We start from the raw sequence: 112,775 nt of genomic DNA on the forward strand, positions 1-112,775 counted from the left end.
CAGGCTCATTCGGGCCCACGGAGGCCGGGAGCCCGATCCGCTCGGGACGGCAGGCTCATTCGGGCCCACGGAGGCCGGGAGCCCGATCCGCTCGGGACGGCAGGCTCATTCGGGCCCACGGAGGCCGGGAGCCCGATCCGCTCGGGGCGGCAGGCTCATTCGGGCCCACGGAGGCCGGGAGCCCGATCCGTTCGGGGCGGCAGGCTGATTCGTTCGGCGCGGGGGCCGGCGGCCCGATTCGGTCGGCGGGGGCCGGTTCGGGTCCTCCAGCGCCGTCGGACGGGTGCCCACCGGGCCGCCGCGTCCCTACCATCGGGCGACGACCGATCGGCACGACTCGTGACGGGACCCTCGGGAGCAGGGGGCAGCGATGCCGGCGACGGACGACGACACCAGGGGGGACGGCCGTGACGGGCCCTCCTCCGAACCGCTCGCCCGCTCCCCGTGGGCGGAGGCGGGCGAGCGGCTGCGGTACCACCGCCTGCGCAGCGGCCTGACCCAGCGGCAGTTGGGCGTGCGCGTCGGCTACCACCCCAGTGTGATCAGCAAGTGGGAGTCCGGGGTGCGGAGGATCCCCACCGCGGTGATGGCGTCGCTGGAGCGGGCCCTGGGCGCGGGCGGTGGGCTGGCCTACGCCGCGGTCCGCGTCGACGTGCCCGGAGACGGCGGCGACGGCCGCGGCGACGGCCTCTGGGGCGCCGTCGTCGCCGCCCCGCATCCCCACGGCCCGGACGCCTCCGGCCGCCCGGCCCACTCCCGCGGGCCCGGCCAGAGCGGCCAGAGCGGCTGGAACGGCCAGAGCGGCTGGAACGGCCAGAGCGGCCAGGGCGGCCAGGGCGGCCAGGGCGGCCAGGGCGGCCAGGGGAGTCTTCCGGAGTCGGGGGCGCCGGGAAGGCCGCGGGCATCCGGACGGGCAGTGGCCCCCGGACGGTCGGAGATCGTCGGACGGGCAACGGCCTCCCCGCGGCAGGGGGGCTCCGCAGCGCCTGTGGGACCTGCTGGGCACGTGGGACCCGCTGGGACCGGAGAGCGGGTGGCCCGCCCGGCCCCGGTGGGAGTGCCGGAGCCGGGCAGACCCCAGGGCTCGGGCACACACCAGGGCGCGGGCAGACCTCAGGGTGCGGGCGCCCGTCCTGGTGGGGACGGGCCAAAGGCTCCCGACCGGCTCGAGGGTTCGAACCGACCGAAAGGTCCCAGCCGAATTCAAACTCCGGACGGACCCGGGGCCCTCCGGCCGGACGGCCGGGGCGTGCCGGGCGGGACGGCCGCTCCCGGCGGGTCCACCGGCCCTGGAGAGCCCGCCGGCCCGCGCGGGTGGCGCCGGTCAGGTGGCTGGGGTACGCCGGGCCGGCCGGAAGTGCGGGGGCCGGCCGGGGAGTCGGCCCCGCCGACCGGAGAGCCGGGCTCACCGACCCCGCCGTACGCACCGGCCCCGCCGACCGGAGAGCCGGGCCCACCGACCCCGCCGTACGCACCGACCCCGCCGACCGGAGAGCCGGGCCCACCGACCCCGCCGTACGCACCGACCCCGCCGACCGGAGAGCCGGGCCCACCGACCCCGCCGTTCGCTCCGGGCCCACCGACCCCGCCATACGCGCCGGGCGCAGACGGCCGACCGCACGCACACGGCCGGCGGGGCACCGCGCCCCCCGCCCTCGGCGACGCCCCTTTCCGCGCCACCCCTGGTGGCGGCCCCACCCTCACCACCCCCGACGACGGCCCCACCCTCACCACCCAAGACAACGCCCCCCTCCTCGCCACCCCCGACCACGGCCCCACCCTCGGCGGCGGGCCCCTCTTCGTCACCGTCACCCCCGGTGGCGCCCCCACCCACGTCTCCCTGGGCGAACCGTTCCCTCCCCTGCCCGTCAGCCCGCCGCCGCCCGTCGTGGCCTCTTCCCCGGCCGACCCGGCGGAGTGGCCCCGGCGGCTGGTGCCCGGTCGTACGCCCTGCCCGGTGCACGGGCCCGCCGACTGCCCCGTGCCGGACCTCGTCGACGTACCGCCGCTGCTGGCCCTGGTGCGCCACGCGGGCGGCGGGCCCGGCGGCGCACCAGGGCCGGCGGCGCCCCTCGGGGGCGCCGAGGCGCTGGACGCGCTGCACGCCCTGGCCGCGCTGTGCGACCGCTGTGCGCAGATCACGCTGCACAGCGTCTCCACCGCCGTTCTCGGCACCGTCGAGCACCTGCTGCACTCGCTGCTCGGCTGGGCGCGCGGCGTCGCCGCCGCGGCCCGCTCGCCGCACGGCCAGCTGCGCCTGGCCGCGCACTACGCGCAGCTCGCGGCCCGGCTGCGGATGCAGCGCGGCCAGGCGGCGCTGGCGATGGCCTGGGCCGGGCACGGACTGCGCTGGGCGGAGGCGACCGGTGACCTGGTGGTGCGCGCGACGCTGATGACCGACCTGTGCACGCTGGCGCGGCTCGACGGCGACCCGGTCTCGTCCCTCGCCTACGCGGAGGCGCTCGGCGGGCTGGGCGGCCGGCGGCCCTGGATCGCCGCGCTCGCGCACTCCTACCGGGCGCGGGCCTGCGCGGCGCTCGGCGACGGCGCGCGCACCCGTCACCACGCCGAGCGCAGCCGCTGGTGGCTGGACCGGCTGGGCGCCCGGGACCTGGCGGAGGCCCCGTGGCTGGCCGCCGAGCAGGGGCAGGTGCGGATCGAGTCGGCGATCGGGGGCGCGCTGCGCGACCTGGCCGCGGTCACCGGCGTGTGGGCCACGGGACGGCGCGCGGCGCGGTCGGCCGGGCGGGCGCTCCGGGCGGCGGCGCCGGCGATGGTGCCGGCCCGGCTGCTGCTGACCGTACGGCTCGCCGACTGCCACGCCTGTTCGGGCGATCTGGAGGCGGCGCTGGCCTGGGCGGTTCCGGTCGCCGAGGAGGCGGCGCGCACGGGCCGGCTGACCATCGTGCGGGAACTGCGCGCGCTGGACGCGCGGTTGACGGGCGCCTGGGGCGGTGTCCGGGAGGTGCGCGACTTCCACGAGCGTGTCCGCTGCCTGGCGCCCGCTTGACGGACGGACACCGGTCCCGCCACCCGTCGCCCGCGTGACGCACACCGGTCCCGCCACCCGTCGCCCGCGTGACGCACACCGGTCCCGCCACCCGTCGCCCGCGTGACGCACACCGGTCCCGCCGCCTGGCGTCCGGTTGACGGACACCGGTTGCCGTTGTGTGCCGGCCGGCCCGGACGGGCGGTCCGTGCGTTGACCCGTCCGCCGGCCCGCTGTGACCGTTTTGCCACTCCCGTCATGGACATGTCCAAAGACTCCCTCAGGTCCATGACGTGGCGCACCCCACCGCCACCTTCCGAGGAGACCTGGTGAAACGAAGAGTCACAGGGGCGCCCCGCGCCCTGCGCCGCGCCCTGCCCCTCACCCTGCCCTTCGCCCTGGCCGTCGCCCTCGGGCCGGCCGCCCTCCCCGCGACCGCGACCGCGGCCGCCGCGGGGCCACCCGCCGCCCGCACCGCGCCGCCCGCCGCTGCCGCCGCCCCCGACATCGACGTGTCGAAGGTGCGGGCGCACCTGAGCGAGCTCAACGCCGTCGCCGGCCGCAACGGCAACACCCGCCGCTCCACCACCCGCGGTTACACCGACTCCGTGGCCTATGTGAAGGGCAGGCTGCAGGCGGCCGGCTACACGGTCACCGAGCAGCCGTGCACCTCCGGCTGCAGCAGCGGGGCGGGACCCAACCTCATCGCGGAGTGGCCGTACGGCGACGCGAACAAGGTCTACATGTTCGGCTCGCACCTGGACAGCGTCTCGGCGGGTCCCGGCATCAACGACAACGGCTCCGGCTCGGCCGCCCTGCTGGAGAACGCCCTGGTGCTGGCGCAGCGGAGTCCCGCCATGCTCAACCGGGTCCGCTTCGCCTGGTGGACGGACGAGGAGCAGGGCCTGAACGGCTCCGAGTCCTACGTCCGCTCGCTGTCCTCGGCCGAGCGCGCCAGGATCAAGGCGTACTACAACTTCGACATGGTCGCCTCTCCCAACGGCGGCTACTTCATCAACCACATCACCTCGGCCGCGGCGGCGCCGCTCAAGGCGTACTGGGACGCGCTGAACCTCCGGCCGGAGGAGAACACCGAGGGCGCCGGGCGCAGCGACGACTACTCCTTCGAGCAGGCGGGCGTGCCGACGTCCGGCTACGCGATGGGGGCGAGTGCCCGCAAGACCTCCGCCCAGGCCGCCAAGTGGGGCGGTACGTCCGGTGCCGCCTACGACTCCTGCTACCACTCGGCGTGCGACACCACCGCCAACATCAACGCCACCGGCCTGGACCGCTCGGCCGACGGCATCGCCCGTGCCCTGTGGCAGACCGCCGTCGCCGAGGGCGCGCCGGGCGACGACTTCTCCCTCTCGGCGGCCCCGGCCGCGGGCGGCGTGCGTCCGGGCGGCTCGGTCACCTCGACCGTGTCCACCGCGACGACCGGCGGCTCCGCGCAGCCGGTGGCCCTGTCGGCGGCCGGCGCCCCGGCCGGGGTGACGGTGTCCTTCGCGCCGTCCACGGTGACCTCCGGCGGCAGCTCCACGATGACGGTGTCCGCCGCTGCCCCGGCCGCCCCCGGCACGTATCCGCTGACCGTCACCGGCACCGGGTCGGTCACCCGGACCACGGTCTACACCCTGACGGTCGACGGCCCCGGCGGGTGCGCCGGCACCGAGGCGGCCGTCAACGGCGGCTTCGAGAGCGGCATCCCGCCCTGGACCGGGAACACCGGCGTCATCGGCGCGTTCAGCGGGCGCAGCGCGCACGGCGGCAGCCGCTACGCGTGGCTGGCCGGCTACGGCTCCACCCGCACCGAGACGGTCGCCCAGACGGTCACCGTCCCCTCCGGGTGCGCCCGGGTGACACTGTCGTACTGGCTGCACATCGACACCGCCGAGTCCGGTCCGACGCCGTACGACACCTTCCGGGTCACGGCGGACGGCACCACGCTCGCCACCCTGTCCAACGCCGACGCCCGCAGCGGCTATGTGCGGCGCACGGCCGATCTGACCCCGTACGCGGGCCGGCAGGTGACCCTCGCCTTCACCGGCAGTGAGGACTCCTCCGTGCAGACCAGCTTCGTCCTCGACGACGTGAGCGTGCGGGGCGGCTGACCCGCCGGCCGGCCGCCCCCGGTCCGGGCGGAACCCGGCTGCCCCTTGCGCGACACCGCACCACCGCACCACCACACCGCCCCGCCGCGTCGCACCGCCCCGCCGCGTCTCCCGCGCGGCGGGGCGGGAACACGTGCGGGGGCCGCGCCGGGACCGCGAAGGGGGGAAGACGGGGAATACGCCCTTCCCGGGCCGGTGCTTGGATCTCTCGGAGGTACGACGATGACGACGACTGACGACGACGGCCGGCGCTACCGCGTCGAGCACGATTCGATGGGCGAGGTGCGGGTCCCCGCCGACGCCAAGTGGCGGGCGCAGACGCAGCGTGCCGTGGAGAACTTCCCCGTGTCCGGGCAGCGGATCGAGCGCGCCCACATCGAGGCCCTGGCCCGGATCAAGGGCGCCGCCGCCAAGGTGAACGCGCGGCTCGGAGTGCTGGACAAGGACGTCGCCGAGGCCATCCAGGAGGCGGCCGGCGAGGTCGCCGAGGGCCGCTGGGACGAGCACTTCCCGGTCGACGTGTTCCAGACCGGCTCCGGGACCTCGTCCAACATGAACGCCAACGAGGTCATCGCCACCCTCGCCGGCGAGCGGCTGGGGCGGGACGTGCACCCCAACGACCACGTCAACGCCTCCCAGTCCTCCAACGACGTCTTCCCCTCCTCGATCCACATCGCGGCCACCGCCGCCGTCACCCGGGACCTGATCCCCGCGCTGGAGCACCTGGCGGGCGCCCTGTCCCGCAAGGCCGAGGAGTTCGCGGACGTGGTGAAGGCCGGGCGGACGCACCTGATGGACGCCACACCCGTCACCCTCGGCCAGGAGTTCGGCGGCTATGCGGCCCAGGTGCGGTACGGCGTGGAGCGGCTGCGCGCCGCCCTGCCCCGGCTGGCCGAACTGCCGCTGGGCGGCACGGCGGTCGGCACCGGCATCAACACCCCGCCCGGCTTCTCCGCCGCCGTCATCGAGGAGGTCGCCCGGGTCACCGGGCTGCCGCTGACCGAGGCCCGCGACCACTTCGAGGCGCAGGGCGCGCGGGACGGGATCGTGGAGACCAGCGGACAGCTGCGCACCATCGCCGTGGGGCTGACGAAGATCGCCAACGATCTGCGCTGGATGGCCTCCGGGCCCCGGACCGGGCTCGCCGAGATCTCCCTGCCCGACCTCCAGCCCGGCTCGTCGATCATGCCGGGCAAGGTCAACCCGGTCATCCCCGAGGCCGTGCTCATGGTCGCCGCCCAGGTGATCGGCAACGACGCCACGGTCGCCACCGCCGGGGCCTCCGGCAACTTCGAGCTCAACGTCATGCTCCCGGTGATCGCCAAGAACATCCTGGAGTCCGTACGGCTGCTCGCGAACGTCTCCCGGCTGCTGGCCGACCGCACCGTCGAGGGCGTCGTCGCCCACCGGGAGCGGGCCCGCGCGTACGCCGAGTCCTCGCCGTCCGTGGTCACCCCGCTGAACAAGTACATCGGCTACGAGGAGGCGGCCAAGGTCGCCAAGAAAGCGCTCGCCGAGCAGAAGACGATCCGTCAGGTCGTCGAGGAGGGCGGGTACGTGGAGCGCGGCGACCTGACCGCCCAGCAACTCGACGAGGCGCTGGACGTGCTGCGGATGACCCACCCGTGACGCCCGCGGTCCCGGCGTGAACCGTGACGCCCCCTGCGGCGTCGTACGGCCGTGACACCTAAAATCCGCCCATGGCGGACGACGGAACGGTGACGAACGTGACGACGGACGGCGCGGGGTCGCGCTGGACTCCCGGCAGCCACATCCTGTGGCGCTACCGGGAGAACGGCGGCACGCGCTTCCACATCGCGCGGCCGGTGACCGTCGTACGGGACGATCCCGGGCTGCTCGCCGTGTGGATGGCGCCCGGCACGGAGTGCGTGAAGCCGGTGCTCGCCGACGGCACGCCGGTGCATCTGGAGCCGCTCGCCTCCCGGTACACCAAGCCGCGGACCGTGCGGCGCGACCGCTGGTCCGGCACGGGCGTGCTCAAGCTGGCCCGCCCGGGCGAGCCGTGGTCGGTGTGGCTGTTCTGGGAGCCGGGCTGGCGGTTCAAGAACTGGTACGTGAACCTGGAGGAGCCGCTGACCCGTTGGGCGGGCGGCGTGGACTCCCAGGATCACTTTCTGGACATCTCCGTGCACCCGGACCGCAGTTGGCGCTGGCACGACGAGGACGAGTTCGCGCAGGCCCGGGCGGACGGACTGGTGGACGACGAGCTGGCCGCACGGGTGCGGGAGGCGGGCCGGAACGCGGTGGCGGCCATCCACGCCTGGGGGCCGCCGTTCTCCGACGGCTGGCAGGACTGGCGCCCGGACCCCTCCTGGGCGGTACCGTCACTGCCGGAGGACTGGGACCGTACGCCCGCGCACGTGTCCTCATGAGACCCTTGATGCGCCCCCGGGCAAGAAACGTAGGATCGTCCTCCGCAAGGGCGCGCGGCGGCAGGTCCCAGGAGCAACTCCAGGAGCGGGCGCCGAGTCTGACCGAACGTCATTGAGGGGCGGCAGGACGTGAGCGAGGGGTACCAGGGCAATACCCGTGCGGGCCGCAGACGGTCCGCCGGTGGCACAGGAACAGCCTCTGACCACGCCGTAAATCCGTTCCTGGGGCACGTATTCCGGGTATCGGGTCTTCGGCGGGACCAACTGCGCGCCAGGCGCGCAGCCCCGGACGGATGGATTCGACACGCGTGACGGAGCAGCCGACCTCCTTCGAACGCCCCCAGACGGGCTCCGACCCCGCGGACGCCCGTGGGGCGCTCCTGCGTACCCCGGAACCCGCGCACGTCCCGGGGGCCCCGGCCTTACCCGCCCAGTCACGGCCCGGCGAGCCCCCGGCGCGCCCGGCGGCGCCCCGGCCCGCCGCGGACACCGCCCAGGACGTCGCGGCCCCGGCAGGCTCCCGCGGCGAGGGCGGCGGCCGGGTCTCCGGCGGGCGCGGAGCCGGGACACGGGCGACGCGCGCGGCCGGCGCCGCGGACGGCGCCGGGTCCGAGCACTCCCAGCCCGCCTCCGCCGAGCCCGGCGCGCACCGTCCGCGCCCCGCGCCGGAGTGCATCCCGGCCCAGCCCGACGCGGCGGACCGGGCCACGGGCACGCGACCGCCCGGCCCCGCGGTCGCCGGAGCGGAAGGGACGGAAGGGGCGGACACGGGCGGCGCCCCGGCCGCCGGGGCACGCGCCGACGGCACCGCGGCCGCGCAGGCACGCGTCACGGGCACCACGGCCACAGGCGGGCCGGCCGCCGCCGGACTGCCGGCCGCGGAGGCCCGGAGCGCCGCCGACGCCGCCAGGGCCGAGGCGCGGCCCGCCGCCGGCCGCAACGGCGGCGGCCGGCCCGCCGCGAAACGCGTCGCCGGCGACCCGGTGCCCGACGGCGGGACGGCCGGGACGGCGACGGGCGGCAGGACCGCGGGCGGCGCGGGCCGCTCCGCGGGCGCGCCCGGCGGCCAGGAGCGGCGCACCGGGCAGGGGCTGCCGCCCGGGCGGCCGCTGCCGATGCGGCGCGACGGGGACCGGCTGCGGTTCGTGGGAGCCGCCACCCGGCGGATCGCCCGCGGCATGGACCTCGACGAGATCGTCATGGGCCTGTGCCGGGCCACCGTGCCCACCTTCTCCGACGCCATCCTGGTCTATCTGCGCGAGCCGCTCCCGGTGGGCGACGAGCGGCCCGTGGGCCCGCTCGTGCTGCGGCTGCGCCGCACCGACCGGATACCCACCGAGCGGGACACGGAGGGCGTGTACGTGCCCCCGCCGGTCCCGGAGCAGCCGGCCGAACTGTCCGTGGTCACCAACGAACTGTGCCAGGTGCGGCCCGGCAGCGCGCTCGGCGAGGTGCTGCGGGGCGTCCGTCCGGTGTTCACGGACACCCCGGCCGCCCGCGACGCGCTGGACGAACTGCTCGGCGACGACTCCGAACTGACGGTGCCGGCCGGTCAGCGCACCATCCTCGCCCCGCTGCGCGGCCGGCGCCGGGTCATCGGCGCCGCGCTGTTCCTGCGGCTGCCGGAGCGCCTGGCGTTCGAGCCGGACGACCTGCTCGTCGCCGCGCAGCTGGCCACGCACAGCGCGCTCGGCATCGACAAGGCGGTGCTCTACGGCCGCGAGGCGTACATCGCCGACGAACTCCAGCGCACCATGCTGCCGGAGACCCTGCCGCGCCCCACCGGCGTCCGGCTGGCCTCCCGCTACCTGCCCGCGGCGGAGACCGCCCGGGTGGGCGGCGACTGGTACGACGCGATCCCGCTGCCCGGCAGCCGGGTCGCCCTCGTCGTCGGCGACGTCATGGGCCACTCCATGACCTCCGCGGCGATCATGGGCCAGCTGCGCACCACGGCGCAGACCCTGGCGGGGCTCGACCTGCCGCCGCAGGAGGTGCTGCACCACCTCGACGAGCAGGCGCAGCGGCTCGGCACCGACCGCATGGCGACCTGCCTGTACGCCGTCTACGACCCCGTCTCGCACCGCATCACCATCGCCAACGCCGGCCATCCGCCGCCCGTCCTGCTGCACCTGGGCGGCGAGGCCGAGGTGCTGCGGGTGCCGGCCGGCGCGCCGATCGGCGTGGGCGGCGTGGACTTCGAGGCGGTGGAGCTGGAGGCCCCGGCCGGGGCGACCCTGCTGCTGTACACCGACGGCCTGGTGGAGTCGCGGCTGCGGGACGTGTGGACCGGCATAGAGCAGCTGCGCGAGAAGCTGATGGCGACCGCGCGGCTCACCGGGCCCGACCACGCCCCGCCGCTGGAGGCCCTGTGCGACGAGGTGCTCGACATGCTCGGCCCGGGAGACCGGGACGACGACATCGCGCTGCTCGCCGCCCGCTTCGACGGGATCGCGCCGAGCGACGTGGCGTACTGGTTCCTGGAGCCGGAGGACGCCGCCCCCGGCAAGGCCCGCCGGCTGGCCCGCCGGGCGCTGGCCCGCTGGGGTCTGGAGGAGCTCACCGACTCGGTGGAGCTGCTGGTGAGCGAGGTCGTCACCAACGCCGTGCGCTACACCAGCCGCCCGGTGACGCTGCGGCTGCTGCGCACCGACGTGCTGCGCTGCGAGGTCGGCGACGACGCGCCGCAGCTGCCGCGTCTGCGCCAGGCCCGCGCCACGGACGAGGACGGACGTGGCCTGTACCTGGTGAACCGGCTGGCCCGGCGGTGGGGCGCGACCCGGCTGAGCACGGGCAAGGTGGTCTGGTTCGAGCTGAACCGGGGCTGAGGCGGACTCCGTACGCCTTCATACGCCTTCGTACGCCGCGTACGCCCCGTACGCGTGAGGGGGCGCCCGACGGTCCGGGCGCCCCTCACGCGTGTGCGGTCACTGGGCCGGCGGTCCGCCGTCCAGCCGCTGCCGGCCGCTCGGGTCCAGCGGGTTGCCGCTGACCGGGCCGCCCGACGGAGTCCTGCTCGGCGACTGCGAGGGCGACTGGCTGGGCGACTTGGACGGGGACTGGCTGGGCGACTGGGACGGCGACTGCGACGGCGACCGGGAGGGCGACTGCGAGCTGGACGGCGACTGCGAGGGTGACTGGGACGGCGACTGCGACACCGAGGGCGACCGCGACGGCCGGACCGCCGCGCCCTGGGTGGTGTCCAGGTCGAACCTGCTGTTCCCGTCCGTCACGCCGAAGGTGTACGCCGCCCAGATCTTCGCCGGGTAGCCGCCGCCGTTGACCCGGCCGGAGCCGGGCAGGAGACCCGTGGCGCCGGTCAGGCTGACGTGCCGGTACGGCGGCTTGGGCTGCTCGCCGAAGAGGCCGACCGAGGTGACCAGGTCGGGGGTGTAGCCGGTGAACCAGGCGGACCTGTTCTCGTCGGAGGTGCCCGTCTTGCCCGCGACCGCCTGCCCGTCGCGGGCCGGGTTGCGGGCGACCGAGTCCCTCGCCGTGCCGTCGTCGACCACACCGGTCAGCACCGAGGTGACCGTGTCGGCGGCCTCACGGTCGATGACCTCGTCGCCGACGGCGTCCGGCATGGTGACCGTGCGGCCGCGCTGCTCGGCCTTGGCGACGATGGTCGGGGTGACCTTCCTGCCGTGGTTGTCGAAGGTGGCGTAGATCCCGGCCATCTCCAGCGGGCTGGCGCCCATGGAGCCCAGGGTCTGGGCGGGCACGGCCTGCATGCCCTCGGTGTCCATGCCGAGCTTGCCGGCGGTGCTCATCACCTTCTCCATGCCGACGTCGACGCCCATCTGCGCGAAGACGGAGTTCACGGACTGGTTCATCGCCGTCTGCACGGTGATGGGTCCATAGTCGTGGCCGTCCTCGTTGGGCGGGCCGAAGCCGACCTTGGTGCCGTGGTCCACGACCTGGCGGCCGCTGGTGCCGTCGTAGACGGTGTTGGCGTCGATCGGCAGGCCGTCCTGCGTCCTGGCCCCCTCCTCCAGCGCGGCGGCGAGGATCACCGGCTTGAAGGTGGAGGCGGGCTGGAAGTCCCGCCGGGTGGCGTTGCTGGTGTAGTGCTTGAAGTAGTCCTGGCCGCCGTAGAGGGCGACGATCTTCCCGGTCTTCGGGTCGACGGACACCGCGCCGGCCTGGACGTCGCCGTCCACCTTGCGCTTCTTCGGGTCCAGCTTGCTGGTCAGCTCGGCCTTGACCGCCTTCTCCAGCGCGGCCTGCTTCTTCTTGTCGATGTTGAGCGTGATGGTCCAGCCGCGGCCCACGACCTCGGCCTCCGCCTGGGACTGCGGGATCCCCTCGTCCTTCATCAGCTTCTGCTCGAGCTGCTTGTTGGCGAGTTCGATCAGATAGCCCTTCTGGCCCTCCAGGCCGGGCGTGCCCCTGGGGTCCTTGGGCACGGGGAACTTCATGTCCCGGCGGGCGCCGGCGTCGAGCCAGTGCTGCTCGACCATGTTGTCCAGGACGTAGTTCCAGCGGGCCTGGACCAGCTTCCTGCCGGTGGGGGACGCCACCGCCCAGTCGTACTGGCTGGGCGCCTGGAGCAGCGCGGCCAGGTACGCGCCCTGCGCGACCGTGAGTTTCTGGGCGTCGACGCGGTAGTAGGCCTGCGCGGCGGCCTGGATGCCGTAGGCGCCGCGGCCGTAGTAGCTGGTGTTGATGTAGCCGGCCAGGATCTGGTCCTTGGTCAGCTTCTGGTCCACCTTCAACGAGATGACCAGTTCCTTCAGCTTGCGTGTGACGGTCTGGTCCTGCGTGAGGTAGTAGTTCTTGACGTACTGCTGGGTGATCGTCGAACCGCCCTGGGTGCCCTTGCCGGTCAGCGTGTTGAGCACACCGCGCGCGGTGCCCTTCAGGTCGACGCCGGAGTCGTGGTAGAAGCTCTTGTTCTCCGCGGCGACGAAGGTGTGCTGGACGTCCTTGGGCACCCGGTCCAGGGACACGCTCTCGCGGTTGACGTCGCCCTTGCGGGCCAGGACCGTGCCGTCGCTGAACTCGTAGACGTTGCTCTCGCGCTGCGCGGCCTCGTTGCCGCCCTTGGGTATGGGCACGACCAGGTACAGCACGATGAAGGCGCCGATGCCGAGCAGGCACACGCCGAGGAACGTGCCGAGGATCTTCTTCCAGGTGAACAGCCGTCGTATGCCGCCGCGGCGGGCCGTGGCCGGCCGGGCCGCCCGCCGGGCCGCGGCCCTGCCGCCGCCCGCGGCGCCGCCCGCGTCCCCGACGCCGGCCGCCGGCATCCCGGACGAGCGCCTGGGCGCGGCGCGGCGGCCGCCGCGCTGTCGCGCTCGTCTCTCTTCCGCTCGTCCCATGCGTCCGTTCGCTCCGCTTCCGTCTCGACAGTCACTCGTGTGGGTGGCTCAGGTCAGCTCAGAAAGCTAACACCACCCTCTGTGACAAAGAGCCCCTCATCCGCCCTTTTGCGGACGTGACAATCAGCACCCGCCCCAACGGAACCGACGTCCCAAGGGGTTCGAAGGTTGCCGCGAAATGCTAAAGTGATATCACTTAGCTAGGCCGACGACATCGCTCGGCCGCACTTCGCAGAGAACGGGGGACCGTCATGTCCGCACGAGACACCCAGGACACCGCACCCGCCGCCGGCCAGGACGCCGGCCCCGGCGCCGCGTCCGCCGCCGCGCCCGCCGCCGACGTGCCCGAGATGCCCGCGCCACGCGTGCGGGAGTTCCCGGCGCGCAGCATCGGGGGCGGACTCGCGCTGCTCCTCGGTCTGCTCGGGCTGGTCCTCGCGGTCGCCCTGGTGGCGGGCGGGGCGACCGTCACCGCGACCGGCGTGAAGGCCGCGTTGATCGTCGTCGGCGTGCTGACCGGCATCGGCGCCCTGTTCGCCATGGGCGGGCTGAACATGGTGGCGCCGGGCGAGGCCCGGGTCGTGCAGCTCTTCGGGCGCTACCGGGGCACGATCCGCGAGGACGGGCTGCGCTGGGTGAACCCGTTCACCTCGCGGACGAAGATCTCCACCCGCGTACGCAACCACGAGACCGCGGTCCTGAAGGTCAACGACGCCTACGGCAACCCGATCGAACTGGCCGCGGTCGTGGTGTGGAAGGTGCAGGACACCGCGCAGGCCACCTTCGAGGTGGACAACTACCTGGAGTTCGTCGCCACCCAGACCGAGGCGGCCGTCCGGCACATCGCCATCGAGTACCCCTACGACGCGCACGACGAGAGCGGACTGTCGCTGCGGGGCAACGCCGAGGAGATCACCGAGAAGCTCGCCGTGGAGCTGCACGCCCGGGTGGACGCGGCCGGAGTGCGGATCATCGAGTCGCGGTTCACCCATCTGGCGTACGCTCCCGAGATCGCCTCCGCGATGCTCCAGCGGCAGCAGGCCGGCGCGGTCGTCGCGGCCCGGCGGCAGATCGTGGACGGCGCGGTCGGCATGGTCGAGGCGGCGCTCGCCCGGATCGCCGAGCGGGACATCGTGGAGCTGGACGAGGAGCGCAAGGCGGCGATGGTGTCGAACCTGATGGTGGTGCTGTGCGGGGACCGGGCCCCGCAGCCCGTCCTCAACACCGGGACGCTCTACCAGTGACGGCCTCGCCCGAGGACTCCGAGGAGGCGGCTCCCCGCCGCCGGCCGCAGCAGCGCAAGCAGGTGCTGCTGCGGCTGGACCCGTCGGTGTACGACGCGCTGGCGCGCTGGGCGTCCGACGAACTGCGCTCGGCCAACGCCCAGATCGAGTTCCTGCTGCGCCGCGCCCTCGCGGAGGCGGGCCGCCTGCCCCGCGAGACGGGCCCCCTCCCCCGCCGCGGCCGGCCCCCGCGGAGCCCGCGGGACCCCCGGGACCAGCAGGGCACCTAGGCCGGCGGAGGGCCGGCAGGACAGGCGGAGGGCCCGCAGGACAGGCGGAGGGCCCAGGACAGGCGGAGGGCCCGCAGGACAGGCGGAGGGCCCGCAGGACAGGCCAGGACAGGCAGTGCGCGGCCGCCCCCTGCGCAGGGTCCCGCCCAGGGCCCGCCAGTCCTTGCGCAGAGTCCCGCTCAGGGCCCGCACAGGCCCTGAGCAGGGCGGGACCCCCGGACCGGCCCCGGCCGCCCACCCCCTGCCGACGCACACCCCGGCCCCGTAGCAGAACCGTGACAATCGACGGCGACCTGCACGGCCGTACCCCCCGCCATGATCTCGGCACTCGGCGTATACATGGCGCGTATACACGGTGTGTAGAGTGCTGTCATGTCCATCGGTCACACACTCCTGGGGCTCCTGGAGTCCGGGCCGCGCCACGGTTACGACCTGAAGCGCGCCTTTGACGAGAAGTTCGGTCACGACCGGCCGCTGCACTACGGCCAGGTCTACTCGACGATGTCCCGGCTGCTGAAGAACGGCCTGGTCGAAGTCGACGGCATCGAGGCGGGCGGCGGTCCCGAGCGCAAGCGGTACGCCATCACCGACGCCGGCATCACCGACGTGGAGCGGTGGCTGGCCACACCGGAGAAGCCCGAGCCGTATCTGCAGTCGACCCTCTACACGAAGGTCGTCCTCGCGCTGCTGACCCACCGGAACGCGGCCGACGTCCTCGACGCCCAGCGCTCCGAGCACCTGCGCAGCATGCGGATCCTGACCGACCGCAAGCGCCGCGGCGACCTGGCGGACCAGCTGATCTGCGACCACGCCCTGTTCCACCTGGAGGCCGACCTGCGGTGGCTCGAGCTGACCGCCGCCCGCCTCGACAAGCTCCGCGAGGCGGTGACCCGGTGACTCCTCCCCCAGGCTCCCTGCTGGCCGCCGAGAACCTGCGCAAGGCCTACGGCCCCACCACCGCGCTGGACGGCGCCGAGTTCTCCATCCACCCCGGTGAGATCGTCGCCGTGATGGGCCCGTCCGGGTCGGGCAAGTCCACCCTGCTGCACTGCCTGGCCGGCATCGTCCCCCCGGACTCCGGGACGATCACCTACGACGGGCGCGAGCTGTCCGCCATGAACGACGCCCAGCGCAGCGCGCTCCGGCGCTCGGAGTTCGGCTTCGTCTTCCAGTTCGGCCAGCTCGTGCCCGAGCTCACCTGCGTGGAGAACGTGGCCCTGCCGCTGCGCCTGAACGGCACGCCCCGCAAGGAGGCCGAGCGGGCCGCGCTCGGCTGGATGGAGCGGCTGGAGGTCGACGACCTGAGCCGCAAGCGGCCCGGCGAAGTCTCCGGCGGCCAGGGGCAGCGCGTCGCGGTGGCGCGGGCGCTGGTCACCGGACCGCGGGTGCTGTTCGCCGACGAGCCGACCGGCGCGCTGGACTCCCTCAACGGCGAGCGCGTGATGGAACTGCTCACCGAGGCCGCCCGCTCCGCCAATGCCGCCGTGGTGCTGGTCACGCACGAGGCCCGGGTGGCCGCCTACTCCGACCGCGAGATCGTCGTACGGGACGGCAGGTCCCGGGACATGGAGCGGCTCGTATGAACACGCCACGGGGGAACCCTGCCGCCCGGACGGAGCCCAGGGTCCGGGTGTGGGCCAGGGACCTGGCCATGGGGGCCAGGTTCGCGGTCACCGGCGGACGCGAGGGCTGGATCCGGGTGCTGCTTACGGCGGTGGGCGTCGGGCTGGGCGTCGCCCTGCTGCTGCTGACCACCGCCGTGCCCAACGCGCTCGCCGTGCGCCACGACCGGGAGGCGGCGCGCCTGGACTACACCTACGACCAGCACATCCGGCCGAAGGCCGACAACACGCTGCTGATAGCGGACGTCGACACCAGCTTCCACGACAGCGACATCCGCGGGCGCCTGGTGGAGCCCGAGGGGCCGCGCGCCCCGATCGCCCCCGGCCTGTCCGCGTACCCGGCGCCCGGCGAGATGGTCGTCTCCCCCGCGCTGAAGCGGCTGCTCGACTCCGACGAGGGCGGGCCGCTGCGCGAGCGGCTGCCCTACCGGGTGACCGGCACCATCGGCGAGCCCGGGCTCATCGGCTCCCAGGAACTCGCCTACTACGCGGGCGCACGCCACCTCGCCGAGCACATCAACGGCTGGCAGGTCGGGCGGATCGCCGCGTTCGGACACCCGGAGCCCTCCGGCTCCGACAGCAGCGACCCGGTGCTGATCCTGCTGGTGCTGGTCGTCTTCGTGGTGCTGCTGATGCCGGTGGCCGTGTTCATCGCCGCGGCCGTGCGGTTCGGCGGCGAGCGGCGCGACCGCAGGCTGGCCGCCCTGCGGCTGGTCGGTTCCGACAGCCGGATGACCCGCCGGATCGCGGCCGGCGAGGCCCTCGCCGGATCGCTGCTCGGCCTGGTGTTCGGCACCCTCTTCTTCCTCGCCGGCCGGCAGGTGGCGGGCTCCGTCGAGCTCCTCGGCATCAGCGTCTTCCCCAGCTACCTGGACCCCTCGCCCACGCTCGCCGCGCTGGTCGCCCTCGCGGTCCCGGCGGCCGCGGTGCTGGTCACGCTGCTGGCGCTGCGCGGGGTGGTCATCGAGCCGCTCGGCGTGGTGCGGACGGCCAAGCCCACGCGCCGCCGGCTGTGGTGGCGGCTGCTGCTGCCGCTGGCCGGCCTGGCGATGCTCTACCCGATGCTGGGCCAGGGCCGCGCCAACGGCGACTTCAACCAGTACCTGGTCGTCGGCGGTGTGATGCTGCTGCTCATCGGCGTCACCGCGCTGCTGCCGTGGATCGTGGAGACGGTCGTCGCCCGGCTCGGCTCCGGCTCGGTCGCCTGGCAACTGGCCGTACGACGGCTGCAGTTGAGCAGCGGCACGGCGGCCCGCATGGTGAACGGCATCGCGGTGGCGGTGGCCGGGGCGATCGCCCTGCAGATGGTTTTCGCGGGGGTGCAGAGCGAGTACACCAAGCAGACCGGCAACGACGTGTCCCGCGTCCAGATGGACGTCTCGGTGCCGCGCGGGGTGCCGGTCGCCGCGGCCCGGCAGAAGCTGGCCGCCACCAAGGGCGTGCGGAAGGTCTTCGCGCTGTCGTCCACGGAGGCCGGCAACGGGAGCTGGCGCACCGAGGAAGGGCCCGCCCTCTCCACCCAGGTGACCATCGGCGACTGCGCGACCCTGCGTCAGATGGCCGACCTGCCCTCCTGCCGGAACGGGGACGTCTTCGCGCTCAGCGGCGCCGAGGACGACGGCGACACCGCGAAACTGGCCAGGCCCGGCAGCAGGCTGTACCTCGACACCAGCTACCGGATGCAGCGGGGCCCGGAGATCCTGTGGACGGTCCCGCGCGCCCTCAAGCACGCCCGCTCGGTGCAGGACCCCACCGGGGACACGCGCATCGGCTTCCTGATGACGCCGGCCGCGGTGCCCGCCAAGGCGGCGGCGACGCTGACCGGTTCGGTCTATCTGTCCCTGGACGAGTCGGTGCCGGACGTGCACGAGTACGTGCGCAACACGGCCGCGGCCATCGACCCCATGGCGACCGCGGCGGTGTGGTCGGCCGAGCGGGAGTCGAGGAAGTTCGTCTCCATCCGCACCGGCCTGTACGTGGGCGCGGCCTGTGTGCTGGTCCTCATCGGCGCGAGTCTGCTGGTGTCGCAGCTGGAGCAGCTGCGCGAGCGCAGGAAGCTGCTGTCGGCACTGGTCGCCTTCGGCACCCGGCGGCGGACGCTGAGCATGTCCGTGCTGTGGCAGACGGCGATACCGATCGCGCTGGGGCTGCTGCTGGCCTCGGTGGTGGGCCTCACGCTCGGCGCGGTGCTGCTGAGGATGACCGGCACCACGGTCGGCGTCGACTGGGCGAGCGTGGTGACCATGGCCGGCATCGGAGCGGCCGTCGTACTGGCGGTGACGCTGCTCAGCCTGCCGCCGCTGCTGCGGCTGATGCGCCCGGACGGCCTGCGCACCGAGTAGCGCCCCCGGCCGGACGGCCCCTTCCCCGGCGGGGAAGGGGCCGTCCGCGTGCGCGGACCCCGGTCACGGGGGCCGTGCCGTGCGGGTCCCGTATCAGAGGCCGTACTCCTTCACGACGCGGCGGGCCTGGGCGAAGAGCATGCCGACGTTGACGGACTTGCGGCACACGACCACCGCCACCACGTCCTGCTGCTCGGTCATCCGCAGGAACAGGTGGGTCAGGTTGTCGCTGTTGACCAGGATCTCCTGGAAGAAGTGGTTCTCACTGGCGATGCCCCGGCGCTCCTTGAAGACGTCCTCGATCATCACCACCGTGCGCCCCTGGAACAGGTCGAGGGTCGCCCCGGCCAGCAGGTCCAGGACCTCGGGCGGGTGGTTGTCGACGGTCTCGTACGACAGCAGCATGCCGGTGGACATGTCGACCACGCCGGCGGCGAGGCAGTCCGGTGCGTCGTTGCGCAGCGCCTTGACCAGGCCCATCACCTGATCGGAGAAACCGGGAGTCATTCGCTTCGTCGCCATCCCTTCACACTCCCTCGGGGGTCTTCGCGGTCAGGATCGAGTCGATCCGCCGCAGGGCGGGCGCGGTCGCCCGGTGCAGCCGGTCCACGTCCATCCCCTCGTCGCCCAGCACGACCATCAGGGCGTTGTCGCCGACGGCGTAGAAGGCGGCGCAGCCGTGGCTGCCGTACGTCACCGTCTGCCGCAGCGCGCCGCGCGCGGTGGCCTGCGCGGTGCGCCGGGCCAGGCCCAGGCCGGCCGCCGCGAGGGCGGCGAGCGACTCGGGGTCGATCGAGTCGGCGGTGTCGGCTGCGATGAGCAGTCCGTCCGCGGCGGCGAGGGCCGTGTCGGTGATGCCGGTCACCTGCTGGCGCAGGCCGCGCATTTCGAGTGCCAGGGCTTCCTGGTCCATGTACTCAACTCCATTTCGCGGTTCCGTTCCGCAGCCGGAAGAAACCTCTCCAACTCGCCCCGTTCTTCTGCGGGGTGAGCGCTTCGGTGATGCCGCTGGCGCCGGGTGTACGGCGGGGCAGCGAGGCCGGTACGGGGACCGGCTCGGGCGGCGGTGGCGGGGGCGTCGGCTCCCGCCGGGCGAGGGCGCCGGTCCGGGGCGGGACACGGACCGGTATGGGCGCGGGCGCGGCGGGGCACTCCATGAACCCTTCGGCGAGCATCCGAGCCACCTCCACGGTGACCGTGTAGACCCCGCGTCCGGTGCGGAAGGCCAGGTCGCGGATGGTGCGGCGGCCGTCGGCGTGGGCGAGCAGCTCCTGCCGGAGCACGGAGAGCGGGACGTCGGCAGCGGCGGCGGGCCGGGGGCGCTCGCGGTCCGGGCGCACCGGGTACGGCAGTGCGGCCACGGCGGCCAGCTTGCGGGCCGCGTCCTGGAGCATCCGGGTGGGTCCCTCGCCGACGGGGACCGGGGCCGAGGGCTCGCCGCCCGGCTCGCGTTCGCAGGCGTCGACCCGGCCGGCGGCGATGGCGAAGGCCGCGTCGTGCAGCGCCATCGCGCAGACGACCCGGAGCTGGGCGGGGCCCGCGTAGCCGTGGGCGATGAGCGCGGCGGCCGGCCAGCGGGCTCCGCCCGACTCGCGTACGAGTTCGGTCCACCGCTCGCCGTCGATCCGGCCCGAGCGCAGCAGGAGAGCCATGGCTCCGGGCGCGCCGGGGGTCTCGGCCGCGACGACGAGCCCGTCGCGCAGGTGGAAGGTGCCACCGGGGCTGCCGGACACCCGCAGTTGCCCGGTGAACCCCTCGCGTCCGCAGGCGCCGAGCGCCTTGGTCAGCTCGGTGTGGCCGATGCGGCCGAGGGAGTCCCCGAGGTCCGCGCTCTTCGCCATCACTCCCCTTGACTCGTCGCACACACGCCTGACACGTCGCACTGAGGGGGTATGTGTATCAGTCGGGGGGTATGCGCCGGCCCGGCTCTTCCGAGCTGCCTCCAGCTGACGGAATTTGCGCCGCCGGCTGCACCAAATAGCTTTGTTCGGCGCTCATTTGACCGAATACGGGACCGGACACGCGCACGAACGACACCCGTTCGCAGGGACGCCCCCCGTCGCGGGGGCCCCCGTCGCGGGGGCGCGCCGCCCCGCTCACGGGGTCCCCCTGGTAGTGGGGTGCGCCGCTCCATGTGGGGGGCGCCCCCCGGCCACAGGGAGGAGCGCCCGGTCACGGGCGGGGCGGGCGGACAGGTCGGGGGTCCCCCGGTCGCAGGGTGCGCCGCTCCCTTCGCGAGGCGCGCCGCCCGTTCACGGGGCCCGCGGTAGTGGGGGTCCCCCGTAGTGGGGTGTGCCCATACGCGGGGCCCCGGCCGCAGGGAGCGGCCCGTTCGCGCGGCCCCCCAGCACAGGGCATGCCGCCCCTTCGCAGGGGCGTCCCCGGCCGCAGGGAGGGACGCCCGGTGGCGGGAGCGCCCCCGGTCACGGGGCGCGCCGCCCCGTTCGCGAGGCGCGCCACCCCGTTCACGGGGGCCTCCCCGTCGCGGGGGGCGCGCCGCTCCATTCGCTGGGCCCCGGCAGCGAGGAGGGGCGCACCGTCACGGCGGCACCCCGGTCCCGGAGCGCGCCGCCCCGTTCACGGGCACGCCACCCATCGCAGGGCCGCGCCGCTCCATTCGCGGGGGCTCCGGCGGCGAGGAGGGGCGCCCGGTCGCGGCGGCACCCCCGGTCACGGGGCGCGCCGCCCCAGTCGCGGGGCGGGGCGAGCGAACCGGTCGGGGCCCTCGGTCTCAGGCGCGCCACCCGGCCGCAGGGAGGGACGCACCGTCACGGCGGCACCCCCCGTCACGCGGCAGACCGCCCCGTTTGCGAGGGGGCACCCATCGCGGGGCGCGCCGCCCCGTTCGGGGTGCTCCCCCGGTCGGCGGGACGCCCCGGTCGCCGGGCGGGCGGGCGGACCGGGTGCCCCGGGCCGTAGTGGGCCGGGCGCGTCGCCCCGTCATGGCAGGGCGCGTCGCCCGGTCACGGGTCGGGCAGACCGGGCTCGGCACCCGTCATGGGCCGGGTGCGTCGCCCCGTCAGGCGTCGCCGTCGAGGACCCGGACGGGTAGGGGGCGCAGGTCTGTGCGGAGGGCTGTGGCCAGTTCGTGGTACTCGGCGGCGCGGGCGGCGCCGGCGCGCATGGCGAGGGCGATGCGGCGGGAGGGGGCGGGGGCGGTGAAGTAGCCGGTGCTCAGCTCGCTGCTGCGGGAGGTCTCGACCTTCAGCGCGGTGCGCGGCAGCAGCGTGCAGCCGAGCCCGCCGGCGACGAGCTGGACGAGGGTGGACAGCCCCGCGGCGGTGGTGGTGACCGGCACGTCCTCGCGGCCGGCCTCGCGGCAGATGTCCAGGGCCTGGTCGCGCAGGCAGTGGCCCTCGTCCAGGAGCAGCAGGTTGAGCTCCCTGAGCGCCTCGCGCGGGATGTCCGTCCGGCCGCCGAGCCGGTGGCCGGGCGGGGTGACCAGGACGAAGTCCTCGTCGAACAGGGGCAGTTCGACGACTCCGGGGACGCCGAGCGGCACCGCGAGGAGCAGCAGGTCCAGCCGTCCGCCGGCCAGCCCGTCCAGCAGGTTCGCGGTCTGCTCCTCGTGGACCTGGAGGTCGAGGTCGGGATGGCGGCCGTGGACCAGCCGCAGCACGGTGGGCAGCAGGTAGGGCGCGACGGTGGGGATGACCCCGAGGCGCAGCAGTCCGGTGAAGGGCGCGCGGACGGCGTCGGCCTCCTCCATCAGCGCCCCGACCTCCCCGAGCACCGCCTTGGCCCGTACGGCCAGGCGCTCACCGGCGGACGAGAGCAGCACCCTGCGCGTCGTACGCTCCAGCAGGGTGACACCGAGTGTCTCCTCCAGCGCGGAGACGGCGCCCGACAGGGCCGGCTGGCTCATGCCGATCGCGGCGGCGGCGTCGCGGAAGTGCAAGTGCTCGGCGACGGCGGCGAAGGCGCGCAACTGCGAGAGGGTGGGCTGCTGCCGCCTTCGACCGACCTGCCCCGTATGCACCGCACCGCTCATGCTCACTCACCGTCACTGATAGCCGACTCCGATCAACACGACCGAGTGTAGCTATTTCCGCAATCAATGCACTCTGTGCCAACATCAACAACGTCCAACCCATGGGAAACACGGCAAAACCGGTGTTTCCTCGCTGCAAGGAGAGCGTGTGCTCACTGTCGGTGACAGGTTCCCCGAGTTCGAACTGACCGCCTGCGTCTCGCTGGAGAAGGGCAAGGAGTTCGAGAAGATCAACCACAAGACCTACGAGGGCAAGTGGAAGGTGATCTTCGCCTGGCCCAAGGACTTCACCTTCGTGTGCCCGACCGAGATCGCCGCCTTCGGCAAGCTGAACGACGAGTTCGCCGACCGCGACGCCCAGGTCCTCGGCTTCTCCGGTGACTCCGAGTTCGTGCACCACGCCTGGCGCAAGGACCACGAGGACCTGCGCGAGCTGCCCTTCCCGATGATGGCCGACTCCAAGCACGAGCTGATGCGCGAGCTGGGCATCGAGGACGAGGAGGGCTTCGCCAAGCGCGCCGTCTTCATCGTGGACCAGAACAACGAGATCCAGTTCTCCATGGTCACGGCGGGCTCGGTCGGCCGTAACCCCAAGGAGGTCCTGCGGGTCCTGGACGCCCTGCAGACGGACGAGCTGTGCCCGTGCAACTGGAGCAAGGGCGACGAGACCCTGGACCCGGTCAAGCTGCTGGCCGGTGAGTGAGCGATGTCCCTCGACTCACTGAAGGCCGCCCTCCCGGACTACGCCAAGGACCTGAAGCTCAACCTGGGCTCGGTCATCGGCAACAGCGACCTGCCCGCGCAGCAGCTGTGGGGCACGGTGCTGGCCACGGCGATCGCCGCCCGCTCGCCGATCGTCCTGCGTGAGCTGGAGCCCGAGGCGAAGGCGAACCTCTCGCCCGAGGCGTACACGGCGGCCAAGGCGGCCGCCGCGGTGATGGCGATGAACAACGTCTTCTACCGCACCCGCCACCTGCTGTCCGACCCCGAGTACGGCACCCTGCGCGCCGGTCTGCGGATGAACGTCATCGGCAACCCCGGTGTCGACAAGGTGGACTTCGAGCTGTGGTCCTTCGCGGTCTCCGCGGTCAACGGCTGCGGGATGTGCCTCGACTCGCACGAGCAGGTGCTGCGCAAGGCCGGTGTCGACCGCGAGGTCGTCCAGGAGGCCTTCAAGATCGCCGCGGTGGTCCAGGCCGTCGCGACGACGCTGGACGCGGAGGCGGCGCTGGCCGGCTAGTCCGGCCGCACCCGCCCCCGGGCCCCGCTCACCCCTGTGGTGGGCGGGGCTCCGTGCGTTCGCCGGGTCCCGCGTCCCGGGGGCCGCTGCCCGGCTCCGGCGGCCGTGGCCGCCCCGGCTCCCGCGCCCCGGCCTGCCCGCCCTGCCCGGCCTCCTGCGTCCGGCCGGCCTCCGGCGTCCGCCCCGCGTCCCGTGCCCGCTCCCGCGCGCTCTGCTCGGACAGCGCGGTGGCACCCGCCGCCGGCGGCCCGCCCGCGGCCTTCCCCTGGGCGTACTGCAGGGTCTGCTCCTGGGAGTACTTGCGCAGATAGCCGACCACGGTGTTGCTCACCGCCACCAGCGGGACGGCGACGACGGCGCCGCCGATACCGGCGATCATGCCGCCGGCGGCGACCGAGAGCACCACCGCCAGCGGGTGCACGCGCACCGCGCGGCCCAGGATGAACGGCTGCAGCACATGACCCTCGATCTGCTGCACCGCCAGGACCACCACCAGCACCATCACCGCGGCGAACACGCCCTGGGTGACGAGGGCGACCACCACCGCGAGGGCGCCCGAGACCACCGCGCCCACCAGCGGGATGAAGGCGAACAGGAAGATGAAGACGGCCAGCGGCACCGCCATCGGCACGTTCAGGAAGTAGATGCCGAGGCCGATGAAGATGGCGTCGATCAGCGCCACGATCACCGTGCCCCGCACATACGCCGTCAGGGTGCGCCAGGCGCGCGGGCCGGCTCCGGCCACACCCGGGCGGGCCGCCGCCGGGACCAGCTTCAGGGTCCACTCCCAGATGCGGCGGCCGTCGTAGAGCAGGAACAGGGTGGAGAAGATGGTCAGCAGGATCCCGGTCAGCGCCTCGACCACGACCGTCACGCCCTCCAGGCCCGCGGACGTGATCTGGTCGGTGTTGGCGCCGATGGCGTCCCTGAGGTTCTTGGCGATCTGGTTGATCTGCTTGTCGGTGACGTGGAAGGGGCTGTTGAGCAGCCACTTGCGCAGTTCGTCGATGCCGTCCTGGATCTGGCTGGAGAGGGTGTCGATGTTCTCCATGACCTGCCAGGTCACGAACCAGCCCATCAGGCCCATGATGACGAAGCCGAGGATCGCGGTGAGCGCGGTCGCCGGACCGCGCGGCAGGCCGTAGCGCCTCAGACGGGCCACCGTCGGCTGCATCAGCGCGGTGATGAGCAGCGCGGCGACGAACGCCAGCACCACCAGCTGCACGGCGCTGATCACCCGCATCAGCACCCAGACCGTGCCCGCGAGCACCAGCACCCGCCAGCCGGCCTCCGCCGCGACCCGTACGCCCCAGGGCACGGCCTGGGCCGGGTCGGGGCGGGCGGGGACCACGGTCACATGGTCGGGGAGCGGCACGTCCGGGCCGGCCGGCTCCGGTTCCGGCTCGGACTGCTCCTTCTCCACCTCGGCGCGGCGCTCGTCCAACCGCTCACCCATCTCGGTGAGTCCGGCGCCGAGCCGGCCGAGCCACCCAGGCACTCGCGACATGATCCGTCCTCTTCCCCCGTCTTTCCCCACCACTCCTCCCTGGAGTCGTTCGTCAGACGCTACATGGCGACAGCCCCTCTCCCTAAGGACGGGGAGGGGCTGTGCGGGGTTGAGAGCCGCGGCCGGGGACCTCAGTAGCTGCCGTTGGCCTGCCAGTACGACCAGGCGTCGCACGGGCTGCCGTAGCGCACGTTCATGTAGTTGAGGCCCCACTTGATCTGGGTGGCCGGGTTGGTGCGCCAGTCGGCGCCCGCGGAGGCCATCTTCGAGCCGGGCAGCGCCTGGACGAGGCCGTAGGCGCCGGAGGAGGGGTTGACCGCCTGGTAGTTCCAGGTGGACTCGTGCATCACGATGTTGCTGAAGCACTGGTACTGGCCGGCGGGCACGATCTGCCGTGCGATCGCCTGCACCTGCGCCACCGTGTACGAGCTCTGGACGGGGAAGCTGGAGGCGTCCCGGGTCGCGCTGCGGCTGGCCGCCTTCTTGGCCTCCGCGCGCTCCTTGGCCTCCTTGGCGGCCTTCTCCGCGGCCTCCTTCTTGGCGATCGCGCTCTCGGCGGCCGCCTTGCGGGCCGCCGCCTCGGCGTCCTTCTTGGCGGTCGTGTCGGCGGCGATGGCCTGGGCGTCGGCCTGCTGCGCGAGGGACGCGATCTGCACCTGCGCCTGCTGGCCCGCGGGTATGTCCGCGAGAAGCGTCGCGTCGGCTGCCGTCGCTTCGGCGTCGTTGTTCTGCGCGGTGCTGCCCGAGGCAACGCCGACGACGCTTCCGACAGCGGTGACCGCGGTGGCGGAGGCCACTGCGAATCCCCGGACCGAGATCCGGCTCACACGGTTTCCTTCCAGCATCGCCCGCTTCGGTGACCCTGGCGGACGCGATCGTGCCCCTGACACTGGCCTCCCAACTGCGGGGTCACGGGAGGCACGGGCCCGGTGGGCAACTCCCCGAGGGGGAGCGCCGCGTGGTGCTCGGGCGGCATACGGCGACGCTATGGAGTTGGCGTGGTGCTCGTGTGGTGCTGTACCGCTGGCGGTACAGCTGTGCCGTATGCGGGGCCTGACAGGAACGAGACTCTGCCGTAACCGAACACCGCAAGGCAATTCCGGGTTGCGTGTGAAAGCTCACACCCACATGGGTCCAGGGGATTCCCGGAAACCCCCGCGCGCGAAGGCGCCGCCCGGCTAGGCTCTCGACCTTTGCCGGACGGCGCCAACTGCCCCGCCGCGCCACCCGGATGGGCGGTAACGGGCGGGATCCGGTCAGATGTGCCCCTCCTCCAGCATTTCGGTCACAAGGGCCGCGATCTGGGACCTCTCGGACCGGGTCAGGGTCACGTGCGCGAAGAGCGGATGCCCCTTCAGCTTCTCCACCACGGCGACCACACCGTCGTACCGTCCGACCCGCAGGTTGTCCCGCTGCGCCACGTCATGGGTCAGCACCACCCGCGAATTGGCGCCGATCCGGGACAGAACGGTCAGCAGGACGTTCCGCTCCAGCGACTGCGCCTCGTCCACGATGACGAACGCGTCGTGCAGCGAACGGCCGCGGATGTGGGTGAGCGGCAGCACCTCCAGCATCCCGCGCGCGGTGACCTCCTCGATGACCTCCCGGGAGGTGACCGCCGAGAGCGTGTCGAAGACGGCCTGCGCCCAGGGGCTCATCTTCTCCGCCTCGCTGCCGGGCAGATAGCCGAGCTCCTGCCCGCCGACCGCGTACAGCGGGCGGAAGACCATCACCTTCTGGTGCTGACGGCGCTCCAGCACCGCCTCCAGGCCCGCGCACAGCGCCAGCGCCGACTTGCCGGTGCCGGCCCGGCCGCCCATCGACACGATCCCGACGTCCGGGTCGAGCAGCAGGTCCAGCGCGATGCGCTGCTCGGCGCTGCGCCCCTTGATGCCGAACGCCTCCCGGTCGCCGCGCACCAGACGCACGTCGCCCTGCGCGGTGACCCGGCCGAGCGCCCTGCCGCGCTCGGACTGGATGGTCAGACCGGTGTGCACGGGCAGTGCGGCGGCCTCCGGGACGTGTACGCGCCCCGCCTCGAAGAGGATGTCGACCTGCTCGCCGGGCAGGGTCAGTTCGGACATCCCGGTCCAGCCGGAGGCGTCCGTGATGGCGAGTTCCGCGCGGTACTCCTCGGCCAGCAGACCGACGGAGGACGCCTTGATCCTGAGCGGCAGGTCCTTCGAGACGACGGTGACGTCGTAGCCCTCGGCCTGCAGGTTGCGGGCGACGGCGAGGATGCGGGAGTCGTTGTCCCCCAGGCGGTAGCCGGTGGGCAGCACGCTGGGGTCCGAGTGGTTGAGCTCGACGCGGACCGTTCCGCCGAGGTCCCCGATCGGGATGGGGGCGTCGAGGCGGCCGTGCCGCACCCGGTAGTCGTCCAGCAGGCGCAGCGCCTGCCGGGCGAAGTAGCCGAGTTCGGGATGGTGCCGCTTGGCCTCCAGTTCCGTGACCACGACGACGGGGAGCACGACCTCGTGCTCGTCGAACCGGGTCAGGGCGTTCGGGTCCGCCAGCAGGACGCTGGTGTCGAGAACATAGGTGCGCCGGTCTGGCTTGTGGCGCTTTGTGCTGGTCACCACGGAAGGACGTACCCCCTCGGATGAGGTCGGGGAGCGACGGGACGGAGACTGGGCCGGGCGGGCGGGAACCAGTGGGGCCGGTCCACGGCCCCGCGCGCGGCGGGGCGGAAACCGGCCCTCCGCGTCTTCGTCCGTGCTGGGACCGCACGGTCGGGCTGGTGCAAAGGGCCTCCCGGGCGGACGGCCCCGAGCCGTCCGCTGAGATCCGACACCCGTGGTTCGGGTGTCGACCTGTCTGGCTTATGCCCTCGAACATGCACCGCCATGCAAGTGCATGGAAGGGCACACGGATGAACTCCGGATGAGGAAAGGTACGCCGCCGGTGCCCGGACCGGCTACGTCAGCCGCCGTAGCGGCGGTGGCGGGCCGCGTAGTCGCGCAGCGCCCGCAGGAAGTCGACCTTGCGGAAGGCCGGCCAGAAGACCTCGCAGAAGTAGTACTCGGAGTGCGCCGTCTGCCAGAGCATGAATCCGGACAGCCGCTGCTCGCCGCTGGTGCGGATCACCAGGTCGGGGTCGGGCTGCGCCTTGGTGTAGAGGTGCCGGCCGATCATGTCGACGTCGACGGCCTCGGCGAGGTCCTGCAGGGAGGTGCCCTTCTCCTGGGCGTCCTGCAGCATCGAGCGCACCGCGTCGGCGATCTCCTGGCGGCCGCCGTACCCGATGGCCACGTTGACCAGTATTCCCTCGACGTGGGCGGTGGCCTCCTCGGCCTCCTTGAGGGTGGCCTGCATGCCCGGCGGCAGCAGGTCCATGGTGCCGACGTGGTGCACCCGCCAGCGGCCGTCGGCGGCCAGGGAGCGCACGACGTCCTCGATGATGCCGAGGAGGGGGACGAGCTCCTCCTGGGGGCGGTCGAAGTTGTCGGTCGACAGCAGCCAGAGGGTGACGACCTCGACGTCCGTCTCGCTGCACCAGCCGAGGAATTCCTCGATCTTGTCCGCCCCGGCCCGGTGTCCCTGGGCGGTGGTGGAACCCGCGGCCTTCGCCCAGCGCCGGTTGCCGTCCATGATGACGCCGATGTGCTTGGGCACCTGAGCGTGGTCCAGGTGGCCTTCCACCCGGCGTGCGTACAGCCCGACCAGCAGGCCACGCAGCTTGTCGCGCAGGTTCACGTGTTCGTCAGCCCCTCCGTATGGATCGGACCCGCGTGGCCGGGGGACGTACGGGGTGGTGTTTCCCTGTCCGGGCGGCGGCCTGGTCCGTGTGGCGGTCCCCGGGGGCGAAGCCTACCCCCGCGGCCCGGGCACCCCCCAACGGGTCGTCGCGCGTACCCGGTCGCGACCGGACACGCCCCCTGCCGCCCCCCAAAGAAAACGGGCCGGTCCGTGGGGGGGAGACGGACCGGCCCGAGGGGGGGTTTCCACCATAACCCTTCGTGAGGAAAGACGCGCGCATTGCCGCACGACAACTACTCTCCGGAACCGGCCGGCGACGCGGCGACAGCGAAGGAAGCCACCATTCCAGGGCTCGCGATGGCCGATTCGCATCGCAATCCCAGGGAAAACAGGGGAGATGGCGTCAGATATCCAGGGTTTGAGCCATCTGGGGCGGGCTCGGCGAGTTGTCCCGGGCGTCCCTCCCCCGGGCGACCCGGCGGCGAACGTCCGCTTGACGCTGCCCCTCACGCGGTCACACCCCTGCGACCTGGGGGTCCACACGGCGGACGAGGTGTACGGCGCCGCGCAGCCCCCTCCCGCTGCGCGGTGCCGCCCGCGCAGCTTTGCTCACGCGAATTACCTTGGTCTGAACTTACGTGAGGCGAACGGGTGACGGCAGGGGGCCGCCGATAACGATGTGGAAACCGCGGAAACGGTGGAAACCGCGGGCCGCCGGCCTCGTACCGGCCCCCACCCCCGGACCGGCGCTCACGCGGGTCTGCGGGCCGCCACGAGGTGCCGGGTGCCGTGGGCCACGAACGGCCCGTCGGTCCGGATCCGCTCGTGGAGCGCGCGCAGGGCCGGCTCGTACGCCTCGGCCGTGAAGCCGGGCACCATCCAGATCACCTTGCGCAGGAAGTGGACGACGGCGGCGACGTCGTGGAACTCCATGCGCAGGCGCTCGGCCCGCAGGCAGCTCACCTCCAGCCCGGCCGCCTCGGCGGCGGCACGCTCACGGTCCGGGTGCCGCGCGCTGTGCGCGTCCTCGGGCTGCGGTCCGAGGAAGTGCTCGACGAGTTCCCGGGCGCTGCCGGGGCCCACGTGCTGCGCGAAGTACGTACCGCCGGGCTCGAGCACCCGTGCGATCTCGGTCCAGTGCGGGCGTACGGGGTGCCGGCTGGAGACGAGGTCGAAGGTGCCGTCGGCGAACGGCAGCGGCGCGTCCTCCGGGGCGGCGACGACCACGACCCCGCGGGGCCGCAGCCGCTCGGTGGCCCCGGCCACGTTCGGCGGCCAGCCCTCGGTGGCGGCCAGGAGCGCGGGGACGCGCGCGGCCCGGCCGAGCGCGAAGTCCAGGACCTCGCCGCCCCCGGTCTGCACGTCCAGCGCGGCCCGCGCGTGCGCCAGCCGCCCGGCCAGCGACACGGCGTACCCCCAGGAGGGCCGCGCCTCACTGGCCCGCCCCTCGAACCAGGAGAAGTCCCATCCCTCGGTGGGCACGGCGGCGCCTTCGGCGCAGAGTTCTTCGAAGGAGGCGCACGCGGGGGCGGAGCGCGCGGGGGCGGAGGGCGCGGGGACGGGCCCGGAGGACGCGGAGGACTCGGAGGGTGACGCGGTGTCCTGACGGTGTGCCATGGGGAGATCGTGACAGGGGATCGGGCGCGCGGGCTCCTCGTTTTCCCGTGCGCGGGGTGCAGGAGGCGGCGTACGCGGCGGCGTACAGAGGGGCGTACGGGCTCAGGGCACCAGGGGCCGTACCTCCCGGGCCGTGAAGCGGATGAAGCCCTCGGGGTCGGGTTCGTCGGCCGTCGGCTGGAGGACCACCGTGTCCGCGCCGGCGTCGGCGAGGGACTGGACGGCCTTGGCGACGGCGGGGGCGTCGCCGGCCACGCCCAGGTCGGGTACGCCGGACAGGCCCTCGGCGGCCAGCTCGGCCCGCAGCCGCGACTCGGCGTCGGGGCCGGTGGCGGCGAGGAGGTTGACGACGATCCGGTGCCCGCCGGTACGGCCCGCCGCCCGGCGTCCCTCCTCGACGAGCCCACGGGCCCGGCGGACGCCCGCCGGCGGGGTGGACGCGGTGAGGATCGTGCCGTCCGCCGCCTCACCGGACAGCCGCAGGGTGCGCGGCCCGGTGGCGCCGGCCAGCACGGGCACGGCGGCGGGCGGGGGCCAGTCGAGGGCCACGCCGTCCAGGTGGACGTACCGGCCGTCCGTGCTGACCCGCTCGCCCCGCAACAGGGCGCGCAGCGCGGTGAGATGCTCGCGCAGCAGGGTCAGCGGGGACTCGGCCCGCGCCCCGACCTGGCCCATCCAGTCCTGCACGCCGTGGCCGACGGCGAGCTGGGCGCGGCCGGGGAAGAGCCGGTGGAGGGTGGCGGCCTCCATGGCGGTGAGGGCGACGTTGCGCAGGGGTACGGGCAGCAGGCCGACGCCCACGCGCACCCGTTCGGTCCAGGCGAGGGCGGCGGCGGCCGCGGAGATCCCGCCCTCCAGGAAGCAGTCCTCCCACAGCCACAGTTCCTCGAGCCCGGCCTCGTCGGCGAGGCGGGCGACCGACCGCAGCCGCTCGGGGGGCAGTTGGGGACGGAAGACAGCGCCGAGTCCGGTCATGGCGGAGTCCTCCCCAGGCGAACGCGGCTCCACTCCAGGGGGCCGGGTTTCGGACGATACGCGTACTCGGGCGTCCCGCCCCGACGGCTCTGAGGGCCGCTCACGCCGCGGCCGCGGCGCCCAGCAGCAGCCCGGTGAACGCCCCGCCGAGCATGAACGGCCCCAGCGGAATGGCCGACTTGCGGCCCGCCCGGCGCAGGAGGACCAGTCCCGTCCCGTACACGGCGCCGTAGAGCAGTCCGGCGAAGCCGCCCGCGACGAGGACCGGCCACCCGTACCAGCCGAGGGCCGCACCGAGGCCGAGCGCGAGCTTGACGTCGCCGAAGCCCATGCCGGACGGGTTGACCAGGAAGAGCACGAAGTAGGTGGCGCCCAGGGCGAGTCCGCCGAGCAGGGCGGTGGGCCAGGAGCCCGCGGCGGCGGGCAGCGGGCCGGCGAGCCCGAGCAGTACGGCGGTGCCGGCGGCCAGCGGCAGCGTCAGCACGTCGGGCAGCCGGTGCACACGGTGGTCGACGAGCGCGAGCAGCACACCGACGGGCGCGGCCAGCAGCCAGACCACGGCTTCGGGGCGGGGCCCGGTGGCGGCGGCGAGCGCGGCGCAGACGAGGGCGGTCACCGTGGCGACGACGGGGACGCTCGGGCCGTACGATCCGCAGCCGCTCCCGCTCCCGGTCCCGTTTCCGGTCCCGTTTCCGGTCCCGGTCCCGTTTCCGATCCCGCTTCCGTTTCCGGTCCCGGTCCCGTTTCCGGTCCCGCTCCCGTTTCCGGTCCCGGCGGCGCAGCGGGCCGTACCGACCCAGCCCCCGAACGCCCCGGAGATCGGATGCCCGCCGGGGCACTCGGCACGCCAGGGCTCCCCCGGTTCCACCGAGAACCGGTGCGCGGCGCGGGGCAGCAGCAGCCCGGCGCCCGCGCCCCACAGGGCGGCGACGACGACGATGAGTACGCGCACGCCGGGACCCTAATCCCGGTGCACCGGCCGGTGCATGGGCCCGTGGGCCCATGCGGGGCCCACCGTGGCCGGGCTACGGTCGCCTGGCAGCGGACCGCGGGCGGACGCGGCCGGGGAAGGGGCGCGGTGATGGGACGGCGTTGGCGGGACGGGCGGGGGACGCTCACGGTGCTCGGCGAGGCACCGGTGAAGGTCGCACTGGAGCTGGCGACCTCCTACCGCGCCCGCACCAGGGGCCTGCTGGGGCGGGACGCGGTCGACGGGGCGCTCCTGCTGTCCCCCGCGAACAGCGTGCACACCTTCCGTATGCGCATCCCCATCGACGTCGCCTACCTGGACCGCGACCTGCGCGTCCTCAAGGTCGTCACCATGAAACCGGGCCGCCTGGGCCTCCCCCGCCTCCGCTCCCGCCACGTCCTGGAATCCGAGGCGGGCGCGATGGCGGGGTGGGGGGTGCGGGCGGGGGTGCGGGTGGAGGTGGAGGTGCGGCCGGTGGAGTAGCGGGGCGGCGGGGCCCTCTTCGCCACCGTACTGCCGCTGTCCGGTCAGCGGTTCAGATCCATGACGCCTACTCCGAGGCCGTCATAGGCCTCCGGCCGGACCGTGGCCACCAGCGCCCCGTCGGGGATCACCGGATTCGGCCGCGCCACGTGCACGGCCGCGGCCACACCGAAGGCGACCCCGTCGTGGAGCAACCCGGCGATGCTGACGGCCATCGCGTAGTCGTCATCGACGACGCGGAGCACATCCAGGAGCAGGCCGACATGGGTGACGACCCCCGTACGCTCGCGCTCCGCCTCGAGCAGGCACAGCACGGGTGCCCACAGCCGTACGTCGTCGCTGGACGCCGCCGCGTGGATGAGACCCGAAACCTGCTTGTTGCCGCCCAACGCCAGCAGTGTGGGGGTGTCCAGAACGTAGTGTTCGAACATCTGGCTCAACCGGACGACTCCGTCCCGGCGAGAGCGGCCCGGTGTGCGGCGGTGGCTTCCCGCATCTTGCGCCGCATCTCGGCGGACTCCTCATCCGTCACGTAGTGCCCGAAGCGCTCGGCGAGGAGAGCGCGGGTGCGTTCGGCCCGCTCCCCGACCTGATCCGGAGTGAGCGTCTGAGCGGCTATCTCCTGCATGAGCGCCCGCAGACTCGTCCCTCGCGCCTCGGCCACGGCGGCGAGCTGGTCACGCACTTCGGCGGGCACACGGATCATGACGTCGGACATGGCGCAAGTATACGGGACGTATACACCGGTACGGCCACAGCACCCGGCGCTGTGGCCCTCGGTCGCCGCGCTGTGTTTCGCGGCCGTCACCACGGGATGCTCCTGGGACGGCGATGCCACCACCAGCCGTCCGCCCCGTCGCCGACGTCGCTGTCGGCCTCTGCCTCGGTGTGCTCGGAGAAGACCGCGTCCAGCCGCGCGACGGCGGCCCGCAGCCCCTCGGCATACGGCTCGTTCATACCGGCGACGGCGTTCGCGAGGTCGTCCCGGGCCTCGAGATCGCGCCGGAACAGGTCGTCCCGGTAGCGGCCCGACGGAAGCCAGTCCGACTCGAGCCGCCTGGCCAGTCGCTCCCATACGCGCAGGGCATAGTGCACATGGCCCTCGACCGTCGCGGTCGTACCCGTCGGATATCCGCTGAGGAAGGCGTCCGCCACCGGCGTGTCGATGTGCTGCCTGTCCATGACCTCCGGCAGGATCTCGACCTTCGCGCCGGGAAGGTCCTCCACCGGCTCCTCCACGGCCTCGACGCGATATCCCGTGTCCTCGCCATGGTCCACCGGCTCCAGACGGCACCTGACGGAACCGCCGTCCGGAACCGCCACCCAGTACGCACTCGGCAGTTCGATCTCCGACGGATACAGCACGGAGCCACCCGTGCTCACCGCCAGCCGCTGCGCCAGAGCCCCTTCCGTGAGCTGTCCGGCGATCCGGTCCTCCACCGTGACGTCCAGTTCCAGCGAGAGATCACCCGGCGGCAGCCGGCGGCAGGTGCACAGCACGGGAGCTTCCCAGTCACGCCCCTCCTGATCCCCGTCGGCGTCCGCCACGTCCACCGCTCCCTCGGGCACCGCCAGCAGGCCGGCCAGCGCAGCACGGAGAACGGCCGGCTCCGGATCCGCGACCGTGAAGAGGTTGCCGATCACTTCTCCGTCCCCCGCACACGGATCACCACGTCGGTGACTTCGGCGGTGGGCGGCGTGAGGCGGATCAATCTTCCTCTAGTTCGGCGATCGGGTGGTCGGTCATGGCCGCCACCAGGATGAAGGGGGCGTCGCCGTCGCTCTGGTTGAGGGAAACGGCGAGCCAGTTGGCGGAGCGGCCGGGACCGGCCGGCAGCGGGCCCCAGACCGCGAGGTCGCCCAGGAGGTCCTGGGCGCACAGCGCCTCGTAGAAGGGGGGCATCGGCTCACCGGCGATCCGGCGGAACAGCGGCACGCGCATGCCCACCGGCCGGTGAGCGCCCCAGCGCCGGTCCAGCGCCTCCGTCAGCGCGGCCAGATGACCCTGTGCCGTCTCCTCCGCCCTGTTCCACTCGGGCGCGTACACCCCGGCGAGCGGGGCGCTCTCCCACAGCGGTACGAGCACGAAACCCTCACCCCGGGTGACGGACCACTCGCCCCGGACCGGATCACCCTCGCTCGTCGTCGGCCCGCTCGCGGGGACGTCCCCGGCGAGCAGGCCGTCGATATCGCGAAGGGCCCGGTCCAGAGCGAACGGCTCACCGGCGCGGGCGGTCATGACGTGGCTTCTTCCCGTACGTCGGGCGGCAGTTCCTCGTCGGCCGCGATGCGGGCGAGGGCTTCCCGGGCCGCCGGCACGCTCTCGTGCCGGCGGAGCATGCCGACGGCCTGGTGCGACGCCACCCCGCACCGTGCGTACCGCTCGGCGAGCTCCATCGCCCACGGGGTGACGAGGGTGTCGTCGTCGACGTACATCCCGAGCCAGATGAACACCTCGCCCGCGATCCAGCCGCCGATCCAGGTCACCCACTGCCGGACGAACCGTTCCCCCTCCTCACTGTCCGGATCGCGCGGCACGCCGGGGATGCCGAGCAACGCGCACTCGCGCACCGCCTCCCTCATCCGCTCCCGCGTGACGCGGGAGGCGTAGGGCATCAACTCCCACATGACCTGCCGCACTTCGAGCCAGGCGGGTGGCTCCTCCTCGCCCCGTCCGCTCCAGGAGGGCGAGGGGACCGGCTCGGGCACGGGTCCGGACGGTTCGCAGGCCAGGAGGACGGCGCGCGCACGGGCCACGTTCCCGTCGGTCCCGGGGAGGTCGGTGGGCCACTGGAAGCCGCCGCCCCAGCTGTAGGGGACCTCCCGTACGGCCGCGGGCAGCAGGGGTTCCTCTCCCCGCACCGGGAGCCTGCCACGGGCCTCGTGGCAGGGGCGGCGCAGTGCGAGCAGGACCGACCGGACGTAGGGACGGAAGTCACGGACCTCGTGGTCCGTCACGAGGTCCAGCAGCGCCTTCTCCCCGTGGGGGCGGCCCATGGTCCGCAGCAGCCCCACGGCGGGCTCCACCGCCAGGCCGACGCGGACGTACGCCCTGGCCAGGTCTGCCGCCTCGGCCTCATGCCCGGTGAACGCTCCGCGTGCGAGGTGGGCGAAGGCGTCCCAGGCCAGGGCATGCCGTACCGAGGTCGCCCACTCCGCGGCGACGGTGTCGATCTCCTCCCGTGTCGGCGGCGCGGACACGGTGGGGATCCCCAACTCGGACCACTTCGTCACCACCTCCGCCACCCGGGTCCGGGTGACCTCCGCGGTGGTCGGCATCAGGCGGGTCAGCCAGGCGTCCGCCTCCTCCAGCGTGTGGTCGTCGCGGTCGTCGTAGGCGTCGCGCAGTTCCTCGTCCCACCCGTGCATGCTCTGCCGGTGGCGGGGCAGGCACGCCCGCAGCACCTCGAACGCCTGCTCCGCGTCCATGGGCGGGAGTTCCGCCAGGGCCAGGCGCCTGCGGTGGGTCAGGTCGTTCCACGGCGGCGGCAGCTCGCGCATCGCGGCGGGCAGCAAGTGATCGTCACGAGACACCCAGGTACTCCATCGCTTCTTTCGGGGTCTTCATCCTCGACCAGTCCATCGTCCCAGCAGCCCTGCGGGCGTCGATCTCCGTCTGCATCTTCGCCAGCTGACTCGGAGAGATGTCCTGTCCCGCAATCCGGACCGGCACGTTGTTCTTGGCCAGTGTGGTCGCCGGCGTGCCCTCCGGCTTGTATTTCACCCCGTCCCGCTTGCCGCTCTTGTAACCACTGAAAATGTTGCTCCACTTGTCGTTGGTCGCGATGTCGACCCTGGTGGCACGGCCGGCACCGTCCTTGGCCTGCCAGCGGGCCATGTCCTCCACCTGGCGCTCGAAGTCGGCCTTGATGGTGGCATTGCCGGTGTTCTTCACCTCGACGACGTGAACCTTGCCGTCCTGGCCTTTGTAGAGGACGTCGGCGTCGTTGATATCCGAGATGTCGACGCTCTCCCCGTTGCCGAGATCGACCTTCGTCTTGCCGAAATCCTTGCCGACGGCGGTGTGGACAGTGCTGCCGGCCGCCGCTTCGGCGGACGCCGCGTGCTGGACGGCGTTGAGTTCTGCTTGGGCCTGCGCGAGCTCGTCCGAGTTCTTCGCGTTGAGGATCTTGCTGGTCAGGGTCGACCTCGCGTCCTTGGAGACATTCGGTGTCTTCGCCAGTTGCTTCACCTGGTCCAGGGCTTGGGCCGCCTGCTCGGTGCCGATCTCCTTCTTCGAGGGATCGGGGTTGTCCTTCGCCCGGCCGACGAAGTCGTCGATGTTCTTGGAGGAGTGCGGGATGCCCTCGTCCTCCAGAGCCTTCCTGGCGGCATCCTTGCTGCGCGCCAGGTCCGCTCCGTGCGCCGCCCGCTCCGCCTCGTCCGCCTGCTTGCGGGCCTCCTGGGCCGCCTTCTTGGCCTCCTCGTCGCAGCCGTCCTCGGCCAGGAAGACGTACGGGGCGGAGGCGCCGGCGGCCAGGACGGTGGTGCCGGTACCGGCGGAGCCGGTGAGCGGGCCGGCGGGATCGTGGCGCGGGCCGTCGCCGTACGGGACCCTGCGCAGCGGGGCGGAGAGCGTGCAACCGGACTCCCGGGCCTTCTTCTCGGCCTCGTCCGCCGCCTCGTCGGCCTGCTTCGCCGCCTTCTCGGCGCCCTCGACGTCCCCGGCCTTGGCCGCCTTCTTGGCGTCCTCCGCCGCCTTGCCCGCCTTCTCGGCGAGCTTCCCCAGCTTCCCGAGCTTGCCGAGTTTGCCCAGCTCGCCGACCTTCTCCACGACCTTGGCGGCGTCGTAACCCGGGATGAAGAGGGAGCCGACGTTCCAGATGACGTGGGTGACGGCGCGGGTCTTGTCGCCCTTGTTCCAGTCGTCGGCCACGTCGTCGCCGATGAACAGGTCGTACAGCACCGTCCCGCCGGTCTTCAGCGAGGCGCCGCCCCAGTCCCAGACGGCTCCGAAGTAGTCGCCCCTGGACCACTTGTCGCGGGCGCCGGCCGAGTTGTCCCACCAGTCCTCGCCGAGCTGCTTGCCGTAGTCGCCGATGCCCTTGAGGGTGTCGAGCGGGTGACGGACCATGCCCCAGATGCCGGTGAGGTCGCCCCAGACGCCGTCGACGAACAGACCCTCGCCGACCTGCTTGATCTGGTTCCCGGCGCATCCGAAGAAGGCTCCTACGCCGGAGAAGCAGCCGTCGTCCTTCTTCTCGCCGTCGTCGCCGCCGTCTTCGTCCTTCTTTTCCTCGCCCTTGTCGCCGGGTTTGTCGTCCGGCTTGTCGCCGTCCTTGGTGCCGGTGGTGCCGCCGTTGTCGCCGGTACCGCCGTCGGTGCCGGTGCCGTTGGTGCCGCCGGGGCCCTGGCCGCCGTCGGCACCCTGGCCGCCGTTGGCGCCTCCGGGGCCGTTTCCGTCGCCGTTCCCGCTTCCCTTGTCGCCGCCGTCGGTGGTCGTGTTGCCGTTGCCGCCGGTGGCGGTGCCGGTGCCGGTGCCGCCGGGACCGTTGTTCTTGCCGGCCTGCGCGTCGGTGCCGTCGCCCCCGTTGCCGGTGGGCGCCGGGCAGCCCGCGCCGACGACCTTGCAGACCTGGGCCTGGATGCCACCCAGGATCTGCGTCCCGAGCCCGCTGACGACCAGCGCGGTGACGATCGCGACGACGATCGCCACCAGGCCCGCGTACTCGATCGCGGTCTGCCCCTCGTCCCGCCGCCGCCACCGGATCATCCGGGCGAGGGAGAAACCCCGGCGCTCGGCGCGCTCCAGTCCCGGGAGTTCGTACCACTCGCGGCTCTCCGACTGGAGGAGGAAGTAGACGACGAGGATGGGCAGGAAGAGCTGGACGCCGCCGCGCGCGGAGCCGCCCGCGAGGTTGACGATCCCGCCGAGGATGAGCCAGGCCTGTACGGCGATCAGCGCCCACCGTACCCAGGCCCCGCCCTCCCACGTCCGCCGCGCCAGCCACCACCCGAGGACACCGGGTGCGGCGGCGTAGGCGGTGAGGGCGACGACCCCGCCGTCGAGCGCGTCGTAGGAGGAGGCGGTGAGCAGCAGCCCGATCCCGCCGAACACCGTGGCAGCGAACAGTACGTGCACCAGCACGAGCGCCACGGACAGCGAGCGCGGCATGCTCCGCCGCCCGCCGCTCCCCGACGGCCACGCCCCCTCGAACTCCGGCACTCCCCCGATCGAGGCCATGCTCCCTCCCACGTGTTGACACACCTAGGGGGAGGCTAGGAAGCAACTGCCTGCCCAGGATGGGCCCGTGGACCCAAAACGGCGCCCAAATCGCACAGGCGCGCGGCCCTCGTGACCGGCCGTCACACCTGCCCGTGTCCAGGGCCGAGGTATGCCCTCGCGCCCTCCCTGGGCAGCACCGCCCATGTGCGGGTGCCGCCGCCGGGTTCTCTGGCGTCGCCGAAGCCCCAGTCGCCGCCGCAGGCCCGGACCACGCCGGCCGGCAGGCGCAGGGACGAGCGGCGGCGCGCGTCGCACGCGGCGGCGAGGCGGGGGTGGGTGTGGCGGGGGTGCGCGTCGTAGAGCACCACGCGCAGCGCGTCGTCGCGGTAGCGGAGACGGACGTAGACGTTCGACGACGTGCTGAAACGGCAGGCACAGGCGGTGAGGTCGCTCGCCACCTGCACGACGGCGTCGCTCATGTCCCGGAGATCGTGGGCGCGCAGGACCGTGCGGAGCGTCGCCCGGACGATCGCCGGGGTCTGCGGGGCGGCGGGGAGCGTGAGGCTGTAGGCGAGGGTTTCGGGGGTGGGGGGAGCGGGTTGCAGCAGGTCGGCGGGGCCCACGGCGGTGGGGAGACAGGCTGAGCCGGTGGACGCGGGCATGACGACTCCTTTGGTCGGCAGGGGGTTGTCCGTCGTTCCGTTCACGCGCACGGTGGCCTGTCATCCGGGCCCGGCTGGGCACGGCTGATGCACTTCCGTACGGGGGCGGAGGGTCGTGGTCGACCTGTCACGCAATGTAAGAAGCCGCCGGGCCAAGTGTCCATTCATTCGGTGGTAATTACCCCCTATGAGTTGGACCTTGATGGCCCGCCCCGGCAGACTGAGCACATGGCCACGAGGAGTACGCCGACTGAGCGGCAGAAGCGGCTGGGTGCCGAGTTGCGCAAGATGCGGCTCGCGGCGGGAGCCACCACGGAGTACGCGGCCGGCCTGCTCGGGATCGAGCGCACGCGGCTGTCCAACATGGAATCCGGCATCCGCACCTTCTCGGCGGACCGCATTCGCACGCTGGCCTGCAACTACCCCTGTACCGACCATGCTTATATCGAGGCGCTGGTCACCATGGCCGAGAACAAGGAGCGGGGCTGGTGGGAGGAATACCGGGGCACGCTGCCCGCCGGGCTGTTGGATATCGCCGAGTTGGAATGGCACGCCGCACGGGTACGGACCGTTCAGTTCATGCACGTCCCGGGGCTGCTGCAGACCGAGGACTACGCTCGTGGAGTCTTCACCGCCGTTCTGCCCCGACTCAGTCGACTCGAGGTCGAGCTGCGCGTGGCGCACCGCATGGCGCGCCAGCAGGTCTTCGGGCGCGCGGAGCCTCTTCCCTACGTCGCCTACGTCCATGAGGCCGCCCTGCGGATGCGGTTCGGGGGCGACGACGTGACGCGGAAGCAACTGGAGCACTTGGCGGCCCGCTCCGAGGACGACTGCGTCGACGTGCGCGTCGTTCCCACGAGCGTGAGCGGCTTCCCCGGCGCCGGTCACGCGCTGCTGTACGCGGACGGTGTGGTGCCCCAGCTCGACACCGTGCAGTTGGATTCCGCGCACGGCCCCGAATTCATCGGAGCGGAGGCCCAGCTCACCAAGTACCGTGCCCACTTGGACTGGATGGACGACGCGGCACTGCCGTCGGCGGCCTCGCGCGACTTCATCCTGACTGTCGCCCGCGAACTCTGAGGATGGCACCATGGCGGACATAGACTGGGAAGAGCCGTACTGCGGCGAGGGCAACAACTGTTTCCGCATAGGCACCGACGCGGACGGCAACGCCTACATCGCCGTCGCCGGGCAGGAGGACCGCCCCCTCGTCGACACCCGTGACGCCCTGCGCACCCTCATCCAGGAGATCAAGGCCGGCCGGGCCGATCACCTGCTGAAGGACTGACACCGGCAGCGGGACGAGATCGCGCGGCCGCGCACCTCGTCCCCTGCCTGCCAACGCCGAACACACACGGCCGCTTCCCCGGCCGGACGTGAGGATGGCAACCATGGCCGACATCGACTGGGAAGACCCCTTCTGCGGAGAAGGCGCCAACTGCTTCCGCATAGGCACCGACGCCGACGGCAACGCCTACATCGCCGTCGCCGGGCAGGAGGACCGCCCCCTCGTCGACACCCGTGACGCCCTGCGCGCCCTCATCCAGGAGATCAAGGCCGGCCGGGCCGATCACCTGCTGAAGGACTGACTCCTGGGCGGGGAAACGGTCCACACACCGCCGTTTCCCCGGCTGGACATGCAAGCGTCAGCTCTGGGTGCGCGGGAAGGTGACCTCCACTCGGCGGTTCTTCTTGCGACCGTCCTCCGTGGAGTTGTCCGCGATGGGGTACTGCTCGGCGTAGCCGCGCACGTCGAAGGTGATGTTCGGGTCGTTCAACTCCTGGGAGAGGACGTCCTGGACGGCGTTCGCCCGCTGCTTGGAGAGGACCACGCCGTGTTCGTGGGTGCCCAGGTTGTCGGTGAAGCCGAAGACCCGGATCTGGGTCGCCTTCTGCTTCTTGATCTCCTGGGCGATCGCGTCAATACGGGCCTTCGCCTGGGCGCTCAGCTTCGCGCTGTCCTTGCCGAACAGCACCTCGGCCTGGAGGGCGAAGGTCACGTCCGTGTTGGTGTCCTCACGGCGCTCCTCGCCGCCCTGGTCCTCGACGACCGACTTGATGTCGAGCACCTTGGGCGCGGCGAGGGTGGCGCCCTCGGGGAGCTTGAGGTCGGGGTCGTTCGGGTCGACCTTCACCGGGGCGGTGGCGGAGGGCTCGGTACCCGGCGGCTCGCTGGGTCCGCCGTCGGCGTGGGCGGCCACGGCGCCGTAGAGGTTCGCGGCCACCATGACGGCGGCGGCCGCGAGGGTGACGGTGAGGCGGGGTGGGGTGTGGGTCATGGTGGCCGCCTCACCCGGAGATCTTGATGGTGCCGCTGGAGAAGGTGGGGAGTTGGAGGGACACGTCGGTGGTGTCCGCCGGTGGGGCGGGGAATTGCATGAAGACCGGCAGCGACTGGCCTGCTTCCATGTTGCCCAGGCCCGTCGTCGTCAATGGCCGACCGTCCGTGTCCCTCAACACGTAGTAGCGCTTCTTACCCTTGGCGTCCACGAGTGTTGCGCCACCGAGAGACGGGCCGTTCTTGACGATTTCAGTCTCGTTGCCACTCGTCTGCGGCGGTACGACGACCGATTTGGCACCGTCGTTCTTGAGTGTTCCGTTCACCGTGACGAAGCCGCCCGCGTCCCTTTGAGCTGAGGTGATCTGGAGAAGGAGTCCGTCCTGCCCCCTGAGCTCGGCCAGGGGCGCCTGTGACTGTCCCTCTTGAGCACTCGGATTCGAACCACCGGTCTTCGAGGCCGAGGCTTGGCTGTCGGGCTTCTTGTCATCACCGTTTCCGCCGCCACAACCGGCCACTCCGACGGCCAAACCGGCCGCAACAGTCAAAGCGACCAATCCCCTGCGCGCCTTCGCAGTGAACCGAATACTCATCACTCTGCTTCCTTCGTCGCTCGTCGTTCTTGTCAGTCGGCCAGGTGGACGTCGAAGAGGTCTTCGGGCCCGGGAAGGTCGGTGAGGTGGTCCGGGTCGAGCTCCCAGCGTCGGCCGCCCTCGCAAGTGAGCATGGGCAGCACCTTCTTTCCGGCCTCCGCACTCGGTGGGTCGAACGTGCAGAGTGACTTGATCACCGCAGTGGCGGAGGCCTTCGAGTGCTTGGTACTCGTGATGGGAACCACGGAGTCGCCCATGGGCTCGTCGGTCTCGACTCGGACCGTGTAGCTCAGCAGCCCAGGACTGCAGCCGCCGGAGCCCAGGAGGTGGGCATGGTTCTGACCGGCCAACTGGGCGGCGCGCCAGCATGAGGACTGGAGCACCAGCCCCCTGCCGGCGAAGATGTCGCTCCACTTGGCCGGGTCGAGCACGTTGCTCGACCACTCACGCACCAGCTGGTTCCTGGTGTCCTGGGCCGCCGCGAGCGCCGCCGCGTCGGCTGCCGTCTGGGCGCCGTTCCGATTCACCGCGGCCTGGCCGACCGCGAAGTACGCGAGCGCAAGAAAGAGCAGGCCCCCCACCACCGTAATGTAGATGGGGAAGGCCTGCCCTGCGTCGCCGAAGCGTCGCCGTTCTGTCAATTGCCGACCCTGCCGATCAGCGCGGTGATCCTGCCGAGAATCGTCTGGCCGATGCTCGTACCCGTGATCGCCAGCACGATCGCCACGACCACCGCGATGATGCCCAGGTACTCGACGGCGGTCTGCCCCTTGTCCCCCGCGCGGCGCTGCATGGCCGCAACCGTCGTGTTCTTCCAGCCGTTCACCCGCACCTGCGTGGCAACCGCGGTCTTCAGCATCAGGTCGCTCATGGTGTTCCCCTCCGGGTCGAGTCGTGGTGCCGCTTGCGACACCGGAAACGTACGCCGGAGCACCGCGCCCGACTGAGGGTCCCAGGGCCCAATCCCGGGCCCAAAGCGAGGCCCAGCCATGCCCGCCGCGACCGTCCCGCTTCCCCCGTGTCCTCGTCATGTCACCTCACCCCAGTCCTCGTGCCGAGTCCGGGGCCGTGCCCAGCCACTTCGCGGCGGCCTCGGAGCGGCTGGTGCTGTGCAGCTTGGCGAAGATGCGGTTGATGTGGTTCTTGACGGTCTTCTCGCTGATGAAGCAGGTGGCGGCGATCTGCTGGTTCGTCATGCCGGACGCGATGAGGTCCATGATCTCCGCCTCCCTCGCGCTGAGTTGGAACCTCGACCTGTCGACGGCGGCCGGACGGCCACCTGCCCATCCAGACGACGACTGTCCCACATCCGGTTGCATCTGCGAAAGGTTTTGTGCGGAAACACGCGGGGGCGCACCCGTTGGGGTGTCGCCGCCGTATGCAGTCGCACTCTCGGCCTGGCCGCCCAGGCCGTCCGGCAGCGGTGCCGTGCCGCCCGCCGGGCCCTGCCCCTGCCGGAACTGGGCCAGCAGCGCGCCCGCCGCCGTGGGCGTGAAGTGGGCCCTGCCCTCCTTGATGTCCCGCACCGCTGCCACCAGTTGGTCGGCCGTGAACTCGCCGTGCACAAGGTAGCCGCCCGCGCCCCGGCGCAGGGCCTCCTGGACGATCTCCGACTCCCTGCTGTAGGTGAGCATCATGACCGGGGCGATGCCCACCAGATGGGGCAGTGCCGAGATGCCGTCCACGCCGGGCATGCGGACGTCCAGCAGAACGACGTCGGGGCGGTGCCGGTGGGCCGCCTCCCAGGCCTCGCGGCCGTCCGCCGCCTCCGCCACCACCGTGATGTCGGCACGCCCGGAGAGCAGCGCGGTCAGGCCCGCGCGCACTACTGGGTTGTCGTCGGCCACCACCACGCGCAGGGGCGGCGTGAGCGGGGCCGGGGGCGGGAAGTCCCCGAAGGGGTTCGGGGGCGGGGACGGGGGCGGGGACGTCGGGGGGCCGGGGTACGAGGTCGGCTGATCCGGCATCTGCGGCCTCCTCTCGGGTCGTGGGGGGGGGGACATCAATGGGTCGGTTCGTGGGCCGTCGGTTCGTGGGCCGTCGGTTCGTGGGCCGTCGGTTCGTGGGCCGTTGGTTCATCGGCGGGTGGTTCATGGTGTGGGGGGTGCGGTCGGGGTGGCCGGGGTGGAGAGGGCTGCCAGCGGGAGTTCCAGGCGGACCTCCGTGCCCTTCGGGTGGGAGCCGCGGCCGATGCGGATACGGGCGCCCACCGAGGCGGCGCGTTCCACCATGCCGACCAGGCCGAAGTGGCCGGCCCGGCGCAGTTGTTCCAGGGTGGTGCCGGGCGGCAGGCCGTCGCCGTCGTCGTACACGCTGATGCGCAGCAGGTCGCCGTGGACGCCCGCGCTGACGTCGACCTTGGTCGGGTGCGCGTGGCGGTGGGCGTTCTCCATGGCCTCCGAGGCGATCGTCAGCAGTTGCCGGGCCACGGCGGGCGGGACCGGCGGAACGCCGTGCTCCCCGGTCGGGCGGTAGGCCGTGGGCAGGCCCGTGCGGCCGGCGAAGTCGCGCGTACGGGCCGCGAGTTCGACGAGTACGTCCGTGCCGTGGGACGGGTCGTTCTCGCGGCGCAGGTCGGCGAGGAGTTCGCGTGCCTCGGCGGCGGCGCGGCGAGCGGAGCGGGCGACCAGGTCCGCCTGCTGCTTGACCAGGGCCGGGTCCATGCGGTCGGCGCCCGCCGAGCCCGCCAGGCCGTCCGCCGCGAGGGCCACGCCGTGCAGGGTCTTGGCCACCGAGTCGTGCATCTCGCGGGCCAGCCGGGCGCGTTCCGCGCTCACCGCCTCCGTGACGGCCAGCCGGGCCTGAACGGTCGTCAGGGCCTGGGTCGCCTCGCCGAAGCGGAGCAGCAGGTTGCGCAGGGTCACGCCCGCCGCGCCCGCGATCACGCACAGGCCGGGGAAGAGGGTGGACTGGGCGAGGTTCGCGGAGAGCTGCTGGGAGCCGGCGTAGACGACGAGCAGGATCAGCGACTGGAGGGAGGCGAAGATGCCCGCGCCTCGCCAGCCGTAGATCAGGCCTGCGAGCAGCGGTGTGCAGACGCAGACGTAGGCGAGCGTGCTGTCCGGGCCCGCGGCGATCAGGAGGAGGGCGCCGAAGAGGGTGTCCAGCGCGAGGAGCGTGGGGTGGCGCAGGAGCAGCGGGCCGAAGCGCTCCCAGTCCCGGAAGAGGACGTAGGAGGCCATGAAGGTGAAGACGACCGCGGCGCTGACCAGGCGGGTGGCCAGGCCGGGGGCGGCGTTGAGCAGGGCTGAGGGAGCGGACAGGGCGATCATCGCCAGGCGGAAGGCGAAGACGTAGCGGCACATCGCCTGCAGGGCGCTGATCTGGATCTTCTCGGGGGCGGGGCCCGGCGCCGCGGTCGCGGTCGCGGTGACCGTCGCGGTTCCGGGTGTGGGCCCGGCTGTGGGCCCGGCGGGTGTCGGCCCGGTCGGGGCGGGGGGCGGGGCGGCCGGTCCGGAGGCGGCCGGACCCCCGGAGGAGCCAGCCGGGGCCAGGGCCGGGGCCAGGGCCGGGGCCGGGGCAACGGCCGGTGGCCCGGCCTGCTCGTCCACCGATGCCGGCACGGCACCGACCCGTCCGTGACCCTGTTCCCCACCCGGGGACTCCCGCTCACCCGCCTGCTGCGGCACCCCCGCCTGCTGCGGCGCCCCCGGTTGCTGGGGCACCCCCGGCAGCGGCGGGCCCGCGGAGGCGCCGTCCTCCGGGCGCCCGGCGGCAGGCGCCCGCGCCGGCTCCCAGCCCGGCGGCAGCGCCGGGGTCACCGAGGTGACCGGGATGTCCGGTGCTCCGGTGCGGACGTGGGCGGGGAGGACCGTGCCCGCGGGCGGGGTCGTGATCTCGGCCGGCTTCGGACGGCGGCGCAGCAGCCCGGTGCGCTCCCCGGGCGGCCTTCTGCCCGCCGTCGCGCCCGCCGTCGCGCCCCTCGTCGCGTCCCCCGTCACGTCCGCCTTCGCGTCCGCCGCCCTGCCCGCCGCCCTGCCCGCCGTCCTGTCCGCCGTCCTGTCCGTCCTCGCCGGCATGTCCTGCTCGCCTCTCCCTACTTGCCCGTGACCGAGCTGAAGTCCACACCGGAGCCGAGCAGCAGGCCCGCGCCGAGGAGGATCATCGTGGCCGGGACCATGAAGGTGGTGATCATCATGGTGGCCTTGGGGACCGCGCGGGCCGCCTTGCGGCGGGCGTTCTGCGCGTCGGTGCGCCGCATGTCCTTGGCCAGCGCCACCAGGGTGTCCACGATCGGCGCGCCCAGCTCCTCGCCCTGCTGAAGCGCCGTCACGAACATCGCCACCTGCTCGGAGTCGTTGCGCCGGCGCAGTTCGGCGAAGGCCTGGCGGCGGCTCATGCCGAGGTCCATCTGGCGCAGGGTGATGCGCAGTTCGTCCGCCCAGGGGCCCTCGTACTTGGAGGCGACCCGGTCCAGGGCCTGCCGGAAGCCGAGGCCCGCGCTGACCACGACGGCGAGCACGTCCAGGAAGTCGGGCAGCGTCCGCTCGATGACGTCCTTGCGGACGCGGATCGCCGACCAGATGCCGACCTCGGTCCAGAACGCGCCGAAGGCGAGCAGCAGCAGCGCCACCAGGTACTGGCCGCGCAGCAGGAACACCAGGCCGCCGACGCCGCCGAGGAAGCCGTACACCGCGCGCCGGGCCGCGTAGCGGTCGATGGTCAGGCCGCCCGGGTTGCCGGCCAGGTCGATCTTGCGGCGGTACTTGGCGACCAGCTTCGGTCCCATCAGGCGCAGCACGGCCGGGGCGTAGCGCATGCCGAGGCGGTCGATGACCGAGTCCACCGCGCCGGTGCGGGTGGCGCCGACCTCCAGGGCGAGCGCGAGGTCGTTGGGCAGCCGGGCGTCCGCGCGGTACATGCGGATGCCAGCGAACGCGCCCCAGACGCTGAGGCCCATCACGAGTGCGAGCAGCAGTCCCATGGCTTCGTCCTCCTTCCTCTTCCTTCCTCGTCCTTCGTCTTCCTTCGTCTTCCTTCGTGGCCGTCCGCGCTCAGACGTCGATGCGGGAGAGCCGGCGGATGAGGACGAAGCCGACGGCGTACAGCGCGAAGGCGATGATCACCGCGCCCTGGCCGACCGGCGATCCCGTCATGCGGTCCAGTGCGCCCGCCTTGACGCCGTTCATCAGGAACAGCGCGCCGACGCCGAGCACCGGGACGGCGTACGAGGTCATGTTGACCTGGGAGAGCTGGGTGCGGACCTCGCGCCGGGTCTCCTTGCGCTCCTCGAGCGTCTCGGTGAGGTTGCGCAGGGCGCCGACCACCTGGCCGCCGGCCCGGTTGGACAGCACCAGGGTGGTGACGAGCACGACCAGCTCCCGGGAAGGGAGGCGGTCGGCGAGTTCACCGAGCGCGTCGTCCATCGACGCGCCGAGCGCCAACTGGTGGGCGACCTTGCCCAGCTCCTCGCCGGCCGGGGCCTCCAGTTCCTCGGCCGCCATGCCGATGGCGGTGCGCAGGGCGAGACCGGCCTGGGTGGCGTTGGCCAGGATGCGGGCCAGCTCGGGAAGCTGGTTGATGAACTTCTCGATGCGTTTCTGCCGCTGCCAGTTGAGGAACTGCATGGCCGCCCACACGCCGAGCAGGCCGGCGAGGGGGCCGAAGAAGGGGGCGAGCGCGGCCTGGCCGATCAGCCAGAGGGCGGCCACGGTGGCGAGCATGTAGGCGAAGAACTCGCCCGGGGTGACGTCCAGGCCGGTCGCGGCCAGTTTCAGCTCCAGCTTGCGGCCCAGCCTGGTGCGGCGCAGCCGGCGGTCGAGGGTGCGGAAGCGGCGCCGGCGGCCCACGGGGATCTGCCCGGTCTGCGACAGCCGGTCGACGAGCGCGGCGCGCTGGGCCTTGCCCGTCGCGTAGGCGTGCAGGCCGGTCACGGCCAGGACGCAGGCCAGCAGGGTGACGCCGGTGGTGAGGGTGACGAGGGTGCTGAGATCCATGGGGACGGTTCCTACCTGCCTACCTGGCTTCTCGGGTGGCGAGCTGGTCTGCGGACTGGGCGACGCCGAACGCCTGCGGGATCGGCTGGTTCGCCATGTAGAGGCGGTCGGCGGTGCGGCGGGGCAGCGGGTGGTGCTCGAAGACGCCGTGGATGCGGCCGTCGGCCGCCATCGGCCGGGCGGCGAAGCGGGCCACGGTGGCCAGCCGGTAGGGCTCGCTGCCGTGGCTGTCGAGCATCGCGATCTCGGTGACGCGGCGGGCGCCGTCGGCGAAACGGGTGAGCTGGACGACGACGTCGACGGCGCTGTTGATCTGGTCGTGCAGGGCGACGAACGGGATCTCGACCTCGGACATCGAGGCCAGCGTCTGCATGCGCATCAGCGCGTCCTCCGCGCTGTTGGCGTGCACGGTGGCCAGCGAGCCGTCGTGACCGGTGGACATCGCCTGGAGCATGTCCAGCGACTCGCCGCCGCGGACCTCGCCGACGACGATGCGGTCGGGGCGCATGCGCAGCGAGTTGCGCACCAGGTCGCGGATGGTGATCTGGCCGCGGCCCTCCACGTTCGGCGGGCGCGCCTCCAGCCGGATCACGTGCGGCTGCTGGAGCTGCAGTTCGGCGGAGTCCTCGATGGTGATGATGCGCTCGCCCGCCGGGATCAGCCCGGACAGGGCGTTGAGGAGGGTCGTCTTGCCGGTGCCGGTGGCGCCGGAGACGATGACGTTGAACTTGGCCTGCACCAGCCCGGCCAGCAGGTACAGCATCTGCTCGTCCAGCGAGCCGAAGCCGATCAGCTCCTGGAGGGTGAAGGAGCGGGGGAAGCGGCGGATGGTCAGGGTCGGGCCGGTGAGCGACAGCGGCGGGATGATGACGTTGACGCGCTCACCGGAGGGCAGTCGGGCGTCGACCATCGGATTGGACTCGTCCACGCGGCGGTTGACGGTCGACACGATCCGCTCGATGGTCTGCATCAGCTGGTCGTTGGAGGCGAAGCGCAGCGGGAGCTGCTCGACGCGGCCGCCGCGCTCCACGAAGATCGCGTCGGGGCCGTTCACCATGATCTCGGTGATGGAGGCGTCCTCCAGGAGCGGTTCGAGGATGCCGAGGCCGAGCGCCTCGTCGACCACCCGCCGGATCAGCTGGGAGCGTTCCACGGTCGACAGGACCGGGCCCTCGCGGCTGATGATGTGCCCGAGCACCCGTTCCAGCCGCGCCCTGCGCTCGGCGGCGGCCAGGGAGCTCATCTCCGCGAGGTCGATCTCCTCCAGCAGCTTGGCCCGGTAGGAGGCGACCAGATGGCCGTCCTCCCCCCGGCTGCCGTGCTCCTCGGGGGAGTTGATGCGTGCGCGGAGACTCATGGTGCGGTGCTCCTCGGTCCTGGTCGCTGGCTGTTCTTCCGGCTTCCGGGTTCGTCCGTTCTTCCGGCTTCCGGGTTCGTCCGTTCTTCCGGTTTCCGGCTTCCGGGTTCTTCCGTTTCGGGTTTCCGGGTTCGTCCGTTCTTCGGTTTCCGGGTTCTTCCGGGTTCCGGGTCAGTGGTCGAGCGGCATGGTGGCGGTCTTGGTGGCGTTTCCGAAGGCGTCGTCCCAGGCGGGGATGAGGGACGGGATGTGCACGGTGGCGGTGACCTCGACCGAGCCGGCGCCCCCGCCCGAGGCGGAGCAGGTGGTGCCCCCCGCGAGCCAGTCGCTGACCGCGGTCCGGCAGGCCTGCTGGGCGCTCAGCCCCAGCGAGGCGGCGCGGGCACCGGCCCGGGCCGCCGTTCCGGCCTGCTGCGCCGTGTAGGCGACGAGCCCGATCTGTATGGCGGCCATGGCGACCAGCAGCAGGATCGGGACGAATCCCAGGTACTCGACGGCGACCTGCCCGCGATCGCGGTCGCGGTCGCGCCGTGCGCGGTGGTACGGCATGTCAGTCCGTCTCCTCCTCTACGGCGCCGGCGTGGCCGCGCACCGTGATCGGGAAGTCGATCGTGCCCGGGAAGAGCACCGGGACCTTCAGGCTGACGTCGGCCGTGACATAGCCGTTCGTCCCCCCGCAGTCCACCTCGGCCCCGCTCCTCCACGCGTCCGACAGCTTGTCGAGCCCGGCCTGCCGGCAGACGGCCGGCCGGTTGCCCGACGGCGCCGCCGTTGCCGCCCGCACCGCCTCGTCGGCAGCATTCCCCGCGAGCGTGTACGTGTATCCCAGCAGCACGCACTGCCACATCAGCACCAGCGTGATGATGATGGTCGGCGCCATGCCGAGGAACTCGACGGCGACCTGCCCCCTGTCCGACCGGAGCCCGCCCGGCCGGGTCCCCGCCGCCCGGAACCTGTCCGGCCGGGACCTGCCCGGCCGGGACCTGTCCGGCCGGGACCTGCCCGGCCGGGACCTGTCCGGCCGGGACCGATGCGACCGCAGCCCCGGCCGCCACCGCGACCCCAGCCGCGGCCCCGGCCGCCGCCCCGGCGCCATGACCGTCGACGTCCTCATCCGCCCGTCTCCTTCCGCCGCCCGAAGCGCACCGAGCCCCGGTCACCGCCGCGCAGCCGGCCGCCGCCCCGCTGGGCGGCCTCGGTCCGCCGGACGATGCCGAGTTCGGCGGCGAGGCCCCACAGGGCCTGCTTGACCACGCTCTTGTTGTCCAGTTCGTGCAGGCGGCCGGCGTCGACCGCGCCCTGCAGCTCCTTGAAGTTGGCGGGCACGGCGGTGCCCGCGACGGCGGTGCCGGTGATCTTCCGGATGAGCGGGGGCTGGATCTCCGTACCGCGGGTGTGGCGGTTGACCACGACGGTCGTCTCCTCCGCCTTGCGGATCTGCAGCCGGTCCCACATCCGCACCGTCCGCTTGGCGGCGCGCACCGCGACCACGTCGGGGGTGGTCACCAGCAGCGCGGTGTCGGCCATCTCCACGGCCGCCGCGCCGGCCCCGCTCAGCTGGGCGCCGCAGTCCAGGACCACGATCTCGTACCGTGAGCGCAGGGCGCTGACGATCTGGCGGGCGGCGCGGTCGGTGACCTCCTCGCCGCGCTCGCCCTCGCCCGGCGCGAGCAGCAGCGCGAGCCCGGTGTCGTGGCGGAAGACGGCGTCGGCCAGGACGCGCGGGGAGATGTCGGTGATGCCGGCGAGGTCGACGACCGAGCGGCGGAACTGCACGTCCAGATAGGAGGCGACGTCCCCGGTCTGCAGGTCCATGTCGACCAGGGCCGTGCTGTGGCCGGAGGTCTGGGCGGCGAGGGCCAGCTGGACGGCGGCCACCGTGGCGCCGACGCCTCCCTTGGCCCCGCTCACCGTCACCACGCGCCCGCCGACCCCGGTGAACACGTCGCCGCCGTGGCCGAGATGGCGCCGTACGCCCACCGACCACTGGGCCACCGCCTGCACCCGGCTGACCAGTTCCTCGTAGCTCAGCGGCAGGGCGACCAGGCCGCGCGCCCCCGAGTCCATGGCGGCGGAGAACAGTCCGGGACTGGCGTCGGAGGTGACGAGGATGACGCCGACCGCCGGGAAGCGCAGCGCCACCTCGCGGATCAGCTCCAGGGCCGGCACCGGGCCGATCCGCTCGTGCACCACCACGACCTCGGGCAGCTCGTCCACGGACTCCGCGGCCAGCCGCGCGAGGGTGTCGATGAGCTGGGTCGAGTCGGCGACCGGTGGCACGGGCTCGGCGTCGGGGAGCTGGCTGAGCAGGGTGGTGATCGAACGGACCGCGTCCGCGTCGCCGACGGCCGGGAGGATCCTGGTGGGCATGCGCGCGGCCTCTCACTTGTCGTTCGCGAGTTCGTAGGTGCGGTCCTTGGCCGGGACGCTGGTGTCGCTGCCGGGCGCGACGAGGGCGAGCCGGACCCGCTGGGCGAACGACTCGGCGTAGGTGATGCGCTGGGCGTCGATGGTGGACAGCGCGAAGGTGATCGGCACGGCGTCGGTGGGCTGCTGGTTGCGGTTGCCCGCGTCGGGCTGGAGCGCGGTGATCTGGCCGACGTCGAGCACCCGCGCGTTGGTTACAATGATCTTGGACTGGGCGGGATCACCCTCCCGCTGTCCGCCGAAGGTGGCGTACACGTTGACCGTGGAACCGGGTGTGATCTTGCCGGCCACGCCGGTCGCCGCATCGATCATGATGGCGACCTCCTGCTGCCCCGGCTGCAGGGCGGGCTGATTCACGATCATGTCGCTCTGCAGCAGGGAGCCGGCCCGCAGCGTGGTGACCGCGATCTTGCCCTGGATGCCGGAGAGGTCGGTGACGGCGTTGGGCGACAGCCACCGCTTCGGCATCTTGATCTTCTCGAACTGGCTTGCGCTCAGCGCGGTGTAGGGCTGCACATCCGACCGCAGCCGGTAGGCGGTGACCTCGGGGCCGACCTTGGACTTGACGTCGCCGATGACGGAGAGCACGCCCGCGAACGCGCCCAGGGCGCAGATGACGGACAGGATCAGGAGTATCACGCCGCGGCGCTGACGGGAGTTCATGAACCGTACAACCTCATTGGGGATATCGGTCGAGCGGAATCGGTGGACGGGGACGGCGCCTCGGGCTCACCCGGCGGGTGTGCGGCTCTCCCGGACGGCCGTGTCGTGGGCGGGCGGGGTCGCGGAGCAGAAGACGCAGCGGTCGCCGATGACGTCGATGCCGCACCAGTGGCAGACGCCCTGGCGCACCGAGGTGACCAGCTGGTAGAGCACCGACAGGTCGGGCAGGTAGGTGCAGAACTCGACGAGTCTGCCGGTCCCCCACCAGCGCGCGGACTCGGCCGGGAGCGGCGCCTCGCGCAGCCCGAGCACGTTCCAGGCGGGGGCGAGGGCGGCGCCGGCCCAGTCGGACTGGAGCTGGCCCCTGGCCACGAGCATCCAGGTGCCGAACTCGGGCCCGGCGAGCGTGGCGTCGGGGCCGATGCGCACCAGCTGCGGCTGGGGGTGGGCGATCACGCCGAACTGGCTGCCCGGCACCCAGGACTTCGCGTGCGCCTTGAGGCCGACGGGTACGCGGTCCAGGCGGGTGACGGAGCCGAGGACGGCGCCGGCGTGGACGTAGTGGGTGAGCAGCCGGCCCGCCGAGGCGAGCACGCCGGGGCTGAGGTCGCAGGAGGCGAGCTGCCGCAGCTGGCGGGCCAGTACGGCGATCGCGAGCGGGGGCAGGTCGGGGCGGAACAGGGCGATGCGGTCGCTCTCCAGCAGGGAGCGCACGGTGAGCAGTCTGCGCTCCACCGCGCGGGGGACGGCGGGCGAGCACACGACGATCACGTGCCCGTGGTGCTCGACGAGCGCCTGCATCCCCTCCAGCGCCTGTTCCAGCGGCTGTCGGTCCAGTTCGCCCAGGACGACGGCCGGCACGGTCCGTTCGTCCTGCGCGGGCAGCGCCATGTCGGCGCTGGTCACAGCAATGGCAGTTGACACGCGCAGCTCCCCGTTTCACGCCGTACGGCCTGCCGTGGTTCCTCCGGCACGCCGAGTTGACTTCACTGCGTGACTACCTCAGCACTGTATCCACGCCTCTGTGACCGGAGAACAGCGATTGTGTAGCTGGGTGGCAACTGTCCTCGCGCAAGTCACGTCAAACCGGGGCAGGTTGAGCATCCGGGCCGGGCCCAGGGAGATGGGCCCCGCGCCACCGGGCCGCTCTGGGCCCGCCTTTGGGCCCGCGGGCCCACGCCCCGGGAGCCGCCCGTTCCTACCCTCGGCGTCCACACGGGTGCTGTGGCCACGGGGCGAGGAGGGGAAGCCGTATGACGAGCGGGGGCGGCATACGGACGTGGCCGGACCGGGGCCACCGCTTCGGCGACTCGGGCGCCACCGGCACCGAGTACCTCGGGATGATCGTGGTCACCGTGGCGATCGCGCTCGGCATGTCCGCGACCGGCATCGGACGCACCGTCTACGACCGGATCGCCGCCGAGGTCTGCAAGGTCACCGGCGGCGGCGACTGCGGCACCGGCGGCGGCGGCGCCCGGGCGGGCGCGCCGCGGACCGACGCCGACTACGAGCCGGCGCTGTGCCAGGTCTCGACGGTCACCGACAAGGCGGGCTCCAAGGCGAAGATCCTGTTCTGGGAGATCGGCAAGGAGTACGGCTTCCAGGAGCAGCACCTGAAGGCCCACACGGACGTCAACCACGACGGAACGGTCGACGACAAGGACGAGCTGGTCTACCTCACCTTCACCGACGCGGCCTCGGTGGGCACCAAGAAGGACTTCCAGCCCGGGATGAAGGTGGGCAGGTTCGGCACCGACAAGGTGGAACTGGGCGCGGGCATCAAGGTGACCAACGGCGACACCTGGGTCTTCGAGAGCCCGGAGGAGGCGCGGCGGTTCCGCGACGACATCGAGAAGCTGCAGATGTACCAGATGCGGCGGCAGTCCCCGGGCGGGGCGGACGCGGGCCTCGGCGACAGCATCCTCTACCTCTTCGGCACCGGGCCGCTCAAGGACGAGGAGGAGACGGAGAAACGCGTGAAGGACCATCTGGGGGACAACCGGAAGATCACCTACGGGAAGGTGGGCCTGGAGGCCTCCGCGTCGGCCGGCCTGAAGATCTCGGCGGGCGACGAGAAGAAGCTGGGCGCGGCGCTGGGCGGCAACTTCAAGTACGCGCCCGAGATCACCTGGACCGACAACCCCTACAAGAACACCAAGTCGTACACGTACGCCTCGTCCATCGAGTACGGCAGCAAGGTGAGCTACGAGGCCGGCCCGCTGGGCGGCGACTACTCCGCCTCCACCACGCAGACCGGCACCATCACGGTCACCTACGACAAGACCACCGGCAAGCTGGTCCGCGTCGACATGACACGCACGGTCGAGGAGGGCGGACAGAGGGACGGCGCCAAGGCGGGCGGCGACAACGGCAAGGCGGGCAGGGACAAGCGGGGCGGCTCGGTGAGCGAGAAGGGCACCGACAGCGCCACCGGCATCCGCGTCGTCACCAACTCCCTCAGTTTTGCCCCGGGCCCGGAGGGCGACGCCGACCGGGCCGTGGCCGAGCGGTGGCTGGACGGCGGCAACGAGCAGCTCGTCACGCCGTTCCAATACATGTTCGACGACCACGCGCCCACGAAGCGTCCGGGCGCCGACGACCCCTTCGGGCAGCTGATGTTCGACAAGGGCACGTCCAGCCGGATGACCTACACCGGCCAGGTGAACGCGGCCGAGTACGGCTTCGAGCTCAACCTCGGTCTCAGCATGGGCCTGTCGATCAGCACCGAGAAGAAGTCGGAGACGCTGACCGACGCGCAGTTCCTGGGCGCTCCGCGGGGAACCAGCCGCGGCTACGTCCCCTACAGCTACTGTGCGAAGTGATCGCCGCCGACCTCAGGGCAGGGAGCGCACGCCGATGAAGACACGACTGCTGTTCGCCGGTCTGCTCACGTGCGCGGTGGCCGCCACCGGCGCCCTCACCGGCTGCGGCACCGACGACGGTTCCGGCTCCGGCTCCGGCTCCGGCTCCGGCTCCGGCTCCGGCTCCGGCTCCGGCTCGGCCACGGTGCCGGACGGCTGGGGGACGCTGCGCACCGAGGGCGTCGACGTGTCGTATCCGCGGGGCCCGGGCGGTTACGCCCCGCGGGGCGCCGCCGAGCGCGGCAGGTACAACGCGGCGGCCGCCGTGCGCAGGGAGGACGGCCGGACCGTCTCGACGATCACCGTGCAACTGGGCTTCACCCGGGCCGGCTCGGCCGAGCAGGCCGCCATCGCCGCGGAGGCCGGCATCCAGCTGGGCGCGAAGGTGCGCGGCGAGAAGGACGTGCGGCTCGCCGGCACCGACGAGGCCAAGCGGATCGACTTCTCCTTCTCCGCCACCGGCGAGGACGGCGGCCCGCCGAAGGGGACCCCGGTCGAGGGGGTGATCCTGACCGGCCTGGACTCCACCGGCCGGGCCTTCGCGGTGCGCGTCGACGCGGCGAAGGGAGCACTGCCCGCCGGGGACCTGAAGCGGATCGTCGGCTCGGTGGAGGTCCACTGATGGCCGTGCCGGGCGCGGGGTACGTCGTACTCGCCGCGCTCGCCGCCCTGTTCGGCGCGCTCGCCGTGCGGTACGCGCGCCGGCTGGCGGTGCTGGCGCGGGTGCTGCGGCGCGGGGTCCGCACCGGCGGCGAGTGCGTCCGGGTGGAGACCGAGCCGTACGGCCGCTCCGACGCCACACGCTGCTTCTTCGTCTTCCGCGCGGCGGACGGCGGCCGGATCGAGTTCGAGGATCTGGCGGGGCCGTCGATGACGCCGGGCACGGCGGTCACGGTCACCTACGACCCCGGCGACCCGCGCGGTACGGCGACGGTCGCGGGCCCGGGGAGCTGGTCGCCGGTGCTCCAGTCGCTGGCGCTGACGGCCGGGTGCGGACTGGCGGCGCTGGGCTTCGTGACGCTGCTGTGGTTCCAGGTCCGGGGAGGCGAGTGACGGTGTGGCCACTGGTGCGCTGCTGGGCGGTGGGCGTGGTCGTCCTGGTGGTCACCGAGTACCTCCAGATGACGCTGCTGTACGGGCCGCTGACCGGGCCGCGCGTGGGCTCCTTCGGCGCGGCGCTGGCGCTGGTCCATCTGCCGAACCTGGTGTGCGTCGTGCTGGCCACCTGGGCGGCGGCCCGGGCGCACCCGCTGCCGTGGCGTGAGCTGCCGCTGCGGCACGCGGTGGCCGGGTGCGCGGTGCCGGCGGCGGCCCAGTTGCTGACGCTGTCGCTGCACTGGGAGCGGACGGGGGCGTCGTCGCTGTCGCTGTGGATGTCGACGGGGGTGCTGCTGGCGGGCTGCGCGCTGGGGATGCTGCTGGACCGGTGGCGTTTTCTGGTCTGGACCTCTTGACAAAGACAATTGGTCTGGACCAACTTGTACGCCAAGCGGTGGCCACCGTACGCCAGTTGACTTGCCCTCCCCACTCCCCACTCCCCCACCGGAGGCCCCAGTGGACCGCGTATCAGGCATGCCCAGACCGTCGTCCGGACGGCACCGCCCCCGGCGCACCGCACCGGCAGCCGCGACGGCGGCCCTCGCGCTCGCCCTCTGTCTCGCCGGCACCGGACAGGCGCAGGCCGCCGACGTCAACAACGCAAGGAACGCGGGCTTCGAGTCGGGCCTGGGCGACTGGACCTGCTCGGCCGGCAGCGGCACCACCGTCTCCTCCCCCGTGCACGGCGGTTCGGCCGCGCTGAAGGCCACCCCGGCCGGCCAGGACAACGCCCAGTGCAGCCAGACCGTCGCGGTGAAGCCCAACGCGACGTACACACTGAGCGCATGGGTGCAGGGCGGCTACACCTACCTCGGCGCGAAGGGCACCGGCACCACGGACGTCTCGACGTGGACGCCCGACACCCCGGGCTGGAAGCAGCTGTCGACGACCTTCACCACGGGCGCCTCGACGACCTCGGTGACGGTGTACCTGCACGGCTGGTACGGGCAGGCGGCGTACTACGCGGACGACGTCTCGGTGTTCGGCCCGGACGGGGGCGGCGGCGGTGACCCGGCCCCGACCGTGCCGCGGGCCCCGGCGGGCGTGTCGGTCACGGGCACCACCTCGTCCTCGGTCTCCCTGTCCTGGAACACGGTCCAGGGCGCGACGGGCTACACCGTCTACCGCGACGGCACGAAGGTGACGGCGGTGAGCGGCACCTCGGCCACGGTGACCGGCCTCGCGGCCTCCACCTCGTACTCCTTCCAGGTGACGGCGGCCAACGCGGTGGGCGAGTCGGCGAAGTCGGCGGCGGTGACGGCCACCACCGCGGCGACCGGAGGCGGCGGGGGCGGCTCCGGGGTGCCCCGGCACGCGGTGACGGGCTACTGGCAGAACTTCGACAACGGCGCCACGGTCCAGCGGATCTCCGACGTGCCCGCGCAGTACGACATCATCGCCGTCGCCTTCGCCGACGCCACGACCACCCCGGGCGCGGTGGGCTTCACCCTCGACTCGGCGGGCCTCGGCGGCTACACGACCGACCAGTTCAAGGCGGACATCAGGGCCAAGCAGGCGGCCGGCAAGAAGGTCGTGATCTCGGTCGGCGGCCAGAACGGCACGGTCTTTGTCAACGACCCCGCCTCGGCGGCGAACTTCGCCGACTCGGTGTACGCGCTGATGCGGACGTACGGCTTCGACGGCGTCGACATCGACCTCGAGAACGGCATCAACGCGACCTACATGTCGCAGGCGCTGCGCACCCTGTCGTCCAGGGCGGGCTCGTCCCTGGTCATCACGATGGCCCCGCAGACGATCGACATGCAGTCCGCGTCGGCCGGCTACTTCCAGACGGCCCTGAACATCAAGGACATCCTCACCGTCGTCAACACCCAGTACTACAACAGCGGTTCGATGCTGGGCTGCGACGGCAAGGTCTACAGCCAGGGCTCGGTGGACTTCCTCACCGCCCTGGCCTGCATCCAGCTCGAGGGCGGTCTGTCCCCGTCCCAGGTGGGCCTCGGCGTCCCGGCCTCCCCGAGGGGCGCGGGCAGCGGCTATGTCTCGCCCACGGTGGTGAACAACGCCCTGGACTGCCTCACCCGGCTCACCAACTGCGGCGCCTTCAGGCCCTCGAAGACCTACCCGGGCCTGCGCGGCGCGATGACCTGGTCGACGAACTGGGACGCGGCGGCGGGCAACGCCTGGTCGAACGCGGTGGGCCCGCACGTGCACGGGCTGCCGTAGCCCGGCGCGTCACGGTGCGCCGGGAGGTCCCGGCGCACCGACACGTCCGGCGCACCGACACGTCCGGCGCACCGGCAGGTCCGGCGCACCGGCGCCAGGACGCCTCCTGGGCCGCTGCTAGGCCTCCCGCTCCGGCTGCTCGGCGTCCTGCGCCGGCTGCTCGGCGTCCTCCTCGAAGTACGCGTCGAGGACCGCGTCGAGTTCCTTCTCCCACTCGGCGAAGCGGGAGCGGGAGGAGGCCTCGATCTCGATGGGGTACCAGCGGCGGTCGGGGGTGTGGACGGTGACCGTGAAGCGCTTGCCGAAACGGGGGGTCGCCGTCTCGACGGCGCCGATCTCCTCCCAGCGGAACTCGCACTGCTGGTCGTCGAGGACGAGGCGGACGCCCTTGTGGTCGGCGACGATCCGGGCCCGGCGGTCGGCGGCCTCGAAGACCGGACCGGCGGGGGCTTCCCCGGCTTCGGTGTCCTCCCCGGCCGCGGTGTCCTCCGGCTCGGTCTCCTCCTGCGCGGTGTCCGCCGCGGAGGCGTCCTCCGGCGCCGCGTCCTCCGGCGCCGCGTCCTCCGGCACCGCGTCCTCCGGCGCCGCGTCCTCGGGTGACTCCTCCCCGGCGGACGCGTCCTTCGGGGCCGGCGTCGCGGGTGCGGTGAGTCCCGGAATGAAGGCCGGGTCGAACCCGGCGCCCGTCACGGGCTCGCCCTTCAGGGGCTGGCTGCTCGTACCTGTGCGCTGCTCCACAGCGGGCAGTATGGTCGACGATCCTGTGTCCGGCGCAACCGGTCCCCCGCATCGTTATCGGAGCCCTGCACGAACACGCCCACCACCGCCGCCACCGCGAAGCCCGCCACCGACAGCACGCTCCGGGGGCGCGGGCGGGGCGGTGGCGGGGCGGTGGCGGCGGGCGTCAGCCGAGTACGGCGAGCGCGTCGACCTCGATGAGGAGCCCCGCGGGCAGTCCGACGTAGACCGTCGTGCGCGCGGCGGGCGGCTGGGTGAGGCCCTGCTCCTCGAAGTAGGTGTTGTAGATCTCGTTCATCTCGGCGAAGTGCGCCGTGTCGGTGAGGTAGACGCGGATCATCATCACGTCGTCCCAGCTCGCGCCGCCCTCCTGAAGGATCGCCTTGACGTTGGCGAGGGTCTGGAGGGTCTGCTCGCGCAGGGTGGGCCCGGCGGGCGTGGGCGGCCTGCCCTCCTCGGCGGGCAGGAAGCCGACCTGGCCGGCGACCTGCAGGATGTTGCCCTTGCGCACCCCGTGGGAGAACTTCGCGGGCGGGGTGGTGTGGGTGCTGGGGGTGAGGGCGGTCTTGGGGGTCGTCGCGGTGCTGTCCGTCATGCGGTGCCGTCCCTGTCTCGTACGGTGCTGTCCCTGTCCGGGGTGGTCACGGGGGTTCTGCCGGAGTACTCGCCGCTGATGGCGTCCGCCGTGCGGCGCACCAGCGGCAGGAGGGTGAGGAGTTCGCCGGCGCCGACGACGACGTTCGGCGCGGACACCGACATCGCCGCCACCACCCGGCCGTCGGCGCCCCGGACGGGCGCGGCGACGCAGTTGATGGACTCCTCGTGGCCGCCGAGGTCGGTGGCCCAGCCCTGCTCCCGCACCTTTTCCAGCTCCCGCAGGAACGCGGCCGCGTCGGGGGTCGAGCGGGAGGTGTACATGGGGTAGTCGAGCTTCTCGGCGACCGCGCGCCGCTCGCCCTCGGGCAGGTCGGCCAGCAGCAGCTTGGCCACGGCGGCCACGGTGATGGCGACCGGCTTGCCGATCCGCGAGTACATGCGCACCGGGTAGCGGCTGTCGACCTTGTCGATGTAGAGCACTTCGCCCTCCTCGTACACGGCGAGGTGGACGGTGTGCCCGCAGCTCTCGTTGAGCCGTACCAGGTGGGGGTGGGCGATCTCGCGGACGTCCAGGTTCTCCATCGCCTCCTGGGCGAGGGCGAACAGGCGGGCGCCCAGGCGGTAGCGCTGGTCGGACTGGCGGTAGACCAGTCCGTGCCCGTGCAGGGTGCGCAGCAGGCGCAGCGCGGTGGACTTGTGCACGCCGAGGCGGTCGGCGACCTGTCCGAGGTCGGCGGGGCCCTCGGCGAGCAGCGGCAGGATGCTCAGCGCGCGGTCGACGGTCTGGCTCATGGCGTACGTCCCTCCTCCTCGGCCCCCTGCGCGGTGCGCGTCCAGCCGGGGCCGAGTCGAAGTCTCTCCCACGCGGCGTCGTCCAGGGCCGCCAGCCGGTCGGCGCGGTCGGTCCAGGAGGGGCGGGGCGCGGCCGCCGCGTGGGGGGCGGTGGCCGGGCGACGGGTGGGCGGCGCGGCGAGGTCGCCGGGGACGGTGAGGGCGGCGGCGGCCATGAGGTGGCCGTGGCGCAGCCGGTCGCGCACGGGCAGTCCCCGCAGGGTGGCGGACAGGAAGCCGGCGGCGAAGGCGTCGCCCGCTCCCACGTGGGCGACGACGTCGACCCGGGGCGCCGGCACGAACACCGGGGTGCCGCAGGCGTCCGCGGGTGTGGCGCGGTCGCGCGGCCCGTCGGCGTCCACGCGCCGCTCGCGGTCGTCCGGGTCGCCCGCGCCCACGGACGTGTCGCGGTCGCGCGGCCCGTCGGGGCGGTCCGGGCCGCCCGGGCCGTCCGGGCCGTCGGGGCCGTCCGGGCCGTCGGGGCCGTCGGGGCCGTCCGGGCGGCCGGTGCCGCGGCACCAGGCCGTGGCACCGTCCGCGCCCTGCTTGACCACGATCGTGCCCGGCTCGGGCAGCGCCCGGCGGACGGCCGGGCCGCCGTCGAGCCCCCAGGCCGCGCGGGCCTCGTCGGCGCCGACGAACACGATGTCCGCGCCGCGCGCCAGCTCCAGCAGCACCCGCCCTCCTTCGGCGTCCCGCCACAGCCCGGGCCGGTGGTTGACGTCGAAGGAGACCAGCGGGCGGCCGGGGCGGGGCGCCGTCAGCTCGCGCAGCAGCTCCAGGCAGCCGGGGGACAGGGCGGCCGTGATGCCCGACAGATGCAGCACCCGGGTGGCGCGCAGCGCCCGGAGGTCCACGTTGCGCACGGTCATCGCGGAGGCCGCCGAACCGGCCCGGTAGTACGCCACCTCGTGCGCGTCGGTGGCCCGGTCGCCGGCGGTGCGGAAGTAGATGCCGGTGGGGCGCTCCGGGTCCCGCCGTACGGCCGTGACGTCGACGCCGTACGCCCCGATCGCCGTGACGAGATGGTCGCCGAAGCCGTCCGCGCCGGCCCGGCTCACCCAGCGGGCGGAGTGGCCGGCGGCGGCCAGGGTGCAGACGACGTTGGACTCGGCGCCGCCGATGGCCCGCTGGAAGGCGGGGACGTCGGCGAGGCGGCCCGGCCGGGTGGGCAGGAACGTGACCATGGACTCGCCGAGCGCCGCGACGTCCACGACGCCGGGGCCGTTGCGGGGTCCGCCGGCGGTCACGATGCTCGTGGCTCCTCGGCTCGGGGGGCGGGGTGGCGGGGTCCGTGCGTTGACCCCGTGTGGCCGAGATGTTAGACAGCGGTGAGCGTCGCACGCAATGAGTGTTGCAGTACATGCAACACGCCTGATCAGGGAGGCTGCATGAGCTTCGAAGCGCTGGCCCGGCTGTCCGAGGAACGCGTCGACCACCGCTTCAAGGGCCTCCCGCCCGACGCGGACGGCCTGACCGTGGGCGAGCTGGCCGCCCAGCGCCGCAACCTGTTCACCGGCGGCTTCACCACGCCCGTGCTCGCGCTGTCCGCCGAGCGTCTGGAGCACAACCTCGCGCTGATGGAGGCGTACGCCGCCCGGCACGGCCTCGCCTTCGCCCCGCACGGCAAGACCACCATGGCGCCACAGCTCTTCCACCGGCAGCTCCAGCGCGGGGCCTGGGGGATCACGCTGGCCGTGCCGCACCAGGTGCGGGTGGCCCGGGCCTTCGGCGTGCGGCGCGTCTTCCTGGCCAACGAGCTGGTGGACCCGGCCGCCCTGCGCTGGATCGCGGACGAACTCGCCGCCGATCCCGCCTTCCGCTTCATCTGCTACGTGGACTCGGTGCGCGGGGTGGAGCTGATGGACGCGGCCCTCGCGGGCCGGGCGCCGCGGCCGGTGGACGTGGTGGTGGAGCTCGGCGCGGGCGAGGACGCGCGCACCGGGGTGCGCACCGAGGAGGAGGGCGCGGCGGTCGCCGGCGCGGTGGCGGCCACGCGCACGCTGCGGCTGGTCGGGGTGGCCGGCTACGAGGGCGAGGTGCCCCGGGCGGACACGGACCGGGTGCGGGCCTGGCTGCGGCGGCTGGTGGCGCTGGCCGCGGAGCTCGACAGGGCGGGCCGGTTCGAGGCGGCGGAGGAGATCGTGGTCAGCGCCGGGGGCAGCGCCTGGTTCGACACGGTCGCCGAGGTGTTCGCCGGCCTCCCGGAGCTCTCCCGGCCCACGCTGAGGCTGCTGCGCTCCGGCGCGTACATCTCGCACGACGACGGGCACTACCGCAGGCTCACCCCGTTCAACCGGGTCCCGGAGGAGGGCGCCCTGGAACCCGCCTTCCGCCTGTGGGCGCAGGTCGTCTCACGCCCCACCCCCGGGCAGGCCTTCGCCAACGCGGGCAAGCGGGACGCGGCGTACGACCTCGACCTGCCCGTCGCCCAGGCGGTGCGCCGGGACGGCGCCGAGCGCCCCGCCACCGGCGTCGAGGTCACCGGACTGTCCGACCAGCACACCTGGCTGCGCACCGGCCCGGAGGCCGACCTGGAGGCGGGCGACTGGATCGGGCTGGGCCTGTCGCACCCCTGCACCTCGTTCGACAAGTGGCAGCTGATCCCGGTGGCGCGGGCCGACGGCACCGTCGTCGAGTACATCCGTACGTTCTTCTAGGCGGCACGTTCTTCTGGACCGCGGGCTCCCGCGGAAGGAGGCACCTCATGGACCCGGTCGAGTTCGCGGACTTCGCCGACCTCGTCATCCGCGACGCGGACGTGGCCGACGGCACCGGCGGCCCGTCCTACCGCGCCGACGTGGCGGTCAGGGACGGCCGGATCGTCTCGATCGTCAAGGAGGCCGCGGCGGCGGGCTGCCAGCGGCCGCGGGCGCGGCGGGAGCTGGACGCGGAGGGCCTGGTCCTCTCCCCCGGCTTCATCGACATGCACGCGCACAGCGACCTGGCGCTGCTGCGCGACCCCGACCACAGCGCGAAGGCCGCCCAGGGCGTCACCCTGGAGGTGATCGGGCAGGACGGGCTGTCGTACGCGCCGGTCGACGACCGCACGCTTCAGGAGGTGCGCCGGGCCGTCACCGGCTGGAACGGCCCCGGCGACGACGTGGACTTCACCTGGCGGTCGGTCGGCGAGTACCTGGACCGGCTCGACCACGGCTTCGACGGCGAGGGCATCGCCGTCAACGCCGCGTACCTGGTCCCGCAGGGCACGGTCCGCGCGCTCGCCGTGGGCTGGGAGGACCGCCCGGCCACGCCCGGGGAGCTGGAGAGGATGCGGCACCTGGTCGCCGAGGGCCTGCGGCAGGGCGCCGTCGGCATGTCCTCCGGGCTCACCTACGCGCCCGGCATGTACGCAACGGACGCGGAACTCACCGAACTGTGCCGGGTGGTGGCGGCGCACGGCGGCTACTACTGCCCGCACCACCGCAGTTACGGGGCCGGGGCCCTTCAGGCGTACGCCGGGACGGTGGCCCTCGCCCGCGAGGCGGGCTGCCCGCTGCACCTGGCGCACGCCACCATGAACTTCGCCGCGAACAAGGGCCGGGCGCCCGAGCTGCTGGCGCTGCTGGACGAGGCGCTCGCGGCGGGTGCGGACATCACCCTCGACACCTATCCCTACACCCCCGGCTGCACCACCCTGGCCGCCCTGCTGCCGAGCTGGGCGAGCGCGGGCGGCCCGGAGGAGGTCCTCGGGCGGCTGGCGGACGACGACACCGCCGAGCGGATCCGCCACCACCTGGAGGTCACCGGCTCCGACGGCTGCCACGGGGTGCCGGTGGAGTGGGGGACGATCGAGGTCTCCGGGGTGACCGAGCCCGCGCTCGCCGCGTACGTGGGCCGCACCGTCCGCGACGCGGCGGCCCGGCGCGGCGAGACGCCGTGGGCCGTCGCGCGCCGCCTGCTGCTCGCCGACCGGCTGGGCACGACGGTCCTCCAGCACGTGGGCCACGAGGAGAACGTCCGGGCGATCATGCGGCACCCCGTTCACACCGGCGGCTCCGACGGCATCCTCCAGGGCAGCAAGCCGCACCCGCGGGCCTACGGCACCTTCCCGCGGTATCTGGGGCGGTACGTCAGGGAGTTGGGCGTGCTGTCCCTGGAGGAGTGCGTCGCGCACCTGACCGGGCGGCCCGCGGCCCGGCTGCGGCTGCCGGACCGGGGCCTGGTGCGCGAGGGGTACCGGGCCGACCTGGTCCTGTTCGACCCGGCCACCGTCGCGCCGGGCAGCACCTGCGAACGGCCGCGCGCGCTGCCCACGGGCATTCCGTACGTGCTGATCGACGGCCGGTTCGTGATCGAGGACGGACGGCGCACGGACGTGCTGGCGGGACGGGCGGTGCGCCGCACCCCGGTGTGACCGCCCGCCCCGCCGCCTTCCGCGCCCGCCGCTACGGCTTGGGCAGGACGCAGCCGCTCGCGTTCAGGTTCAGCTTGTTGCCGGCGCCGAAGCAGGCGGGGATCTGGTACGTCTCCTCGGCGTAGTTGATGCCCTGGCGGACGGTGACGTTGCCGCTCGCGTCCACCTCGCAGGGGTTGTTCACGGTGCAGCGCTCGCCGTCCTCGTTGCCGGTGTTGTTGACGGCGACGACCTTGCCGGTGGCGGTGTCGACGACGGGCGAGCCGGAGGTTCCGCCGATGGTGTCGCAGGCGGAGGTGTAGCGGACGGAGTCCTTCCAGGTCCAGCCGCCCTCCTTGAGGCGGTGGACGAACCCGTCGATGGAGCAGCTGTAGATGCGCTTCCAGTAGCCGGAGACCACCTTGATGGCGGTGCCGGCGACCGGGTGGGTGTCGCTCAGGGTCAGCGCGCCGATGCCGTAGGAGTTCCTGATCTGCGCGTAGGTGCGGGTGAGCTGGTAGATCGTCACGTCCGTGTCGGTCATGGTCGAGTACGCGACCTTGCTCGCGCGGAGCGTGGCGACGCGGGTGCCGGAGGAGTTGAGCAGTCCGAAGGAGCGGCTGGAGGCCTGGTCGACGACGACCTCGCCGGGATCCGGGAAACCGGTCTCCAGGCAGTGGCCGTTGGTGAGCACGAGCGCCGGGTCGCCGTCCGCCGAGCTGGGGAAGCGGATGACGGAGCCGGAGCAGTTGCTCAGCGCGACGGTTCCGGCGAAGTCCACGGCCTTCAGCGAGGGCGCCGCGCCCGGGGCCGCAGCGGCCGGCCGGGCGGCGGCCGCCTGGGATCCGGCCGCCCGGGGCGCCGCGGTGGCGGCGGCCGCGGGGGCGATGCCGGCCCCGGTGATCACCAGGGTGGCGACCGCGGCAAGGAGAGGCTTGTTCATGTGGGGTCCCCTCAGTCAGACGTGGGCGACCGGAGATCTTCCGGCCGCCTGTCTTGTCATGTGCATTGTGATGGCGTGAGGGGGTGCCCACAAGAAGCCGTGGGCCTATCGGGGGTGCCAGGGACCGCCCCTGCCGTGCCCGCGGCCGGGCCGCCCGGAGGCGGACGCCGCCGCCGTGGGGCTCGGCGTGGTGGAGCCGGCCTCGGAAGTGGGCGAGGGCGACCGCACGGGCGCCGGGGTCGTCACCGGGTCCGCCGGGGTGCCCGGCGAGGCGGTCGCGCCCCCGCTCGGCGGTACGGCCGTGCCCCCGCCCGGCGTGGCGGAGGGCGGGCCGCTGCGGGCGGTGGCGGCGGCTCCGGTCGCGGCGGCAGGCCGCTCGCCCGGGGAGGAGGCGGCGGTCGTGGGGCCGGCGGAGACGGTCCCGGCGTCCTCCGCGCCGGCCGCCGGACGCGTGCGGTCCGGCGTGCCCTGCGGCTGCTGCGGCGACGAGCCCAGGGCCGTCACCCCGGCGATCACGGCGGCGAGGGACGCCACGCCCACCGCCCCCACGGCCGCCACCACGCGCCGCGAACGGCGCTCGGCGCCGCGTTCCGCCGCCCGGCGCGCCCGCCGCCCGCCCGGCGCCGCCTGCCCGAGCCCTTCGCCTGGACCCGGGGCGCCGCCCCCGGCCCACGCACCGCCTTCCCCGGCCCACGCGCCGTCGCCGTCCGCGGCCCGCGCGCCGTGCCCCTGCGCGGCCCATGCGCCGTGCCCTTCCGCGACCCCTATGCCGTCGCCTTCCGGGGCCCGCGCGCCGTCCCCCGGCGACGAGCCGGCCGGAACCCGCGGCAGCTCGCGTGTCTCGTCGTACGCGTTCTGCCAGCCGTGGGCCGCGGCCGGATCGGCGTACCCGTCGTAGTCCGGAATCGCCGTGGGCTGCGGCTGGTACACGTTCGGCGGCGCCGGGGGCGCACCGTCCGGGCGGGGCAGGCCGTGGACGTCGGGAGGCATGGACATGGCCGGAAAGCATAGGGACCCCCGGGGCCGATGAGACAGCCAAGGGGGAGAAAGGAACATTCCGCCGTGTCTCAGGTGGCGGAAAACACGAGCCATCCGGCCCCGCCCGGCCCTAAGCTCCCTGACATGCAGGTGATCCAGTCGACCAAGCTCGCCAACGTCTGTTACGAGATCCGGGGCCCGGTGCTCGAGGAGGCGATGCGGCTGGAGGCGGCCGGCCACCGCATCCTGAAGCTGAACACGGGCAACCCCGCCGCCTTCGGCTTCGAGTGCCCGCCGGAGATCCTGGAGGACATCCTCCGCAACGTCTCCACGGCGCACGGCTACGGGGACGCCAAGGGCCTGCTGGCCGCCCGCCGCGCGGTGGTCATGCACAACCAGACCCTGGGCATCGAGACCGACGTGGAGCACGTCTTCATCGGCAACGGCGTCTCCGAGCTGATCGTGATGGCGATGCAGGGCCTGCTGGACGACGGCGACGAGGTGCTCGTACCCGCGCCGGACTACCCGCTGTGGACCGCCGCCGTCTCACTGTCCGGCGGCACGGCCGTGCACTACCGCTGCGACGAGCAGTCCGACTGGATGCCCGACCTCGCCGACGTGGAGCGCAAGGTCACCGACCGCACCAAGGCGATCGTGATCATCAACCCCAACAACCCGACGGGCGCGGTGTACGACGAGGCCGTACTCAAGGGGCTGACCGACATCGCGCGCCGGCACAACCTGCTGGTCTGCTCGGACGAGATCTACGACAAGATCCTCTACGACGGCGCCACGCACATCCCGACCGCGAAGGTCGCCCCCGACCTGCTCACCCTGACCTTCAACGGCATGTCCAAGGCGTACCGGGTGGCCGGCTACCGGGTCGGCTGGATGGCCGTCTCCGGCCCCCGCGCGCACGCCGACTCCTACATCGAGGGCCTGACGATCCTCGCGAACATGCGCCTGTGCGCCAACATGCCGGGGCAGCACGGCGTGGTCGCCGCCCTCAGCGGACGGCAGACCATCAACGACCTGGTGCTGCCGGGCGGGCGGCTGAAGGAGCAGATGGACGTCGCCTACGAGCTGCTCACCCGGATCCCGGGTGTGAGCTGCGTACGGCCGAAGGGCGCGCTGTACCTCTTCCCGCGGCTCGACCCCAAGGTCTTCAAGATCCGGGACGACCGGCAGATGGTGCTCGACCTGCTGCGCCGGGAGAAGATCATGGTGGTGCAGGGCACGGGGTTCAACTGGCCCGAACCCGACCACTTCCGGGTCGTCACCCTGCCGGCGGTCGGGGACCTGCGGGACGCGGTGGGCCGGATCGGCACCTTCCTGGACGGGTACGGCCAGCCGTGACACGCCGCGGAACGGCTCACTGAGGGTGCGGTTACGGTCCGGTTCCGCGAACCGGCTCAACTTTAGACCGGTTCTAAGCTAGGATGCCTTCTGTCAGCGCACAGGAGGCCATCCCATGTACGAACCGATCCGCACCAAGTCGGTCCACAGCACGATGGCCGGCACCACCTCGGACTTCCCCCACCGCTCCCGCGAGGAGGAGCTGGACATCCAGCTCGCGGGCCATCTCGCGGCGCTGCTCGCCGTCACCGACGAGCTGCGCACGCTGGCGCCCTCCACCGACCTGGACACGGCCGCCGAGCGGCTCGCCGCACAGGTGGCGCGGCTGCGGGGCGGCCGGGCCCCGGTCCGCGTTCCGGTGGCCGCGGACGCCGTCGCCGGCGCCGGCGAGGTGCCGGCCCTGCACCGGCGGGCGCACGCGCTCGCCGGCCGCGCGCTCGTCGTGGCCGCGTCCCGCGCGGACACCGCGGCGGCGATCCTGGCGGCCGAGCGGATGGACGCGCACACGGCCGCCGTCCAGGAGGAGCCCTCCCAGGAACTGAGTGGCGCCGCCCATTAGCCCTCGTCCGCAGGGCAGCTCGAACGGCCCCGGTCCGCGTGCACAGCAGCGACGCGCGGACCGGGCGCCTCACACCACGCCGGCTCCCGACGAAAGCCGTGTGACACGGCCGGCCGGCACCCGAGGTGCCGGCCGGCCGTGTCGGTGGCCCGCGTCCCGCCGCTCACACCGCCGGAGAACGCCGAGGAGGCCGGGTGCGCACGCCGTTGTGCGGCACCCGGCCTCCTACGGGTCGATGCCGCGGCCGGCCGGGCGACGTCGCAGGTCAGGGCAATGTCGGGCCGGCCGCGGAACTCGGGGCGGGCCGCACGGGCCCGGCCGGGTCAGCCCAGGCGCTCGACCAGCGCGTGGTACTGGTCCCACAGCTCCTTGGGCGTGTGGTCGCCGAAGGTGTTGAGGTGCTCGGGGATCAGGGCCGCCTCCTCGCGCCACACGTCCTTGTCGACGGTGAGCAGGAAGTCCAGGTCGGAGTCGGACAGGTCCAGGCCGTCGGTGTCCAGGGCGCCCTTGGCCGGCAGGACGCCGATCGGGGTCTCGACGCCCTCGGCCTTGCCCTCCAGCCGCTCCACGATCCACTTCAGGACCCGGCTGTTCTCACCGAAGCCCGGCCAGACGAACCTGCCCTCGTCGTTCTTCCGGAACCAGTTGACGTAGTAGATCCGCGGCAGCTTGGACTGGTCCTTGTCCTTGCCCACCTCGATCCAGTGGCCCATGTAGTCGCCCATGTTGTAGCCGCAGAACGGCAGCATGGCGAACGGGTCGCGGCGCAGCTCGCCGACCTTGCCCTCGGCGGCGGCGGTCTTCTCGGAGGCGACGTTCGCGCCGAGGAAGACGCCGTGGTTCCAGTCGAAGGACTCCGTCACCAGCGGCACCGCGCTGGCCCGGCGGCCGCCGAAGAGGATCGCGGAGATCGGCACGCCCTTGGGGTCCTCCCACTCCGGCGCGATGATCGGGCACTGCGCGGCCGGGGTGGTGAAGCGGGCGTTGGGGTGCGCGGCGGGCGTACCGGACTCGGGCGTCCAGGAGTTGCCCTTCCAGTCGGTGAGGTGGGCGGGGGTCTCCTTGGTCATGCCCTCCCACCACACGTCGTTGTCGTCGGTCAGCGCCACGTTGGTGAAGACGGAGTTGCCCCACAGCGTCTTCATGGCGTTGGCGTTGGTGTGCTCGCCGGTGCCGGGCGCGACGCCGAAGAAGCCGGCCTCGGGGTTGATCGCGTACAGGCGGCCGTCCTCGCCGAACCGCATCCACGCGATGTCGTCGCCGATCGTCTCGACCGTCCAGCCGGAGACCGTCGGCTCCAGCATGGCCAGGTTCGTCTTGCCGCAGGCGCTCGGGAAGGCGGCGGCGACGTACTTGGACTCGCCGGTGGGCGGGGTCAGCTTGAGGATCAGCATGTGCTCCGCCAGCCAGCCCTCGTCACGGGCCATGACGGAGGCGATGCGCAGGGCGTAGCACTTCTTGCCGAGCAGCGCGTTGCCGCCGTAGCCGGAGCCGTACGACCAGATCTCGCGGTCCTCGGGGAAGTGCGAGATGTACTTGGTGGTGTTGCACGGCCAGGGCACGTCCTCCTGGCCCTCCTCCAGCGGGGCGCCGACGGAGTGCACGGCCTTGACGAAGAAGCCGCTGTCGCCGAGTTCGTCCAGCACCGGCTGCCCCATGCGGGTCATGGTGCGCATGGAGACGGCGACATAGGCGGAGTCGGTGATCTCGACGCCGATCGCGGACAGCGGGGAGCCGAGCGGGCCCATGCAGAACGGGACGACGTACATCGTCCGGCCCTTCATCGAGCCGCGGAAGATGCCGCCCTTGCCGTCCTTGCCCCGGAAGATCTCCCGCATCTCGGCGGGCGCCTTCCAGTGGTTGGTCGGACCGGCGTCCTCCTCCTTCTCGGAGCAGATGAACGTCCGGTCCTCGACCCGTGCGACGTCGGACGGGTCGGAGGCCGCGTAGTAGGAGTTGGGGCGCTTGATCGGGTCGAGTTTCCGGAAGGTGCCCTTCTGGACGAGCTCCTCGCACAGTCGCTCGTACTCGGCCTCGGATCCGTCACACCAGACCACGTTGTCCGGCTGCGTCAGTTCGGCGATCTCGTTGACCCACGAGACCAGTTCCTGGTGGGTGGTGGGGATGACGGGGGGAGCCGCGATGTCGCGCGCCACGATCGCTCCTAAATGAGGGATTTTTTGTCTTGTCCGCCCCGTGGGGGCTGCGACCCGGATGCTTCGTAGCCGCTCATCCGGTGCCGACCGCACTCATTTGATCATCCGAGTTTAGTGCGCATCTGTCCAGAGGGCATCACAGGTGAGCGACGTGAGGAACGCCACGGTTTCCGCGATTCTTTGCGCGCACCTGGGACCGGAGAGAAGATCTTTTTGCTCCGTGTGCGATTGACGCCGATCACCCGGTCGCTTTCACACGCGACTTACGGGGGCGTAGGTACCATGCGGCCATGACTGCATCCGCCTCCGACGCGCCGCTGGACACGCCGGTCGCCGACCGCGGTCCGACCGCGCTCTCCCTGCCTCATCCGGTCAAGCCGAAGCTGCGCGGCTGGCTGCATCTGGGCATGTTCCCGGCCGTGCTCGTCGCGGGCCTCGTGCTGACCGCGCTCGCCGACTCCACGCGCGGCCGCATCGCCTGCGGGATCTACGTCCTCACCGCCTGCCTGCTGTTCGGCGTCAGCGCCCTGTACCACCGGGGCAACTGGGGGCCGCGCACGGGCGGTCTGCTGCGCCGGCTCGACCACGCGAACATCTTCCTGATCATCGCGGGGACGTACACACCGCTGACGATGCTGCTCCTGCCGGGGGCGAAGGGCCAGTGGCTGCTGTGGGGCATCTGGGCGGCGGCCGCGGCCGGCATCGTCTTCCGCGTCTTCTGGGTCGGCGCCCCGCGCTGGCTCTACACCCCGTGCTACATCGCGATGGGCTGGGCGGCCGTCTTCTTCCTGCCGGACTTCATGCACGCGGGCGGCATCGTCGTGCTGATCCTGGTGATCACCGGCGGCCTGCTCTACAGCGTGGGCGGCGTCGTCTACGGCATCAAGCGCCCCAACCCCTCACCGCGCTGGTTCGGCTTCCACGAGGTCTTCCACTCCTTCACGCTGGCCGCCTTCGTCGTCCACTACGTCGGCATCTCGCTGGTGGCGTACCAGCACGCGTAGCCCGCCGGCCGGCCCGGCGGCACGCGACCGCCGCCGGCCCGCACGGCCCGCCCCCGCTCCCCTCGGCCCGGCACTCCACCCCGCACCCCGCACCCCGCACCCCGACGGCCACGGCTCACACGAGCCGTGGCCGTTTCGCGTTGCCTCGGCACGCCTGGTGAGCACCACCGATTGACAGTCTCTCTGTTTTGAGAGTTACTTTCATTTCATGGCTACTCTCACGCAGTCCGGGAAGACGGGGCCCGACCCCCGCCGCTGGTGGGCCCTCGGGGCCCTGGTCGCGAGCATGCTGGTGCTCGGGTTCGACATGACGATCCTCAACGTGGCTCTGCCGACCATGGCGGAGCAGCTCGGCGCCAGTACGGGCCGGCAGCAGTGGATGGCGGACGCCTATGTCGTCGTCTTCGCCGCCCTGATGCTCCCGGCCGGACTGCTCGGCGACCGGTTCGGGCGGCGCCTGATGCTCATGACCGGACTCGGCGTCTTCCTGGCCGGGTCCCTGACCGGCGCGCTGGCCGACGACGTCCCGGCCGTGATCGCCGCCCGTGCGGTGATGGGCGTCGGCGGCGCCCTGGTCATGCCGCTCGCCCTGTCCGTGCTGCCCTCCCTGTTCGGGCCCGAGGAGCGCACCAAGGCCGTCGGCGTCATCTCGGCCGCCTCCGCGCTCGGTCTGCCGCTCGGGCCGATCATCGGGGGCTGGCTGCTCGACCACTTCTGGTGGGGCTCGGTCTTCCTGATCAACGTGCCGATGGCCGCCCTGTCCATCGCCGCCTGCGTCTTCCTGCTCCCGGAGACCCGCGACCCGGCCTCCCCCAAGGTGGACGTCCTGTCCACGGCGCTCACCGCGACCGGCCTCGGCGCACTGGTCTACGCGATCATCGAGGCGCCCGACCGCGGCTGGGGTGACCCGCTCGTGGTGGGCGTGTTCGCGGTGGCCGCGGCCCTGCTGGCCGGGCTGGTCGTACGGGAGCGGCGCGAGGCTCGGCCGATGCTCGACATGGCGCTGCTGGGCCGGCGCGGATTCCTGCTCAACACCGGCGCCGCCACCCTGGTGATGTTCGTGCTGTCCGGCCTGATGTTCGTCCTGCCGCCGTACCTCCAGGCCGTCCTCGGGCACGACGCCCTCGGCACCGGTCTGCGGCTGCTGCCCATGATGGGCGGGCTGCTGATCGCGGCGAAGGGCGCGCAGCCGGTCGTCGCCCGGTTCGGTTCACGGGCCGTGGTCACCGCGGGCCTGGTGGTGCTCGCCTTCGCCGCGCTGCTGGGCAGCCGTACGACGGCCGGCTCCGGCTACGGCTTCACCGCGCTGTGGCTGTCCGTGGCGGGCGTCGGCTTCGGCTTCTGCGTCGTACCGGCCATGGACGGGGCGCTGGCCGCGCTGCCCGCCGACCGGGCCGGCAGCGGCTCCGGGCTGATGATGACGCTGCGCCAGGTCGGCGGCGCCATCGGCATCGCACTGCTGGGCAGCCTGCTGGCGGGCGCCTTCCGGGACCGGCTGGACGTCACCGGGCTGCCCGGCGACGCGGCGCACACGGCCGGGGAGTCCGTGGTCGCCGCGCACCTGGTCGCCGCCCGGACCGGCTCGGCGCGCCTGGCGGCCTCCGCCGACGCCTCCTATGTGCACGGCATGGGCCTGGTGCTGCTGGTGTGCGCGGTGGCGGCCCTGGTGGCCGCGCTGCTGGCGGCGGCCTTCCTGCCGAACACCCCGGCCGCGCCGTCGGCCGGTGCGCGCGAGCCCGAGAGCGGGCCGGACAGCGGACCGGGCAACGGTCCGGGCAACGGTCCGGGCAACGGTCCGGAGAACGGGCAGAGCGCCGGGGAGGGCGCCGGGCAGGACAGCGGGCAGGGCGCCGGGCAGGGCGAGGCTCCGGTCATGGTCAGGCCACGGGCGGATGCCGGACAATGACTGCATGACGGCCGCACGCAGCACGCCCCCCGCCGAGCGCCCCGCGCTCGGCCTGAGGGAACGGAAGAAGATCAAGACCCGGGAGGCGATCCGCGCGGCGACGTACGCGCTGATCCAGGAACAGGGGTACGACGCCACCACGATCGAGCAGATCGCCGAGCGCGCCGAGGTCTCGCCGTCGACCGTCTTCCGGTACTTCCCCACCAAGGAGGACATCGTCCTCACCGACGAGTACGACACCACCATGCTCGACGAGCTGCGGATGCGGCCCCCGGACGAGCCGTGGACGGACTCGCTGCGGCACGTGCTGCACCGGGCGCTGGACCTCGGGATGACCGAGGACCCGGAGGTGACCCGGCTGCGGACCCGGCTGGGCGTCGAGGTGCCGGCGGTCCGCTCGCGGATGATGGAGAGCATGTCGGCCACCGGCCGGCTGCTGCGCCAGGCCATCGGCGAGCGCACCGGCCTCGACCCCGACGGCCTGGAGGTGCGGGTCTACGCCATGTCCCTCATCGGCGGCCTGATGGAGGTCTACATGTACTGGGCGGAGCACGGCCACCAGGGCGAGCTGTCGGACCTCGCGGACCGGGCCCTGGACATCCTGGGCCGCGGCCTGCCCACGGCAAAACCCTGAGGCCCCCGCCCCTCCCGCGTGACATCCTGACCGGGTGAACGGTCCTGAGATCCAGGTGGACTTCGCCCCCGGCCTGCACCTGTTCGTCCCGCACACCCGGCGCCGGGGCGCCACCCCGGTGCCCACCGACGGCGTCTCCACCCTCGGCCACGTCGTGGAGTCCCTCGGGGTGCCGCTGACCGAGGTGGGCGCGCTGGTGGTGGACGGCCGCGAGGTACCGGTCTCGCACGTCCCGCGCGCGGCCGAGACCGTACGGGTGCACGCGGTGGACCGCCCCCAGCACGTCCCCGGCGCCCCGCTGCGCTTCCTGCTGGACGTGCACCTCGGCACCCTCGCCCGCCGGCTGCGCCTGCTCGGCGTCGACACGGCGTACGAGTCCACCGACATCGGCGACCCGGCGCTCGCCGCCCGCTCGGCGGCCGAGAAGCGGGTGATGCTCAGCCGCGACCGCGGTCTGCTGCGCCGCCGCGAACTGTGGGCGGGCGCCTACGTCTACAGCACCCGCCCCGAGGAGCAACTGCGCGACGTCCTCGACCGCTTCCGGCCCGAGCTGCGCCCCTGGACCCGCTGCACCGCCTGCAACGGGCTGCTGCGCGAGGCCACCAAGGAGGAGGTCGCCGACCGGCTCGAGCAGGGCACGCACCGCACGTACGACGTCTTCGCCCAGTGCCGCGACTGCGGTCGCGCCTACTGGAAGGGCGCCCACCACGAGAAGCTGGAGGCGATCGTGCGGCACGCCCTCGACGGCTCGGCGGACCGCGGCTGACGGCCCACCCCCACCGCCCGGCGCACCGGGGCCGACCGCCCGCCCCCGACGGCCGGCGGGCCACGGCCGGCCGCGCGTCGGTCGCCGTCCCCGCCGCGGCCGCGGCTGGACGGCTCAGCCGCTCAGCGCCGCGCGCAGCCGCTCGGGGTCGGTCGTCGGGGCGTCGCACGTGAAGTCACGGCACACGTAGGCGGTCGGCGCCCCCTGCACGAGGGGGCGGTCGGTGAGCAGCGGGAACTCGTCGCTGCCCGCGGTGCCGTAGGCGACGACGGCGCCGGGCGCGGTGCCCAGCAGGGCGGTGCGGTGCAGGGTCCTGGCGGCCTCGTCGGTGAGCGACTCGCCCACCACCGCGACCTCGCGCGGGCCGTCCAGCGCGGCCTCGGCGACGGCCAGCCCCCAGCCGATGAAGCGCGGGACGCGCGGCCCGAGCGCCCGCACCACGCCCAGCGCCTTCTCGGCGGCGGTGCGATGGGGCTCGGAACCGGTGTGGGCCGCGTAGGCGAGCAGCGCGCCGGCCGCCGCCGACCAGCCGGAGGGAGCGGCGTTGTCGGTGGGGTCCTGGGGCCGGCGGATGAGGCGCTCGGCGTCGGCGGCCGTGTCGTACAGCGCGCCCGACTCCGGGTCGGTGAACCGGGTGAGCACATGGCCGAGGAGCAGCCCGGCGAAGTCCAGCCAGACGCCCTCGCCGGTGACGGACGCCAGGGCGAGGAAGCCCTCGGCGACATCGGCGTAGTCCTCCAGCACACCCGCGTTGGCGCCGGCGCGGCCGTCCCGGCTGGTGCGGGTCAGCCCGGCGTGCTCGTCCATGTGCAGCCGTACCAGGAGGTCGGCGGCGGCCGTCGCGGCCTCCACCAGGTCGGGGCGGTCGAAGTAGGCGCCGGTCTCGGCGAGCGCGGCGACGGCCAGCCCGTTCCAGGCGGCGACGACCTTGTCGTCCCGGCCCGGGGCGGGCCGCCCGCACCGCGCCTCGAACAGCCTGCGCCGCACCGACTCGATCCGGTCCGCGTCGAACACGACGTCCTGCCGCGGGAGTTGCAGCACGGAGGCGCCCTGTTCGAAGGTGCCCTCCTCGGTCACGCCGAAGTACCGGGCGGCGAGTTCGGCGTCCTGCTCGCCGAGGACCTCCCTGAGCTGGTCCGGAGTCCAGACGTAGTAGGCGCCCTCGGCATGGCGGCCGCCGCCGCCCGGCGTCGCCTCCTCGCTGTCCGCGTCCAGCGCGGAGGCGAAACCGCCCTCGCGCGTGCGCAGTTCACGCACCATGAAGTCGGCGGTCTCCAGCGCGACCCGGCGGGCGAGGGCGGAACCCGTGGCACGCCACAGGTGGGCGTAGACCCGGCACAGCAGGGCGTTGTCGTACAGCATCTTCTCGAAGTGCGGCACCACCCAGTCGCGGTCGACGGAGTAGCGCGCGAAGCCGCCGCCGAGCTGGTCGTAGATGCCGCCGCGGGCCATGCGCTCGCAGGTGTCCCGCGCCATCTCCAGGGCGCCCTCGGAGCCGGTGCGGGCGTGGTGCCGCAGCAGGAACTCGATCACCATGGACGGCGGGAACTTGGGCGCCGCGCCGAATCCGCCGCGCTGCGCGTCGTACTCGCGGGTCAGCCCGAGCAGCGCCTGCGCCAGCTCCTCCTCGCCCGGGGGCCGCGTGCCGCCGAAGTCGATCTCCCGCTGGGCGAGGTCGCGCACGATCTTCCCGGCGACGTCGGCGACCTCCTCCCGGCGGGTCTCCCAGGCGTGCCGGACCCCTTCCAGCACCTGCCGGAAGGAGGGCATGCCGTGCCGGGGCACGGGCGGGAAGTACGTGCCGAAGTAGAACGGCTCGGCCTCGGGCGTCAGGAACACGGTCATCGGCCACCCGCCCTGCCCGGTGGCCGCCTGCACGGCCTCCATGTAGACGGCGTCGACGTCGGGGCGCTCCTCGCGGTCCACCTTGACGCTGACGAAGTGGTCGTTGAGGAAGCCGGCGGTGGCCGGGTCCTCGAAGGACTCGTGCGCCATGACGTGACACCAGTGACAGGCGCTGTAGCCGACGCTCAAGAACACGGGGACGTCGCGCCGCCGGGCTTCTTCGAACGCGCCGGCCTCCCACGGCCACCAGTCGACGGGGTTGTCCGCGTGCTGGAGGAGGTACGGGGACGTGGCCTGGGCAAGTCGATTGGACATACCCCCATCCTTGCGCACCCGCCGACGCCCGCCCATGCGCCACGGGGCAGCGTATGCACCGGGCCGGGCCGAACCGCCGAGCCGTCCTGCTCGCCGTCGCTCAGCGGGCCGGGGCCGGGTCGGCGCGGGTCACGCGCGCACGGCCGGTGTACTCCCGGCGGTCGGTAGCTAGCTAGCGGATCCGCCGGCCCCACCTCCAGCAGTGCGCGCTGCACGGACAGCTCGCCGCGCACGGCACCGCGGCGCGGGCCGCCGTGACCACCACTGCGGCGGCGCCCCGCCGTCCGTGTCCTCGCCGCGGCCCGCACGGCGGTTGATCGTCGCCCTCTCGCGTTCACGCCCGGCCCGAAGGACACTGAGGGGCAACGCCAGTTGCCGCCGGAGGGGGACGGGACATGCGGGACATCCATCGGGCGGAGGCCGAGCGGCTGCTGACCCGGGCCGTGGAGGAGGAGGTCCGGCGCTCGGGCGGCCGGGTGGACGGCGCGGTACTGCTGTCCCGGGCGCGCGGCGCCATGGACACCCTCGCCCGGCCCGCCGCGGAGGAGTACGAGGCCTACGTCCGCGCCCTGGACGAGGCGGCGGCCGGGCAGCTCGGCTTCGCCCAGCGCTACGCGCGCGCCGGTGCGGGAACCTCCCTGCTGGTGGCGGGGGTTGCCGCCGTCGCCGCCGCGGTCGCGGACGTGGCGCTGGGCACGGACGCGGGCACCGCCGTCGGCGCGGGCGTCACCGCGGGGGTCGTCGGCGCGGCGGCCACCGTGGTGAAGGTGACCGCCGCGCACCTTCCCGCGGCCCACCACCGCGCCGGCGCGGCCGGGCAGCCCGGCGGCGTGGAACAGTTGCGCCTGGAGTGGCTGACGGCACTGGAGGTGCGCGGCATCCGCCCGTTCCTGGACCAGCAGCGCCTGCTCAGCGCGGCGGCCGCACCGAAGAAGTCCGCTCCCCTGCTGCGCGGCACGGACAAGAGCGCGGCGGCCCGCCGGCGCAGTGTGCTGGAGCAGTCCTTCGGGCAACTGCCCGATCCGGACGGCGCGTTCGCGGGGCGGCGGCAGGAGCTGGCGCGGATCCGGCAGTGGGTGCAGGCGGCCCGCGCCAGCACCCGGACCCGGCCCACGGTCGTCGTGCTGCACGGGGCGCCCGGCTCCGGGCGCACCACCCTCGCGGTACGGGCGGCGCACGATCTGAGGGACCAGTTCCGCGGCGCGGTCGTGGTGGACCTGCGCGGCGACAGTCCCCAGGAGCCGCCGCTGCCCACCCGGGACGCGCTGCTGCACCTGCTGAACCGGCTGGGCGCGCCCCGCGAGCAGCTGCTGTTCCGCGAGCGTTCCTCCGCCGACCAGCAGCTCAAGCGGCTGGGCGAGCTGTACCACCAGCATCTGAGCGGTCTGCCGGTCACCATCGTGCTGGACGACGCCTCGGACCCCGGCCAGGTGCGCGCCCTGGTGCCCGAGCGGTCCGACAGCCTGGTGCTGGTGACCGCCCGCGAGCCGCTCGAGCTGCCCGCCGACCTGCCGGCCTGGGTGCATCAGCTGCCGGTGGAGGCGCTGGAGCCGGCGGGCGCGGAGGAGCTGCTCGGCGCGGTCGCGCAGGAGCGGTCCGAGCCGTACGACGCGCAGTCGGCGGACCGGATCCGGGAGCTGTGCGGCGGGCTGCCGCTGGCGCTGCGCGTCGCGGGCTCCTCGCTCGGGCCGCGCTCGCCGCGCGCGCTGGCCGCGGACCTGGCGGCGTACGGGCCGGTGGAGCCGGTGGAAAGGGCGCTGTGGCTGCGCTACACCGACCAGTCGGAGCAGGCCCGGCGGCTGCTGCGGCGGCTGGCGCTGGCCGGGCGCGCCTCGCTGGGCACCGCGGCGGCGGCCGCGCTGCTGGCCACGGACGAGGCCGAGGCCGGCCGGCATCTGGTGGCGCTCGCCGGGGCGGGCCTGATCGACCACGTGCGCGGCAACCGGTACCGGATGCACGACCTGGTGCGCGCCTTCGCGGGCGCCCGGCTGCTGGACGAGGAGGACCCCGCCGAGCGCGCGGCGGCGCAGGAACGGCTGATCGTGAACTACGCCGAGCTGGCCGACTCGGTGCTGCGGCTGGTCGACGGCAACAACTCCACCCGCTCCGACCGTTTCAGCCCGCACGGCTTCACCTCGCTGGACGAGGCGCTGCGCTGGCTGGACGACGAGTCGAGCTTCATCACGGCGGCGCTGCGGCACGCCGAGGGCGTCGACCAGGCGGCCGTGCTCAATCTGCTGGGCGCGCTGTGCGACTACTGCCTGCTGCGCGGCGACCTGTACCGGCTGGGTGAGATCAGCGAGCTGACCCAGGCCGTGGACCAGGGGCTGCTGGTGCGGTCGGTGCAGTGGCGCACCGGTATCGCGGCCCGGCAGCTGGGCGAGCTGGACAAGGCGCGTACGACGCTGACGACGGTGGTCGACCTGTACCGGGAGGCGCACCATGACGCGGGCGCCGCCCGCGCCCTGAACTCGCTCGGCATCACCCTGCACCACCAGGGCAATCTCCCGGAGGCGGCGGCCAGGCTGCGGGAGGCCCTGCAGCTGCAGTCGGTGCCCGAGCTGGAGACCGACCGGGCCTGGACGATGCACGCGCTGGCGGCGGTGGAGCGGGACCGGGGCCGTCCGGCGGAGGCCCTGGAGCTGCTGACGGGCTCGCTGGTCCTGCACCGCAAGGGCGGCTCGGTGCACGGCGAGGCGTGGGCGCACTTCCAGCTGGGGCAGCTGGCGCTGCGGATGGGGGACGTGGAGCGCGCGGAGGCCGATCTGCGGCAGGCCCTGGAGCGCTACGGCCGCACCCGGGACGCCCGTGGCGAGGCGTGGGCGCTGACCCAGCTGGCGCGGGCGCGGCTGGTGGCCGGTGACGCCTCGGAGGCGGCCGAGGCGCTGCGCCGGGCGGCGGCGCGGCACCGGGAGAACGAGGACGCGCGCGGCGAGGCGTGGACGCTGTACCACCTGGGCCAGGCGCTGGAGGAGACCGGCGGGCTGGACCCGGCGGTGCGGGAGCTGGAGCGGGCCCGCACGATGTTCTCCCGGATCCGGGACGTGTACGGCCTGGCCTGCGCCCGGCACCACTCGGCGCGGGTCACCCGGGACCAGCGGGCGGCGCAGACGGGGTCGCTGCGCAACTCCGGTTTCGCCCGTCAGCTCCTGGTGGACGCCCGCGCCGACTTCCAGCGGATCGGGGTGGAGCACGGCGAGGCGTGGACCTGCCTGGAGCTGGCCGTGGTGGACGCGGGCAACGCGCGCACCCAGCAGGCGCTCGCCCTGTGCGACGAGGCGCTGGCCCTGTTCGCCTCGTACGGCGACCGCCGCGGCGAGGACTGGGCGCGCTTCCTGCGCTGCACCCTGCTGCCGTACGCGGCCGCCGGCGGGGTGGAGGTGGGCACGGCGGTGGCCCAGGAGGAGCTGGCCCGGCTCGCCCGTGACGGCCACCCGCTGCGGGACGGCAAGCTCGAGGGGTACCTCGGCGCCTACCGGCTGCTGCTGGAACGCGGCGTCCAGCTGGAGGCGGGCTGGCAGGGCTGGCGGCTCGGCATGATCCCGGACCGCCAGGCCCGGGAGGTCATGGGCGTGCCGGTCCCGGCCCGCCAGTAGCCGTCGCCCGTACGCCGGACGCCCGTGGGCCGGGGCGCCCGTGGGCCGGGGCACCTGTGGGCCGGGGCACCTGTGGGCCGGGGCCGGACGGGCCGGCCCCGGCGGGGGTGCCGGTCAGACCTGCCGCGGCCCGGCCTCGGTGGACGCGGGGGTGGTGCCCGCCTCGGGCTCGGGGGGCTCCTTGAAGTCCACCCTGCCCATGTGGCGGTTCATCGACTTCATCAGGGCCCACACGGCCAGGGCCATCGCCGCGAAGACGATGAAGCCGAGCACGCCGGGGGTCACCTTCTTCTGGTCGACCTCCGCGAGAGGGACGAGGTGCGTCATTGCCAGGCTCACGCTTGCGCTCATGTCAGGCATTGTCCCTCAGTGCTGTCGTACGCCGGCAAAGAGGTCGTCCTCGGGGAGCGAGGTGTCCACGAGGGACTTGGCGAGCTCGTACTCCTCCGTGGGCCAGACCTCCTTCTGGACCTCCATCGGCACCCGGAACCAGCCCCCGTCGGGGTCGATCTGGGTGGCGTGCGCGATCAGCGCCTTGTCGCGGATCTCGAAGAAGTCGGCGCAGGGGACGTGCGTGGTGAGCGTGCGGTCCTTGTGGCCGGACTTGTTCCACCGCTCGAGCCACTCGCCGTAGGGGGACTCCAGGCCGCGGTCCAGCAGCGCCTTGTGCAGCGCCTCGGTGCGGGGCCGGTTGAAGCCCTGGTTGTAGTACAGCTTCAGCGGCTGGTACGCCGGGCCGTACTCGTCCTCCGGGTACTTCTCGGTGTCCGCCGCGCCCTCGAAGGCCACCATCGAGATCTTGTGGGTCATGATGTGGTCGGGGTGCGGGTAGCCGCCGTTCTCGTCGTAGGTGGTGATCACCTGGGGGCGGAAGGCGCGGATCCTGCGCACCAGCTCCCCGGCCGCCTTGTCGACGTCCTCCAGGGCGAAGCAGCCCTCGGGCAGCGGTGGCAGCGGGTCGCCCTCGGGCAGCCCGGAGTCGACGAAGCCGAGCCACTCCTGCTTCACACCGAGGATCTCGCGGGCCTCGTCCATCTCCTTCTTGCGCACCTCGTGGATGTGCTCCTCGACGTACTTGTCGCCCTGGAGCTTGGGGTTGAGGATGGAGCCGCGCTCTCCGCCCGTGCAGGTCACGACCAGCACGTCCACCCCCTCGGACACGTACTTCGCCATGGTGGCCGCGCCCTTGCTCGACTCGTCGTCGGGGTGCGCGTGCACGGCCATCAGTCGCAGCTGGTCAGTCAAGGCTCAGTCCTCATGGTCAACTCGGTGCCCGGTGTCGGCGGGCTCTCATCGGGTGCCGCCCCGAGGGGACGTCGTCCCGGGGCGGCGGTCGGACGGCATGCGGGGGCTTCTATAGTGACCGAATCGGGGGGCGAATAATTCCGGGGCCCCGGCTCCGTAGCCCCCGTGGGACCCGGTCCCGCAGCTGCCCGAGAGGACGATCATGAGTACGGCGAGCACCCGGCTGCCCGAGGGCCGCTACGGCCGCTCCGCGGACGAGCGCGCCGACCGCAGGCTCAGGACCGCCGCCTTCGTGCTGGGCGCCCTGCTGCTCGGCCTGGTCGGCTACTTCGCCTACTACTACGTCGGGCAGAACGAGATCAGCGGCCAGGTGATCACCTTCCAGGCGTCGGACGACGCCGTGCGCATCCATCTGGAGGTCCGCAAGGACGCCGACGCCCACGGCTACTGCACGCTGCGTTCGCAGGCCGCGGACGGCGACGAGGTGGGCCGGGCCGACTTCCGTTTCGACCAGCGCGCCACGCGGATCGACAAGGTCCTCACGCTGCGTACGACATCGCGGGGGACGACGGCCGAGCTCGTGGGCTGCCACGCGGACTGACGCTGTGGCGTCATCCGGAATACGTAGGGGCTGACCTGCGTTGACGTAAGTCTCACGGCTTATGTCCTCCCCTCGCGGGCCCTGAATTGTTAGGCTCGTGGTTTCGCCCTTCCGTGAGGGAACATTCTTCTGGGTAGGGCGATGCTTTGTATTCCCAGTACCGACGAGGAGCACCTGTGACCCAGACCAGCGAGAACGTCACCTGGCTGACCCAGGAGGCGTACAACAAGCTCAAGGACGAGCTTGAGTACCTTACTGGTCCTGCGCGCACGGAGATCGCCGCCAAGATCGCGGCCGCGCGCGAGGAGGGCGACCTGCGCGAGAACGGCGGGTACCACGCGGCCAAGGAGGAGCAGGGCAAGCAGGAGCTCCGTGTGCGCCAGCTGACCCAGCTGCTCGAGAACGCCCAGGTCGGCGAGGCTCCGGCGTCCGCCGACGGGGCCGTGGCGCCCGGCATGGTCGTGACGATCGCCTTCGACGGTGACGAGGACGACACGCTGACCTTCCTGCTGGCCTCGCGCGAGTACGCCAGTGCCGACATCGAGACCTACTCGCCGCAGTCCCCGCTGGGCTCCGGTGTGATCGGGCACAAGGTCGGCGAGGACGCGGAGTACGAACTGCCGAACGGCAAGAAGGCCTCGGTGAAGATCCTCAAGGCCGAGCCCTACACGGGCTGAGCCCCTTCCCCTCTCTGCCGCGGAAGCCCCCGGCGCCTTCGAAGGCGCCGGGGGCTTCGCCGTGCCCGCGGGACCGGTGGGGCCCCGGGTCAGCGGGTCGGCCCGTCCGCCGTGTGCGGCTCAGGCCGCGGCCGAGCGGTACTTGCGCACCGCCAGGGTCCGGAACACCAGGATGATCAGGGCCGAGTAGATCAGCGACGCCCACACCGGGTGCTGCATGGGCCAGGCGCTGGACTGCGACTGTCCCGGGTTGGCGAACAGCACACGGCACGCCTGGACGGTGGCGCTGAACGGGTTCCACTCCGCGATGTGCCGCAGCCACGGCGTCATGTTGCTGGAGTCCACGAAGGCGTTGGAGATGAAGGTCACCGGGAACAGCCAGATGAGCCCGCCGGAGGTGGCCGCCTCCGGGGTGCGCACGGACAGGCCGATCAGGGCGCCGATCCAGGTGAAGGCGTACCCGAGCAGGAGCAGCAGGCCGAAGGCGGCCAGCACCCGGCCGGCGTTGGTGTCGCCGTCGGAGCCGACGCGCCAGCCGACCAGCAGGGCTACGACGGCGAGGACGAACAGGGTCAGCGCCGTCTGCACCAGGTCCGCGAAGGTGCGCCCGGTGAGCACCGCCCCGCGTGCCATGGGCAGGGAGCGGAAGCGGTCGATGAGGCCCTTGTGCATGTCGTCGGCGATGCCCGCACCGGAGCTGGCCGTGGCGAAGGTGACGGTCTGCGCGAAGATGCCGGCCATCAGGAAGTTCTTGTAGGCGGTGGCGTCGGTGGTGTCGCCGATCCGCATGGAGCCGCCGAACACGTAGGTGAACAGCACCACGAACATGATGGGCTGGATCAGCCCGAAGATCACCATCTCGGGGATCCGGGACATGCGGATCAGATTGCGCTGGGCGACGACCAGCGAGTCGCGGACGGACTGCGTCACGGCGTTGCCGGACGGCGTGGTGCGGGCGGTGTCGGTGGTGGCGCTCACTTGGCGGTCTCCTTCTTGCGCCTGCGGTCCTTGGCGTCGGCGCCCTTCGCGCCCTGGGCGCCGTTCGCGCCGTTCGCGCCGTTCTCCTCGGTGGCGGTCTCGGCCAGGTGGCCGGTCAGGGAGAGGAACACGTCGTCGAGGGTCGGGCGGCGCAGTCCGATGTCGTCGATCTCGATGCCCCGGGAGTCCAGCTCGCGGATGACCTCGGCCAGCAGCTTCGCGCCGCCGGTGACGGGCACGGTGAGCTTGCGGGTGTGCTCCTCGACGGTGGTGTCGCCCTTCCCGAAGCCGCGCAGGACCTCGGAGGCCGTGGCGATGTGCTCGCGCTCGTGCACGACGACCTCGACGCGCTCGCCGCCGGTGCGGGCCTTGAGCTGGTCGGAGGTGCCGCGGGCGATCACCCGGCCGTGGTCGACCACCGCGATCTCGTGCGCGAGGTGGTCGGCCTCCTCCAGGTACTGGGTGGTCAGCAGCAGGGTCGTACCGCCGGAGACGAGCTGCTTGATGACCTCCCACAGCTGCTGGCGGTTGCGCGGGTCGAGGCCGGTGGTCGGCTCGTCCATGAACATCACCGGCGGGGACACCACCAGCGCGGCCGCCAGGTCGAGCCGGCGGCGCATGCCGCCGGAGTAGGTCTTCGCGGGCCGGTCGGCGGCCTCGGTGAGGTGGAACTGCTCCAGCAGTTCCACGGCCCGGGCCTTGGCGGCGGCGGATCTCATCTGGTACAGCCGGCCGACCATCTGGAGGTTCTCCCGGCCGGTCAGGTATTCGTCGACGGCGGCGAACTGGCCGGACAGGCCGATCGACCGGCGCACCTGGTCGGGCTGCCGGAGCACGTCCAGCCCGGCGACGACGGCCTTGCCGCTGTCGGGCCGCAGCAAGGTGGTCAGACAGCGGACGGCGGTGGTCTTGCCCGCGCCGTTCGGCCCGAGCAGACCCAGCACCGTGCCCTCGGGGACATCGAGGTCGACGCCGTCCAGAGCCCTTACGTCACCGAAGGTTTTCACCAGGCCTTCGGCATAGATGGCGCCTGGCATATGAGTCTCCACGTCATCGGGGATGGTCGGAGTGGGGGATGGCCGGAAAAGCCTAGGTACTCGCGGGCCGCGGCGCCCGGGATTTTCGGTGCCGGGCAGGGCGGCGCGCGAGCCACACCGTATCGCGATGTATCGCGTGTCTCAAGGGGTTTGCCCGAACGAGTGACACGGATGGTCCGGCCCGGCCCGGGCAGGACACGCCCCGCCAGGTCCGGCCCCGCCCCCGGGCCCGTCCCCCGGTGTCCGCGGCCGTCCCGGCGGCTCAGGCGGCTCCGGCCGGGCTTCGACCGGGCTCGGCCGGGCTTCGGCCAATGACCGTGGATCAGTCGATGACCGTGTAACCGGACTCGCGCAGCGCCCGGCCGACCTCGGCGCAGTGCGCGGGGCCCTTCGTCTCCAGGTGCAGTTCCACCTCCGCCTCGGTCAGCCCGAGCCGGGGATCGGTCCGCACATGGCTGACGTCGAGGACGTTGGCGTCGGCCACCGACAGCACGCCGAGCAGGGTCGCCAGCGCGCCCGGCCGGTCCGTCAGGCGCAGCCGCACGGCCAGGTAGCGGCCCTGCGCGGCCATGCCGTGGCGCAGCACGCGCTGCAGCAGCACCGGGTCGACGTTGCCGCCGGACAGCACGGCGACGACCGGGCCCCGCAGGCCCTCGTGCCCGCTCATCAGCGCGGCGACCGGGCTCGCGCCGGCCGGCTCGACGACCAGCTTGGCCCGCTCCAGGCACAGCAGGAGCGCGGCGGACAGCTCGTCCTCGCCGACCGTGCGCACCTCGTCCACCAGCTCCCGGACGATCCCGAACGGCACGTCGCCGGGCCGTCCGACCTTGATGCCGTCGGCCATGGTGGCCGGGCTCTCGATCGCCACCGGGCGCCCGGCCGCCAGCGAGGGCGGGTACGCCGCCGAGCCGGCCGCCTGCACGCCGACGATGCGCACGTCGGGGCGCACCCCCTTGACCGCGACCGCGATGCCGGCCGCGAGTCCGCCGCCGCCGATGCCGACGACGACCGTGCGCACCTCCGGGCACTGCTCCAGGATCTCCAGACCGACCGTGCCCTGGCCCGCGATCACGTCCGGGTGGTCGAAGGGGTGGATGAACACCGCGCCGGTCTCGGCCGCGTACTCCTGCGCGGCGGCCAGCGTCTCGTCGACGACCTGGCCGTGCAGGCGTACCTCGGCGCCGTAGTCGCGGGTGGCGCTGATCTTCGGCAGCGGGGCGCCCTTCGGCATGAAGACGGTGGAGCGCACGCCGAGCAGCGACGAGGCGAGGGCGACGCCCTGCGCGTGGTTGCCGGCGCTCGCGGCCACCACCCCCGCGGCCCGCTCCTCGGGCAGCAGCCCGGCGATGCGGACGTAGGCGCCGCGCAGCTTGAACGAGCCCGTCCGCTGGAGGTTCTCGCACTTCAGGTGCACCGGCGTGCCCACCAGCTGGGACAGGTACCTGCTGCCCTCCATCGCGGTCGTCCGCGCGACTCCCGAGAGCATCTTCTGGGCGCCGCGCACGTCGTCGAGGGTGACCTGGCGCAGGGAGCGGGCGGTGCTGTGGCTCATGCGCCAAGTCTCGCAGTTCACGGCCGCCGGACGCGGCTGTGACCAAGCTCCGGGACCGGATTCCGCCGCGCCGGTACGGCCCGCGCCCCGGCCGCGTACCCTGTCCCCCAACCCAGCTGCCTTTCAGAAGTGAGCCCCCGGCCATGCCCACAACACCTGAAATGTCGATGGACATGACGACCGTCGGTGACACCGGTCTCCTCGACATCCTCCAGCACGAGGTGGCGGTGTTCGCCCGCCGTGCCGAACAGACCCGGCTCGGCGGCGTCGGGCAGGTGCGCAACTCCATGGACCGCGCCGCCTACCTGCTGCTCAACCGCCTCGACAAGGAGGGCCCGATGGGTGTCAAGGCGCTCGCCGCGAGCATGGGCATCGACTCCTCCACGGTCACCCGGCAGGTGGCCCCCCTCGTCGACACGGGCCTCGTCAAGCGGACCTCGCACCCGGAGGACGGGCGTGCCGTGGTGCTGCAGCTGTCCCCGCGCGGGCTGGCGCGGCTGGAGGAGGTGCGCCAGTCCAGGCGGCGCCTGATGGCGGAGCTGACCCGCGACTGGGAGCCGGCCGAGCGCGAGGTCTTCTGCTCCCTGCTCACCCGATTCAACCGCGCCCTCTCGGCCCGCCAGGCCGCTCAGGGCGTACTGGCGGCGGAGCCCCGCCAGGATTCGTAGCCGCCGGACCGCTCCCGGCACGGATACGTACTTGCCGGGCCGTTCCCGGCACGGATGCGCAGCCGCCGGGCCGTTCCCGGTGCGGATTCGTGCTGCCGGACCGTTCCCGGCACGGATGCGTGGCTGCTGGGCCGCTCCGGCGCCCGGGTGGCCGCACACCTCTTGACCGGCGGGGCGTGACCGGTCTCAGATGAGACCGGGTCTCGTCGCGTCCGGCCGTGCGTGGCGTACGCGTGAGGGGCCCGGTTTCCGAGGGTCGGCCTCTGCGGGAGGCGCGGTGCGAGAACGGCAGGCGTCCCGGGACGCCCGCCGGGCCCGGGAGTTCGAGTCGTTCGTCGCGGGCGCGGCCGGGCGGCTGCTGCATGCCGCCACGCTGCTCACCGCCGAGGCTCCCGGCGACAACCCCCGCGCGCGGCGGCTGCTGACCCTCGCCCTCGCGCACATGTACGCGTGCTGGGACGGGCTGCGCGGGGAGGACCCCTACGACCGGACCCGCCAGTACCTGGCCGGCCGGTACGCCAGGGAGGCGTGGCACCGGTACCGCGGCCCGGGCCGCGCCCGCCCCCGGCTGCCGGGCCCCCTGGCCGCCCTGGCGCCGCAGGAGCGGCTGGTCCTGGTCCTGCGGCTGTACGAGGGAGTCGCCGAGGAACAGGCGGCGGCGCTGCTCGGGCTGCCCGCGGAACGGGTCCGGGTCATCTGCGACCGGGCGGTCAGCGCCCTCACCCACGCGCCCGGCGGCCCCGCCCCCGTCGTGCGCGGCCCCGAGGTGGCCGCACCGTGACGCCCCGGGTGAGGACGAACGAGGGGAGGCGGCCGTGAACCGCGCGGAGAGCGAGGCGGCGGTACGGCGGATGCTGGAGCAGACGCCGCCGCAGGTGCCGCCGGAGCTGTATCCGGACGCGGTGCGGCGCGGGACACGGATGCTGCGCCGCCGTACGGCCACCCGCCGGGCCGGGTGGGTGCTCCTGTGGGCGGCGGCGGTGGCCTTCACGGTGTGGGCGCTGACCGTACGGCCCTGGGTGGAGCCGCCCTCGCAGACGACCCCGCCCGTGTCCGGCTGGTGAGGCCGCGGCCCGCCGCGCGGCCCCGCCCGGCGTCGGTCAGCCGAGGGCCTGCTGCAGGTCCTCCAGCAGGTCGTCGACGTTCTCGATGCCCACGGACAGGCGCACCAGGTCGCCCGGGACCTCGAGCGCGGAGCCGGCGGCGGAGGCGTGGGTCATCCGGCCGGGGTGCTCGATCAGGGACTCCACGCCGCCCAGGGACTCGCCGAGGGTGAACACCTTGGCGCGGTTGCAGACCTCGACGGCCGCCTCCTCGCCGCCCTGGACCCGGAAGGACACCATGCCGCCGAAGGCCCTCATCTGCTTGGCGGCGACCTCGTGACCGGGGTGGCCGGGCAGCCCCGGGTACAGGACGCTCGTCACGCGCGCGTGGCGGGTGAGCATCTCGGCGATCCGCCCGGCGTTCTCGCTGTGCCGCTCCATGCGCACGGCGAGGGTCTTGGTGCCGCGCAGCACCAGCCAGGAGTCGAAGGGCCCGGCGACCGCGCCCATGGCGTTCTGGTGGTACGCCAGCTCGTCGCCGAGGCCGGAGTCGCTCACCACCAGCGCGCCGCCGACGACGTCCGAGTGGCCGCCCATGTACTTGGTCAGCGAGTGCACGACGACGTCCGCGCCGAGCGCGAGCGGCTGCTGCAGGTACGGGGTGGCGAAGGTGTTGTCGACGACGAGCCGCGCGCCCGCGTCCCGGGCGACCTGGGCGACGGCGGCGATGTCGGTGATGCCGAGCAGCGGGTTGGAGGGGGTCTCCACCCAGACGACCTTGGTCTTCGGGGTGAGCGCGGCCCGTACGGCCGCCGGGTCGGAGGTGTCGGCGACCGACCACTCCACGCCCCAGCGGGAGACCACCTTGGCGAAGAGGCGGAACGTGCCGCCGTAGGCGTCGTTGGGGATGACCACGTGGTCGCCGGGGCTGAGCAGCGTGCGCAACAGGCAGTCCTCGGCCGCCAGTCCGGACGCGAACGCGAGGCCGCGGCGACCGCCCTCCAGGGCGGCGAGGTTCTCCTCCAGGGCGGTCCTGGTCGGGTTGGCGCTGCGGCTGTACTCGTAGCCGCCGCGCAGGCCGCCCACGCCGTCCTGCTTGTAGGTGGACACCTGGTAGATGGGCGGGACGACCGCACCGGTGAGGGGGTCGGCGGTGTTGCCCGCGTGAATCGCGAGCGTCTCGAAGTGCTGACTGATGTGCCTGTCGCTCATGGGCCCGAGGGTAGTGCGCCGGGGCCGCCGGTGCGGGACGCCGCGGTCACCGGTGCGGGACGCCGGGGCCGGGGCCGCCGTGCGCGGCCCGGCCCGCGGCCCGGCCCGCGGGGCGGACGGCGGGGCGGACGGCGGGGCGACGGCGGGGTTTTCCACAGGTGCGCGGCACCGGTTGGCCAAGTTCCGGCGTCGTCTGGTTCGCTTGTGGCATGGAGATTCTCTGGGTCCTGATGGCGCTGGTCATGCTGGGCTTCGTGCTGCTTCCGTTCCTCAGGCGCAGGCGGGGCGCGATCGAGCTGGTGCCGCCGGGGCACCCGGACGCCGCGGACCCGGCGAACTACGGGTTCGTCCGGGAGGAGGAGCTCGACATCCGCATGCCCGGGCCCGACCAGGACCTCATGGACGTCCTGGACCTGGTGCAGCGCACCCAGGACTACCGCGCGGCCTCCCAGCTCCTCGCGGGCACGGAGACGGAGGGCGAGCTGCGCTGGCAGCGGGTGCAGGCGTTCGCCGGCGCGGCGGCGCTGGAGCTCCAGCAGCGTCCGGGCGGGGTGCACGAGACGCCCGGCGGGCAGTGGCTGAGGGTGTGGCGGGCCGAGGCGCCCAAGGACGCGGGCGGCGCGGCGGTGCACGCCGAGTTCCTGGTGCAGCAGGCGTGGCGGACGTCCACGCCGGGGACGGACGAGTTCCGGATCATCATGGAGGAGGCGCGTCAGGCGTGCGGCCAGGCCGCGCTGCTGGCTCCGGGCGACCCCGTCCCGTACATCGTCGAGCTGGCGGTGGCGCGCGGACTGGGTGACTCCCAGGCGGAGTTCGAGAAGCTGTGGCTGAAGATCCTGGACCGGGCGCCGGCCCACATGGGGGCGCATCTGGCGGCCCTGCACTACTGGTGCGAGAAGTGGCACGGCTCGCGGAAGCTGGCGATGGAGTTCGCCGAGGCCGCGGCGGCCCGCGCGCCGCACGGTTCACTGCTGGCGGCCCTGCCCCTGTTCGCGGTCTTCGAGCACCTGCCCGAGGTGAACCTGGTCAGCGGCTTCTACCAGAGCGAGGTCGTCACCAAGGCGGTCCACGGGGCGCTGCACGCGGTGCACGCGGCCCGTCCCGACGATCCGGTGCTGCCGCACGTGCGCCACATGCTGGTCTTCTTCCTGGTCCGCTCCGAGCGCTGGGCGGAGGCCATGGACCAGCTGATACACGTCGACGGCCATGTCGGGGCCCTGCCCTGGACGCTGTCCGCGGACCCGGCGGCGGAGTTCGCCGTGCACCGCGCCCTGGCGGTCGCGGGCTACGAGGCGAACGGCGGCAGCCCGGCGACCCTGGCGGGCTGACCGGGCGCGGCGGGCCGCCGCGCCCGCTGCCGGACTCGCCGTGCCCGGCCGCCGGCGCCGACCGTCAGATCGTCGCCGTGTCGATGACGAAGCGGTAGCGGACGTCGCCGGCGACGACCCGCTCGTAGGCCTCGTTGATCCGGTCGGCGCTGATCAGCTCGATCTCGGCGCCGAGGCCGTGCTCGGCGCAGAAGTCCAGCATCTCCTGGGTCTCGGGGATGCCGCCGATGTTGGAGCTGGTCAGGCTGCGGCGGTTGCCGAAGACCGACGACAGGTCGATCGTGACCGGCTCCTCGGGCAGGCCCACGTTGACCATCGCGCCGCCGGTGCGCAGCAGGGACAGGTACGCGCCGAAGTCCAGCGGGGCCGAGACGGTGTTCAGGACGATGTCGAAGGTGCCGGCGAGGTCCTCGAAGGTCTTCGGGTCGTTGGTGGCGCGGTAGTCGTCGGCGCCCAGCTTGAGGCCGTCGTCCTTCTTGCGCAGGGTCTGCGACAGCACGGTGACCTCGGCGCCGAGGGCGTGGGCGATCTTGACGCCCATGTGGCCGAGGCCGCCGAGGCCCACCACGGCGACCTTCTTGCCCGGGCCGGCGTTCCAGTACCTCAGCGGGGAGTACGTCGTGATGCCGGCGCACAGCAGCGGCGCGGCCACGTCCAGCGGCAGGCCGTCGGGGATGCGGACGACGAAGTTCTCGTCGACCACGATCTTCTGCGAGTAGCCGCCGTAGGTGGGCTGCCCGTCCTTGCCCACGGCGTTGTACGTCCACACGGGGCGGCGCACGCAGAACTGCTGCAGGCCCGCCCGGCAGTTGTCGCACTCACGGCAGGAGTCGACCATGCAGCCGACGCCCACGCGGTCCCCGACGGCGTACTGGGTGACGCCCGGTCCCACCTCGGAGACCACGCCGGCGATCTCGTGGCCGGGGACCATCGGGAAGAGGGCCTTGCCCCAGCCCTCACGGGCCTGGTGGATGTCCGAGTGGCAGATGCCGGCGAACTTGATGTCGATCAGCACGTCGAACTCGCCGACCTCGCGGCGTTCGATGGTGGTGCGCTCCAGCGGAGCCTTGGCGGCGGGTGCGGCGTATGCGGCAACGGTGGTCATGCCGTGGTCTCCGGATTCCTTCGGCGTTCGTGGCGCGCCGGCCGGCCCATGGCGTGTGCCGGTGGCCGGGCGCGCCGGTGCGGGGTGTCGTTCTTCGGTGGTTGTCCGCGCCCGGTCCGGCCGGCGGCCGGGCGCTCTTCCAGCGTGCCCGCCACGGAGCGATTCACCCAGGTCACGCCTGTGCGTACGCTCGCTGTTCCTACCACTGGCAAGGTCAGCCTGCGCGGCGTACGACCGGGGATACTGGACATATGGACGAACTGCCCGAGGCCGGCGCGGGGCTGGACCGCCGTGCCGAGCTCAGCGAGTTCCTGCGCACCCGCAGGGCCCGGCTGCGGCCCGAGGACGTCGGCCTGACGCACTACGGACGGCAGCGCCGGGTCCCGGGACTGCGCCGCGAGGAGCTGGCCCAGCTCGCCGGGGTCTCGGTGGCGTACTACACGCGCCTGGAGCAGGGCAACGGGCGCAATGTCTCGGCGGAGATCCTGGACTCCATCGCCCGCGCGCTGCGGCTGAGCGACGCCGAGCACGCGCACCTGCTCCACCTGGTGCGGCCCAAGCACAAGAAGAAGCAGGCGGTGCGCACGCAGCAGGTGCGGTCGTCGCTGCGGCAGCTGCTGGACACCATGGACGGGGTCCCGGCCTATGTGGTGGGCCGGCGCGCCGAGGTGCTGGCGTGGAACCGGATGGCGGCCGCGGTCTTCGGCGACTGGTCCCGGATGCCGGCGCAGGAGCGGAACTGGGCGCGGATGGTGTTCCTGGACACCGCCTCCCAGGACCTGTTCGTCGACTGGGAGCAGAAGGCGATCGACGTCGTGTCCGCCCTGCGGCTGGAGGCCGGCTGCTACCCGGACGACCCCCGGCTGTCGGCGCTGGTGGGCGAGCTCTCGGTCAAGAGCGAGGACTTCCGCCGGCTGTGGGCCACCCACGACGTCAAGGAGCGCACGCACGGCCTGAAGCGGCTGCGCCATCCCCTGGTCGGTGAACTGGAGCTGCTGTACGAGTCGTTCCGGCTCGCGGGCGACGCCGACCAGTCCCTGGTCGTCTACCACGCCGAGCCCGGCTCCCCCTCGGCGGAGGCGCTGCGTCTGCTGGCCAGCTGGGGCGCCGACGCCACCCGGGCGGGCACGGGCACCGGCGGGGGCTGACCGCCGCACACACCGGTGCCGCCCCGAGGGGCGGCACCGGCGCGCAAGGGTGAGGGGGCGTCAGACGGCCGAGCCGGCCTTCCACTGCGCCCAGCTCATGTTCCAGCCGTTGAGACCGTTGTCCGGGGTGACGGTCCTGTCCCCGGTGTTGGAGACGACCACGACGTCACCGATCAGCGAGTGGCTGAAGAACCACGCGGCCGGCGTGCTCGGGTCGTTCGCACCCTTCTTGTCCCGCAGGCCGACACAGCCGTGGCTGGTGTTGACGTTGCCGAAGACGGACGGCGCGCCCCAGTAGTTGCCGTGGATGAACGTGCCGGACGTGGTCAGGCGCATGGCGTGCGGCACGTCCTTGATGTCGTACTCGCCCTTGCCGTCGTCGTCCTTGAAGCCGACGGTGGCACCGTTCATCCGGGTCTGGGTGAACTTCTCCGAGATGACCATCTGGCCCTGGTACGTGGTGTGGTCGGGGGCGCCCGCGGAGATCGGGATGGTCTTGACGGTCCGGCCGTCCTGCGTGACCTTCATCTGCTTGGTCTTCGCGTCGACGTAGGAGACCTGGTTGCGGCCGATGTGGAAGGTGACCGTCTTCTGCTGCACGCCGTACACGCCGCTCGCGCCCTCGACGCCGTCGAGGTTCAGCTTCAGCGTGACGGTGGAGTTCTCCTTCCAGTACTGCTCGGGCCGGAAGTCCAGGCGGTTGGCGCCGAACCAGTGGCCGACGACCTCCTGGCCGCTGGAGGAGGTGACGGTGATGCCCTTCTGGACGGCCGCCTTGTTGGTGATCGCCTTGTCGAAGTTGATCGAGACGGGCATGCCCACGCCGACCGTCTTGCCGTTGTCGGGGGTGAAGGAGCCGATGAAGCTGTGGGCCGGGGCGACCGTGGTGAAGGAGGCGTTCTCGTGGGCGGCGCGGCCCTTGGCGTCCGCGGCGGTGGCGGCGACCTTGTAGGTGGTGGCGCGCTCCAGCTGGACGGTGGGCTTCCAGCTCTTCTTGTCGGCGGATATCTGCCCGCTGACCGCCTTGCCGTCGGCCGTGGTCATGGTGACCTCGGTCAGGGTGCCCTTGGACACGGTGACGGTGGCGGAGTTGTTGATGGAGGCGTTGTCGGTGCCGTCCCCCGGCGTGATCTTGATCTGGGCCTGCGAGGACTCCTGGGCGGCGGCCTTGTCGGCCTTCGCCTGCGAGGTGTCGTCGCCGCCGCCGGCCGCGTCGCTGCTGCCGGAACAGGCCGAGAGCACCAGTACACCGCCGAGCAGTACGGACGCGGACATCAGGCGCCTGCGCCGCTTACTGTTCGTCATCACACGCTTCTCCATGATTGCCGAAACCCCAAACCCTCGTCCCCCGTCACGAATCATCAACGCTACGACCGTCTCGTCCCCCTCCCCATGGCGTTCGGGTGTGGGACTCACCACGTGCACCGGCTCCCGGGAGCCGCCCGCGCCGGGCCGTGCGGCCGGGTGCGGGCGGTGCGGATGCGGTGCTCGCGTCGGATGAGACGACGAAACCCCGGACGGCGGTTGCCGCCCGGGGCGGCGACGACCCGGGTGGCGTCAGCGGGGGTGCCGGCGGTACTCGGCGCCGTCCACTTCCCCGCCGTCCTCGGCTTCGTAGTCCTCGTCGACATCATCCTCGTCGAACTCCCAGTCCGGTGAGGCGGGGTCGTATCCGATGCGCTCGCTGGACCAGGACGCCTGTTGCAGCTCCACCCCCGGCACCTCGCTCACCAGTACGAACGGATCGACCAGGAACGCCAGGGCTTCCGCGGTGTCCTCCGTCACAGCACTCTCGGCGTGTACCCGCTCCTCGGCCGTCATGTCCCCCGCCGCCACGGATTCGGCGATACGGCGCAGGGCGGCCCGGGTGATGGCGTCCTCGTCGTCGACTTCCACGACGAGCTCGGCGCGAAGCCGCACAAAACGTGATGTCTCCGGTGTACTCATGCGGGGAGCGTACGGTTCAAACCTCCTGTGACTTTCCCGTGACCCGCGATTTTCACTAACATCGCCCCACACGGCCAATTCGCCAGCGCCACAAGGGGATCGATATTCCGTGTCAACCGCTCGCCGCACGTTGCTGACCGCCACCGCCGCGGGCACCCTGCTGGGCGCCCTGTGGTTCGTCCCCTCCGCGAACGCGACGGTGGACGCCCCGGCGAGAGCGGCCGGTTCGGCGCAGCGCACGGCCGAGGTCACGGAGCAGGGACGGGCGGCCACCACGGCCGAGCGGGCCGGCGGGGTGCGCGAACAGGGCCCGGACGCACGGGAAGGGGACCCGCGGGAGACGGCCGGGCAAGGTGCGGCCGGGCAGGATTCGGCAGTGCAGGACGCGGCCGGCGGGGCCCGGGCCGCCGGCGGGAGCGGCACCGAACTCGCCGACACCGGCAGCGTCGACACCACGCCCTACGTCGTCGGCGGCACGCTCTTCCTCGGGCTCGGCGCCGGGTTCGTGGTGTACTCGGTCCGCCGCGAACGTCTCGGCTTCTGACGCACCGGCACCGGACGGCCGCCGCCCGGACCTTGGGAGCCGGCCGCGTGCGACTCGACGGAACGGAAGGGGGCCCCGCCGGACGGCGGGGCCCCCTCCCGTCTCAGCGGCTCACCGCAGCGGGCCGGTGACGGTCTCGGCGGCCGCGACGAGCCGGCCCTCGCGCACGAAGGCCTCCGCGGCGGCGAGGTCGGGCGCCAGGAACCGGTCCGGACCGGGCCCCTGGACACCCGCCCCGCGCACGGCGTCGATGACCGCCCGGCTCGCCGGGGCCGGGGTGAGCCCCTCGCGCAGTTCGACGGCGCGCGTGGCGGCGTAGAGCTCGATGGCCAGGATCCGGGTCAGGTTGTCGACGGCGGTGCGCAGCTTGCGCGCGGCCGACCAGCCCATGGAGACGTGGTCCTCCTGCATCGCGGAGGACGGGATGGAGTCGGCGGACGCGGGCACGGCGAGCCGCTTCATCTCGCTGACCAGGGCGGCCTGCGTGTACTGGGCGATCATCAGCCCGGAGTCCACACCGGCGTCGTCGGCGAGGAACGGCGGCAGGCCGTGGCTGCGGTTCTTGTCCAGCAGCCGGTCGGTGCGGCGTTCGGCGATGGAGCCGAGGTCGGCGGCGGCGATGGCGAGGAAGTCCAGGACGTAGGCGACGGGGGCGCCGTGGAAGTTGCCGTTGGACTCCACCCGTCCGCCCCGCGGGCCGAACGCCCCTGACGGGTCGTCGGGCAGCACGACGGGGTTGTCGACGGCCGCGGCCAGCTCCCGCTCGGCGACCAGGCGGGCGTGCGCGAGGGTGTCCCGGCCGGCACCGGCGACCTGCGGGGCGCACCGCACCGAGTAGGCGTCCTGCACGCGCGGGGCGTCGTCCTGGTGGTGGCCGGTGAGCCCGGAGCCCTTCAGCACGGCCAGCATGTTGGCGGCGGAGGCGCCCTGGCCCGGGTGCGGGCGGATGGCGTGCAGCTCGGGCGCGAGCACCTTGTCCGTGCCGAGCAGCGCCTCCAGGCTGAGGGCGGCGGTGATGTCGGCGGACTTGTAGAGGGTGTCGAGGTCGGCGAGCGCCATGATCAGCATGCCGAGCATGCCGTCGGTGCCGTTGAGCAGCGCCAGGCCCTCCTTCTCGCGCAGCTCGACGGGGTGGATGCCGTGCTCGGCGAGCAGTTCCCCGGCGGGGCGTACGACGCCGTCCGGGCCCTCCGCGTCGCCCTCGCCCATCAGGGCGAGCGCGCAGTGGGAGAGCGGGGCGAGGTCGCCGGAGCAGCCGAGGGAGCCGTACTCGTGCACGACCGGGGTGATCCCGGCGTTGAGGACGTCGGCCATGGTCCGCGCGACCTCGGGGCGGACGCCGGTGTGCCCGGAGCAGAGGGTCTTCAGCCGGAGGAACATCAGCGCCCGCACCACCTCGCGCTCGACCCGCGGGCCCATGCCGGCGGCGTGCGAGCGGACGATGTTGCGCTGCAGCTGGGTGCGCAGCTCCTGGCCGATGTGCCGGGTCGCCAGGGCCCCGAAGCCGGTGCTGACGCCGTAGACGGGTTCGGGCTTGGCCGCGAGCGCGTCCACGATCTCCCGGGCCGCCGCGAGGGCCGCCACCGCCTCCCCGGAGAGCTCGACGCGTGCGCCGTCGCGCGCCACGGCGAGAACGTCGGACGCGGTGACACCCGACGTCCCCACCACCACAGTGTGCATATCCATATTCAGGAGCGTACGCAGTGAATGCGACGGTGTCACTAGTGGGGACCAGGAGTGACCCTTACCTCGCCCGCCGCGCCCGGCCCGGCGCTCCGTCAGGGCCTGGCGCCCCGTCAGGGCCTGCGGCCGCGGAAACGGCGCCGCTCCGGCCGGGACTGCGGGGCGGGCGGGGGCTCGTCGGCGAGGCGGACGACCGGGTCCTCGGGCCCTTCCCGGCCGGCGACGACCGGCTGGTCCGCGCGCAGGGCCTTCGCCCGGTACTGGGCGGCGTCGGCCAGCCGGAACAGCCGGCGGGCCGAGCGCACCGGCCCGATGGCGAACTCGGTGGAGGCGACCCCGCAGGACACGCCCTGCCCCAGCTCCAGCTCGGCCGCCCGCCGGCACAGCTCGCCGGCCGCCTTTTCCACCTCGTCGGCGGACGGCCCCACCGCGAGCAGGCAGAACTCGTCGCCGCCGAGCCGGGCCACCAGCGCGCCGGGCACCATGGCCCCGCACAGCGACAGCACCGAGCCGAACCGCTCGAGCAGCCGGTCGCCGACGGCGTGGCCATGGGTGTCGTTGACCTGCTTGAGCCCGTTCAGGTCGCACACCACGAGGCTGACCACGGCCCCGTCCCTGCGGTGCCGTTCGATCGCCTCCTCCAGCCGTACGTCGACGGCGCGGCGGTTGGCCAGTCCGGTGAGCGCGTCGGTGAAGGCCAGCCTGCGGGCCTCCTCGAGGCGCTCGGTCTGGGCCAGCCCGGCGGCGACCACGGCGGCCAGCACGGTGGCGAAGTCGGCGTCGGAGCGGTCGAAGAGGGCGGCGCCGGCCGCGCGGGCGACGTAGAGCTCGCCCCAGGCGCGCCCGTGCTGCACGATCGGCGCCACCACGCAGCAGCCGCGCCCACGCCGGCGCAGGGCCGCGACCCGCTGGTGGCAGTAGCCGGGCCGGCCGGCGGAGGGGCCCTCGGCGGTCTCCACCCAGGCGTCGGGCTCCCCGCCGGAGGCCCACCGCTCGTGCAGGAACTCGGTGATCTCCGGGAACTGGTGCACGGGGTAGGTCTCGTCCTCCGGGAACTCCTCCTCCTCGGGGGCGCGCTCGCCCACGTTCACCAGGACCCGCAGCCGGCCGCCCTCGCGCTCCCACACCGACAGCGCGGCGAAGTTCCCCTCCAGCGCCCGGCAGGCGCCGAGCGCCGCCGCGTGCCATGACTCGCGCGGGGTGTGCGCCGCGGCCATCCCCTGCGCCAGTGCCACGACGGCCGCGAGCCGCCTGTTCTCACCCATCACCCCAGGCTAGGGACATTCCGCTGGAACCGGGACATTGGTGGGCCCGACGGTGGACGAGCCTCCCGGCCCGGGCCCCGCGGGAAGGCGGCCGGGCCGGTGCTCAGCCGGTGCGGTCGCTCACTCGCCCGGCCAGTGGGGTGCGCGCTTCTCGTTGAAGGCGGCGACGCCCTCCGCGCGGTCGCCGGAGAACGCCACCGAGCGCCAGGCCGCGTCCTCGACCTCCAGTCCGGCCCGCAGGTCCAGCCCGTGCCCGAGCCGCAGCGCCCGCTTGGCCGCGCGCAGGCCGACCGGGGAGTTGGCCGCCATCCGGGAGGCCAGCTCCAGCGCCTCCGCCCGGTCCCGGCCCTCGTCCACCAGCCGGTCCACCAGGCCCAGCTCATGCGCCTCGGCGGCCTCCAGGCGCCGTGCCGTGAAGATCAGCTCGGCCGCCCGGGCCGCGCCCACCCGCCGGGGCAGCAACTGGGTGCCGCCCCCGCCGGGGATCACGCCCACCGACACCTCCGGCAGGCCCACCACGGCCGTGCGGTCGGCCACGATCACATCGCAGGACAGCGCGAGCTCGAACCCCCCGCCGAGCGCGAAGCCGTGCACCGCGGCGATCGTCGGCATGGGCAGCTCCAGCACGCCGGTGTACGCCCCGCGCGCGACCGGCCGCTGCCGGACCAGGTCGGCGTCGCTGAAGGAGTTGCGCTCCTTCAGGTCGGCCCCGACGCAGAACGCCCGTTCGTGCGAGGACGTCACGACGACCACCCGCGCGTCCCGGTCGGCGGCCAGCGCCGCGCAGGCCCCGGCGATCGACCGGGCCATGTCCGTCGACACGGCGTTCATGGCCTTGGGCCGGTCCAGGACCAGCTCCGCGACGTACTCGTGCCGCCGTACCAGCACGAAGTCCCCGAACCGCTCCTCGCTCATGACACCCTCCGGTTAACGCGGGTTAACAACATCCGCCCCGATCATCGCAGCCCCGCCCGCCCGGGGAAAGAGCGGCCGGGCGCACTGCGCCGCCGCTGTCGAGACCCGGCACCCCGTTCGAGTGACATCCCGGGCTACTCCCGCCGGACCGCCGGGAGGAGCGCCTAACGTGCTCGGCCACGGCGCATCGGGGGCGCCGGCCCATCCGGGAGGACTGCGATGACGACGGACACGACCACGGTGGGGGACACCGGGGCCGGCGCCACCGGCGACGACACGGCCCGCATAACCGCCACGGCCCCGGTGCAGGCGCGCGGGGTCCTCTCCCCGGCCGCACCGCGCCGCCCGGCCCGGACGATCGGGGCCCGCGGCAGGCACCGCAGGCCCCGGCCCCGCAAGGTGCTCATGGCGGCCGGGGGGCTGGCGCTCGCCGCCGGCGTGTTCGGACTCGTACGGCTGGCACCGCAGTACGTGGACGGGGGAGCCGACAGCGCTCAGGCCGGGCCGCACTCCGGGCCGGAGCCGGCCCCGGCGGACGGCGCCTCGGCCCCGGCCGGGGCAGCTCCGGCCGTCCGGCCCTCGGCGACCGTCCCCCTGGGCGGTTCCGGCGCCCCGTCCGCCTCCGGCACGGGCGCCGCACCGGCGTCGTCGCCGTCCGCCGCGTCGGCCGTGCCGCCCGCCGCCCTGCCGGACGGCACGGGCTCCACGACGGTCCCGACCGCCGTCACCGGGGCCACCGCCCCGGCCGGGGACCGGGCCCCGCAGTCCGCCGGCGGGTCCCGGACGGGCGGCACCGGGCACTCGGCCCCCGCCCCCGGCTCGCACCCGGGACACGGGACGCGCACTCCCTCCCCGTCCTCCGGCGGCACCTCAGGCGGTCCGTCCGGCGGCGGGAACGGCGGCTCGGCCGGCGGCTCCTCCGGCGGCTCCTCCGGCGGCTCGTCCGGGGGCGGGACCGGCGGTTCGTCCGGGGGCTCCTCCGGTGGCTCGTCGGGCGGCTCCTCGGGCGGCGGGAACGGCCTGTGCCTGCCGATCGTCGGGCTGTGCGTCACGACCCAGAGCGGGAGCCACTGAGCCGGACGGACTCCCGGCGAAGCCACGGGCCCGCCGGCTGCGAACCGCCGGGAGGCGACTCCCGGGTGGGACACGAGCCCACGGCCGCACGCGCGGGCCCGGCAGCGCACGCGTACGGGCTCGACGGCCTACGCGTGCGCGAGCCCCGCAACGCACGGGCGTGCGCAAGCCCGACGGCATACGCGAGCGCGAGCCCGAGGCGAGCGCGTGCGCGGCCCGACGCCGTACTGCGCGCGCCCCGCCACGTACGCGAGCGAGCCCGACGCTGTACGCGCGCGCCCGACGGCGTACTGCGCGGCCCCCCACGTACGCGAGCGCGCGCCCGACGGCGAGCGCATGCGCGGCCCGACGGCATACGCGAGCGCGAGCCCGCCGCCGAACGCGCGCGGGCCCGGCGGCGTACGCGTCCGCGGCCCGACGGCATACTGCGCGCGCCCCGCCAGGTACGCGAGCGCGAACCTGACGGCGTACGCGAGTGCGGCCCGACGGCGAGCGCGTGCCTCGCCACGCACGCATGCGCGCGCCCGACGGCATACGCGAGCGCGAGCCCGACGGCGAGCGCGTGCGCGGCCCGACGGCGTACTGCGGGTGCCCCGCCACGTACGCGAGCGCGAGCCCGACGGCATACGCGAGCGCGGCCCGACGCCGTACTGCGCGCGCCCCGCCACGTACGCGAGCCCGCCGCCGAACGCGCGCGGGCCCGGCGGCGTACGCGTCCGCGGCCCGACGGCATACTGCGCGCGCCCCGCCACGTACGCGAGCGCGAACCTGACGGCGTACGCGAGTGCGGCCCGACGGCGAGCGCGTGCCTCGCCACGCACGCATGCGCGAGCCCGACGGCATACGCGAGCGCTAGCCCGCCGCCGTACGCGTGCGGGCCCGACGCCGTACGTCTGCACGCGCCCGACGGCGTACAGGTACGCGCGCCCGACACCGTACGTCTACGCGCGCCCGACGCCCGTACGTCTACGCGGGCCCGGCGCCGTACGCGCGCGCCCGACGGCGTACACGTACGCGTGCCCCACGCCATACGTCTACGCGCGCCTGACGCCGCACGCGCGCGAGCCCGGCGCCGTACACATACGCGCGCCCGGCCGCGTCAGGAGGCGTCGTCGGCCCGCCGTGTGAGCAGCCAGGGCTCGACCACGCCGAGGCCGCGCACCGGCCGCTGCCACATCGGCTGGAGCGCGAAGCGGTACGCCGGCGGCTCCTCGCCCTCCTTCTCCGCGGCGGCCGCGGCCTCGGCGGCCTCCGCCTCGGAGGCGGGGGCCTCGCCCGTGCGGATCAGCTCCTCGGCGAAGGCGCTGTCGACGAGGACCGCGTCCCGCGGCGCTATGGAGGTCAGCCGGGAGGCGAGGTTCACGGTCGTGCCGAAGACATCGCCCATCCGGGTGGTCACCGTGCCGAACGCCATGCCCACGCGCAGCTCGGGCATCGTCTCGTCGTTCGCCATCGTCTCGACCAGGCGCAGCGCGATGTCCGCGGCCGTGCCGGCGTCGTCGGCGGCGTAGAGCACCTCGTCGCCGAGCGTCTTGATCAGCCGGCCGCCGCGCGCGGCCACCAGGTCCGCCGCGGTGGTCTCGAAGGCCTCGACGAGCTCGCCGAGCTCCTCCTCCTCCATCCGCCGGGTCAGCCGGGTGAAGCCGACCAGGTCCGCGAAGCCGACGGCCAGCCGCCGGTCGACCATCTCCTCGTCGTCGGCTGCCTGGACGACGCGCCCGGCGGAGGCGGCGAGCTGGCGGCGCCAGACGTAGACGAGGAACTCCTCGAGCTCGGGCAGCAGCAGCTCGACGATGGGGTACGTCACCTCGGTGCGCGTCATGCCCGGCTCGGGCGGCTCGGTCAGCCCCTCCAGGAAGGAGTCGATCTGCCACTCGGCCAGCCGGGCGGTGGTCTGCCCGGTGGAGCGGGCCACCTGCACGGCCATGGCCTCGCTGAGCAGCCCCGCCTCGACCAGACCGGCCAGCCGTCGCAGGGCCAGCACGTCGGCCTCGGTCAGGGCCTTGGCCTGCCCTATGTCGGCGAAGCCCATGGCCCGCCAGAAGCGCGAGGCCAGTTCCATGGAGACGCCGGCGCTGCGGGCGGCCTGGAAGGGGGTGTAGCGGCGCTCCGCACCCAGGATGAGCTGCTCCAGACGCAGGGCGAGCGGGTCTTCGCCGGATTCGGCCGCGGCCTCCGGGTCCACCCGGCCGTCCGCGTCCGCGCCGGAGCCCGTGTCGTCGACGGTCACGCCTGCTGCCCTTCCGATCTGCCACGGTCAGGTATCGACCGGCCTCAACTCTACGGCAGGTGTGCGCCAGCTCACTCCGTCAGGGCGCGCCCGGGAATCGGCTGAGCTGGGTTTCCCCGCCGGGGAGGTACGCGGCGGCGGGGAGGAGGTGTTCACGCGGGGCGCAGATGCACGATGTCGCCCGCGCCCACCGGCTCGCGCACGCCCTCCCGGGTGGCGATGACCAGCCGGCCGTCGCCGTCCACGGCGAGCGCCTCCCCCACCACCGAGCGGTCCCCCGGCAGCTCCGCGCGGACCTGGCGGCCCAGGGTCGCGCAGCCCGCCGCGTAGGTCTCCTGCAATCCGCTCGTGGCCGGATCGCCGCCCGCCGCGCGCCAGCGGCCGTACCAGTCGGACAGGGACCGCAGGACCGCCCGCAGCAGCGTGTCGCGGTCCGTGCTCACGGCCCCGGCCAGGGCCAGCGAGCCGGCCTGCGGCACCGGCAGTTCCGCCTCCCGCAGGGTGACGTTGACGCCGACGCCGATGACGACACCGTCGTCGCCGGCCCGCTCCGCGAGGATGCCGCCGGCCTTGCGCTCCTCACCGCCGACGGTGACCAGCAGGTCGTTCGGCCACTTGAGGGAGGTGTCCACCCCGGCGGCGCGGGCCAGCCCCGTCGCCACCGCGACGCCCGTCAGCAGCGGCAGCCAGCCCCAGCGGGCGATCGGCACCTCGCCCGGCGTCAGCAGCACCGAGAAGAACAGCCCGGAGCGGGGCGGGGCGGTCCACCGGCGGTCCAGGCGGCCCCGGCCGGCGGTCTGCTCCTCGGCGACGAGGACGGCGCCCTCCGTCGCGCGGCCCTCGGCGGCCCGGGACACCAGGTCGGAGTTGGTGGACCCGGTGGACTGCACCACCTCCACCCCGGACCACAGCTGCCCCTCGCGCACCAGTGCGCGGCGCAGCGCGGCGGCGTTCAGGGGCGGGCGGTCGAGGTCGGACCAGCGGCTGCCGCCGGAGGGATCGCCGGGCCGGTCGTCTGCTGCATCTCTGGGCGTCATGCAAGCCACCCTAGGTGTGGCAAACGCCGCACTGCCGATCCCGAGGGCCACCACTACGCTACGGATGAGTAACCGTCCCCCCTTTTGAGCAGGCAGGGAGCCACATCCCGATGTCCGAGCCGGAAGAGCGTCACGAGATCCAAGGGATCGACATCCACACGACCGCGGGCAAGCTCGCGGATCTGCAGCACCGTATCGAGGAAGCGACGCACGCCGGCTCCGCACGCGCCGTGGAGAAGCAGCACGCCAAGGGCAAACTGACGGCCCGTGAGCGCATCGAACTGCTTCTGGACGAGGGGTCGTTCGTGGAGCTGGACGAGTTCGCCCGGCACCGCTCCACCAACTTCGGCCTGGAGCGCAACCGCCCGTACGGGGACGGCGTGGTGACCGGCTACGGGACCGTCGACGGCCGCCCGGTCGCGGTGTTCTCGCAGGACTTCACCGTCTTCGGCGGGGCGCTGGGCGAGGTCTACGGGCAGAAGATCGTCAAGGTGATGGACTTCGCCCTGAAGACCGGCTGCCCGGTCATCGGCATCAACGACTCCGGCGGCGCCCGCATCCAGGAGGGCGTGGCCTCCCTCGGGGCGTACGGCGAGATCTTCCGCCGCAACACCCACGCCTCGGGTGTGATCCCGCAGATCAGCCTGGTCGTGGGCCCGTGCGCGGGCGGCGCGGTGTACTCCCCCGCCATCACCGACTTCACGATCATGGTCGACCAGACCTCGCACATGTTCATCACCGGCCCCGACGTCATCAAGACGGTCACCGGCGAGGACGTGGGCTTCGAGGAGCTGGGCGGCGCCCGCACCCACAACTCGGCCTCGGGCGTGGCGCACCACATGGCCGGGGACGAGAAGGACGCCATCGAGTACGTCAAGCAGCTGCTGTCGTACCTGCCGTCGAACAACCTCTCCGAGGCGCCGGCCTTCCCCGAGGAGGCGGACCTGTCCGTCACCGGCGAGGACCTGGAGCTGGACACGCTGGTCCCGGACAGCGCCAACCAGCCGTACGACATGCACACGGTGATCGAGCACATCGTGGACGACGCCGAGTTCTTCGAGACCCAGCCGCTGTTCGCGCCGAACATCCTGACCGGGTTCGGGCGGGTCGAGGGGCACCCGGTCGGCATCGTCGCCAACCAGCCGATGCAGTTCGCCGGCTGTCTGGACATCGACGCCTCCGAGAAGGCCGCCCGCTTCGTGCGCACCTGCGACGCCTTCAACATCCCGGTGCTGACCTTCGTGGACGTCCCCGGCTTCCTGCCGGGCGTGGACCAGGAGCACGACGGCATCATCCGGCGCGGCGCCAAGCTGATCTTCGCCTACGCCGAGGCGACGGTCCCGCTGATCACGGTGATCACCCGCAAGGCGTTCGGCGGCGCCTACGACGTCATGGGCTCCAAGCACCTGGGCGCCGACCTCAACCTCGCCTGGCCGACCGCGCAGATCGCCGTCATGGGCGCCCAGGGCGCGGTCAACATCCTGCACCGCCGCACCCTGGCGGAGGCCGAGGCGGGCGGCGAGGACGTCGAGGCGGTGCGCGCGCGGCTGATCCAGGAGTACGAGGACACCCTCCTCAACCCCTACGTCGCGGCCGAGCGCGGCTACATCGACGCCGTGATCATGCCCTCCGACACCCGTGCCCATGTCGTGCGCGGCCTGCGTCAGCTGCGCACCAAGCGGGAATCCCTGCCCCCGAAGAAGCACGGCAACATCCCCCTGTAGGCATTCCCCCGCAGGCCCTCAGGCCCGCAGGCCCGGACGCCGACCCTTGGAGCGGTCATGAACATCAAGGTCGTACGAGGAAACCCGACCCCGGAGGAGCTCGCCGCCGCCCTGGCGGTGGTCCGGGCGCGCGCCGCGGCGGCAGCGGCCCTGCCGTCCGGCGCGCCCGCCCCGCGGGCCTCCTGGTCCGATCCCGCCCGGCTGAGCGCACGGCGGGTCCCGGCGCCGGGTCCCACGTCCTGGGCCCGGACGTACTGGCCCGGCTGACCCGGACCGCACGGCCGGCGGCCGCCGCGCAACTTGAGTACGCGTACTCAGGCGCGCGGGGCCGCCGGCACCGGACGATCGGGGCATGCTGTGGTCCGACCCCGACGACGAGCCGCCCCAGGAGCTGCGGGACACGCAGGAGATGCTCCGGCGGCTGGGTGTCCTCGTGGCGCTGGCCATGGTGCTGGCGATGGTCCTGATCGGACTGAGGTGAGCGGGTCCGGCCGCCCCGATACGCTGACCGCATGACTGACCAGCCGCGCCGCCGACTCGTCCTCGCCTCCCAGTCCCCCGCCCGGCTCGGGCTTCTGCGCCAGGCCGGGCTGGAGCCCGAGGTGATCGTGAGCGGCGTCGACGAGGACGCCGTCACCGCCCCCACCCCCGCCGAGCTGGCGCTCGCGCTCGCCGAGGCCAAGGCCTCGGTGGTGGCGGCCCGGCCGGACGTGCGCGGCGCCCTGGTGATCGGCTGCGACTCCGTGCTCGAACTCGACGGGCGGGCGCTGGGCAAGCCCGCAGACGCCGAGGAGGCCACCGCGCGCTGGAAGGCGATGCGCGGCCGGGCGGGCACGCTGCAGACCGGGCACTGCGTGTGGGACACGGTGAGCGGCCGGTACGCCTCGGGCACCGCCTCCACGGTGGTCCGCTTCGGCGACCCCAGCGACGAGGAGATCGCCGCCTACGTCGCCTCGGGCGAGCCCCTGCACGTCGCCGGCGCCTTCACCCTGGACGGCCGCTCGGCCCCCTTCATCGACGGCATCGACGGCGACCACGGCAACGTCATCGGCATCAGCCTGCCCATGATCCGCCACCTGCTGGCCGAGCTGGGCGTGGCCATCACCGACCTGTGGACCCCGACGACGGCCTGACACGCGGCCGGGAGCGGCCTGTCCTCCCCGGGTCGGGAGCCGCTCCTCCCTGTGGTCAGGAACCGGTTCTCCCAGTGGTCGGGAGCCGGTCCTGCCCCGTCCCCGGTCGGGAGCCGCTCCTCCTCCGGTCAGGTGGTGCGCGGCTCGGCCGGCGGGGTGACCGGGGGCGGGCCCGCCGGGGCGTCCGGCACGCTGTCGGAGGGTTCGGGGGTGCCGGGGCCGTCCGTGCCCTTGGAGCCGTCGCCGGAGCCGTCCGTGCCCCCGGGGCCGCCGGCGTCCGGTGCGGCGCCGGCCGGACGGTCGCCCTCCTCGCGGTCGTAGGTCATGAGCAGCAGCACGACCAGCGCGAGGACGACCACCATGAACAGGAACGCCGGCGGGCCCACCAGCCCCCACGCGAACGCGCCCAGCAGCGCGTGCACCACCGCCACGCTGATCAGCAGCACGCGTCCGAACCCCGCCGGGCGGCGCCCGCGCAGGGCGACGAGCAGGGCGACCAGGCCGCACAGCGCGAAGTACAGGCCGAAGACCACGCCGCCGGCCTTCGACGACGTCGACATCACGTCGGCGTCGAGACCGGCCAGGGACATCTGCTGCCGGTCCACGACCTCCCCGAGGAACCAGTTCAGCGCCGCGAAACCGAACGCCTCGGCGAAGAGCACGATCGCCACGACCCACGCCACCGGTCTGCGCACCACCGGTCCCACCCACTTTCGCCCGCGGCTCACCCGAGGAGCCCTGTTACCGCCAGTACCGTTGAGACATCGCGAACGCTACTAACGGGTAAACCGGGGGACAAGAGTCCTGCGAACGGCAAAGAATCATTGGGCCATTCGTAGGGACTCCACAAAGAAACGAAGTGGGCCGCAGCACGCCCTCACAGAGACCTTGACCACACCGGGGGGCTAGGGTTTCCCGGAGGAGTCCTGCGTACAGCGGTGCGACAAGGGATTTCACAGGTCGAGCAAGCCTCGAGTCACGCTCCGTGTGGGCAAGCTCACCATTGGGGACGGGTCGAAGTGCCGTGTCGGCAGTCCCTAAACTCGGCTTGTTTCAAGGAGGGAGCCTCAATCGTGCGCAAGGTGCTCATCGCCAACCGTGGCGAAATCGCTGTCCGCGTGGCCCGGGCCTGCCGGGACGCCGGGATCGCGAGCGTGGCCGTCTACGCGGACCCGGACCGGGACGCTCTGCATGTCCGCGCCGCGGATGAGGCATTCGCCCTGGGCGGTGACACGCCGGCCACCAGCTACCTGGACATCGAGAAGGTCCTGAAGGCCGCCGAGGAGTCCGGCGCGGACGCCATCCACCCCGGCTACGGCTTCCTCTCCGAGAACGCCGAGTTCGCGCAGGCCGTCCTGGACGCCGGCCTGATCTGGATCGGCCCCCCGCCGCAGGCCATCCGCGACCTCGGCGACAAGGTCGCGGCGCGGCACATCGCGCAGCGCGCCGGCGCCCCGCTGGTGGCGGGCACCCCCGACCCGGTGAGCGGTGCCGACGAGGTCGTCGCCTTCGCCGAGGAGCACGGCCTGCCGATCGCCATCAAGGCGGCCTTCGGCGGCGGCGGGCGCGGTCTGAAGGTCGCCCGCACCCTGGAGGAGGTCCCGGAGCTGTACGACTCCGCGGTGCGCGAGGCGGTCGCCGCCTTCGGCCGCGGCGAGTGCTTCGTCGAGCGCTACCTGGACAAGCCCCGCCACGTGGAGACCCAGTGCCTGGCGGACCGGCACGGCAACGTGGTCGTCGTCTCCACCCGTGACTGCTCCCTGCAGCGCCGCCACCAGAAGCTGGTGGAGGAGGCTCCCGCGCCGTTCCTGTCCGAGGAGCAGGTCGCCGAGCTGTACCGGGCCTCCAAGGCCATCCTGAAGGAAGCCGGCTACGTCGGCGCCGGCACCGTGGAGTTCCTCGTCGGCAACGACGGCACGATCTCCTTCCTCGAGGTCAACACCCGCCTCCAGGTCGAGCACCCGGTCACCGAGGAGGTCGCCGGCATCGACCTGGTGCGCGAGATGTTCCGCATCGCCGACGGCGAGGAGCTCGGCTACGACGACCCGGTGCTGCGCGGCCACTCCTTCGAGTTCCGCATCAACGGCGAGGACCCGGGCCGGAACTTCCTGCCCGCGCCCGGCACCGTCACCACCTTCGCCCCGCCTTCCGGCCCCGGCGTCCGGCTGGACGCGGGCGTGGAGTCCGGCAGCGTGATCGGCCCGGCCTGGGACTCCCTGCTGGCCAAGCTGATCGTGACGGGCCGGACCCGTAAGGAGGCGCTGCAGCGCGCCTCGCGCGCCCTGGAGGAGTTCCAGGTCGAGGGCATGGCCACCGCCATCCCGTTCCACCGCAAGGTCGTCACCGACCCGGCCTTCGCCCCCGAACTGACCGGCTCCACCGATCCGTTCACGGTGCACACCCGCTGGATCGAGACCGAGTTCGTCAACGACATCAAGCCCTTCGCCGCCCCCGCCGACGGGGACGCGGACGAGGAGCCGGGCCGTGAGACGGTCGTCGTCGAGGTCGGCGGCAAGCGCCTGGAGGTCTCCCTGCCGGCCTCGCTGGGGATGTCCCTGGCCCGCACCGGGCTCGCGGCGGGCGCCAAGCCCAAGCGCCGCGCGGCGAAGAAGTCCGGTCCCGTCGTCTCCGGCGACACCCTCGCCTCCCCGATGCAGGGCACCATCGTGAAGATCGCGGTCGAGGAGGGCCAAGAGGTCAAGGAGGGCGACCTGGTCGTCGTCCTGGAGGCCATGAAGATGGAGCAGCCGCTGAACGCGCACAAGAGCGGCACCATCAAGGGCCTGAGCGCCACGGTCGGCGCCTCCGTCACCTCCGGCGCCGCCATCTGCGAGATCAAGGACTGATCCGCCCCCACCCCGGTACGCCCGAGGCGCCCGGCGGACTCGCTGTCAGCGAGTCCGCCGGGCGCCTCGCTGCTGAACGAGCCGCGCGTCGCGGGTGCCGTACGGCATCACCGGCCCCGCGTGTCACCCCTCACGCACCGGCGCCGGTCGCGGCCGGCCGGCACTCACCGCCTCCGCGGGTCCTGCCGCTCACCGCCGGGCGGGGGCGGGTGCCGACGCTCACCGCCGTACGCGGGTGCCGACGCTCACCGGCGGCGCAGGTCCGCCACCCGGGCCGCCCGCTCCGGGCCCGCCGACTGCTCCGCGCCCAGGGCCGAGCGAAGGGCCGGTCCGGTGACCTGGCTGCGGCGGGGCCCCGGGAGCGGCACGTCCCGGCGGCGCTCGCCCCGCGCGGGGGCCTGGTCACCGGAGGGATTTCCCGAGGCTCCGGCCACGGCGATCTGCACCCCCTGGTCGGCCAGCGCCTGCAGTTCCGTGGCCGCGCGGTCGTCGTGGACCGGGGGCTCGTCCGTCACCAGGCGGGTGATGAGCTCGGTGGGGACGGTCTGGAACATGGTGTCCGTCCCGAGCTTGGTGTGGTCGGCGAGGACCACGACCTCCGCGGCGGCGTGGACCAGGGCCCGGTCGACGGACGCCGACAGCATGTTTGAGGTGGACAGGCCGCGCTCGGCGGTCAGACCGCTGCCCGACAGGAAGGCCTTGGACACCCGCAGCCCCTGGAGCGACTGCTCGGCCCCCGACCCGACCAGGGCGTAGTTGGAGCCGCGCAGCGTGCCGCCGGTCATCACGACCTCCACCCGGTTGGCATGCGCCAGCGCCTGGGCCACCAGGAGGGAGTTGGTGACGACGGTCAGCCCGGGGACCCGGGCGAGCCGGCGCGCCAGCTCCTGCGTGGTCGTACCCGCTCCGACGACGATCGCCTCGCCCTCGTCGACGAGGCCCGCGGCGAGGTCGGCGATGGCCGTCTTCTCCGCGGTCGCGAGATGCGACTTCTGCGGGAAGCCGGACTCGCGGGTGAACCCGCCCGGCAGTACAGCACCGCCGTGGCGGCGGTCGAGGAGTCCTTCGGCCTCCAGCGCGCGCACGTCCCGCCGTACGGTCACTTCGGAGGTCTGGACGACGCGGGCGAGCTCACGGAGCGACACGGCTCCGTTAGCGCGCACCATTTCGAGGATCAATTGACGACGTTCAGCAGCGAACACGAAACTGACAGTAACGCCGACGACCGTCTGCTTTCAGCTGTTTGCGCCGAATAGCAGAAGTTGTTCGCAGAGTGGGGTGCGGAGTGGTATAGAGGCCTACCCGCCTCGCCTATGCCTCCCGCATGGTCCGCGACCGGCCGTCGACCGGCCGCGGAACGTGCCGTGCGGCCGGCCGTGACCGGCCGCGGGACCGCCGTGCGACCGGCCGTGACCGGCCGCTGCCCGTGCGCGGCCCGCCGCGCCGGCCCTCAGATGTCGCCCGCGGTCTTGCGGGTGTGCAGCTGCCGGGCCACCTCCGCGATCGACCCCGAGAGCGAGGGGTAGACGGTGAAGGCGTTCGCGATCTGCTCGACCGTCAGATTGTTGTCGACGGCGATCGAGATGGGGTGGATCAGCTCCGAGGCGCGGGGCGCCACGACCACGCCGCCGACCACGATGCCCGTGCCCGGCCGGCAGAAGATCTTGACGAAGCCGTCCCGGATGCCCTGCATCTTGGCGCGCGGGTTGCGCAGCAGCGGCAGCTTGACGCACCGGGCGTCGATCTTGCCGGCGTCCACGTCGGCCTGGCTGTAGCCGACGGTGGCGATCTCGGGGTCGGTGAAGACGTTGGAGGAGACCGTCTTGAGGTTCAGCGGGGCCACCGCGTCGCCGAGGAAGTGGTACATGGCGATACGTCCCTGCATCGCCGCCACCGACGCGAGCGCGAACACCCCGGTCACGTCACCGGCCGCGTAGACGCCCGGCGCCGTGGTGCGCGAGACCTTGTCGGTCCAGATGTGGCCCGACTCCCGCAGCCTGACGCCGGCCTCCTCCAGGCCGAGGCCGGCGCTGTTGGGGACGGCGCCGACGGCCATCAGGCAGTGCGAGCCGGTGATGACCCGGCCGTCGGCCAGCGTCACCTCGACCCGGTCACCGACCCGCTTGGCCGCGGCGGCGCGCGAGCGGGCCATGACGTTCATCCCGCGGCGCCGGAACACGTCCTCCAGCACGGCGGCGGCGTCCGGGTCCTCCCCCGGCAGCACG

102 protein-coding genes and 1 pseudogene (1 of these 103 running past the window's edge) are annotated in these 112,775 nt (G+C 73.2%); 45 read left to right on the plus strand and 58 right to left on the minus strand.

Annotated elements, in window-relative coordinates; translation table 11 throughout:
• Positions 1-370 precede the first annotated feature (370 nt).
• The 6 genes and pseudogenes from ACI2LW_RS01170 to ACI2LW_RS01195 all read left to right on the plus strand — a co-directional run.
• Positions 371-613: pseudogene (locus ACI2LW_RS01170) on the plus strand (helix-turn-helix domain-containing protein); the annotation flags it as partial.
• 1,344 nt (positions 614-1,957) lie between these two features.
• Positions 1,958-3,010 carry a hypothetical protein gene (locus ACI2LW_RS01175; protein ID WP_404729531.1) on the plus strand — a complete coding sequence of 351 codons (1,053 nt, stop codon included), beginning with the start codon at positions 1,958-1,960 and terminating at the stop codon, positions 3,008-3,010.
• A gap of 341 nt (positions 3,011-3,351) precedes the next feature.
• Positions 3,352-5,100 (plus strand): M28 family peptidase, encoded by a 1,749-nt coding sequence (locus ACI2LW_RS01180; protein ID WP_404729486.1) that lies wholly within the window; start codon positions 3,352-3,354, stop codon positions 5,098-5,100.
• Between the two features lie 222 nt (positions 5,101-5,322).
• Entirely contained in the window at positions 5,323-6,729 is a 1,407-nt protein-coding gene (locus ACI2LW_RS01185) for a class II fumarate hydratase (protein WP_404729018.1), read from the plus strand.
• Positions 6,730-6,800: 71 nt separating this feature from the next.
• Positions 6,801-7,493 (plus strand): DUF402 domain-containing protein, encoded by a 693-nt coding sequence (locus ACI2LW_RS01190; RefSeq protein WP_404729019.1) that lies wholly within the window; start codon positions 6,801-6,803, stop codon positions 7,491-7,493.
• A 308-nt stretch (positions 7,494-7,801) separates the two neighbouring features.
• Positions 7,802-10,318, plus strand: a complete 2,517-nt coding sequence (locus tag ACI2LW_RS01195) for a SpoIIE family protein phosphatase (RefSeq protein WP_404729020.1) — start codon at positions 7,802-7,804, stop codon at positions 10,316-10,318.
• Positions 10,319-10,417: 99 nt separating this feature from the next.
• On the opposite strand, the gene ACI2LW_RS01200 is transcribed toward ACI2LW_RS01195, so the two are convergent.
• On the minus strand, positions 10,418-12,811 hold the full coding sequence (locus ACI2LW_RS01200; protein ID WP_404729021.1) for a transglycosylase domain-containing protein: 2,394 nt from the start codon (positions 12,809-12,811) through the stop codon (positions 10,418-10,420).
• A gap of 350 nt (positions 12,812-13,161) precedes the next feature.
• Here ACI2LW_RS01200 and ACI2LW_RS01205 point away from each other — a divergent pair, with 350 nt between their 5' ends.
• From ACI2LW_RS01205 to ACI2LW_RS01225, 5 genes are all read left to right on the plus strand, one after another.
• Positions 13,162-14,055 carry an SPFH domain-containing protein gene (locus tag ACI2LW_RS01205; protein WP_404729487.1) on the plus strand — a complete coding sequence of 298 codons (894 nt, stop codon included), beginning with the start codon at positions 13,162-13,164 and terminating at the stop codon, positions 14,053-14,055.
• Complete coding sequence (locus ACI2LW_RS01210; RefSeq protein ID WP_404729022.1) at positions 14,052-14,324, plus strand: hypothetical protein; 273 nt, start codon at positions 14,052-14,054, stop codon at positions 14,322-14,324. The genes ACI2LW_RS01205 and ACI2LW_RS01210 overlap by 4 nt, the downstream gene beginning before the upstream one ends.
• Positions 14,325-14,696: 372 nt before the next feature.
• Positions 14,697-15,221 (plus strand): PadR family transcriptional regulator, encoded by a 525-nt coding sequence (locus ACI2LW_RS01215; RefSeq protein WP_404729023.1) that lies wholly within the window; start codon positions 14,697-14,699, stop codon positions 15,219-15,221.
• On the plus strand, positions 15,218-15,907 hold the full coding sequence (locus tag ACI2LW_RS01220) for an ABC transporter ATP-binding protein (protein WP_404729024.1): 690 nt from the start codon (positions 15,218-15,220) through the stop codon (positions 15,905-15,907). The genes ACI2LW_RS01215 and ACI2LW_RS01220 overlap by 4 nt, the downstream gene beginning before the upstream one ends.
• Positions 15,904-18,288, plus strand: a complete 2,385-nt coding sequence (locus ACI2LW_RS01225) for an ABC transporter permease (RefSeq protein ID WP_404729025.1) — start codon at positions 15,904-15,906, stop codon at positions 18,286-18,288. The genes ACI2LW_RS01220 and ACI2LW_RS01225 overlap by 4 nt, the downstream gene beginning before the upstream one ends.
• 93 nt (positions 18,289-18,381) lie before the next feature.
• On the opposite strand, the gene ACI2LW_RS01230 is transcribed toward ACI2LW_RS01225, so the two are convergent.
• From ACI2LW_RS01230 to ACI2LW_RS01245, 4 genes are all read right to left on the minus strand, one after another.
• A complete protein-coding gene (locus tag ACI2LW_RS01230) occupies positions 18,382-18,810 on the minus strand; it encodes a hypothetical protein (protein WP_404729026.1) in 429 nt (142 codons plus the stop codon).
• Between the two features lie 4 nt (positions 18,811-18,814).
• Entirely contained in the window at positions 18,815-19,201 is a 387-nt protein-coding gene (locus ACI2LW_RS01235) for a roadblock/LC7 domain-containing protein (protein WP_404729027.1), read from the minus strand.
• Between the two features lie 4 nt (positions 19,202-19,205).
• Positions 19,206-20,129, minus strand: a complete 924-nt coding sequence (locus ACI2LW_RS01240; protein WP_404729028.1) for a MarR family transcriptional regulator — start codon at positions 20,127-20,129, stop codon at positions 19,206-19,208.
• A gap of 1,178 nt (positions 20,130-21,307) precedes the next feature.
• Positions 21,308-22,279, minus strand: coding sequence for a LysR substrate-binding domain-containing protein (locus ACI2LW_RS01245; protein WP_404729029.1), 972 nt, complete (start codon positions 22,277-22,279; stop codon positions 21,308-21,310).
• Positions 22,280-22,427: 148 nt separating this feature from the next.
• On the opposite strand from ACI2LW_RS01245, the gene ACI2LW_RS01250 reads away from it, so the two are divergent.
• Positions 22,428-22,982 (plus strand): peroxiredoxin, encoded by a 555-nt coding sequence (locus ACI2LW_RS01250; RefSeq protein ID WP_404729030.1) that lies wholly within the window; start codon positions 22,428-22,430, stop codon positions 22,980-22,982.
• Positions 22,983-22,985: 3 nt separating this feature from the next.
• Positions 22,986-23,519, plus strand: a complete 534-nt coding sequence (locus tag ACI2LW_RS01255; protein WP_404729031.1) for an alkyl hydroperoxide reductase — start codon at positions 22,986-22,988, stop codon at positions 23,517-23,519.
• A 28-nt stretch (positions 23,520-23,547) separates the two neighbouring features.
• Here ACI2LW_RS01255 and ACI2LW_RS01260 read toward each other — a convergent pair whose 3' ends face one another.
• From ACI2LW_RS01260 to ACI2LW_RS01290, 7 genes are all read right to left on the minus strand, one after another.
• The gene (locus tag ACI2LW_RS01260) at positions 23,548-25,026 is read right to left on the minus strand and encodes an AI-2E family transporter (RefSeq protein WP_404729032.1); all 1,479 of its coding nucleotides are present in this window, start codon (positions 25,024-25,026) and stop codon (positions 23,548-23,550) included.
• A gap of 131 nt (positions 25,027-25,157) precedes the next feature.
• The gene (locus ACI2LW_RS01265; protein ID WP_404729033.1) at positions 25,158-25,853 is read right to left on the minus strand and encodes a transglycosylase SLT domain-containing protein; all 696 of its coding nucleotides are present in this window, start codon (positions 25,851-25,853) and stop codon (positions 25,158-25,160) included.
• A 429-nt stretch (positions 25,854-26,282) separates the two neighbouring features.
• Positions 26,283-27,608 (minus strand): PhoH family protein, encoded by a 1,326-nt coding sequence (locus ACI2LW_RS01270; RefSeq protein ID WP_404729034.1) that lies wholly within the window; start codon positions 27,606-27,608, stop codon positions 26,283-26,285.
• A gap of 340 nt (positions 27,609-27,948) precedes the next feature.
• On the minus strand, positions 27,949-28,722 hold the full coding sequence (locus tag ACI2LW_RS01275; protein WP_404729035.1) for an isoprenyl transferase: 774 nt from the start codon (positions 28,720-28,722) through the stop codon (positions 27,949-27,951).
• 753 nt (positions 28,723-29,475) lie between these two features.
• The gene (locus ACI2LW_RS01280) at positions 29,476-30,342 is read right to left on the minus strand and encodes a class I SAM-dependent methyltransferase (RefSeq protein WP_404729036.1); all 867 of its coding nucleotides are present in this window, start codon (positions 30,340-30,342) and stop codon (positions 29,476-29,478) included.
• Between the two features lie 102 nt (positions 30,343-30,444).
• Positions 30,445-31,317, minus strand: a complete 873-nt coding sequence (locus ACI2LW_RS01285) for an LLM class flavin-dependent oxidoreductase (RefSeq protein ID WP_404729037.1) — start codon at positions 31,315-31,317, stop codon at positions 30,445-30,447.
• 100 nt (positions 31,318-31,417) lie between these two features.
• Positions 31,418-32,269, minus strand: coding sequence for a prepilin peptidase (locus tag ACI2LW_RS01290; protein ID WP_404729038.1), 852 nt, complete (start codon positions 32,267-32,269; stop codon positions 31,418-31,420).
• Positions 32,270-32,398: 129 nt separating this feature from the next.
• Between ACI2LW_RS01290 and ACI2LW_RS01295 the strand changes: the two genes are divergently transcribed.
• On the plus strand, positions 32,399-32,770 hold the full coding sequence (locus tag ACI2LW_RS01295) for a DUF192 domain-containing protein (protein ID WP_404729039.1): 372 nt from the start codon (positions 32,399-32,401) through the stop codon (positions 32,768-32,770).
• A 44-nt stretch (positions 32,771-32,814) separates the two neighbouring features.
• Here ACI2LW_RS01295 and ACI2LW_RS01300 read toward each other — a convergent pair whose 3' ends face one another.
• The 7 genes from ACI2LW_RS01300 to ACI2LW_RS01330 form a co-directional block, all read right to left on the minus strand.
• The gene (locus ACI2LW_RS01300; RefSeq protein WP_404729488.1) at positions 32,815-33,201 is read right to left on the minus strand and encodes a hypothetical protein; all 387 of its coding nucleotides are present in this window, start codon (positions 33,199-33,201) and stop codon (positions 32,815-32,817) included.
• Between the two features lie 5 nt (positions 33,202-33,206).
• Positions 33,207-33,488, minus strand: coding sequence for an Arc family DNA-binding protein (locus tag ACI2LW_RS01305; RefSeq protein ID WP_404729040.1), 282 nt, complete (start codon positions 33,486-33,488; stop codon positions 33,207-33,209).
• A gap of 86 nt (positions 33,489-33,574) precedes the next feature.
• Positions 33,575-34,414 (minus strand): hypothetical protein, encoded by an 840-nt coding sequence (locus tag ACI2LW_RS01310; protein WP_404729041.1) that lies wholly within the window; start codon positions 34,412-34,414, stop codon positions 33,575-33,577.
• A 64-nt stretch (positions 34,415-34,478) separates the two neighbouring features.
• Positions 34,479-35,009: a hypothetical protein gene (locus ACI2LW_RS01315; RefSeq protein ID WP_404729042.1), complete on the minus strand. Its 531-nt coding sequence runs from the start codon at positions 35,007-35,009 to the stop codon at positions 34,479-34,481.
• The gene (locus ACI2LW_RS01320; protein ID WP_404729043.1) at positions 35,006-36,304 is read right to left on the minus strand and encodes a hypothetical protein; all 1,299 of its coding nucleotides are present in this window, start codon (positions 36,302-36,304) and stop codon (positions 35,006-35,008) included. The genes ACI2LW_RS01315 and ACI2LW_RS01320 overlap by 4 nt, the downstream gene beginning before the upstream one ends.
• Positions 36,294-38,954, minus strand: coding sequence for a hypothetical protein (locus ACI2LW_RS01325; protein ID WP_404729044.1), 2,661 nt, complete (start codon positions 38,952-38,954; stop codon positions 36,294-36,296). Before ACI2LW_RS01325 ends, ACI2LW_RS01320 begins: the two co-directional genes overlap by 11 nt.
• Before the next feature lie 122 nt (positions 38,955-39,076).
• On the minus strand, positions 39,077-39,598 hold the full coding sequence (locus ACI2LW_RS01330) for an ATP-binding protein (RefSeq protein WP_404729045.1): 522 nt from the start codon (positions 39,596-39,598) through the stop codon (positions 39,077-39,079).
• A gap of 228 nt (positions 39,599-39,826) precedes the next feature.
• Here ACI2LW_RS01330 and ACI2LW_RS01335 point away from each other — a divergent pair, with 228 nt between their 5' ends.
• The 3 genes from ACI2LW_RS01335 (at position 39,827) to ACI2LW_RS01345 (ending at position 41,187) form a co-directional block, all read left to right on the plus strand.
• Positions 39,827-40,678, plus strand: a complete 852-nt coding sequence (locus ACI2LW_RS01335; RefSeq protein ID WP_404729046.1) for a helix-turn-helix domain-containing protein — start codon at positions 39,827-39,829, stop codon at positions 40,676-40,678.
• 10 nt (positions 40,679-40,688) lie between these two features.
• Entirely contained in the window at positions 40,689-40,886 is a 198-nt protein-coding gene (locus ACI2LW_RS01340; protein ID WP_404729047.1) for a hypothetical protein, read from the plus strand.
• Positions 40,887-40,989: 103 nt separating this feature from the next.
• Positions 40,990-41,187 carry a hypothetical protein gene (locus tag ACI2LW_RS01345; RefSeq protein WP_404729048.1) on the plus strand — a complete coding sequence of 66 codons (198 nt, stop codon included), beginning with the start codon at positions 40,990-40,992 and terminating at the stop codon, positions 41,185-41,187.
• Positions 41,188-41,244: 57 nt separating this feature from the next.
• Here ACI2LW_RS01345 and ACI2LW_RS01350 read toward each other — a convergent pair whose 3' ends face one another.
• From ACI2LW_RS01350 to ACI2LW_RS01415, 14 genes are all read right to left on the minus strand, one after another.
• The gene (locus ACI2LW_RS01350; protein WP_404729049.1) at positions 41,245-41,877 is read right to left on the minus strand and encodes an OmpA family protein; all 633 of its coding nucleotides are present in this window, start codon (positions 41,875-41,877) and stop codon (positions 41,245-41,247) included.
• Between the two features lie 10 nt (positions 41,878-41,887).
• Positions 41,888-42,469, minus strand: coding sequence for a hypothetical protein (locus ACI2LW_RS01355; RefSeq protein ID WP_404729050.1), 582 nt, complete (start codon positions 42,467-42,469; stop codon positions 41,888-41,890).
• A gap of 32 nt (positions 42,470-42,501) precedes the next feature.
• Positions 42,502-43,110: a pilus assembly protein TadG-related protein gene (locus ACI2LW_RS01360; RefSeq protein ID WP_404729051.1), complete on the minus strand. Its 609-nt coding sequence runs from the start codon at positions 43,108-43,110 to the stop codon at positions 42,502-42,504.
• Positions 43,107-43,340, minus strand: coding sequence for a hypothetical protein (locus tag ACI2LW_RS01365; protein ID WP_404729052.1), 234 nt, complete (start codon positions 43,338-43,340; stop codon positions 43,107-43,109). The genes ACI2LW_RS01360 and ACI2LW_RS01365 overlap by 4 nt, the downstream gene beginning before the upstream one ends.
• Positions 43,341-43,506: 166 nt before the next feature.
• Positions 43,507-44,436 (minus strand): response regulator, encoded by a 930-nt coding sequence (locus ACI2LW_RS01370; protein ID WP_404729053.1) that lies wholly within the window; start codon positions 44,434-44,436, stop codon positions 43,507-43,509.
• A gap of 123 nt (positions 44,437-44,559) precedes the next feature.
• Complete coding sequence (locus tag ACI2LW_RS01375; protein WP_404729489.1) at positions 44,560-45,774, minus strand: sensor histidine kinase; 1,215 nt, start codon at positions 45,772-45,774, stop codon at positions 44,560-44,562.
• A 731-nt stretch (positions 45,775-46,505) separates the two neighbouring features.
• Complete coding sequence (locus ACI2LW_RS01380; protein ID WP_404729054.1) at positions 46,506-47,393, minus strand: DUF5936 domain-containing protein; 888 nt, start codon at positions 47,391-47,393, stop codon at positions 46,506-46,508.
• A 70-nt stretch (positions 47,394-47,463) separates the two neighbouring features.
• On the minus strand, positions 47,464-48,405 hold the full coding sequence (locus ACI2LW_RS01385; RefSeq protein ID WP_404729055.1) for a type II secretion system F family protein: 942 nt from the start codon (positions 48,403-48,405) through the stop codon (positions 47,464-47,466).
• Positions 48,406-48,424: 19 nt separating this feature from the next.
• A complete protein-coding gene (locus ACI2LW_RS01390) occupies positions 48,425-49,762 on the minus strand; it encodes a CpaF family protein (RefSeq protein WP_404729056.1) in 1,338 nt (445 codons plus the stop codon).
• A 171-nt stretch (positions 49,763-49,933) separates the two neighbouring features.
• Positions 49,934-50,311 carry a TadE/TadG family type IV pilus assembly protein gene (locus tag ACI2LW_RS01395; RefSeq protein ID WP_404729057.1) on the minus strand — a complete coding sequence of 126 codons (378 nt, stop codon included), beginning with the start codon at positions 50,309-50,311 and terminating at the stop codon, positions 49,934-49,936.
• 1 nt (position 50,312) lies between these two features.
• The gene (locus ACI2LW_RS01400) at positions 50,313-50,642 is read right to left on the minus strand and encodes a pilus assembly protein (RefSeq protein ID WP_404729058.1); all 330 of its coding nucleotides are present in this window, start codon (positions 50,640-50,642) and stop codon (positions 50,313-50,315) included.
• A 230-nt stretch (positions 50,643-50,872) separates the two neighbouring features.
• Entirely contained in the window at positions 50,873-52,132 is a 1,260-nt protein-coding gene (locus ACI2LW_RS01405; protein ID WP_404729059.1) for a CpaE family protein, read from the minus strand.
• 12 nt (positions 52,133-52,144) lie between these two features.
• Positions 52,145-52,852 carry a Flp pilus assembly protein CpaB gene (cpaB, locus tag ACI2LW_RS01410; RefSeq protein WP_404729060.1) on the minus strand — a complete coding sequence of 236 codons (708 nt, stop codon included), beginning with the start codon at positions 52,850-52,852 and terminating at the stop codon, positions 52,145-52,147.
• 66 nt (positions 52,853-52,918) lie between these two features.
• A complete protein-coding gene (locus tag ACI2LW_RS01415; protein ID WP_404729490.1) occupies positions 52,919-53,743 on the minus strand; it encodes a hypothetical protein in 825 nt (274 codons plus the stop codon).
• A 362-nt stretch (positions 53,744-54,105) separates the two neighbouring features.
• On the opposite strand from ACI2LW_RS01415, the gene ACI2LW_RS01420 reads away from it, so the two are divergent.
• The 5 genes from ACI2LW_RS01420 (at position 54,106) to ACI2LW_RS01440 (ending at position 58,998) form a co-directional block, all read left to right on the plus strand.
• Positions 54,106-55,674 carry a hypothetical protein gene (locus ACI2LW_RS01420; RefSeq protein WP_404729061.1) on the plus strand — a complete coding sequence of 523 codons (1,569 nt, stop codon included), beginning with the start codon at positions 54,106-54,108 and terminating at the stop codon, positions 55,672-55,674.
• Between the two features lie 34 nt (positions 55,675-55,708).
• A complete protein-coding gene (locus tag ACI2LW_RS01425; protein WP_404729062.1) occupies positions 55,709-56,335 on the plus strand; it encodes a hypothetical protein in 627 nt (208 codons plus the stop codon).
• Positions 56,335-56,766: a DUF3592 domain-containing protein gene (locus tag ACI2LW_RS01430; protein ID WP_404729063.1), complete on the plus strand. Its 432-nt coding sequence runs from the start codon at positions 56,335-56,337 to the stop codon at positions 56,764-56,766. The genes ACI2LW_RS01425 and ACI2LW_RS01430 overlap by 1 nt, the downstream gene beginning before the upstream one ends.
• Positions 56,763-57,167, plus strand: coding sequence for a hypothetical protein (locus ACI2LW_RS01435; protein ID WP_404729064.1), 405 nt, complete (start codon positions 56,763-56,765; stop codon positions 57,165-57,167). The genes ACI2LW_RS01430 and ACI2LW_RS01435 overlap by 4 nt, the downstream gene beginning before the upstream one ends.
• A 118-nt stretch (positions 57,168-57,285) precedes the next feature.
• Positions 57,286-58,998 carry a chitinase gene (locus ACI2LW_RS01440; protein WP_404729065.1) on the plus strand — a complete coding sequence of 571 codons (1,713 nt, stop codon included), beginning with the start codon at positions 57,286-57,288 and terminating at the stop codon, positions 58,996-58,998.
• A gap of 117 nt (positions 58,999-59,115) precedes the next feature.
• Here the strand turns inward: ACI2LW_RS01440 and ACI2LW_RS01445 are convergent, their stop codons facing one another.
• The 4 genes from ACI2LW_RS01445 to ACI2LW_RS01460 all read right to left on the minus strand — a co-directional run bounded on the left by ACI2LW_RS01445 (position 59,116) and on the right by ACI2LW_RS01460 (position 62,414).
• Positions 59,116-59,736, minus strand: coding sequence for a hypothetical protein (locus ACI2LW_RS01445; RefSeq protein ID WP_404729066.1), 621 nt, complete (start codon positions 59,734-59,736; stop codon positions 59,116-59,118).
• 166 nt (positions 59,737-59,902) lie between these two features.
• On the minus strand, positions 59,903-60,331 hold the full coding sequence (locus tag ACI2LW_RS01450) for a RidA family protein (RefSeq protein ID WP_404729067.1): 429 nt from the start codon (positions 60,329-60,331) through the stop codon (positions 59,903-59,905).
• The gene (locus tag ACI2LW_RS01455; RefSeq protein WP_404729068.1) at positions 60,328-61,125 is read right to left on the minus strand and encodes an IclR family transcriptional regulator; all 798 of its coding nucleotides are present in this window, start codon (positions 61,123-61,125) and stop codon (positions 60,328-60,330) included. Before ACI2LW_RS01455 ends, ACI2LW_RS01450 begins: the two co-directional genes overlap by 4 nt.
• Positions 61,122-62,414, minus strand: a complete 1,293-nt coding sequence (locus ACI2LW_RS01460; RefSeq protein ID WP_404729069.1) for a sugar kinase — start codon at positions 62,412-62,414, stop codon at positions 61,122-61,124. Before ACI2LW_RS01460 ends, ACI2LW_RS01455 begins: the two co-directional genes overlap by 4 nt.
• Positions 62,415-62,555: 141 nt before the next feature.
• Here ACI2LW_RS01460 and ACI2LW_RS01465 point away from each other — a divergent pair, with 141 nt between their 5' ends.
• Positions 62,556-63,824, plus strand: coding sequence for an amino acid deaminase (locus tag ACI2LW_RS01465; protein ID WP_404729070.1), 1,269 nt, complete (start codon positions 62,556-62,558; stop codon positions 63,822-63,824).
• 47 nt (positions 63,825-63,871) lie between these two features.
• Entirely contained in the window at positions 63,872-65,521 is a 1,650-nt protein-coding gene (locus ACI2LW_RS01470) for an amidohydrolase family protein (RefSeq protein ID WP_404729071.1), read from the plus strand.
• 31 nt (positions 65,522-65,552) lie between these two features.
• Here the strand turns inward: ACI2LW_RS01470 and ACI2LW_RS01475 are convergent, their stop codons facing one another.
• Positions 65,553-66,443, minus strand: a complete 891-nt coding sequence (locus tag ACI2LW_RS01475) for a serine protease (RefSeq protein ID WP_404729072.1) — start codon at positions 66,441-66,443, stop codon at positions 65,553-65,555.
• A gap of 105 nt (positions 66,444-66,548) precedes the next feature.
• Entirely contained in the window at positions 66,549-67,439 is an 891-nt protein-coding gene (locus tag ACI2LW_RS01480; RefSeq protein ID WP_404729073.1) for a hypothetical protein, read from the minus strand.
• A 126-nt stretch (positions 67,440-67,565) separates the two neighbouring features.
• Here ACI2LW_RS01480 and ACI2LW_RS01485 point away from each other — a divergent pair, with 126 nt between their 5' ends.
• Both ACI2LW_RS01485 and ACI2LW_RS01490 read left to right on the plus strand, forming a co-directional pair.
• Positions 67,566-68,777: a pyridoxal phosphate-dependent aminotransferase gene (locus tag ACI2LW_RS01485; RefSeq protein WP_404729074.1), complete on the plus strand. Its 1,212-nt coding sequence runs from the start codon at positions 67,566-67,568 to the stop codon at positions 68,775-68,777.
• 115 nt (positions 68,778-68,892) lie between these two features.
• Positions 68,893-69,336, plus strand: coding sequence for a hypothetical protein (locus ACI2LW_RS01490; RefSeq protein ID WP_404729075.1), 444 nt, complete (start codon positions 68,893-68,895; stop codon positions 69,334-69,336).
• A 323-nt stretch (positions 69,337-69,659) separates the two neighbouring features.
• Here the strand turns inward: ACI2LW_RS01490 and ACI2LW_RS01495 are convergent, their stop codons facing one another.
• Positions 69,660-71,492 carry a phosphoenolpyruvate carboxykinase (GTP) gene (locus ACI2LW_RS01495; protein WP_404729076.1) on the minus strand — a complete coding sequence of 611 codons (1,833 nt, stop codon included), beginning with the start codon at positions 71,490-71,492 and terminating at the stop codon, positions 69,660-69,662.
• Positions 71,493-71,782: 290 nt separating this feature from the next.
• On the opposite strand from ACI2LW_RS01495, the gene ACI2LW_RS01500 reads away from it, so the two are divergent.
• The 4 genes from ACI2LW_RS01500 (at position 71,783) to ACI2LW_RS01515 (ending at position 75,802) form a co-directional block, all read left to right on the plus strand.
• A complete protein-coding gene (locus ACI2LW_RS01500) occupies positions 71,783-72,496 on the plus strand; it encodes a hemolysin III family protein (protein ID WP_404729077.1) in 714 nt (237 codons plus the stop codon).
• A gap of 208 nt (positions 72,497-72,704) precedes the next feature.
• The gene (locus tag ACI2LW_RS01505; protein ID WP_404729078.1) at positions 72,705-74,402 is read left to right on the plus strand and encodes an MFS transporter; all 1,698 of its coding nucleotides are present in this window, start codon (positions 72,705-72,707) and stop codon (positions 74,400-74,402) included.
• Positions 74,403-74,406: 4 nt separating this feature from the next.
• The gene (locus tag ACI2LW_RS01510) at positions 74,407-75,036 is read left to right on the plus strand and encodes a TetR/AcrR family transcriptional regulator (protein WP_404729079.1); all 630 of its coding nucleotides are present in this window, start codon (positions 74,407-74,409) and stop codon (positions 75,034-75,036) included.
• Positions 75,037-75,070: 34 nt separating this feature from the next.
• A complete protein-coding gene (locus ACI2LW_RS01515) occupies positions 75,071-75,802 on the plus strand; it encodes a Mut7-C RNAse domain-containing protein (RefSeq protein ID WP_404729080.1) in 732 nt (243 codons plus the stop codon).
• Positions 75,803-75,916: 114 nt separating this feature from the next.
• Here the strand turns inward: ACI2LW_RS01515 and ACI2LW_RS01520 are convergent, their stop codons facing one another.
• Complete coding sequence (locus tag ACI2LW_RS01520) at positions 75,917-77,962, minus strand: thioredoxin domain-containing protein (RefSeq protein WP_404729081.1); 2,046 nt, start codon at positions 77,960-77,962, stop codon at positions 75,917-75,919.
• A 395-nt stretch (positions 77,963-78,357) separates the two neighbouring features.
• Here ACI2LW_RS01520 and ACI2LW_RS01525 point away from each other — a divergent pair, with 395 nt between their 5' ends.
• Positions 78,358-81,558, plus strand: a complete 3,201-nt coding sequence (locus ACI2LW_RS01525) for a tetratricopeptide repeat protein (protein WP_404729082.1) — start codon at positions 78,358-78,360, stop codon at positions 81,556-81,558.
• Positions 81,559-81,672: 114 nt separating this feature from the next.
• Here ACI2LW_RS01525 and ACI2LW_RS01530 read toward each other — a convergent pair whose 3' ends face one another.
• Both ACI2LW_RS01530 and mca read right to left on the minus strand, forming a co-directional pair.
• Positions 81,673-81,918: a hypothetical protein gene (locus tag ACI2LW_RS01530; RefSeq protein WP_404729083.1), complete on the minus strand. Its 246-nt coding sequence runs from the start codon at positions 81,916-81,918 to the stop codon at positions 81,673-81,675.
• Positions 81,919-81,924: 6 nt separating this feature from the next.
• Positions 81,925-82,803, minus strand: a complete 879-nt coding sequence (gene mca / locus ACI2LW_RS01535) for a mycothiol conjugate amidase Mca (protein WP_404729084.1) — start codon at positions 82,801-82,803, stop codon at positions 81,925-81,927.
• Between the two features lie 202 nt (positions 82,804-83,005).
• On the opposite strand from mca, the gene ACI2LW_RS01540 reads away from it, so the two are divergent.
• Positions 83,006-83,404 carry a DUF4307 domain-containing protein gene (locus ACI2LW_RS01540; RefSeq protein ID WP_404729085.1) on the plus strand — a complete coding sequence of 133 codons (399 nt, stop codon included), beginning with the start codon at positions 83,006-83,008 and terminating at the stop codon, positions 83,402-83,404.
• 176 nt (positions 83,405-83,580) lie between these two features.
• Entirely contained in the window at positions 83,581-84,081 is a 501-nt protein-coding gene (gene greA, locus ACI2LW_RS01545; RefSeq protein ID WP_404729086.1) for a transcription elongation factor GreA, read from the plus strand.
• Positions 84,082-84,201: 120 nt separating this feature from the next.
• Here the strand turns inward: greA and ACI2LW_RS01550 are convergent, their stop codons facing one another.
• From ACI2LW_RS01550 to ilvA, 3 genes are all read right to left on the minus strand, one after another.
• Positions 84,202-85,059 carry an ABC transporter permease gene (locus ACI2LW_RS01550; protein WP_404729087.1) on the minus strand — a complete coding sequence of 286 codons (858 nt, stop codon included), beginning with the start codon at positions 85,057-85,059 and terminating at the stop codon, positions 84,202-84,204.
• Positions 85,056-86,096 carry an ATP-binding cassette domain-containing protein gene (locus ACI2LW_RS01555; RefSeq protein WP_404729088.1) on the minus strand — a complete coding sequence of 347 codons (1,041 nt, stop codon included), beginning with the start codon at positions 86,094-86,096 and terminating at the stop codon, positions 85,056-85,058. The genes ACI2LW_RS01550 and ACI2LW_RS01555 overlap by 4 nt, the downstream gene beginning before the upstream one ends.
• A gap of 322 nt (positions 86,097-86,418) precedes the next feature.
• Positions 86,419-87,648: a threonine ammonia-lyase gene (ilvA, locus tag ACI2LW_RS01560; RefSeq protein WP_404729089.1), complete on the minus strand. Its 1,230-nt coding sequence runs from the start codon at positions 87,646-87,648 to the stop codon at positions 86,419-86,421.
• A gap of 167 nt (positions 87,649-87,815) precedes the next feature.
• Between ilvA and ACI2LW_RS01565 the strand changes: the two genes are divergently transcribed.
• The 3 genes from ACI2LW_RS01565 (at position 87,816) to ACI2LW_RS01575 (ending at position 89,380) form a co-directional block, all read left to right on the plus strand.
• The gene (locus tag ACI2LW_RS01565; RefSeq protein WP_404729491.1) at positions 87,816-88,316 is read left to right on the plus strand and encodes a MarR family winged helix-turn-helix transcriptional regulator; all 501 of its coding nucleotides are present in this window, start codon (positions 87,816-87,818) and stop codon (positions 88,314-88,316) included.
• A 277-nt stretch (positions 88,317-88,593) separates the two neighbouring features.
• Complete coding sequence (locus ACI2LW_RS01570; protein WP_404729090.1) at positions 88,594-89,097, plus strand: sigma factor-like helix-turn-helix DNA-binding protein; 504 nt, start codon at positions 88,594-88,596, stop codon at positions 89,095-89,097.
• Between the two features lie 34 nt (positions 89,098-89,131).
• Positions 89,132-89,380, plus strand: a complete 249-nt coding sequence (locus ACI2LW_RS01575) for a hypothetical protein (protein ID WP_404729091.1) — start codon at positions 89,132-89,134, stop codon at positions 89,378-89,380.
• A 36-nt stretch (positions 89,381-89,416) separates the two neighbouring features.
• Here ACI2LW_RS01575 and ACI2LW_RS01580 read toward each other — a convergent pair whose 3' ends face one another.
• Positions 89,417-90,571, minus strand: a complete 1,155-nt coding sequence (locus ACI2LW_RS01580; protein ID WP_404729092.1) for a cystathionine gamma-synthase — start codon at positions 90,569-90,571, stop codon at positions 89,417-89,419.
• A gap of 209 nt (positions 90,572-90,780) precedes the next feature.
• Here ACI2LW_RS01580 and ACI2LW_RS01585 point away from each other — a divergent pair, with 209 nt between their 5' ends.
• Positions 90,781-91,899, plus strand: coding sequence for a hypothetical protein (locus ACI2LW_RS01585; RefSeq protein WP_404729093.1), 1,119 nt, complete (start codon positions 90,781-90,783; stop codon positions 91,897-91,899).
• A 64-nt stretch (positions 91,900-91,963) separates the two neighbouring features.
• Here ACI2LW_RS01585 and ACI2LW_RS01590 read toward each other — a convergent pair whose 3' ends face one another.
• A complete protein-coding gene (locus ACI2LW_RS01590) occupies positions 91,964-93,004 on the minus strand; it encodes an NAD(P)-dependent alcohol dehydrogenase (protein ID WP_404729094.1) in 1,041 nt (346 codons plus the stop codon).
• A gap of 251 nt (positions 93,005-93,255) precedes the next feature.
• Between ACI2LW_RS01590 and ACI2LW_RS01595 the strand changes: the two genes are divergently transcribed.
• Positions 93,256-94,152, plus strand: a complete 897-nt coding sequence (locus ACI2LW_RS01595; protein ID WP_404729095.1) for a helix-turn-helix domain-containing protein — start codon at positions 93,256-93,258, stop codon at positions 94,150-94,152.
• 60 nt (positions 94,153-94,212) lie between these two features.
• On the opposite strand, the gene ACI2LW_RS01600 is transcribed toward ACI2LW_RS01595, so the two are convergent.
• Both ACI2LW_RS01600 and ACI2LW_RS01605 read right to left on the minus strand, forming a co-directional pair.
• Positions 94,213-95,457 (minus strand): Ig-like domain-containing protein, encoded by a 1,245-nt coding sequence (locus ACI2LW_RS01600; RefSeq protein ID WP_404729096.1) that lies wholly within the window; start codon positions 95,455-95,457, stop codon positions 94,213-94,215.
• Positions 95,458-95,709: 252 nt separating this feature from the next.
• On the minus strand, positions 95,710-96,099 hold the full coding sequence (locus ACI2LW_RS01605; RefSeq protein WP_404729097.1) for a hypothetical protein: 390 nt from the start codon (positions 96,097-96,099) through the stop codon (positions 95,710-95,712).
• Between the two features lie 130 nt (positions 96,100-96,229).
• On the opposite strand from ACI2LW_RS01605, the gene ACI2LW_RS01610 reads away from it, so the two are divergent.
• Positions 96,230-96,643: a cell wall protein gene (locus ACI2LW_RS01610; RefSeq protein WP_404729492.1), complete on the plus strand. Its 414-nt coding sequence runs from the start codon at positions 96,230-96,232 to the stop codon at positions 96,641-96,643.
• A gap of 111 nt (positions 96,644-96,754) precedes the next feature.
• On the opposite strand, the gene hutH is transcribed toward ACI2LW_RS01610, so the two are convergent.
• The 3 genes from hutH to ACI2LW_RS01625 all read right to left on the minus strand — a co-directional run bounded on the left by hutH (position 96,755) and on the right by ACI2LW_RS01625 (position 100,506).
• Positions 96,755-98,323 (minus strand): histidine ammonia-lyase, encoded by a 1,569-nt coding sequence (hutH, locus tag ACI2LW_RS01615; protein ID WP_404729493.1) that lies wholly within the window; start codon positions 98,321-98,323, stop codon positions 96,755-96,757.
• Between the two features lie 116 nt (positions 98,324-98,439).
• Positions 98,440-99,591 (minus strand): diguanylate cyclase domain-containing protein, encoded by a 1,152-nt coding sequence (locus ACI2LW_RS01620; protein ID WP_404729098.1) that lies wholly within the window; start codon positions 99,589-99,591, stop codon positions 98,440-98,442.
• A gap of 120 nt (positions 99,592-99,711) precedes the next feature.
• Complete coding sequence (locus ACI2LW_RS01625) at positions 99,712-100,506, minus strand: enoyl-CoA hydratase/isomerase family protein (RefSeq protein ID WP_404729099.1); 795 nt, start codon at positions 100,504-100,506, stop codon at positions 99,712-99,714.
• 219 nt (positions 100,507-100,725) lie between these two features.
• On the opposite strand from ACI2LW_RS01625, the gene ACI2LW_RS01630 reads away from it, so the two are divergent.
• Positions 100,726-101,580, plus strand: a complete 855-nt coding sequence (locus tag ACI2LW_RS01630) for a hypothetical protein (protein WP_404729100.1) — start codon at positions 100,726-100,728, stop codon at positions 101,578-101,580.
• Between the two features lie 1,099 nt (positions 101,581-102,679).
• On the opposite strand, the gene ACI2LW_RS01635 is transcribed toward ACI2LW_RS01630, so the two are convergent.
• Both ACI2LW_RS01635 and ACI2LW_RS01640 read right to left on the minus strand, forming a co-directional pair.
• The gene (locus ACI2LW_RS01635) at positions 102,680-103,810 is read right to left on the minus strand and encodes an adenylate/guanylate cyclase domain-containing protein (RefSeq protein WP_404729101.1); all 1,131 of its coding nucleotides are present in this window, start codon (positions 103,808-103,810) and stop codon (positions 102,680-102,682) included.
• Between the two features lie 152 nt (positions 103,811-103,962).
• On the minus strand, positions 103,963-104,847 hold the full coding sequence (locus ACI2LW_RS01640) for a biotin--[acetyl-CoA-carboxylase] ligase (RefSeq protein WP_404729102.1): 885 nt from the start codon (positions 104,845-104,847) through the stop codon (positions 103,963-103,965).
• A 110-nt stretch (positions 104,848-104,957) separates the two neighbouring features.
• Here ACI2LW_RS01640 and ACI2LW_RS01645 point away from each other — a divergent pair, with 110 nt between their 5' ends.
• The 4 genes from ACI2LW_RS01645 to ACI2LW_RS01660 all read left to right on the plus strand — a co-directional run bounded on the left by ACI2LW_RS01645 (position 104,958) and on the right by ACI2LW_RS01660 (position 107,704).
• Positions 104,958-106,571 (plus strand): acyl-CoA carboxylase subunit beta, encoded by a 1,614-nt coding sequence (locus tag ACI2LW_RS01645; RefSeq protein WP_404729103.1) that lies wholly within the window; start codon positions 104,958-104,960, stop codon positions 106,569-106,571.
• 57 nt (positions 106,572-106,628) lie between these two features.
• Entirely contained in the window at positions 106,629-106,838 is a 210-nt protein-coding gene (locus ACI2LW_RS01650; RefSeq protein WP_404729104.1) for an acyl-CoA carboxylase epsilon subunit, read from the plus strand.
• Positions 106,839-106,923: 85 nt separating this feature from the next.
• Positions 106,924-107,052: a morphogenic membrane protein MmpB gene (gene mmpB, locus ACI2LW_RS01655; RefSeq protein WP_404729105.1), complete on the plus strand. Its 129-nt coding sequence runs from the start codon at positions 106,924-106,926 to the stop codon at positions 107,050-107,052.
• 31 nt (positions 107,053-107,083) lie between these two features.
• Complete coding sequence (locus ACI2LW_RS01660; protein ID WP_404729106.1) at positions 107,084-107,704, plus strand: Maf family protein; 621 nt, start codon at positions 107,084-107,086, stop codon at positions 107,702-107,704.
• Between the two features lie 128 nt (positions 107,705-107,832).
• On the opposite strand, the gene ACI2LW_RS01665 is transcribed toward ACI2LW_RS01660, so the two are convergent.
• Positions 107,833-108,402, minus strand: coding sequence for a hypothetical protein (locus ACI2LW_RS01665; protein WP_404729107.1), 570 nt, complete (start codon positions 108,400-108,402; stop codon positions 107,833-107,835).
• Between the two features lie 375 nt (positions 108,403-108,777).
• On the opposite strand from ACI2LW_RS01665, the gene ACI2LW_RS01670 reads away from it, so the two are divergent.
• Positions 108,778-110,550, plus strand: coding sequence for an acetyl/propionyl/methylcrotonyl-CoA carboxylase subunit alpha (locus ACI2LW_RS01670; RefSeq protein WP_404729108.1), 1,773 nt, complete (start codon positions 108,778-108,780; stop codon positions 110,548-110,550).
• A 245-nt stretch (positions 110,551-110,795) separates the two neighbouring features.
• Here ACI2LW_RS01670 and ACI2LW_RS01675 read toward each other — a convergent pair whose 3' ends face one another.
• Together ACI2LW_RS01675 and ACI2LW_RS01680 are read right to left on the minus strand one after the other, a co-directional pair.
• Positions 110,796-111,752: a DeoR/GlpR family DNA-binding transcription regulator gene (locus tag ACI2LW_RS01675; RefSeq protein WP_404729109.1), complete on the minus strand. Its 957-nt coding sequence runs from the start codon at positions 111,750-111,752 to the stop codon at positions 110,796-110,798.
• A 248-nt stretch (positions 111,753-112,000) separates the two neighbouring features.
• Positions 112,001-112,775, minus strand: the 3' portion of a protein-coding gene (locus ACI2LW_RS01680) for an NAD(P)H-quinone dehydrogenase (RefSeq protein ID WP_404729110.1). The gene runs 674 nt beyond the window's last position; only the last 775 of its 1,449 coding nucleotides appear in the window; its start codon lies off the right edge, out of view — the gene reads right to left on this strand; it ends in the stop codon at positions 112,001-112,003.

It is taken from the genome of Streptomyces sp. NPDC004065 (genome assembly GCF_044903565.1).
GTDB lineage: Bacteria > Actinomycetota > Actinomycetes > Streptomycetales > Streptomycetaceae > Streptomyces.

Coding starts and splice junctions, on each gene's coding strand:
- ACI2LW_RS01225 (WP_404729025.1), top strand. CDS start 15,904: ATGAACACGCCACGGGGGAACCCTGCCGCCCGGACGGAGCCCAGGGTC.
- ACI2LW_RS01620 (WP_404729098.1), bottom strand. CDS start 99,591: ATGGGTGAGAACAGGCGGCTCGCGGCCGTCGTGGCACTGGCGCAGGGG.
- ACI2LW_RS01205 (WP_404729487.1), top strand. CDS start 13,162: ATGCCCGCGCCACGCGTGCGGGAGTTCCCGGCGCGCAGCATCGGGGGC.
- ACI2LW_RS01585 (WP_404729093.1), top strand. CDS start 90,781: ATGGAGATTCTCTGGGTCCTGATGGCGCTGGTCATGCTGGGCTTCGTG.
- ACI2LW_RS01345 (WP_404729048.1), top strand. CDS start 40,990: ATGGCCGACATCGACTGGGAAGACCCCTTCTGCGGAGAAGGCGCCAAC.
- ACI2LW_RS01430 (WP_404729063.1), top strand. CDS start 56,335: ATGGCCGTGCCGGGCGCGGGGTACGTCGTACTCGCCGCGCTCGCCGCC.
- ACI2LW_RS01255 (WP_404729031.1), top strand. CDS start 22,986: ATGTCCCTCGACTCACTGAAGGCCGCCCTCCCGGACTACGCCAAGGAC.
- ACI2LW_RS01640 (WP_404729102.1), bottom strand. CDS start 104,847: ATGACGCCCAGAGATGCAGCAGACGACCGGCCCGGCGATCCCTCCGGC.
- ACI2LW_RS01415 (WP_404729490.1), bottom strand. CDS start 53,743: ATGGCGCTGCCCGCGCAGGACGAACGGACCGTGCCGGCCGTCGTCCTG.
- hutH (WP_404729493.1), bottom strand. CDS start 98,323: ATGCACACTGTGGTGGTGGGGACGTCGGGTGTCACCGCGTCCGACGTT.
- ACI2LW_RS01590 (WP_404729094.1), bottom strand. CDS start 93,004: ATGACCACCGTTGCCGCATACGCCGCACCCGCCGCCAAGGCTCCGCTG.
- ACI2LW_RS01480 (WP_404729073.1), bottom strand. CDS start 67,439: ATGTCCATGCCTCCCGACGTCCACGGCCTGCCCCGCCCGGACGGTGCG.
- ACI2LW_RS01295 (WP_404729039.1), top strand. CDS start 32,399: ATGGGACGGCGTTGGCGGGACGGGCGGGGGACGCTCACGGTGCTCGGC.
- ACI2LW_RS01230 (WP_404729026.1), bottom strand. CDS start 18,810: ATGGCGACGAAGCGAATGACTCCCGGTTTCTCCGATCAGGTGATGGGC.
- ACI2LW_RS01660 (WP_404729106.1), top strand. CDS start 107,084: ATGACTGACCAGCCGCGCCGCCGACTCGTCCTCGCCTCCCAGTCCCCC.
- ACI2LW_RS01475 (WP_404729072.1), bottom strand. CDS start 66,443: ATGAACAAGCCTCTCCTTGCCGCGGTCGCCACCCTGGTGATCACCGGG.
- ACI2LW_RS01215 (WP_404729023.1), top strand. CDS start 14,697: ATGTCCATCGGTCACACACTCCTGGGGCTCCTGGAGTCCGGGCCGCGC.
- cpaB (WP_404729060.1), bottom strand. CDS start 52,852: ATGAACTCCCGTCAGCGCCGCGGCGTGATACTCCTGATCCTGTCCGTC.
- ACI2LW_RS01240 (WP_404729028.1), bottom strand. CDS start 20,129: ATGGCGAAGAGCGCGGACCTCGGGGACTCCCTCGGCCGCATCGGCCAC.
- ACI2LW_RS01395 (WP_404729057.1), bottom strand. CDS start 50,311: ATGCCGTACCACCGCGCACGGCGCGACCGCGACCGCGATCGCGGGCAG.
- ACI2LW_RS01235 (WP_404729027.1), bottom strand. CDS start 19,201: ATGGACCAGGAAGCCCTGGCACTCGAAATGCGCGGCCTGCGCCAGCAG.
- ACI2LW_RS01325 (WP_404729044.1), bottom strand. CDS start 38,954: ATGGCCTCGATCGGGGGAGTGCCGGAGTTCGAGGGGGCGTGGCCGTCG.
- ACI2LW_RS01365 (WP_404729052.1), bottom strand. CDS start 43,340: ATGAGCGACCTGATGCTGAAGACCGCGGTTGCCACGCAGGTGCGGGTG.
- ACI2LW_RS01630 (WP_404729100.1), top strand. CDS start 100,726: ATGACGACGGACACGACCACGGTGGGGGACACCGGGGCCGGCGCCACC.
- ACI2LW_RS01425 (WP_404729062.1), top strand. CDS start 55,709: ATGAAGACACGACTGCTGTTCGCCGGTCTGCTCACGTGCGCGGTGGCC.
- ACI2LW_RS01405 (WP_404729059.1), bottom strand. CDS start 52,132: ATGCCCACCAGGATCCTCCCGGCCGTCGGCGACGCGGACGCGGTCCGT.
- ACI2LW_RS01505 (WP_404729078.1), top strand. CDS start 72,705: ATGGCTACTCTCACGCAGTCCGGGAAGACGGGGCCCGACCCCCGCCGC.
- ACI2LW_RS01510 (WP_404729079.1), top strand. CDS start 74,407: ATGACGGCCGCACGCAGCACGCCCCCCGCCGAGCGCCCCGCGCTCGGC.
- ACI2LW_RS01285 (WP_404729037.1), bottom strand. CDS start 31,317: ATGACCGGACTCGGCGCTGTCTTCCGTCCCCAACTGCCCCCCGAGCGG.
- ACI2LW_RS01600 (WP_404729096.1), bottom strand. CDS start 95,457: ATGACGAACAGTAAGCGGCGCAGGCGCCTGATGTCCGCGTCCGTACTG.
- ACI2LW_RS01200 (WP_404729021.1), bottom strand. CDS start 12,811: ATGGGACGAGCGGAAGAGAGACGAGCGCGACAGCGCGGCGGCCGCCGC.
- ACI2LW_RS01420 (WP_404729061.1), top strand. CDS start 54,106: ATGACGAGCGGGGGCGGCATACGGACGTGGCCGGACCGGGGCCACCGC.
- ACI2LW_RS01455 (WP_404729068.1), bottom strand. CDS start 61,125: ATGAGCCAGACCGTCGACCGCGCGCTGAGCATCCTGCCGCTGCTCGCC.
- ACI2LW_RS01300 (WP_404729488.1), bottom strand. CDS start 33,201: ATGTTCGAACACTACGTTCTGGACACCCCCACACTGCTGGCGTTGGGC.
- ACI2LW_RS01625 (WP_404729099.1), bottom strand. CDS start 100,506: ATGAGCGAGGAGCGGTTCGGGGACTTCGTGCTGGTACGGCGGCACGAG.
- ACI2LW_RS01500 (WP_404729077.1), top strand. CDS start 71,783: ATGACTGCATCCGCCTCCGACGCGCCGCTGGACACGCCGGTCGCCGAC.
- ACI2LW_RS01390 (WP_404729056.1), bottom strand. CDS start 49,762: ATGAGTCTCCGCGCACGCATCAACTCCCCCGAGGAGCACGGCAGCCGG.
- ACI2LW_RS01565 (WP_404729491.1), top strand. CDS start 87,816: ATGGACATGACGACCGTCGGTGACACCGGTCTCCTCGACATCCTCCAG.
- ACI2LW_RS01645 (WP_404729103.1), top strand. CDS start 104,958: ATGTCCGAGCCGGAAGAGCGTCACGAGATCCAAGGGATCGACATCCAC.
- ACI2LW_RS01280 (WP_404729036.1), bottom strand. CDS start 30,342: ATGGCACACCGTCAGGACACCGCGTCACCCTCCGAGTCCTCCGCGTCC.
- ilvA (WP_404729089.1), bottom strand. CDS start 87,648: ATGAGCCACAGCACCGCCCGCTCCCTGCGCCAGGTCACCCTCGACGAC.
- ACI2LW_RS01650 (WP_404729104.1), top strand. CDS start 106,629: ATGAACATCAAGGTCGTACGAGGAAACCCGACCCCGGAGGAGCTCGCC.
- ACI2LW_RS01605 (WP_404729097.1), bottom strand. CDS start 96,099: ATGAGTACACCGGAGACATCACGTTTTGTGCGGCTTCGCGCCGAGCTC.
- ACI2LW_RS01355 (WP_404729050.1), bottom strand. CDS start 42,469: ATGAGTATTCGGTTCACTGCGAAGGCGCGCAGGGGATTGGTCGCTTTG.
- ACI2LW_RS01190 (WP_404729019.1), top strand. CDS start 6,801: ATGGCGGACGACGGAACGGTGACGAACGTGACGACGGACGGCGCGGGG.
- ACI2LW_RS01595 (WP_404729095.1), top strand. CDS start 93,256: ATGGACGAACTGCCCGAGGCCGGCGCGGGGCTGGACCGCCGTGCCGAG.
- ACI2LW_RS01555 (WP_404729088.1), bottom strand. CDS start 86,096: ATGCCAGGCGCCATCTATGCCGAAGGCCTGGTGAAAACCTTCGGTGAC.
- ACI2LW_RS01350 (WP_404729049.1), bottom strand. CDS start 41,877: ATGACCCACACCCCACCCCGCCTCACCGTCACCCTCGCGGCCGCCGCC.
- ACI2LW_RS01580 (WP_404729092.1), bottom strand. CDS start 90,571: ATGAGCGACAGGCACATCAGTCAGCACTTCGAGACGCTCGCGATTCAC.
- ACI2LW_RS01540 (WP_404729085.1), top strand. CDS start 83,006: ATGAGTACGGCGAGCACCCGGCTGCCCGAGGGCCGCTACGGCCGCTCC.
- ACI2LW_RS01385 (WP_404729055.1), bottom strand. CDS start 48,405: ATGGATCTCAGCACCCTCGTCACCCTCACCACCGGCGTCACCCTGCTG.
- ACI2LW_RS01245 (WP_404729029.1), bottom strand. CDS start 22,279: ATGAGCGGTGCGGTGCATACGGGGCAGGTCGGTCGAAGGCGGCAGCAG.
- ACI2LW_RS01400 (WP_404729058.1), bottom strand. CDS start 50,642: ATGGCGCCGACCATCATCATCACGCTGGTGCTGATGTGGCAGTGCGTG.
- ACI2LW_RS01490 (WP_404729075.1), top strand. CDS start 68,893: ATGTACGAACCGATCCGCACCAAGTCGGTCCACAGCACGATGGCCGGC.
- ACI2LW_RS01340 (WP_404729047.1), top strand. CDS start 40,689: ATGGCGGACATAGACTGGGAAGAGCCGTACTGCGGCGAGGGCAACAAC.
- ACI2LW_RS01305 (WP_404729040.1), bottom strand. CDS start 33,488: ATGTCCGACGTCATGATCCGTGTGCCCGCCGAAGTGCGTGACCAGCTC.
- ACI2LW_RS01450 (WP_404729067.1), bottom strand. CDS start 60,331: ATGACGGACAGCACCGCGACGACCCCCAAGACCGCCCTCACCCCCAGC.
- ACI2LW_RS01335 (WP_404729046.1), top strand. CDS start 39,827: ATGGCCACGAGGAGTACGCCGACTGAGCGGCAGAAGCGGCTGGGTGCC.
- ACI2LW_RS01470 (WP_404729071.1), top strand. CDS start 63,872: ATGGACCCGGTCGAGTTCGCGGACTTCGCCGACCTCGTCATCCGCGAC.
- ACI2LW_RS01330 (WP_404729045.1), bottom strand. CDS start 39,598: ATGCCCGCGTCCACCGGCTCAGCCTGTCTCCCCACCGCCGTGGGCCCC.
- ACI2LW_RS01465 (WP_404729070.1), top strand. CDS start 62,556: ATGAGCTTCGAAGCGCTGGCCCGGCTGTCCGAGGAACGCGTCGACCAC.
- mmpB (WP_404729105.1), top strand. CDS start 106,924: ATGCTGTGGTCCGACCCCGACGACGAGCCGCCCCAGGAGCTGCGGGAC.
- ACI2LW_RS01370 (WP_404729053.1), bottom strand. CDS start 44,436: ATGCCGGATCAGCCGACCTCGTACCCCGGCCCCCCGACGTCCCCGCCC.
- ACI2LW_RS01315 (WP_404729042.1), bottom strand. CDS start 35,009: ATGACCGCCCGCGCCGGTGAGCCGTTCGCTCTGGACCGGGCCCTTCGC.
- ACI2LW_RS01380 (WP_404729054.1), bottom strand. CDS start 47,393: ATGGGACTGCTGCTCGCACTCGTGATGGGCCTCAGCGTCTGGGGCGCG.
- ACI2LW_RS01525 (WP_404729082.1), top strand. CDS start 78,358: ATGCGGGACATCCATCGGGCGGAGGCCGAGCGGCTGCTGACCCGGGCC.
- ACI2LW_RS01375 (WP_404729489.1), bottom strand. CDS start 45,774: ATGTGCCGCTACGTCTTCGCCTTCCGCCTGGCGATGATCGCCCTGTCC.
- ACI2LW_RS01185 (WP_404729018.1), top strand. CDS start 5,323: ATGACGACGACTGACGACGACGGCCGGCGCTACCGCGTCGAGCACGAT.
- ACI2LW_RS01520 (WP_404729081.1), bottom strand. CDS start 77,962: ATGTCCAATCGACTTGCCCAGGCCACGTCCCCGTACCTCCTCCAGCAC.
- ACI2LW_RS01485 (WP_404729074.1), top strand. CDS start 67,566: ATGCAGGTGATCCAGTCGACCAAGCTCGCCAACGTCTGTTACGAGATC.
- ACI2LW_RS01260 (WP_404729032.1), bottom strand. CDS start 25,026: ATGTCGCGAGTGCCTGGGTGGCTCGGCCGGCTCGGCGCCGGACTCACC.
- ACI2LW_RS01530 (WP_404729083.1), bottom strand. CDS start 81,918: ATGCCTGACATGAGCGCAAGCGTGAGCCTGGCAATGACGCACCTCGTC.
- ACI2LW_RS01440 (WP_404729065.1), top strand. CDS start 57,286: ATGCCCAGACCGTCGTCCGGACGGCACCGCCCCCGGCGCACCGCACCG.